This window comes from Collimonas sp. NPDC087041 (genome assembly GCF_044745265.1).
Lineage (GTDB): Bacteria > Pseudomonadota > Gammaproteobacteria > Burkholderiales > Burkholderiaceae_D > Collimonas.
In genome coordinates this window covers 1-115,343 of the sequence record NZ_JBIUZX010000014.1, presented here as the reverse complement: position 1 = coordinate 115,343, position 115,343 = coordinate 1, and the positions used below count along the sequence as shown (strand labels likewise).

At 56.9% G+C, this 115,343-nt stretch carries 105 protein-coding genes and 4 tRNA genes (1 of these 109 running past the window's edge); 35 read left to right on the top strand and 74 right to left on the bottom strand.

Annotation, left to right across the window (positions count from 1 at the left end; genetic code table 11):
* From pal to ACIPF8_RS21635, 4 genes are all read left to right on the top strand, one after another.
* Positions 1 to 327: the 3' portion of a peptidoglycan-associated lipoprotein Pal gene (gene pal / locus ACIPF8_RS21650; protein WP_061534187.1), read on the top strand. The gene continues 192 nt to the left of window position 1, outside the view; 327 of the gene's 519 nt are visible here — the last part of the coding sequence; its start codon lies beyond the left edge, outside the window; its stop codon occupies positions 325 to 327.
* Between the two features lie 5 nt (positions 328 to 332).
* Positions 333 to 1,079 (top strand): tol-pal system protein YbgF, encoded by a 747-nt coding sequence (gene ybgF / locus ACIPF8_RS21645; protein ID WP_400425276.1) that lies wholly within the window; start codon positions 333 to 335, stop codon positions 1,077 to 1,079.
* 89 nt (positions 1,080 to 1,168) lie between these two features.
* Positions 1,169 to 1,244: transfer RNA gene (locus ACIPF8_RS21640), tRNA-Lys, on the top strand.
* Positions 1,245 to 1,748: 504 nt separating this feature from the next.
* On the top strand, positions 1,749 to 2,606 hold the full coding sequence (locus tag ACIPF8_RS21635; RefSeq protein WP_400425201.1) for an FkbM family methyltransferase: 858 nt from the start codon (positions 1,749 to 1,751) through the stop codon (positions 2,604 to 2,606).
* Between the two features lie 11 nt (positions 2,607 to 2,617).
* On the opposite strand, the gene ACIPF8_RS21630 is transcribed toward ACIPF8_RS21635, so the two are convergent.
* Positions 2,618 to 3,442: a galactosyltransferase-related protein gene (locus tag ACIPF8_RS21630; RefSeq protein ID WP_400425198.1), complete on the bottom strand. Its 825-nt coding sequence runs from the start codon at positions 3,440 to 3,442 to the stop codon at positions 2,618 to 2,620.
* A gap of 670 nt (positions 3,443 to 4,112) precedes the next feature.
* Here ACIPF8_RS21630 and ACIPF8_RS21625 point away from each other — a divergent pair.
* Positions 4,113 to 4,814, top strand: a complete 702-nt coding sequence (locus ACIPF8_RS21625; RefSeq protein WP_400425195.1) for a pirin family protein — start codon at positions 4,113 to 4,115, stop codon at positions 4,812 to 4,814.
* Positions 4,815 to 4,856: 42 nt separating this feature from the next.
* On the opposite strand, the gene ACIPF8_RS21620 is transcribed toward ACIPF8_RS21625, so the two are convergent.
* From ACIPF8_RS21620 to ACIPF8_RS21595, 6 genes are all read right to left on the bottom strand, one after another.
* Positions 4,857 to 5,789 (bottom strand): LysR family transcriptional regulator, encoded by a 933-nt coding sequence (locus ACIPF8_RS21620; protein ID WP_400425192.1) that lies wholly within the window; start codon positions 5,787 to 5,789, stop codon positions 4,857 to 4,859.
* 35 nt (positions 5,790 to 5,824) lie between these two features.
* A complete protein-coding gene (locus ACIPF8_RS21615) occupies positions 5,825 to 6,748 on the bottom strand; it encodes a rhodanese-like domain-containing protein (RefSeq protein ID WP_400425190.1) in 924 nt (307 codons plus the stop codon).
* Between the two features lie 77 nt (positions 6,749 to 6,825).
* Positions 6,826 to 7,533, bottom strand: coding sequence for a YoaK family protein (locus ACIPF8_RS21610; protein ID WP_400425187.1), 708 nt, complete (start codon positions 7,531 to 7,533; stop codon positions 6,826 to 6,828).
* Between the two features lie 54 nt (positions 7,534 to 7,587).
* Complete coding sequence (locus ACIPF8_RS21605) at positions 7,588 to 9,441, bottom strand: amidohydrolase (RefSeq protein WP_400425185.1); 1,854 nt, start codon at positions 9,439 to 9,441, stop codon at positions 7,588 to 7,590.
* Between the two features lie 80 nt (positions 9,442 to 9,521).
* A complete protein-coding gene (locus ACIPF8_RS21600; protein WP_400425183.1) occupies positions 9,522 to 10,175 on the bottom strand; it encodes a hydrolase in 654 nt (217 codons plus the stop codon).
* Positions 10,176 to 10,410: 235 nt separating this feature from the next.
* A complete protein-coding gene (locus tag ACIPF8_RS21595) occupies positions 10,411 to 11,853 on the bottom strand; it encodes a diguanylate cyclase domain-containing protein (RefSeq protein ID WP_400425180.1) in 1,443 nt (480 codons plus the stop codon).
* Positions 11,854 to 12,036: 183 nt separating this feature from the next.
* On the opposite strand from ACIPF8_RS21595, the gene ACIPF8_RS21590 reads away from it, so the two are divergent.
* Positions 12,037 to 13,014: an NAD(P)H-quinone oxidoreductase gene (locus ACIPF8_RS21590; protein ID WP_400425177.1), complete on the top strand. Its 978-nt coding sequence runs from the start codon at positions 12,037 to 12,039 to the stop codon at positions 13,012 to 13,014.
* Positions 13,015 to 13,067: 53 nt separating this feature from the next.
* On the opposite strand, the gene ACIPF8_RS21585 is transcribed toward ACIPF8_RS21590, so the two are convergent.
* The 5 genes from ACIPF8_RS21585 to ACIPF8_RS21565 form a co-directional block, all read right to left on the bottom strand.
* A complete protein-coding gene (locus ACIPF8_RS21585; RefSeq protein WP_400425174.1) occupies positions 13,068 to 14,360 on the bottom strand; it encodes a c-type cytochrome in 1,293 nt (430 codons plus the stop codon).
* A 15-nt stretch (positions 14,361 to 14,375) separates the two neighbouring features.
* Positions 14,376 to 15,125, bottom strand: a complete 750-nt coding sequence (locus tag ACIPF8_RS21580; protein ID WP_400425172.1) for a c-type cytochrome — start codon at positions 15,123 to 15,125, stop codon at positions 14,376 to 14,378.
* Positions 15,126 to 15,279: 154 nt separating this feature from the next.
* Positions 15,280 to 15,480, bottom strand: a complete 201-nt coding sequence (locus ACIPF8_RS21575) for a hypothetical protein (protein ID WP_400425169.1) — start codon at positions 15,478 to 15,480, stop codon at positions 15,280 to 15,282.
* A gap of 149 nt (positions 15,481 to 15,629) precedes the next feature.
* Positions 15,630 to 16,049 carry a glycine zipper 2TM domain-containing protein gene (locus tag ACIPF8_RS21570; RefSeq protein WP_400425166.1) on the bottom strand — a complete coding sequence of 140 codons (420 nt, stop codon included), beginning with the start codon at positions 16,047 to 16,049 and terminating at the stop codon, positions 15,630 to 15,632.
* A 217-nt stretch (positions 16,050 to 16,266) separates the two neighbouring features.
* Positions 16,267 to 17,565, bottom strand: a complete 1,299-nt coding sequence (locus ACIPF8_RS21565; RefSeq protein WP_400425163.1) for an NAD(P)/FAD-dependent oxidoreductase — start codon at positions 17,563 to 17,565, stop codon at positions 16,267 to 16,269.
* Positions 17,566 to 17,899: 334 nt separating this feature from the next.
* Here ACIPF8_RS21565 and ACIPF8_RS21560 point away from each other — a divergent pair, with 334 nt between their 5' ends.
* Positions 17,900 to 18,340 (top strand): universal stress protein, encoded by a 441-nt coding sequence (locus ACIPF8_RS21560; protein ID WP_400425160.1) that lies wholly within the window; start codon positions 17,900 to 17,902, stop codon positions 18,338 to 18,340.
* A gap of 44 nt (positions 18,341 to 18,384) precedes the next feature.
* Here ACIPF8_RS21560 and ACIPF8_RS21555 read toward each other — a convergent pair whose 3' ends face one another.
* The 5 genes from ACIPF8_RS21555 to ACIPF8_RS21535 all read right to left on the bottom strand — a co-directional run bounded on the left by ACIPF8_RS21555 (position 18,385) and on the right by ACIPF8_RS21535 (position 22,995).
* Entirely contained in the window at positions 18,385 to 20,499 is a 2,115-nt protein-coding gene (locus ACIPF8_RS21555; RefSeq protein WP_400425157.1) for a PAS domain-containing protein, read from the bottom strand.
* A gap of 157 nt (positions 20,500 to 20,656) precedes the next feature.
* Complete coding sequence (locus ACIPF8_RS21550; protein WP_400425155.1) at positions 20,657 to 21,106, bottom strand: response regulator; 450 nt, start codon at positions 21,104 to 21,106, stop codon at positions 20,657 to 20,659.
* A 111-nt stretch (positions 21,107 to 21,217) separates the two neighbouring features.
* Entirely contained in the window at positions 21,218 to 21,850 is a 633-nt protein-coding gene (locus tag ACIPF8_RS21545) for a response regulator (RefSeq protein WP_400425153.1), read from the bottom strand.
* Positions 21,851 to 22,166: 316 nt separating this feature from the next.
* The gene (locus ACIPF8_RS21540; RefSeq protein ID WP_400425151.1) at positions 22,167 to 22,718 is read right to left on the bottom strand and encodes a hypothetical protein; all 552 of its coding nucleotides are present in this window, start codon (positions 22,716 to 22,718) and stop codon (positions 22,167 to 22,169) included.
* A 64-nt stretch (positions 22,719 to 22,782) separates the two neighbouring features.
* Complete coding sequence (locus tag ACIPF8_RS21535) at positions 22,783 to 22,995, bottom strand: CsbD family protein (protein ID WP_400425149.1); 213 nt, start codon at positions 22,993 to 22,995, stop codon at positions 22,783 to 22,785.
* Between the two features lie 330 nt (positions 22,996 to 23,325).
* Here ACIPF8_RS21535 and ACIPF8_RS21530 point away from each other — a divergent pair, with 330 nt between their 5' ends.
* A complete protein-coding gene (locus tag ACIPF8_RS21530) occupies positions 23,326 to 24,942 on the top strand; it encodes an FMN-binding glutamate synthase family protein (RefSeq protein ID WP_400425147.1) in 1,617 nt (538 codons plus the stop codon).
* A 52-nt stretch (positions 24,943 to 24,994) separates the two neighbouring features.
* On the opposite strand, the gene maiA is transcribed toward ACIPF8_RS21530, so the two are convergent.
* From maiA to ACIPF8_RS21490, 8 genes are all read right to left on the bottom strand, one after another.
* Positions 24,995 to 25,663, bottom strand: a complete 669-nt coding sequence (gene maiA / locus ACIPF8_RS21525; RefSeq protein WP_400425145.1) for a maleylacetoacetate isomerase — start codon at positions 25,661 to 25,663, stop codon at positions 24,995 to 24,997.
* Positions 25,664 to 25,686: 23 nt separating this feature from the next.
* Entirely contained in the window at positions 25,687 to 26,382 is a 696-nt protein-coding gene (locus ACIPF8_RS21520; protein WP_400425143.1) for a fumarylacetoacetate hydrolase family protein, read from the bottom strand.
* A gap of 54 nt (positions 26,383 to 26,436) precedes the next feature.
* On the bottom strand, positions 26,437 to 27,615 hold the full coding sequence (locus ACIPF8_RS21515) for a pyridoxal phosphate-dependent aminotransferase (RefSeq protein WP_400425140.1): 1,179 nt from the start codon (positions 27,613 to 27,615) through the stop codon (positions 26,437 to 26,439).
* A gap of 136 nt (positions 27,616 to 27,751) precedes the next feature.
* Positions 27,752 to 28,222, bottom strand: coding sequence for a transcription antitermination factor NusB (nusB, locus tag ACIPF8_RS21510; RefSeq protein WP_400425137.1), 471 nt, complete (start codon positions 28,220 to 28,222; stop codon positions 27,752 to 27,754).
* A 162-nt stretch (positions 28,223 to 28,384) separates the two neighbouring features.
* Positions 28,385 to 28,870 carry a 6,7-dimethyl-8-ribityllumazine synthase gene (gene ribH, locus ACIPF8_RS21505; RefSeq protein WP_061534210.1) on the bottom strand — a complete coding sequence of 162 codons (486 nt, stop codon included), beginning with the start codon at positions 28,868 to 28,870 and terminating at the stop codon, positions 28,385 to 28,387.
* Positions 28,871 to 28,950: 80 nt separating this feature from the next.
* Complete coding sequence (gene ribBA / locus ACIPF8_RS21500) at positions 28,951 to 30,069, bottom strand: bifunctional 3,4-dihydroxy-2-butanone-4-phosphate synthase/GTP cyclohydrolase II (RefSeq protein ID WP_400425134.1); 1,119 nt, start codon at positions 30,067 to 30,069, stop codon at positions 28,951 to 28,953.
* A gap of 258 nt (positions 30,070 to 30,327) precedes the next feature.
* Complete coding sequence (gene dusA / locus ACIPF8_RS21495) at positions 30,328 to 31,338, bottom strand: tRNA dihydrouridine(20/20a) synthase DusA (RefSeq protein ID WP_400425131.1); 1,011 nt, start codon at positions 31,336 to 31,338, stop codon at positions 30,328 to 30,330.
* Between the two features lie 416 nt (positions 31,339 to 31,754).
* Complete coding sequence (locus ACIPF8_RS21490; RefSeq protein ID WP_400425128.1) at positions 31,755 to 34,121, bottom strand: P-loop NTPase fold protein; 2,367 nt, start codon at positions 34,119 to 34,121, stop codon at positions 31,755 to 31,757.
* A gap of 415 nt (positions 34,122 to 34,536) precedes the next feature.
* Between ACIPF8_RS21490 and ACIPF8_RS21485 the strand changes: the two genes are divergently transcribed.
* The gene (locus ACIPF8_RS21485; protein ID WP_400425125.1) at positions 34,537 to 35,406 is read left to right on the top strand and encodes a hypothetical protein; all 870 of its coding nucleotides are present in this window, start codon (positions 34,537 to 34,539) and stop codon (positions 35,404 to 35,406) included.
* A gap of 91 nt (positions 35,407 to 35,497) precedes the next feature.
* Here ACIPF8_RS21485 and ACIPF8_RS21480 read toward each other — a convergent pair whose 3' ends face one another.
* From ACIPF8_RS21480 to ACIPF8_RS21455, 6 genes are read right to left on the bottom strand one after another with little or no spacing between them, the layout of a single operon-like run.
* Positions 35,498 to 36,904: a cytochrome c gene (locus tag ACIPF8_RS21480; protein WP_400425122.1), complete on the bottom strand. Its 1,407-nt coding sequence runs from the start codon at positions 36,902 to 36,904 to the stop codon at positions 35,498 to 35,500.
* Positions 36,905 to 36,924: 20 nt separating this feature from the next.
* On the bottom strand, positions 36,925 to 38,523 hold the full coding sequence (locus tag ACIPF8_RS21475; RefSeq protein ID WP_400425119.1) for a GMC family oxidoreductase: 1,599 nt from the start codon (positions 38,521 to 38,523) through the stop codon (positions 36,925 to 36,927).
* A 3-nt stretch (positions 38,524 to 38,526) separates the two neighbouring features.
* Complete coding sequence (locus tag ACIPF8_RS21470) at positions 38,527 to 39,099, bottom strand: sugar dehydrogenase complex small subunit (protein ID WP_400425116.1); 573 nt, start codon at positions 39,097 to 39,099, stop codon at positions 38,527 to 38,529.
* A gap of 37 nt (positions 39,100 to 39,136) precedes the next feature.
* Positions 39,137 to 40,219, bottom strand: coding sequence for a lactonase family protein (locus ACIPF8_RS21465; RefSeq protein WP_400425114.1), 1,083 nt, complete (start codon positions 40,217 to 40,219; stop codon positions 39,137 to 39,139).
* Positions 40,220 to 40,238: 19 nt separating this feature from the next.
* The gene (garD, locus tag ACIPF8_RS21460; RefSeq protein ID WP_400425111.1) at positions 40,239 to 41,834 is read right to left on the bottom strand and encodes a galactarate dehydratase; all 1,596 of its coding nucleotides are present in this window, start codon (positions 41,832 to 41,834) and stop codon (positions 40,239 to 40,241) included.
* Entirely contained in the window at positions 41,831 to 43,171 is a 1,341-nt protein-coding gene (locus ACIPF8_RS21455) for an MFS transporter (protein ID WP_400425273.1), read from the bottom strand. Before ACIPF8_RS21455 ends, garD begins: the two co-directional genes overlap by 4 nt.
* A gap of 314 nt (positions 43,172 to 43,485) precedes the next feature.
* Between ACIPF8_RS21455 and ACIPF8_RS21450 the strand changes: the two genes are divergently transcribed.
* The 3 genes from ACIPF8_RS21450 (at position 43,486) to ACIPF8_RS21440 (ending at position 47,161) form a co-directional block, all read left to right on the top strand.
* Positions 43,486 to 44,244: a FadR/GntR family transcriptional regulator gene (locus tag ACIPF8_RS21450; RefSeq protein ID WP_400425109.1), complete on the top strand. Its 759-nt coding sequence runs from the start codon at positions 43,486 to 43,488 to the stop codon at positions 44,242 to 44,244.
* 312 nt (positions 44,245 to 44,556) lie between these two features.
* Positions 44,557 to 45,468, top strand: coding sequence for a 5-dehydro-4-deoxyglucarate dehydratase (gene kdgD, locus ACIPF8_RS21445; RefSeq protein WP_400425106.1), 912 nt, complete (start codon positions 44,557 to 44,559; stop codon positions 45,466 to 45,468).
* A gap of 115 nt (positions 45,469 to 45,583) precedes the next feature.
* A complete protein-coding gene (locus ACIPF8_RS21440) occupies positions 45,584 to 47,161 on the top strand; it encodes an aldehyde dehydrogenase (NADP(+)) (RefSeq protein WP_400425103.1) in 1,578 nt (525 codons plus the stop codon).
* A gap of 295 nt (positions 47,162 to 47,456) precedes the next feature.
* On the opposite strand, the gene ACIPF8_RS21435 is transcribed toward ACIPF8_RS21440, so the two are convergent.
* Both ACIPF8_RS21435 and ACIPF8_RS21430 read right to left on the bottom strand, forming a co-directional pair.
* Positions 47,457 to 48,548 carry a M35 family metallo-endopeptidase gene (locus ACIPF8_RS21435; protein WP_400425100.1) on the bottom strand — a complete coding sequence of 364 codons (1,092 nt, stop codon included), beginning with the start codon at positions 48,546 to 48,548 and terminating at the stop codon, positions 47,457 to 47,459.
* A gap of 154 nt (positions 48,549 to 48,702) precedes the next feature.
* The gene (locus tag ACIPF8_RS21430; protein WP_400425097.1) at positions 48,703 to 49,656 is read right to left on the bottom strand and encodes an aldo/keto reductase; all 954 of its coding nucleotides are present in this window, start codon (positions 49,654 to 49,656) and stop codon (positions 48,703 to 48,705) included.
* A 203-nt stretch (positions 49,657 to 49,859) separates the two neighbouring features.
* Between ACIPF8_RS21430 and ACIPF8_RS21425 the strand changes: the two genes are divergently transcribed.
* A complete protein-coding gene (locus ACIPF8_RS21425) occupies positions 49,860 to 51,206 on the top strand; it encodes an aspartate aminotransferase family protein (RefSeq protein WP_400425094.1) in 1,347 nt (448 codons plus the stop codon).
* 119 nt (positions 51,207 to 51,325) lie between these two features.
* On the opposite strand, the gene ACIPF8_RS21420 is transcribed toward ACIPF8_RS21425, so the two are convergent.
* The 5 genes from ACIPF8_RS21420 to ACIPF8_RS21400 form a co-directional block, all read right to left on the bottom strand.
* Positions 51,326 to 52,153, bottom strand: coding sequence for an ABC transporter ATP-binding protein (locus tag ACIPF8_RS21420; RefSeq protein WP_400425091.1), 828 nt, complete (start codon positions 52,151 to 52,153; stop codon positions 51,326 to 51,328).
* Positions 52,154 to 52,155: 2 nt separating this feature from the next.
* Complete coding sequence (locus tag ACIPF8_RS21415; protein WP_400425088.1) at positions 52,156 to 52,884, bottom strand: ABC transporter permease; 729 nt, start codon at positions 52,882 to 52,884, stop codon at positions 52,156 to 52,158.
* Between the two features lie 138 nt (positions 52,885 to 53,022).
* Complete coding sequence (locus tag ACIPF8_RS21410) at positions 53,023 to 54,804, bottom strand: OmpA family protein (RefSeq protein ID WP_400425085.1); 1,782 nt, start codon at positions 54,802 to 54,804, stop codon at positions 53,023 to 53,025.
* A gap of 65 nt (positions 54,805 to 54,869) precedes the next feature.
* Positions 54,870 to 55,928 carry a hypothetical protein gene (locus tag ACIPF8_RS21405; RefSeq protein ID WP_400425082.1) on the bottom strand — a complete coding sequence of 353 codons (1,059 nt, stop codon included), beginning with the start codon at positions 55,926 to 55,928 and terminating at the stop codon, positions 54,870 to 54,872.
* 37 nt (positions 55,929 to 55,965) lie between these two features.
* Positions 55,966 to 56,670, bottom strand: coding sequence for a hypothetical protein (locus ACIPF8_RS21400; RefSeq protein ID WP_400425080.1), 705 nt, complete (start codon positions 56,668 to 56,670; stop codon positions 55,966 to 55,968).
* A gap of 238 nt (positions 56,671 to 56,908) precedes the next feature.
* On the opposite strand from ACIPF8_RS21400, the gene ACIPF8_RS21395 reads away from it, so the two are divergent.
* Positions 56,909 to 57,118: a hypothetical protein gene (locus tag ACIPF8_RS21395; protein WP_400425077.1), complete on the top strand. Its 210-nt coding sequence runs from the start codon at positions 56,909 to 56,911 to the stop codon at positions 57,116 to 57,118.
* Positions 57,119 to 57,250: 132 nt separating this feature from the next.
* Here the strand turns inward: ACIPF8_RS21395 and typA are convergent, their stop codons facing one another.
* The 9 genes from typA to uraH all read right to left on the bottom strand — a co-directional run bounded on the left by typA (position 57,251) and on the right by uraH (position 70,097).
* Entirely contained in the window at positions 57,251 to 59,086 is a 1,836-nt protein-coding gene (gene typA / locus ACIPF8_RS21390) for a translational GTPase TypA (protein WP_400425074.1), read from the bottom strand.
* 250 nt (positions 59,087 to 59,336) lie between these two features.
* Complete coding sequence (gene truB, locus ACIPF8_RS21385; RefSeq protein ID WP_400425071.1) at positions 59,337 to 60,296, bottom strand: tRNA pseudouridine(55) synthase TruB; 960 nt, start codon at positions 60,294 to 60,296, stop codon at positions 59,337 to 59,339.
* A 98-nt stretch (positions 60,297 to 60,394) separates the two neighbouring features.
* The gene (gene rbfA / locus ACIPF8_RS21380) at positions 60,395 to 60,784 is read right to left on the bottom strand and encodes a 30S ribosome-binding factor RbfA (protein ID WP_400425068.1); all 390 of its coding nucleotides are present in this window, start codon (positions 60,782 to 60,784) and stop codon (positions 60,395 to 60,397) included.
* Between the two features lie 268 nt (positions 60,785 to 61,052).
* Positions 61,053 to 63,899, bottom strand: coding sequence for a translation initiation factor IF-2 (infB, locus tag ACIPF8_RS21375; RefSeq protein WP_400425065.1), 2,847 nt, complete (start codon positions 63,897 to 63,899; stop codon positions 61,053 to 61,055).
* Between the two features lie 58 nt (positions 63,900 to 63,957).
* Positions 63,958 to 65,517 (bottom strand): transcription termination factor NusA, encoded by a 1,560-nt coding sequence (gene nusA / locus ACIPF8_RS21370; RefSeq protein WP_400425062.1) that lies wholly within the window; start codon positions 65,515 to 65,517, stop codon positions 63,958 to 63,960.
* On the bottom strand, positions 65,514 to 65,999 hold the full coding sequence (gene rimP, locus ACIPF8_RS21365) for a ribosome maturation factor RimP (RefSeq protein ID WP_400425059.1): 486 nt from the start codon (positions 65,997 to 65,999) through the stop codon (positions 65,514 to 65,516). The genes nusA and rimP overlap by 4 nt, the downstream gene beginning before the upstream one ends.
* Before the next feature lie 404 nt (positions 66,000 to 66,403).
* A complete protein-coding gene (gene rluB / locus ACIPF8_RS21360; protein ID WP_400425056.1) occupies positions 66,404 to 68,362 on the bottom strand; it encodes a 23S rRNA pseudouridine(2605) synthase RluB in 1,959 nt (652 codons plus the stop codon).
* Positions 68,349 to 69,332, bottom strand: a complete 984-nt coding sequence (gene scpB / locus ACIPF8_RS21355) for an SMC-Scp complex subunit ScpB (RefSeq protein WP_400425054.1) — start codon at positions 69,330 to 69,332, stop codon at positions 68,349 to 68,351. The genes rluB and scpB overlap by 14 nt, the downstream gene beginning before the upstream one ends.
* Positions 69,333 to 69,731: 399 nt before the next feature.
* On the bottom strand, positions 69,732 to 70,097 hold the full coding sequence (gene uraH / locus ACIPF8_RS21350) for a hydroxyisourate hydrolase (RefSeq protein ID WP_061534227.1): 366 nt from the start codon (positions 70,095 to 70,097) through the stop codon (positions 69,732 to 69,734).
* A 200-nt stretch (positions 70,098 to 70,297) separates the two neighbouring features.
* Here uraH and puuE point away from each other — a divergent pair, with 200 nt between their 5' ends.
* The 4 genes from puuE to ACIPF8_RS21330 all read left to right on the top strand — a co-directional run bounded on the left by puuE (position 70,298) and on the right by ACIPF8_RS21330 (position 73,564).
* Complete coding sequence (puuE, locus tag ACIPF8_RS21345) at positions 70,298 to 71,257, top strand: allantoinase PuuE (RefSeq protein ID WP_400425051.1); 960 nt, start codon at positions 70,298 to 70,300, stop codon at positions 71,255 to 71,257.
* A 160-nt stretch (positions 71,258 to 71,417) separates the two neighbouring features.
* Positions 71,418 to 72,518, top strand: a complete 1,101-nt coding sequence (locus tag ACIPF8_RS21340; RefSeq protein ID WP_400425048.1) for a porin — start codon at positions 71,418 to 71,420, stop codon at positions 72,516 to 72,518.
* Positions 72,519 to 72,607: 89 nt separating this feature from the next.
* Positions 72,608 to 73,357 (top strand): class II aldolase/adducin family protein, encoded by a 750-nt coding sequence (locus tag ACIPF8_RS21335; RefSeq protein ID WP_400425045.1) that lies wholly within the window; start codon positions 72,608 to 72,610, stop codon positions 73,355 to 73,357.
* A 24-nt stretch (positions 73,358 to 73,381) separates the two neighbouring features.
* Positions 73,382 to 73,564: a 4-oxalocrotonate tautomerase gene (locus tag ACIPF8_RS21330; RefSeq protein WP_400425043.1), complete on the top strand. Its 183-nt coding sequence runs from the start codon at positions 73,382 to 73,384 to the stop codon at positions 73,562 to 73,564.
* A 102-nt stretch (positions 73,565 to 73,666) separates the two neighbouring features.
* Here the strand turns inward: ACIPF8_RS21330 and hutH are convergent, their stop codons facing one another.
* Positions 73,667 to 75,304, bottom strand: a complete 1,638-nt coding sequence (gene hutH / locus ACIPF8_RS21325; protein ID WP_400425040.1) for a histidine ammonia-lyase — start codon at positions 75,302 to 75,304, stop codon at positions 73,667 to 73,669.
* Between the two features lie 98 nt (positions 75,305 to 75,402).
* Entirely contained in the window at positions 75,403 to 76,677 is a 1,275-nt protein-coding gene (locus ACIPF8_RS21320) for a urate hydroxylase PuuD (RefSeq protein ID WP_400425038.1), read from the bottom strand.
* A 341-nt stretch (positions 76,678 to 77,018) separates the two neighbouring features.
* Here ACIPF8_RS21320 and ACIPF8_RS21315 point away from each other — a divergent pair, with 341 nt between their 5' ends.
* From ACIPF8_RS21315 to ACIPF8_RS21300, 4 genes are all read left to right on the top strand, one after another.
* Positions 77,019 to 77,957, top strand: coding sequence for a LysR substrate-binding domain-containing protein (locus ACIPF8_RS21315; protein ID WP_061534234.1), 939 nt, complete (start codon positions 77,019 to 77,021; stop codon positions 77,955 to 77,957).
* A gap of 275 nt (positions 77,958 to 78,232) precedes the next feature.
* Entirely contained in the window at positions 78,233 to 79,627 is a 1,395-nt protein-coding gene (locus ACIPF8_RS21310) for a nucleobase:cation symporter-2 family protein (protein ID WP_400425035.1), read from the top strand.
* A 98-nt stretch (positions 79,628 to 79,725) separates the two neighbouring features.
* Positions 79,726 to 81,486 carry an allantoate amidohydrolase gene (locus tag ACIPF8_RS21305; protein ID WP_400425032.1) on the top strand — a complete coding sequence of 587 codons (1,761 nt, stop codon included), beginning with the start codon at positions 79,726 to 79,728 and terminating at the stop codon, positions 81,484 to 81,486.
* 47 nt (positions 81,487 to 81,533) lie between these two features.
* On the top strand, positions 81,534 to 82,895 hold the full coding sequence (locus ACIPF8_RS21300; RefSeq protein WP_400425029.1) for an 8-oxoguanine deaminase: 1,362 nt from the start codon (positions 81,534 to 81,536) through the stop codon (positions 82,893 to 82,895).
* Positions 82,896 to 82,979: 84 nt separating this feature from the next.
* Here ACIPF8_RS21300 and ACIPF8_RS21295 read toward each other — a convergent pair whose 3' ends face one another.
* Positions 82,980 to 83,903, bottom strand: coding sequence for a LysR substrate-binding domain-containing protein (locus ACIPF8_RS21295; protein WP_400425026.1), 924 nt, complete (start codon positions 83,901 to 83,903; stop codon positions 82,980 to 82,982).
* Between the two features lie 137 nt (positions 83,904 to 84,040).
* Between ACIPF8_RS21295 and ACIPF8_RS21290 the strand changes: the two genes are divergently transcribed.
* On the top strand, positions 84,041 to 84,799 hold the full coding sequence (locus ACIPF8_RS21290) for a 3-oxoacyl-ACP reductase family protein (protein WP_400425023.1): 759 nt from the start codon (positions 84,041 to 84,043) through the stop codon (positions 84,797 to 84,799).
* Positions 84,800 to 84,894: 95 nt separating this feature from the next.
* Here ACIPF8_RS21290 and pyk read toward each other — a convergent pair whose 3' ends face one another.
* From pyk to gcl, 5 genes are all read right to left on the bottom strand, one after another.
* Positions 84,895 to 86,316: a pyruvate kinase gene (gene pyk, locus ACIPF8_RS21285; protein WP_400425020.1), complete on the bottom strand. Its 1,422-nt coding sequence runs from the start codon at positions 86,314 to 86,316 to the stop codon at positions 84,895 to 84,897.
* A gap of 153 nt (positions 86,317 to 86,469) precedes the next feature.
* Positions 86,470 to 87,756 (bottom strand): glycerate kinase, encoded by a 1,287-nt coding sequence (locus ACIPF8_RS21280; protein WP_400425018.1) that lies wholly within the window; start codon positions 87,754 to 87,756, stop codon positions 86,470 to 86,472.
* Between the two features lie 236 nt (positions 87,757 to 87,992).
* Entirely contained in the window at positions 87,993 to 88,880 is an 888-nt protein-coding gene (gene glxR / locus ACIPF8_RS21275) for a 2-hydroxy-3-oxopropionate reductase (RefSeq protein WP_400425015.1), read from the bottom strand.
* Between the two features lie 43 nt (positions 88,881 to 88,923).
* A complete protein-coding gene (gene hyi / locus ACIPF8_RS21270) occupies positions 88,924 to 89,703 on the bottom strand; it encodes a hydroxypyruvate isomerase (protein ID WP_400425013.1) in 780 nt (259 codons plus the stop codon).
* A 20-nt stretch (positions 89,704 to 89,723) separates the two neighbouring features.
* Entirely contained in the window at positions 89,724 to 91,499 is a 1,776-nt protein-coding gene (gene gcl, locus ACIPF8_RS21265) for a glyoxylate carboligase (RefSeq protein ID WP_400425010.1), read from the bottom strand.
* 247 nt (positions 91,500 to 91,746) lie between these two features.
* Here gcl and ACIPF8_RS21260 point away from each other — a divergent pair, with 247 nt between their 5' ends.
* The 3 genes from ACIPF8_RS21260 (at position 91,747) to ACIPF8_RS21250 (ending at position 93,824) form a co-directional block, all read left to right on the top strand.
* Positions 91,747 to 92,655, top strand: a complete 909-nt coding sequence (locus ACIPF8_RS21260) for a LysR family transcriptional regulator (protein ID WP_061537365.1) — start codon at positions 91,747 to 91,749, stop codon at positions 92,653 to 92,655.
* 219 nt (positions 92,656 to 92,874) lie between these two features.
* The gene (locus ACIPF8_RS21255) at positions 92,875 to 93,399 is read left to right on the top strand and encodes a glycine zipper 2TM domain-containing protein (protein ID WP_400425007.1); all 525 of its coding nucleotides are present in this window, start codon (positions 92,875 to 92,877) and stop codon (positions 93,397 to 93,399) included.
* Between the two features lie 119 nt (positions 93,400 to 93,518).
* Positions 93,519 to 93,824 (top strand): hypothetical protein, encoded by a 306-nt coding sequence (locus tag ACIPF8_RS21250; RefSeq protein WP_128083106.1) that lies wholly within the window; start codon positions 93,519 to 93,521, stop codon positions 93,822 to 93,824.
* Positions 93,825 to 94,131: 307 nt separating this feature from the next.
* Here ACIPF8_RS21250 and ACIPF8_RS21245 read toward each other — a convergent pair.
* The 5 genes from ACIPF8_RS21245 to ACIPF8_RS21225 form a co-directional block, all read right to left on the bottom strand.
* A tRNA-Glu gene (locus ACIPF8_RS21245) sits at positions 94,132 to 94,207 on the bottom strand.
* Positions 94,208 to 94,362: 155 nt separating this feature from the next.
* Positions 94,363 to 94,438: transfer RNA gene (locus tag ACIPF8_RS21240), tRNA-Glu, on the bottom strand.
* A 52-nt stretch (positions 94,439 to 94,490) separates the two neighbouring features.
* A tRNA-Ala gene (locus tag ACIPF8_RS21235) sits at positions 94,491 to 94,566 on the bottom strand.
* Between the two features lie 71 nt (positions 94,567 to 94,637).
* Positions 94,638 to 96,068, bottom strand: a complete 1,431-nt coding sequence (gene gltX, locus ACIPF8_RS21230) for a glutamate--tRNA ligase (protein WP_400425003.1) — start codon at positions 96,066 to 96,068, stop codon at positions 94,638 to 94,640.
* 109 nt (positions 96,069 to 96,177) lie between these two features.
* On the bottom strand, positions 96,178 to 96,585 hold the full coding sequence (locus ACIPF8_RS21225) for a DUF4399 domain-containing protein (protein ID WP_400425001.1): 408 nt from the start codon (positions 96,583 to 96,585) through the stop codon (positions 96,178 to 96,180).
* 136 nt (positions 96,586 to 96,721) lie between these two features.
* Here ACIPF8_RS21225 and ACIPF8_RS21220 point away from each other — a divergent pair, with 136 nt between their 5' ends.
* Complete coding sequence (locus tag ACIPF8_RS21220; protein WP_400424998.1) at positions 96,722 to 97,063, top strand: cupin domain-containing protein; 342 nt, start codon at positions 96,722 to 96,724, stop codon at positions 97,061 to 97,063.
* Here the strand turns inward: ACIPF8_RS21220 and apbC are convergent.
* A complete protein-coding gene (gene apbC, locus ACIPF8_RS21215) occupies positions 97,060 to 98,148 on the bottom strand; it encodes an iron-sulfur cluster carrier protein ApbC (RefSeq protein ID WP_400424995.1) in 1,089 nt (362 codons plus the stop codon). The genes ACIPF8_RS21220 and apbC overlap by 4 nt on opposite strands.
* A 250-nt stretch (positions 98,149 to 98,398) precedes the next feature.
* On the opposite strand from apbC, the gene metG reads away from it, so the two are divergent.
* Positions 98,399 to 100,501 (top strand): methionine--tRNA ligase, encoded by a 2,103-nt coding sequence (metG, locus tag ACIPF8_RS21210; protein WP_400424992.1) that lies wholly within the window; start codon positions 98,399 to 98,401, stop codon positions 100,499 to 100,501.
* A gap of 7 nt (positions 100,502 to 100,508) precedes the next feature.
* A complete protein-coding gene (locus ACIPF8_RS21205; protein ID WP_400424990.1) occupies positions 100,509 to 100,988 on the top strand; it encodes a GNAT family N-acetyltransferase in 480 nt (159 codons plus the stop codon).
* 36 nt (positions 100,989 to 101,024) lie between these two features.
* Here the strand turns inward: ACIPF8_RS21205 and bamE are convergent, their stop codons facing one another.
* Positions 101,025 to 101,531, bottom strand: coding sequence for an outer membrane protein assembly factor BamE (bamE, locus tag ACIPF8_RS21200; RefSeq protein ID WP_400424987.1), 507 nt, complete (start codon positions 101,529 to 101,531; stop codon positions 101,025 to 101,027).
* A 144-nt stretch (positions 101,532 to 101,675) separates the two neighbouring features.
* Here bamE and ACIPF8_RS21195 point away from each other — a divergent pair, with 144 nt between their 5' ends.
* The 6 genes from ACIPF8_RS21195 (at position 101,676) to ACIPF8_RS21170 (ending at position 105,955) form a co-directional block, all read left to right on the top strand.
* A complete protein-coding gene (locus ACIPF8_RS21195) occupies positions 101,676 to 101,885 on the top strand; it encodes a DUF3460 family protein (RefSeq protein ID WP_400424984.1) in 210 nt (69 codons plus the stop codon).
* 26 nt (positions 101,886 to 101,911) lie between these two features.
* A complete protein-coding gene (locus tag ACIPF8_RS21190) occupies positions 101,912 to 102,775 on the top strand; it encodes a segregation and condensation protein A (protein WP_400424981.1) in 864 nt (287 codons plus the stop codon).
* Between the two features lie 90 nt (positions 102,776 to 102,865).
* Positions 102,866 to 103,705, top strand: coding sequence for a pantoate--beta-alanine ligase (gene panC / locus ACIPF8_RS21185; RefSeq protein WP_400424978.1), 840 nt, complete (start codon positions 102,866 to 102,868; stop codon positions 103,703 to 103,705).
* Between the two features lie 7 nt (positions 103,706 to 103,712).
* On the top strand, positions 103,713 to 104,624 hold the full coding sequence (locus ACIPF8_RS21180; protein ID WP_400424975.1) for a cobalamin-binding protein: 912 nt from the start codon (positions 103,713 to 103,715) through the stop codon (positions 104,622 to 104,624).
* A gap of 168 nt (positions 104,625 to 104,792) precedes the next feature.
* Complete coding sequence (locus tag ACIPF8_RS21175) at positions 104,793 to 105,182, top strand: lysozyme inhibitor LprI family protein (RefSeq protein WP_400424972.1); 390 nt, start codon at positions 104,793 to 104,795, stop codon at positions 105,180 to 105,182.
* 5 nt (positions 105,183 to 105,187) lie between these two features.
* Entirely contained in the window at positions 105,188 to 105,955 is a 768-nt protein-coding gene (locus tag ACIPF8_RS21170; protein WP_400424969.1) for an N-acetylmuramoyl-L-alanine amidase, read from the top strand.
* A 294-nt stretch (positions 105,956 to 106,249) separates the two neighbouring features.
* Here ACIPF8_RS21170 and ACIPF8_RS21165 read toward each other — a convergent pair whose 3' ends face one another.
* From ACIPF8_RS21165 to ACIPF8_RS21110, 12 genes are all read right to left on the bottom strand, one after another.
* Positions 106,250 to 106,678 carry a tail fiber assembly protein gene (locus ACIPF8_RS21165; RefSeq protein ID WP_400424966.1) on the bottom strand — a complete coding sequence of 143 codons (429 nt, stop codon included), beginning with the start codon at positions 106,676 to 106,678 and terminating at the stop codon, positions 106,250 to 106,252.
* A 9-nt stretch (positions 106,679 to 106,687) separates the two neighbouring features.
* A complete protein-coding gene (locus ACIPF8_RS21160) occupies positions 106,688 to 107,626 on the bottom strand; it encodes a hypothetical protein (RefSeq protein WP_400424964.1) in 939 nt (312 codons plus the stop codon).
* Positions 107,627 to 107,637: 11 nt separating this feature from the next.
* The gene (locus tag ACIPF8_RS21155) at positions 107,638 to 107,850 is read right to left on the bottom strand and encodes a hypothetical protein (RefSeq protein ID WP_400424962.1); all 213 of its coding nucleotides are present in this window, start codon (positions 107,848 to 107,850) and stop codon (positions 107,638 to 107,640) included.
* Between the two features lie 185 nt (positions 107,851 to 108,035).
* Positions 108,036 to 108,434 carry a tail fiber assembly protein gene (locus ACIPF8_RS21150; RefSeq protein WP_400424959.1) on the bottom strand — a complete coding sequence of 133 codons (399 nt, stop codon included), beginning with the start codon at positions 108,432 to 108,434 and terminating at the stop codon, positions 108,036 to 108,038.
* 2 nt (positions 108,435 to 108,436) lie between these two features.
* Positions 108,437 to 109,450 (bottom strand): hypothetical protein, encoded by a 1,014-nt coding sequence (locus ACIPF8_RS21145; RefSeq protein WP_400424956.1) that lies wholly within the window; start codon positions 109,448 to 109,450, stop codon positions 108,437 to 108,439.
* Complete coding sequence (locus ACIPF8_RS21140; RefSeq protein WP_400424954.1) at positions 109,393 to 109,989, bottom strand: phage tail protein; 597 nt, start codon at positions 109,987 to 109,989, stop codon at positions 109,393 to 109,395. Before ACIPF8_RS21140 ends, ACIPF8_RS21145 begins: the two co-directional genes overlap by 58 nt.
* 4 nt (positions 109,990 to 109,993) lie before the next feature.
* Positions 109,994 to 111,121, bottom strand: coding sequence for a baseplate J/gp47 family protein (locus tag ACIPF8_RS21135; RefSeq protein ID WP_400424951.1), 1,128 nt, complete (start codon positions 111,119 to 111,121; stop codon positions 109,994 to 109,996).
* A 21-nt stretch (positions 111,122 to 111,142) separates the two neighbouring features.
* Entirely contained in the window at positions 111,143 to 111,703 is a 561-nt protein-coding gene (locus ACIPF8_RS21130; protein WP_400424948.1) for a phage GP46 family protein, read from the bottom strand.
* 119 nt (positions 111,704 to 111,822) lie between these two features.
* Positions 111,823 to 112,323: a phage baseplate assembly protein gene (locus ACIPF8_RS21125; RefSeq protein ID WP_400424946.1), complete on the bottom strand. Its 501-nt coding sequence runs from the start codon at positions 112,321 to 112,323 to the stop codon at positions 111,823 to 111,825.
* The gene (locus ACIPF8_RS21120) at positions 112,320 to 113,432 is read right to left on the bottom strand and encodes a phage baseplate assembly protein (RefSeq protein WP_400424943.1); all 1,113 of its coding nucleotides are present in this window, start codon (positions 113,430 to 113,432) and stop codon (positions 112,320 to 112,322) included. The genes ACIPF8_RS21125 and ACIPF8_RS21120 overlap by 4 nt, the downstream gene beginning before the upstream one ends.
* A complete protein-coding gene (locus ACIPF8_RS21115) occupies positions 113,433 to 114,722 on the bottom strand; it encodes a DNA circularization protein (RefSeq protein ID WP_400424940.1) in 1,290 nt (429 codons plus the stop codon).
* A gap of 1 nt (position 114,723) precedes the next feature.
* Positions 114,724 to 115,182, bottom strand: a complete 459-nt coding sequence (locus tag ACIPF8_RS21110) for a hypothetical protein (RefSeq protein ID WP_400424937.1) — start codon at positions 115,180 to 115,182, stop codon at positions 114,724 to 114,726.
* Positions 115,183 to 115,343: the final 161 nt, after the last annotated feature.

Genomic DNA, 115,343 nt, shown 5'->3' with positions numbered 1-115,343 from the left:
TCCAAGCGCAGCATCTACTTTGACTTCGACAGCTACATCGTCAAGGATGAATTCAAATCCGTCGTCGAAGCACACGCTCAGTACCTGAACAGCCACAAGAATCGCAAGATCATCATCCAAGGTAATACCGATGACCGCGGTGGCCGTGAATACAACCTGGCACTGGGACAAAAACGTGCAGAAGCCGTACGCAAAGCACTGGTATTGCTGGGCGTTTCCGATACCCAGGTAGAAGCAGTTTCGCTGGGCAAAGAAAAGCCTAAGGCGCTCGGCAATGACGAAGCTTCCTACGCTGAAAACCGCCGTTCCGATATCGTTTATCAATAACAATGATGCAGACGTTCTTCAAAGCCACAATGACTGCGGCCTTCCTGGCCGCAGTTTCCTTCGCCCCGGCAGCACACGCCGGGTTGTTTGACGACGATGAAGCACGTCGTGCGATATTGGATATCCGCAGCAAGATCGATGCAGTCAATGCACGGGTGGATGGCAAGGCGGACAAGACCAGCGCGCTGACCTTGTCCGACCAGAACGACCATCTGAACCAGGAAATCGCCAAGCTGCGCGGACAGATCGAAGTGTTGACCAACGAGCTGGCCAACACGCAGCAACGGCAAAAAGATTTCTACGTTGACCTGGATACGCGCCTGCGCAAGCTGGAGCCGCAAAAGATCAGCGTCGACGGCCAGGAAGTGAGCGTTGGCGCCAATGATCAGAAAGCCTATGATGCGGCGTTTGCGACATTGAAGTCAGGTGACTACAAAACTGCAGCGTCATCATTTTCTGCTTTCATACGCTCGAGCCCGGATTCGGGTCTTGTACCGTCAGCGCAATACTTGCTCGGCACTGCGTATTACGCTCAACGTGACTACAAGAATGCGATTACAGCGCTCCAGGTGGTTGTCAGCAAGTATGCAGACAACCCGAAGGCTCCCGATGCACTCCTGAATATCTCCAGCAGCTACACCGAGCTGAAGAACAAGCCACAGGCGAAGCGTGCATTGGAACAACTGCTTGCGCAATATCCAAATACGCCGGCAGCACAAACAGCCAAGGAACGCCTGGCCTCGCTGAAATAGTCACCAAATTAAATTTGGCTGTTTTAGAAAATAAAAGTGCATATGGGTTTGACACCTCATATGCACTTTGTCTATAATAGCGGTCTTTCGGGTCGTTAGCTCAGCTGGTAGAGCAGCGGACTTTTAATCCGTTGGTCGCAGGTTCGAATCCCGCACGGCCTACCACGAATAAAAGCAGTAGAAACAAGCGCCTAGCCCAACTCAATCGAGTTGGGCTTTTTGCTTTGGGAGAGTCATCTGCATGAACGCCCTTTCCTATCGGTATTCATGCGGATGTTAGTGGGAGTAACGCGCAATTTCCGCCCACCACGACTAATATACCTCTCAGTGCGAGAAGTCACCCTACTCAATGGGGCTCATGATTCCGCATGTGAAGATCCCCGCTCAGTTCGGTGCCTGTTTATTTCAGATGCCGAAAACTCACCTGCTTTCCATACATTCGGATCGTCGCAGTATCCTGCAAATTAACTTGTAGTACAGCAGACATTTCCGCCTCCCGGAGCAGCCAGCAGCCGTCTCGCAGAAAGCGTTCAAGATGCTGAGGCGCGCCCATGTTCTGCGGCTATACTTATCCACTGTTGTTGATTTAAAATACACACCCAGACTAGGACCTGACGTCAAACGGCTGCCGCGACTGGACTCCAAATTCATACCACCCAAAGGATTTTCATGTCCTCTGATCTCTACACGCTGGTAGCCGCCCGTCACGGTCGGTTTTTCATCAATCGTAACGACACTTACATTGGCCGCAGCCTGCGACACTATGGCGAATGGTCAGAGCCGGAAATCTCACTGTTCGAACAGATTGTGCGTCCAGGGGATTTTGTGGTGGAGGCTGGCGCTAATATCGGCTCGCATACGGTGTGGCTTTCCAAGCGCGTCGGTGAACAGGGCATGGTTCAAGCCTACGAACCGGCTCGCCATACCTTTCAATTACTTTGCGCCAATCTGGTGGCTAACGAATGCCTGAATGTGGCCGCGTTGCAGCAGGCGATCGCAGCCCAAGCCGGCATACTCGACTTTCCTTTGCTGGAACCTCGGCAAAGCTGGAATTTCGGCGGCGCATCCATGAAGAAAGACTGGACTCAACAGAAAGAACGGGTTGTTGCCACCACGCTGGACGCGCAATCGCTGGAACGGCTCGACTTCATCAAGGCCGATGTTGAAGGATTTGAACTGGAACTGATCTCGGGCGCCCGCCAGACCATTGAACGACAACGCCCGGTCGTCTACATAGAAATCAACACTGCAGAAATTCGCGATCAGGCTGTCGCGTTCTTCGAACCGCTCGGCTATACCTGCTGGTATTACGTAACGCCGATGTTCTCGCCCGACAACTGGCTCGGCAACGCAGACGATATCTTCAACGATTTTTCCTTCGACATGCTGTGCGTGCCGGCAGATCGCTTCGAAGTCACGGGTATGTCGCGCGCCGGCGTCAACGACGCCGTCATCAGTTATTCGCCGACGCAGATCAAGTGGGCAACGCCCAGCTGGAATCAGGCGCGCGTGGTTCGCGCTACCTGAGAGAACACATTCTAAGCCTGCTGCTCAGGTGAGAAAAAGGCAGACAATTCACGCGCCAGCGCCTCGACTTCTTCCTGAGGCATATCCTTAATGCTCCGTACCGTCTGGCCGCTTTCGGTAGCGTTGAATTCGTCAACCATTTTGCCGCGCGAACTTGAATCATGGTGCAAATGAATCAGTGGCACCCGAAATGAATGCCAGCGTACACCCAGGCGTGTCGCACGCAGCAGCAATTCGTCATCCTCGCCGCCCCACCCTTCCAGCCGCGCGTTGTAGCCGCCTACCCGAATGTATTCCTGCCGCTTGAATAACACCACGCCCCCATTGGCGTTAGGGTAAATCTCATTGGCATCGGCCGGCAATTCCGGCGCGGTGATCGACGCAAAAATGGCACGATCCGGGGTTTCCATGAAGCCCTGCTTCAACGCTCCGGCTACGTTGATGACGTTCCAGTAGGGGCACAGCGCATCGCTGGCATCGCCGTCAAACAGCGCATCGACGCATCTGCGCAAGGTGTCGGGCTGGGCGATCGAATCTGCATCATGAAAACAGATCACGGGACTGCGAGCCAAGCGAACGCCTGTGTTGTAAAGCATCGACTTGGGGAAAGGCCCGTTATGATGGATGAACACGTGCCGAATCTTCGGATCGCGCAAGCGATGCCAATCGAAGCTCGGCGCATCCGCCGCTTCCATCAGCCACAATCGATAGTCAGTATACGTACGCGCAAGATGAGCCAGCACCGCATACAGATTCTCGCGCCGTTCTTCGGTCGCCTCCCGATACGACACGATGATATCGATGCCGCGCAACGAAATTGGGCTTATGTCAGACATGATGAATATTGCGCCTAATGGATTGGTGGGAAATGCCTGAAACAGGACTTATACAAAAAACATCCTTCATTTTATATGAAGCGGGCCGATCAATGCGGCTCAGAATGCCCGCGATCAAAAGGAAATGTATCGAGGCAACCACCAACCATGTTGCGTACCTGGGCATTGAAAAATTGGAAGCGGCGTAGCTCAATCGATTCATGCCTTCAATAGATGAAAGTGGGCCGTCAACTGCGCCATCATCGTCATGGCCCTGTCGGCGGTTATCCTCAATGCCATTCAAGCGCCTTGATTTTACCCGGGAATAGACAAGCCGCACCGATCCGCCAAACCCTCTCCATGCAGAGCGATGTCGACGCCATTCAACGCTGCGAGCGAACGCTTCGCATGTGCTGCATTCCAGATCACCTGTAGTTTTTCGAATTTTATCGCACACCGCCATAATAAATGCTTGGAAAATCCTTTAAAAAATCACCAATAATCTCGAAAACCCAATATTTACGCCACTTAGCAGATCATCGATAAATTCGAACATACAAGGGTATTTTTTCCGTTTTTCTTTTACTTTGGCAGCGCGCATACTGCATCCAGTTGATTCAACACGGCATCCATCGCAGCCTTTCCTCAAGCGGAAAAATGGCGGTGCCTGCAGTAACTGACGGAGAAAATCATGCTTCAAATTCGCAAAGGCAATGAACGTGGCGTGGCCGATCATGGCTGGCTCAATTCGCATCACACCTTTTCATTCGGCCATTATTTCGATGCGCAACATACCGGCTTCGGACCGCTGCTGGTGATCAACGAGGATCGCGTGCAGCCGGCACAAGGCTTCGGCACACATGGCCATAGCGACATGGAAATCATTTCCTATGTGCTGGACGGCGCGCTGGAACACAAGGACAGCATGGGCACCGGTTCAGTGCTGCATTACGGCGATGTGCAAAGGATGAGCGCCGGCACCGGTGTGCGCCACAGCGAGTTCAATCACTCGTCGACAATGCCGGTGCATTTCCTGCAGATCTGGATCCAGCCGAACGTCAAGGGCATTCCGCCGAGCTATGAAGAAAAGCACTTCACGCCGGAACAGAAGCAGGGGCAGCTGCGCCTGATCGCTTCGGCAGATGGTCGCGACAACTCGGTCCTGATCCATCAGGATGCATCGATCTATGCCGCCATCCTGAACGGCGACCAGCCCTTGCAGCATACGCTGGCCGCCGGGCGCACTGCCTATGTGCACCTGATCCGCGGTCGTCTGCGCGTCAACGGCGTCGACTTGAAAGGTGGCGATGCGTTGAAGGTGACGGCTGAAAACCTGGTCACCCTGGAACAATCCGACGCTGCAGAAGTATTGCTGTTCGATCTGCCATATTGAGATGAACGGCAAGGCCGGAAAGCATCGCGCTTTCCGGCGTATTTAATCTACGCCAGCTACGCCAGGCACATGCTGGATCAGGCGCGCCATCACATCGGGCTGGCGCATCCGCTCCATCCACCACGCCAGCGCCGCGCCCTCTTCGCCGCTACGCCACGCCAGTGAAAATGTTTCATCCGGTTTGGGCTCTTCCACTTCCTTGACGATCAGATCACCGGACGCGATCGCTGCGCGCGCGCATGGCTCCGGCAGAAAGCCAAAGCCGATGCCGGCCAATTGCAACGCATATTTGCTGCGCATGTCGGGCACGGTCAACGTATCCTGTCCGAACAACAGACCGACCGTACGCGACGCCATCTTGCGCGCCGAATCGCCCACACTGATGGCGCGATGAGGCAGCAATTCGGCCTTACCCAGCACCTTGTTCACCTTCGCCAGTGGATGCGTCGGCGCCACCACAAACACGAAAGAAATCTTTCCCATCTGTTCAGCGTTGTAGCCGCCGCCCGCAGGCCCCTGCCCTGGCGCCGCGATCAGCAAATCGACCCGGCGATCCAGCAACGCCTCCCAGGTACCTGCCAAGGATTCGCGCGCTATGCGCAAGCGGGTTTTGTCGGCAACGCCACAGAAAGCCGTGATATCCGATTCCAGCGCGACCACCGAAAATAACGAGTCGATACAGATGGTAAGTTCAGTCTCCCAACCCGAAGCGACACGACGCACGCGATGCTCCAGATCTTCCGCTGCCTTCAGCAGGTAGCGCCCTTCCTTCAGCAACTCGGCGCCGGCGCGGGTGAGAACCACTTTCGGCCCCTGTCGTTCGAATACCTGCACGCCCAGATCCTGCTCCAGCTTGGAAACCGTATAGGAAATCGTTGACGGCACACGATGCAATTCGGTGCCGGCAGCGGAAAAAGATCCGCGCCGGTCGATGGCGTCAAGAATGAGCAAGGCATCGAGACTGATCCTGAACATGAGAATCCCGTTAAAGAAAAAAGGGCAATACCGAACTAGGAATCAATCGAGTAACCGGCAGCGATCCAGGCATCAATGCCGCCGGATAGCGGTCGCACTTTCTTGTAGCCCTTGAGCATCAGCTGTTTGGCTACCAGTGCCGCCGATGCTTCGTTCGGGCAGGCGCAATAGACGATGACTTCCTGGTCCACCGGCGCATCCAGCACGAAGCTGTGGATCTCCTGATGCGAGATGGTCAGCGCGCCGGGGATACGTCCGGCCTGCTGCGAAGCTGGCGAGCGCACATCGACGATGGCCGGCCGTATGCCTTGCTGCAGCAAGTCATTCAGTTCGCCGACCGAAATGCGCGCCATGCGCAACGACAGCCGAAAGCGACGCCGCTGCCACCATTTGCTGGCAACAAATATCGCAAAGGCCACGCCGATCAGGATCATGCCGTACTGGCCGAGCTGCGTCAGTACACTCAACAGATCGTCGATAGTGGTGCTGAACAGTGAACCGAGATATATCCCGAGGCCGGCCCACAAGGCAGCGCCGATACCGTCGTACAGGATGAACGTCATGCGTTTGGTGCGCACCGTGCCGGCCAGCGCGCTGGCGATGGAGGCAAAGCCGGGAATGAATTTGGCCAGCAGCAGCGAGCGCGCACCCCAGCGGGAGTAGATCGATTCAGTCTGGCGCACACAGGAATCGGGCGACAGCGAAATGCGGCACAGTGTCGACAGCACCTTGCGACCGTAACGCCGGCCCGCCATATACCAGGCGAAGTCGGCAATCAGCGCCGCGACCACTGCCGTCAGCAACAGCACCGGCGCCGAGTATTCGCCGCGATGCATCAGCGCGCCGGTAATCACCAGCGTCGGATATGCCGGCACCGGCGCACCGAGCTGTTCCGCAAGCACATTGAAAAATACGATGACCAATCCATATTGCTCAATCAAATGAAACAGATAGGTCATCTCTTGCGCCGCCTCATATCAATGTCGGAAATTGCCAGATCGGCAATATCAAAATACTGCAAATCATCTTCCCGACATTATAAAGTTGATGGCGCACTCACTCCGCTCTTTTCTGCAAGATATTCGCCGACGCAGAGCCAGGCCAGGATCGCCGCCGGCAGCAACAATCCCAGGAACATCAGCTGCCGGTAGCCAAACGCGCCGCCGATAGCGCCGACGCCGAACGCCACCACCGGCCAGAAGAACTTGATGCAGCGCTTGCGAATGTCATCGTCGGCGACCCCGCGCAGCACATCGACGAAATCGATCACCAGTTGGGTGACGTTGCCGGTCATGACCGTGGTCGGCGTCAGGTGCTGCATGGTCAGCCGGCTGTTCGCGTTCTGCACACCCATGCTGGCGGCGCCGAACATGCCGGCCAGCAAAGCCAGCGGCGCGTCCGTATCGTTGACCGGTTCGATCATGTAGCCGAAGCCCATGAAACCCAGCAAAAGCACCAGTTGCAGCAGCAGGAGATAGGGCAATGGCGCCTTGCCGGCACGCTCCAGCCAGACCACGGCCATGCGCGTCAGCGCCACGGCGAAGATGAAAGCCGGGAACGCCATGAACTTGATCAGCACGCCGTGCGACGGATTGGCCAGCTCACGACCAATCAGCACGAAGTTGCCGGTGACGTGTGCCGTGAACAGGCCGAACAGTGCGATGAAACCCAGTGTATCGACATATCCGGCGAGGAAACTCAGTGCGATCGTCTGCTGCGTCCTGCGATAGATTGACTGCGTCATGCTGTTCCCTCAAACATGGCCGGGCTGCGGCAGCAAGCCCGGCAAATCGTTGCATTAAAAAGCGAAGCAGCTACAGCCCAGCGTACCCCAGAAGCCCGAAAAATCGGATACCGGCACACTCGACTTGCGCGCCACGTCATGTGCATGGGCATGCACGCCGCAAGCACCTGCGCATTGGTGCGGCAAGGCCGATGCCTTGTGCTGTTGCGGCAGTTGCCGGTAATGTCCGGGCACGGTCTTCACCGGCGACCAATCCGGCAGCACCGGAATCGGCGGCGGCGCCAGCGGACCGAATTCGGCAGCGCCGTAGACGATCTTGCCGCCGACCACCGTCAGCACAGATTCCAATCCCTTGATGCTGTCTTCATCGACGCTAAAGAAGTCCGCCGACAGCACAGCCATGTCCGCCAACTGCCCTTCCTTGATCTTGCCCTTCTTGCCTTGTTCGCTGGAAAACCAGGCGCTGCCATTGGTCCACAATTCGATTGCGGTTTCGCGCGGCAACCTGGCTGCGGTATCGTACAACTTCATGCCGCCGACGGTGCGCCCCGATACCAGCCAGTACAACGCCGTCCACGGGTTATAGCTGGCCACCCGAGTGGCATCGGTGCCGCCGCCGACTGGTACGCCCATCTCCAGCATGCGCGCCACCGGCGGCGTGTTCTTGGCGGCTTCTGCGCCGTAGCGGTCGGCAAAATATTCGCCCTGGAACGCCATGCGGTGCTGGATCGCGATACCGCCGCCGAGCGCGCGGACTCTTTCGATATTGTGCGGCGTGATGGTTTCGGCGTGGTCGAACAGCCAATGCAGGCCATCGAACGGAATGTCGCGGTTTACTTTTTCAAACACGTCCAGCATGCGGCTGATCGATTCGTTGTAGGTGGCATGCAGACGGAACGGCCAGCGGTTGGACACCAGGTGACGCACCACCTTTTCCAGCTCGTCCTCCATGCCGGCAGCCAGGTCCGGGCGCGGTTCCAGGAAGTCTTCAAAGTCTGCCGCGGAAAACACCAGCATTTCTCCAGCACCGTTGTGGCGGTAAAAATCGTCGCCGGTGCCAGGCGCGATCATGTCGGTCCACTTCTGGAAATCCTCCAGCTCCTGCCCTTTGCGTTGGGTGAACAGGTTGTAGGCGATGCGAATCGTCAGTTGCTGGTCGCGCGCCAGCTGATCGATGATGGCGTAGTCTTCCGGATAATTCTGGAAACCGCCGCCGGCATCGATGGCGCTGGTCACGCCGAGCCGGTTCAGTTCACGCATGAACTGGCGGGTCGAGTTGACTTGCTGCTCGTGCGGCAGCGCCGGCCCTTTGGCCAGCGTCGCGTACAGGATCATCGCGTTCGGCTTGGCGATCAGCATGCCGGTCGGATTGCCGCTGGCGTCGCGCTGGATTTCGCCGCCGGGCGGATTCGGCGTGTCCTTGGTGTAGCCGACAGCGCGCAACGCCGCGCGGTTGAGCAAGGCGCGGTCGTACAGGTGCAGGATGAAGACCGGGGTATCCGGAGCGGCGGCATTGATTTCTTCCAGCGTCGGCATGCGCTTCTCGGCGAACTGAAATTCGGTCCAGCCGCCAACCACACGCACCCACTGTGGATGCGGCGTGCGCAGCGCCTGCTCCTTGAGCATGCGCAAGGCGTCGGCCAGCGACGGCACACCTTCCCAGCGCAACTCCAGGTTGTAATTGAGGCCGCCGCGGATCAGGTGCAGGTGCGAATCGTTGAGGCCGGGGACGACCGTGCGGCCGTTCAGGTCGACCACTTGCGTAGTCGCGCTACGATGCCGCATGACTTCTTCAGCATCGCCGACTGCAATGAACTTGCCGTCCTGGATTGCCACTGCACTCGCCAGCGGCTGCGTCTTGTCGACCGTATGGAAACGGCCGTTCAACAAAATCATGTCTGCATTCATGGTCTTCCCCAATTCCTAAAAGATTTGATGTAGTGCGGATGCGCTGCGCTCCGCCCGAAATTCAGCGGAGCCGTTTTGCCTTAATGTCCTTCGGAAGCATTGAACATGGTCTTGGCGTAGATCAGGCCAAGGCCGTAACCGCCGCCGTGTGCAATCGAAGTGGCCACGGTTTCGTTATAGGTTTCGCCGCGTGCCCAGTCGCGTTGCAGTTCCAGCAGGTATTGCAACGATGTCATCGGCCGCGCGCCTTGCTGGATCATGCGCTCGACTGCGCGCTGATGGGCTTCATCGGAGACATCGCCGCTGGCGTCGGTAATCACATACACTTCAAAACCCTGGTCGAGCGCCGACAGCGCCGGACCAACGATACACACGGAAGTCCACAGGCCGACCAGCACGATCTTGTCCTTGCCGGCAGCATTGACGCGCTCGGCGATGCGCGCATCTTCCCAGGTATTCATGGTAGTGCGGTCGATCACTTCCTGCCCTGGAAACACCGATTTGATTTCATCGAAGATCGGCCCGGAAAACGACTTCTCGGCCACTGTGGTGAGGATCGTCGAGACCTTGAATTCCTTGGCGGCCTTGGCGACCAAAGCCGCGTTATTGCGCAGCAAAGCCAGGTCGATCGACTTGGTGGCAAATGCCATTTGCGATTGATGATCGATCATGATCAAGGTGTGGTTGGTTGGATTGAGCAGAGTACGGCCTGGTTGTGCGGTTGCGATTGGCATGATGTTCTCCCGATTAATATGCAATAAATTCGAAATTGATAAATGGAAATTTTTCTGTGCTTTCTCAGCGAATTGGCGCTCACCTGACTGCGTCACCACCAACGGATTGCAGTATGGTCGAGTGAAATCCAAAAGAAAAACGGAAAATTTATCGATCAATGGTCGAATTTATCGATGATTAATTAATCAGCAGAAACAAAGAGAAATACAACGAGGAACAAGCCCTGCAGCCAACTCACACCACAGCATCGAGCAAGGCATGACCATAGACCGCAAAACGGCTCTTGCCCTGCCGCTTGGCCTGGTACATGGCCTCGTCGGCATGCCGCAAGGCCAGATCCCATTCCAGGTCCTCCGCCTGGCACAAGGCGATGCCGATGCTGCAGCCAATCCCATCGCCAATGGCGGCCACACGGCTGACAATCCGCTCGGCGACAGCCGTCGCGGTAGCTTTGATCGACAAGGCCGGCGCCACCAGGCAAACCACGAATTCGTCGCCGCCGACGCGGGCGGCGATATCGATATCCCGCAGCAATGAACGCAATGCAGCGGCCACCTCGACCAACACCGCGTCGCCACGCTTGTGGCCGAGATTGTCGTTGATCCATTTGAAGCCATCGAGATCGATGAACAAGACCGCCACCGCCTGGCAATTGATCAGGCTGCGGCTACGCAGCGTCTCGGCCAGCTCCAGGAACAAGGAACGCCCGGGAAGCCCGGTCAGGTCGTCCATCCGTACCTGATCCATCCGCACTTCCAGCATGGCGTTGCTCAATGCCAGGATGCGCGCGTCCTGCACGGTCTTCAGATAGACCTGATTGATTTCGCGCAGATAAATCGTCAGCAGCACGGTGGCCGAAATCAGCGCGTTGCACCGCCCGACATACCAGCCAACCGAAAAACGGCTGCCGCCGACCAGGGTGATCGCGTTCTCGCACAGCAGCGCAACCAAAGCGACGCCGAGCCATACCTGCAGCACACTCCGAAACCGCACGGCGCGCCACAGGATCAGCAAACTCACGAAATACATCAGTTGCAACAGCGGACTGAGGCCAAGCGTAATGGCGCGGCGATAATTGCCGTTCTGGTCGATGATCGGCAAGCGGTCGTGATAGACGGTCACCATCGCCAGGCTGGCAATCACCGCCACGGTCAATACCGCGGCCAGCAACATCTCCAGGTGACGGGGATTGATCAAAGTCGGCCCCGGCGGACGCAACTGGCAAATGGCATACATCAGGATGCCCAGCGCCAGGCCGGCATGCCACAAAAACCACAGCCAGCTCATCGTTTGCGTACCGCCCAGCACTGCACTTTGCTGCTGGAACATGCCAGGTATGGCCAGGAACTGCAGCAGCAGCATCATGGATGCATACAGGCAGCCGCAGCCAAGGCAGAGCAGATCGATGCCTTTGGTGGCGCGATAGTGCCCGAGAACCAGATAGGAAATGATGAGATAAGCAACAATCGTCGCCGTTTGATAAGTCGGCAAAAAGGCCGGAATATTCGGCCAGATCACCGTTGCTGCCGGCACCAGCAGCAAGGTCACCAGGAAAATGCCGGCGCAGGCCCAGAGCGCCTGGCCGCGCTGGCGCGGCGTCGCCTGCCGAGTTGCGGGCGATAAGCCGGGTGGCTTCGGGAGCTCGCCATTGCCTGGATTTGTTGCGCTGTCGCTCATCGGCTGTACTGTGTAAAGCCCATCGAAGTGCTGGTTTACCCCACCAGAGATATTTCCCACAAAGCATCAAAATATTAACTTGAATACTTGCCGTGAGCCAATACAGAAAAACTATCGATAGAGCAAACAAAATGGCAAATTCTGGTTGTCATACAATGACCGATTTACCCAACGGACAAACTCATGCGCGCGATTGAAATCACCCAACCCGGCGGCCCCGACGTTTTGCAGATCTGCGAACGGCCGATTCCCACTTTTGCTGCAAGCGAAGTATTAATCAAGGTGCAGGCAGCCGGCATCAATCGGCCAGACGTGTTCCAGCGCACCGGCAACTATTCGCCGCCGCCCGGCGCCTCCGACCTGCCGGGACTGGAGATTGCCGGTGAAATCGTCGACGGCGACTTCAGTCAGACGCACCTGAAGAAAGGCGACCTGGTATGCGCGCTGGTGGCTGGTGGCGGTTATGCCGAGTATTGCACCGCGCCGGCGGCCCAGTGCCTGCCCTTGCCGGCCGGCTGGAGCGCGGTAGAAGCGGCATCGCTGCCGGAAACCTTCTTCACCGTCTGGAGCAATGTTTTCGACCGCGCCAAGCTGTCCGCTGGCGAGACCTTGCTGGTGCAAGGCGGCAGTTCCGGCATCGGCGCCGCCGCGATCCAGATCGCTACCGCACTTGGTCACCGCGTTTTCGCCACCGCCGGCTCGGATGACAAATGCCGCGCCTGCGAAGCGCTCGGCGCCGAACGCGGCATCAACTATCGCACCGAAGATTTCGCAGCCGTGATCAAGGCCGCCACCGATGGCAAAGGCGTCAACGTGATCCTGGATATGGTAGCCGGCGATTACGTGCCGCGCGAGATCAGTTGCCTGGCCGACGACGGTCGCCTGGTGTTCATCGCCACCCTCGGCGGCAGCAGCGCCAATATCGATTTCCGCCAGATCCTGATGCGGCGCCTGACGATTACCGGTTCAACCTTGCGGCCGCGTCCGATCGCCTTCAAGGCTGCCATCGCTGCGCAATTGCAGCAGCGTGTCTGGCCGTTGCTGGAAGCGCGCAAGATCAAGCCGGTGATCTTCCAGACCTTCCCGTTGGAACAGGCCGCACAAGCGCATGCGCTGATGGAAAGCAGCTCGCATATCGGCAAGATCATGTTGACGGTATAAGCAACCGCAGGCGGACGGCGTGTAGCGTGGGCACCCCGTGCCCACGCATGCCACTAGTCCAGCGGTATCGCCCGATAGCGATTGACTTCGGCGGCGCTGACAATCGGCGCCCTGTTGCCCCAGCTGTTGCGAATGTAGGACACCACTGCCGCCACCTCGCTATCGCTCAACGCCGGGCCGTACGGCGGCATGCCGTACGGACGCGGATTGCCTGCCGTACTCGGCGCGAAACCGCCATTCAGCACTACCCTGATTGCATTCACCGGCGACGCCATGGTGATCGCGTGATTGCCGGCCAATGGCGGATAAGCCGGCCATGTTCCCTTGCCGGAAGCCTGGTGGCAATCGACGCAATTCGCTTTATAGATCTTGCCGCCCAGCGCCAATACGCGATCGACTTCATCCGGGCTGGCGCGCTCCTTCGATTCCGACACTTCCTTCTGCCGTGGCAATGACTTCAGGTACACCGCCATTGCCTTGACATCCGGATCGCTCAAATGCTGCAGGCTGGCGCCCACCACTTCCGCCATCGGCCCCAGCACTGTTCCGCGCGGCGAGACACCATTCTTCAGCAACGCGGTGATGTGTTCGATCTCCCAATCGCCGAGGCCGATTTCCTCATCGGAAGTCAACGACGGCGCGTACCAGTTGATGACCGGGATGAAGCCGCCGCCCAGCTCGGCCTTCAGGTCGCTGCCGCCCAGCGCATTGCGAGTGGTGTGGCAGGCGCTGCAATGCCCCAATCCCTGCACCAGATATGCGCCACGATTCCACTCCACCGATTGTTCTTTCTCGGGCTGATAAACACCTGGCCGAAAGTACAGCGCGCGCCAGCCGTACAGCAAGATGCGGTTGTTGTACGGGAAGCGCAGATCGGGTTGCAGGTTTTTTTGCGAGACCGGCGGCACGCTGCGCAGATAGGCGAACATGGCGTCGGCATCGCTGCGCGTGACCTTGGTGTAGTTCGTGTACGGGAACGCCGGATACAGCAAGCTGCCGTCTTTCGATTTGCCGTTGTGCAGCGCGCGCCAGAAATCGTCAGCCGACCATTTGCCGATGCCGGTCTCGCCATCCGGCGTAACGTTGGGCGAATAGATGGCGCCGAACGGTGTCTGTATCGCGCGCCCGCCCGCCAGCGATTTGCCGCCGCGCGCGGTGTGGCATGCCATGCAATCGCCGGTGCGCACAAGATAGGCGCCGCGCTGCAATTGCTCGGCGGGATTCACCACGGCCGCCGACTGTTGCGGCGCGCTGTTGTCGTCGGCATTGAGCATTGCCAGCACTGCCACAGCACCCACAGCCAGCAGCACCACAGCGCCGATCACCCAGATCACTATGCGTTTCATGTTCGCTCCGCCGAATCAGTTGGGGACACTGCCGCAAACCAGCGGCAGTTTGACCGAGGTGGGAGCTACCGCGGTGGCATCGGCAGGGACCGGTTGCGCAGCCAGCCATGCCGCCACGGCACCGATATCTTCAACACTCAGGCGCTGCACCACCTGCGCCATGCAATCTGGCGCCAGAGCATGGCGTGCGCCGCTTTTCCAGGCGCCGATCTGACCAACCAGATAATCTCGCGGCAAGCCGAGCAAACCCGGCGTGGCCGGCTGCACGCCGGTCATGGCGCTGCCGTGACAGGCGATGCAGGCTGGGATCTTCTTGTCGGCATCGCCCTTGTTGACCAGCATCTCGCCGCGCGCCCGCGTCGCGCTCGACAGATCGAAAGGTTGCGGCGCCGGATAAGGCGGATGCTGGTCGGCGAAATACTGGGCGATTTCTTGCAGGTAGGCGTCAGACAGATGATCGACCAGGTAAGTCATCATCGGATAACGACGGCGCCCTTCGCGGAAATTATGCAGCTGGTTGTAAAGGTAACCGGCCGGCTTGCCGGCGATGCGCGGATAGTAGCCGTCGTTGGTGGCGCGGCCCCGTTCGCCGTGGCAGGCAGTGCAGGCGGTGAGGCGCTGCTTGATGGTGTCTGGCACCGGACCGCTATCGACCTCAGCCGCGTGGGCGGCAATCCCTAGCAGGGTCGCAGCAAGAAAAAACAGGAAACTTGATCGCCAATGCCGCGCGCGGCCGGCGGCAGGCCATACCCAAAGAGTCGACATGATTCTCCTGCTTTTTTATAGTGCTGCATTTTATAGGGAAGGCATTCATGGCCGATTATAGACCAGCATGTCACGGCGGCAACCTCCCGGCTGCGCCTGTTTGGCTGGACAAATTGTCTCAGCAAGCCGACAGCGCCATCGCGCCGCAAGCATGTCACTTCGGTGGTTTCGGCGGCACCAGCGGCTGGTCGATGGTGGTTCCCGGTTCGTTGACATACATCTGCTCTTCCAGGATATCGAGCTGCTGGCTGCCATCCAGCGCGTGGCCGGTCCAGCGGTCCGCCGGATTCACCGGCTGCATTTTCTTTTTCTTGTCGGGATTGATTTCGGGTGCGACGGTTTTTCTTTTACTCACGGCAGTCCCCTCTCAAGTGCTTCCTCTCACTATAGGCTCCCCGCCGTCTGGCGCATAGGAAAGAATCCGCAAGCATCGCTAAAATGCAAAAACGCCGGTTCGGATATGACTCCGAACCGGCGTTTCATGATGTTGATTTCAAGGCACGATCAACGCTCGTAGTAGCCGCCTTGGTAAGGGCGCTGGTAGTAATCACGGCTCACGCGCTCGACATACACCGGAGCAGGCCGGTAGTACACCGGCTGTGGCTGGTAATACACCGGGGCCGGGCGATAGTAGACCGGAGCAGGCTGGTAATAGACAGGCGCCGGCTGCGCGTAGTAGCCGCGTCCACCTTCGTAGTAACCGCCACGATCGTCGCGATAGCCACCCGAAGTTGCACCGACCGCTGCGCCCAACACACCGCCGACAATCGCACCATTACGGCCACCTACGGCGCCGCCGATGACTGCACCGGCGACCGCGCCAATCGCGGTATTGGCGCCATCGTCATAAGCCAGGGCCGAGCTTGAAACTGCAGCGGTAGTGCTAGCCAGCAGTGCAACGCAAATCCATTTCTTGTACAGCATGATTGACTCCTTGAAGGGTCTTAAAGCGGTCTTAATGCGGGTCCTAAAGCTACCGATCACACACATCAGCAAACCGTCGTTGAAACGCAAGCACGGCTGTTGAGTTGAACTATAGACCAGCGACCGATTAATCCAATCAATCGATACATACTTTTACATTTGCACAACATGGTTACAACCTCTGCAACTGCCGTGCCCCTGCGCAACTGAGCGCAAATCAGTGCAACTTCACCGACGGCTTGGCGTGCTTCATCAGGCTGCTGGCGGCAGCCGTGACGCCGGTACGCACCGGGCCCAGCAGCGCATTCAAATGCATCAGATGCAAGCTGGTGTACATCATGCGCGCAAAGAAACCGTCGACAAACCAGCCGAGCTTGGTCAGCGATCCCATCAAGGTGCCGACCGATGTGTTTCTGCCGAACGACACCAGCGAGCCATGGTCCTTGTAGACATACGGGCCATCCGGGGCCGCTTTGCCCCTGATCGAACGGATGAAAGTATCGACCAGGTAATCCGCCTGCTGATGCGCCGCCTGCGCGCGTGGCGGCACCATTTTTCCGTCCGAGCCGATACACGCGGCACAGTCGCCGAGTGCGTAGATGTTGTTGAAGCCATTCACCTTGAGGCCGCCATCAACCTCCAGTTGTCCCGATTTGATCACCGGCAGCCCGAGCGTCTTGAGGAAGTCGGGCGCCTTGATGCCGGCCGACCAGACGCACAGGTCGGACGCATAATTATTGCCATTCGAATCGGTAACGAAATCCACCGCAATGCTGGCGACACGGCAATCGGTCACCACGCGCACTGCGCGATCCTGCAGAATCTTGCTGGCGGCCTTGGAGACCCGCTCGGTCAGCGGCGCCAGCAAACGCGGCGCGCCTTCCAGGATAGTGATGCGGACATCGCGATTCGGATTCAAATTCGGGAAGTCGTAATCGGTATAGACGCTGCTGGCATCGCGCAATTCCGCCGCCAGTTCAACCCCGGTAGCGCCACCGCCGACGATCACGATATCGACGCCGGCATCCGGATTCTTTTCCTTCTTCATATCCGCCAGCGCCAGCATCTTCAGCAAACGCACCCTGAAATGTTCGGCATCCGCAGTGCTGTTGAGCGAGATGGTGTTTTCCTCGGCGCCGCTGATGCCGAAATAATTGGAAACGCTGCCAACCGCAATCACCAGCTTGCCGAACGCGATCTGGCGCGGCGGGATCACTTCTTCCGCAATTTCGTCGGTAACGGCGTCGACGGTAATTGTATTGTTTTCCGCATCCAGCGCACTCATGGCGCCGTAGACGAAGCGAAACTTATTGTCATGTGCCAACATCTGATAGGACAGGCCTTCCTGGTGGATATCCCGCGTCCCTGCCGCCACTTCATGCAGCGACGGCTTCCAGATGTGATACAGCGCCCGGTCGACCAACGTGACGTGACCATGTCCCAATTTGCGGCCCAGCTTGCACGCCAACTCCAGCCCACCTGCACCACCGCCCACAATCACGATTTCGTCCGACATCCATCATTCCTTCAAGTCTTGTATTGATCAATAACGCTTCGCCATTCGGCGCTCCCAAATGGCGCCAAACGGCCTTACCCGGCAAGTCTACTTTTATAGTGCCGCAGAGCGCAATAGTGACTTACTTTCGCATATTTTGGATCATCCGGCGCCAATTAACGTTATTCGGAAAAATCCGATACGCCAGGCAAGCCCGGTTTGCGCCAGGTAAAACGGCTCTTCCCGATGCAAAATCAAAACTATCCGAAACTATCCATTGGCCGCTGGTTAGCAGCATCAGTCTGCGCTATGATGAAATCAGCAACCATCGCTAACGTTGTTTTCAGGAGGGTATATGTACCGGAAAATTCTCGTCGCCTACAACGGCACACCCGAAAGCCGTTCCGCACTTTATTCCTGCATCCACCTGGCTCCCAGCCCCGAAGTTGAGATCCATCTGCTGGGCGTGATCAATCTGGCGACCTACCTGATGGCCGGCGAATTCGTCGCCGAATCCGCGATCAGGGCCGAGAAAACCCTGCTGGAACAAGAATTAATCAAGGGACACAAGCTGCTGACCGATGCCGGCTTGAAGCCGATCGATCATTTTGAAAGCGGCGAACCGGTCAATGTCATCAGTGACCTGGTCGGCAAGTTGGGAATCGATCTGGTCATCGTCGGTCACTCGCGCAAGAAGCCGCTGGCGACGCGCTGGTGGCGTGGCTCGGTGGATACGCTACTGGTTGAAAAAGTGCCTTGCAGCGTGCTGGTGGCGACCGATCCCTGCATTCCATAGAAGATTGGCGCCCTCTGCCGGACATCGCGTCCGGCAGTTGCGCATCATGACGGACTGGGCGCGCTGCCTGGCGTATTGCTTGATGTATTGGCTTGCGCATCGGCCGGCGTCGCAGCCAGCATCGTCAGCGGCAGTTCGATCTTCACCGTAGTCCCCTTGCCTTCCCCGGCCTTAAAACTTACCTTGCCGCCCAGGTAGGTCGCCCTTTCATTCAATCCGCGCAGGCCGTGCGTCGTGGTGTTTTCAAAGCGCTCCTGCGACATGCCGATGCCATTGTCGCGTACCGTCAGCGCCAGGCGATCCTCGTCGATATCGAGGATCACATCAACCTGCGTTGCCTGGGCGTGCTTGGAGACGTTGTTCAGGATTTCCTGCAGCATCCGGTACACCGCAATCTCGATCTTGTGATCAACCGCCACATCCTCGTCCGGCAAACTCGATTTGCAGACGATCTCGGTACGCTGGCTGAAATCTTCCAGCTGCTCGGCCATGGCTGCCTTCAAGCCGAACAGGTCCAGCATGTTGGGGCGCAATTCGGTCTGGATGCGGCGCGTGGTCGCCACCAGCGAGTTCAACAATGTCCGCATCTGCTCCTGGCGATTCTGCCATTGCTCGGTCGCCGGCAAGACCTTGTAGACGCCCTCCAGATGCATGCTGAGAGCGGTCAGGGAGGCGCCCATGTTGTCATGCAATTCGCGCGCAATCGCCCGCTTCTCTTCTTCGCGGATGGTTTCCAGATGGTTGGTCAATTCACGCAGCAATGCAGTGCGCTGGGCGATGGTGCGCTCCAGCTCCAGCTCGCGTCTCCTGAGCGAATCTTCGGCGCGTTTGCGTTCGCTGATGTCGGTGGCAATCCCGATCACGCCCATGACTTGCCCCTGCTGCCCGAACCAGGGCGCCTTGGTGGTCTGGAACGTGACGGTTTCGTTTGGCAGCTGCACGGTTTGTTCCAGCGTTTCCGACACGCCGCCGTTCATGATGCGGATGTCGTCGATGTCAATCCGGTCGGCGTCCTCGCGGCGCGGAAAAATCTCTCGGCTGCCGCGATACTTGGCCTGCTCCCAACTTAACGCCAACCGCCGCAGCGTGGCTGGATTGGCGAAAATCAGCCGGCCCTGGCGGTCTTTCACGAAAATCGGATCGTTGGTGTTGTCGCTGACGGCGATCAGCAAGGCGGTGGCCTCGGCCAATTCCGCCGCGCTCTGCAGACGAGCGCCGTATTCATGATCGACCTTGCCGCCCGCGCGCCAAAATATGAACAGGACCAGCACGCCGTCGATCAGGGTCAACATCGGCGGCAGGATACTGCGATCGTAGAAGCCCTGGCGCGCACCCCAATCGGCCAGCCAATGCAAGACAACCAGCAGGAACAACATTTGCGGCAACGAACGGCGCAGCATCTGCCCGCCCGGTGCGTGGCGGGTGATGATTGACATCAGCCGGTGCCGCGGGCGCGCCATCAGCAGCGCCATGCCGAACAGCAGGAAAGCCAGCGCCGACAAGATCGGGATGTTGGTCGAATACACCATCTGGGTCATCGCGGTGACCCGGTAAAAATATCCGAGCAACGGAATCGCACTGAGGAAAATCAGGGCGATCGCCAAGTATTCAGCAACATAGTGTTCTTTCCTGTCGCGCCGATCAAGCAGCAGCAAAGTCAGGCCGCACAACAGGAAGCCGAGACCCGCCACCGGATGCAGCGCGCCGAAAGCGTGCCAATCGATTTCAGGCGGCAAAGCGGCCAGGATGCGATCGAGCCAGCCAATGCCGCCAAGCGCAGCATGCAATAACGCAGTCGAGACAAACAACAGCAACAGCAACGCCAACCCTTGCGCCGCGATACTGAACGGCCGTCGCCGGCCGCCGCTGCCGACGCAATGCAACAGCAAGCTGCAGGTCGCGAGCAGGAAGCCTGCTGCAGTACCGGCACGCATGGCAATCAACGCCGACAACGGCAAAGAAGGTGTGAGCTGATTCAGGCAACTAACCAGCGCCAGGGCTGCCAGCACCATCACCAATACGGTTAGCCCAATCGCCGCCGCGGTCGTGCGCCAGACGTAGGTCTTGGTCGAGGCCAGGCTTTCCAGTGCGCGCGTTTTCAGCAACTCCTGATAATGGGGGTTGCGCGGGCCGGCGGTCTCGCTTGCTTTTGTATCCAAATAACCTCCCTGAACGGTGCTGCATGCCGGATGCGAGTCATCGCCATCTTCCGGCCGTCGCTTCAGGCTGAGAGTAAAAATAGAAAAACCCGCTTATGAAAAGCAGGCGCTTATTGCTTGAAACGAACCGACTCAAATCGGTTCAAAAAATGCGCACTTAGTGCGCGTGCAATCCGGCGCCCAGCGCCGCGAGCAAATCTCGCAACTTCGTGAGTTCCGAACTTTTATCAAAGAAAAACTGCACGCCGTACTGTTCGCCGACGCGTCGGAATGCATTGCTGACATTGTTGCTGAAAATGATCTTGAGCGAAGTGAGCGGCTTGCCGGACTCTGCCAGGGTGCGCAGCAGGCTCATGCCATTTCCCTGCTTGAGCTCGATATCCAGGATTAACACATCGTAAGCGCCGGTATCGATTTTCCGCAGGGCTTCATCTTCCCCTTCAGAAAATCCGGCCAGCACGATGCCGGGAATTTCATTCAGGGTTTCAATCATCAGATTTCTCACATCCAGTGAATCTTCCACCAGAAAAACCCGCAGCGGAGCTGTGCTGTGCCCTGTCTCTTGAGATGTTATTGTATGGTCCATATCGTTTGACGCTTGGAACATCCCTCATGATGAAGCATGCATTGAACCAGTTTTCCACGCCGGCGGCTGGCAAACCCGATATCCGGCTGGTAGCAATCTATTGTTTCCGTACCTACTTGACGCGTCTGGCGCCTAGTCGATCAGGTTATTCTTGATCGCATAATAAATAATGTCGGCATTGCTGGCCATGCTCATCTTCTGCAAGACGCGTGTGCGATAAGTGCTGATCGTCTTGACGCTCAAACACAGCTCATCGGCAATCTTGGTCACGCTCTCGCCCTGGCTCAACTTGTAGAATATCTCGTACTCGCGCGCCGATAACGTCTCGTGCAAGGGCTTGTCCTCATTGCTGGCAGGATCAGCCGTCAACAGCTCCGCAACGCCGTAACTGATGTACTTGTGGCCCTGCAGCACCGTGTTGATCGCCTTCACCAGCTCCGTCGCCAATGCCTCTTTCTGCACATAGCCGTCAGCACCGCTGCGCAGCACCTGTACCGCATAGCGGCTCTCGGGGTGCATGCTGAGCATCAGCACCGGCAATTTCGGTTTCTCGCGCTTGATCTGCTTGAGCACCTCGACTCCGCTTTTATCCGGCATCGCAATATCCAGCAACACGATATCGTATTCCTCGGCACGCACCATGCGGATCGCGTCCTGCGCATTGGCAGCCTCGCCGGCGATCTCCATTCCTGGAATCTCTGCCACGAAGAATTGAACGCCGGCGCGGACTACTGCATGGTCGTCAACTACCAGTATTTTTATCATCTGCTCTATCGTCGTAATCACGTAAGTATTTCAGCCCGTCGTCACCGACTTCGTCGTAGCAAGTAGCGACAACGAGGCCCAATTCCAATTTAGTGGCCTGTAACAACCAAATCAAGAGCGCCTGTCGCGTATCCGACCCGCATGGCGGCGTTGCAAATGCTCGCAATAGTCCCGCTATTGCTCCGCTGTGCGCCTTGCCCTGCGCGCCGAATACGCGCCCTTCGCCCTCGATTCGACCGTAGCTGCCCACTAGTGTGACGTTGACTGACAGCAATGTAAACAACGATTAAATTCAGATGAAAAATGCTGACCGCATTTACTTGCCGCGCTCACCCTCGGCGGCCGTGACGCATGCCTCTTTGGTGGGACCGGCCTGGCCGTCACACTTGGCGAGCGCAACCTTATACCGCTCCTCCGCCCGCTCATCACGCACAGCAGCTTTGGTCTGCGATATTTCCTGCTTGGCATTCGCATCCGTTAGCGCATTGGCTTCGTCGGCTTTGGCCTGCTTGACGCATACATCCTTGGCATTGCCAGCCAATCCATTGCATTTTTCACGGGCGACTGCATAGTCGGCCTCGGCTCCTTCCTTGCGCGCACTCGCCAATGCCTTTGGCGTTTTCTTGTACGCTGCCTTGGCATCCTGCGTCGTGTGCTCGCGTGTCGCCTTGGCTTGCTCGACACATACGTCCTTGCCGTTGCCGCTCAGGCTATCGCATTTTGCCAGGTCGGACTTGTAAGTGGCGTCCGCCGCATCTTCTGCGGCCTTGTAAGCTGCCTTGGCATCGTTTGCGGCCAGCGCCAGCGAGGCACCGGTAAAACTTGCGGTACTAATCAGCGCGGCTGCGATAAGTCTTTTGATCGTCATCAGAATTTTCCTTTTCTGTATTGAGGCATGAAAAACGGCCGCGCTATCAGGCGCGGCCCGCCGCTTAGAATTGGTGATCCTTGTTGCGCTCTTCAAATTCACGGATCTGCTTTTCGGCGTCTTCCTTGTTCAGGCCGTAAGCCTCCTGCACGCTACCGATCAATTGGTCGCGCTTACCGGCGATCTGGTCGAGCTTGTCGTCGGTAAGCTTGCCCCATTGCTGTTTCACGTTACCCTTAAACTGCTTCCAGTTACCTTGGATGATGTCCCAGTTCATTGCTTGCTCCTTCACGGTTTTGAATGTCTCGACGGTTATCGTCAAGAGCAACATAGCGGCTGCGCCAACGCGCAAGACCTGGATGATGAGTGATGCCGGCCTCATCGGTCTGCCATTGCCGCCGCGTTTGCATCGTGAGTCAATACTAACCAGCAGCTCCTGGAGCCGCTATAGGACAGCTACGGTTTGATTTGTAGGACAACAGGAAGCAGCAGCCAATACACGGGTCGCTATCCATGTGTAAAATTGCCAGCTTGTCACTGCGATGAGCCGTTTCCTCAGGCAAATTGTCATTACATCAGCTATTACACGTCTTAAAAGGAATGAGTCATGAGAGTCAGTCGTTATCTGAGCTTCTGGGGAGTGCTGTTACTGACCTTGGTTCTTGCCGCCAGTGCCGCAGCTGGCAAGCTGGCGTGGTGGTGGGCCGTGGTTCCCGGCTTATTGACCGCACTGGGCATTTGGGACATGAACCAGCGCAGCCATGCGATCCTGCGCAACTATCCGCTGATGGGCCATTTCCGCTTCCTGTTCGAAATGATCCGGCCTGAGATGCGCCAGTATTTTTTCGAAAGCGATAATGACGGCGCGCCGTTCACCCGCAAGGAACGCAGCCTGGTCTATCAGCGCGCCAAAGGTGAAGTCGACAGCCGGCCGTTCGGCACCGAGCTTGATGTCAAATTGCGCGGCTATGAATGGGTCGGCCATTCGCTGTCGCCGACCATCATCGCCAGCCACGATTTCCGCGTGATCGTCGGCGCCGAGCGCGCGCAGCCGTATTCGATGTCAGTGTTCAACGTGTCGGCGATGAGCTTTGGTGCGCTATCGGCCAACGCCATCCGCGCACTGAATCGCGGCGCAAAAAAAGGCGGCTTCGCGCACGATACCGGCGAAGGTTCGATTTCGCCGTACCATCGCGAATTCGGCGGCGATCTGCTGTGGCAAATCGCTTCCGGCTACTTCGGTTGCCGCAACGGCGACGGCAGTTTCAATGAAGAAAAATTCGTGGCGCAGGCAACCTCGCCGCAAGTGAAGATGATTACCGTCAAGTTGTCGCAAGGCGCCAAGCCTGGTCATGGCGGCGTGCTACCGGCGGCCAAGATCACGCCGGAAATTTCGGCTACGCGCGGCGTACCGATGGGCGTCGACTGTATCTCGCCTGCCACCCACTCCTCATTCACGAATCCGATCGGCTTGCTGGAATTCATCCAGAAACTGCGCACGCTGTCCGGCGACAAACCGGTTGGCTTCAAACTCTGCGTCGGCCATCCGTGGGAATTTTTCGGCATCGTCAAAGCCATGCTGCAGACCGGCATCCTGCCCGACTTCATCGTCGTGGACGGCTCGGAAGGCGGCACTGGCGCGGCGCCGCTGGAGTTCGTCGATCACGTCGGCATGCCGTTGCAGGAAGGCTTGCTGCTGGTGCATAACGCCCTGGTCGGCGCCGGCCTGCGTGACCGTATCAAGATCGGCGCCAGCGGCAAAGTGATTACCGCCTTCGACCTGGCGCGCACGCTGGCGATCGGCGCCGACTGGTGCAATTCGGCGCGCGGCTTCATGTTTTCGCTGGGTTGCATCCAATCGCAAAGCTGTCATACCGACCGCTGCCCGACCGGCGTGGCAACCCAGGATGTCGGCCGCCAAAAAGCGCTGGTGGTGCCGGACAAGGCCGAACGTGTGTATCGCTTCCATGAAAGCACCTTGCACGCGCTGCAGGAACTGGTACAGGCGGCCGGCTTGCCGCATGCCTCGGCGCTGCGCGCACATCACATCGTGCGCCGCACGTCCGACCACGAAGTGAAACTGATGTCGGATTTGCTGCACTACCTGAAACCGGGCGATTTGCTGAACCAGAATTATCGCTATCCGGTCTTTGAGAAATACTGGCCGATATCACGTGCCGAGAGCTTCCATCCGGCAGAGCCAATCGCGGTAAGCATTCAATAAAAAAAAGCCAGGGTTGTTCAAGACCCTGGCTTTTTTATTTGCGATACCTTATTCAGGCTTCGGCATCCGGCTGATTTTGCGGCGCTGCCTTGACGAAGGCTTCCAGCTGTTGGCAGTTTTCGTGGATCCGCATCAAGGTCGGCATCGCCGACAAATCGCATTTCAAGCGCTGCGCGTTGAATATCTGCGGGATCAGGCAGCAATCGGCCAATGTCGGCGTATCGCCGTAGCAGAATTTGCCCGTACGCTTGTCGCGAGCCAGCGCTACTTCCAGCGCCGCCAGGCCGCTCTCGCACCAGTGGCGATACCAGGCGTTCTTGGCGTTCTCGTCGACCTTCAGCTCATGCACCAGATAACGCAGCACGCGCAGGTTATTGATCGGATGCGTATCGCAGGCTATCGAGAGCGCAATACTGCGCACGAAAGCCCGGTCCAGCGGCGTTGATGGCAACAGCGGTGGCGTCGGATGGATTTCTTCCAGATACTCGATCATCGCCAGCGATTGCGTCAGCACATGCTGGCCGTCAGCGCCATCGTTATCATCCTCGACCAGCGTTGGCACCAGGCCGTCGCTGTTCAAGGTGCGATACATCTGGCTCAATTGCTCACCGCCGTGCTTCAGCAAATGCACCGGCACGATGTCGTACGGGATGCCCTTCAGGTTCAAGGCAATCCGCACGCGATACGAAGCCGAGCTGCGGAAATAGCTATACAGTTTCATCGATTTATACTCGAATCCCAGCCTTAGACCAGGCGCACCCGCAGATCGCCGACACCCGCTACCGAACCCTCCAGCAGATCGCCCTTTACCACCGCACCGACACCAGCCGGGGTGCCGGTAAAGATCAGGTCGCCAGCCTGCAGTTCGAAATAGGCCGACAGCTGCTCAATGGTTTCTGCAATATTCCAGATCATCTGGTTGATATCGCCGCGCTGGCGCAATGCACCGTTGACGTCCAGATGGATATCGCCCTGCTCGATGACGCCGGTGGCGCTCACAGGATGGATCGGCGAGATTGGCGCGGAAAAGTCAAAGCCCTTGCCGGTACACCATGGGCGGCCCAGCTTCTTGGCTTCGCCCTGCAGATCGCGGCGCGTCATATCCAGGCCGACGGCATAGCCCCAGATATGCTTGACGGCTTCGGCAGCAGGAATATTCTTGCCGCCGCTACCAAGCGCTACCACCAGCTCGATTTCGTGATGCAGATCCTGCGTCATCGATGGATACGGCATCTCGCCGATGCTGCCATGCGCGACCGGCAGCACTGCATCGGCCGGCTTCATGAAGAAGAACGGCGCTTCGCGGCCGCTACTGCCCATTTCCTTGGCGTGCTCGGCATAGTTGCGGCCAACGCAATAGATACGATGCACTGGAAACAATTGATCGTTGCCATCGACAGGTACTGCCGCTACGGCTTTTGGGGGGAAAGCGAAGTTCATGAAAGCTCCTTTTTCAATACCGCCGGAGTGCCGGCATGGGGGACAATATCCTGCTTAATTCTTGCCTAGGTAACTGCCGAGACGGCGCACCGCTTCCTGCAGATTTTCCATCGAGGTCGCGTATGACAGGCGGATGTAATGCTGTGCAGTGTGCGCACCGAAATCCAGACCGGACACCATGCTGACGCCAACTCGGTTCAGGATGTCCTTGACCAGGCTGTCGGCATCGCCGCCATCCTTGAGCAGATCGCTGCAATCGGCATACACGTAGAACGCACCATCGGGAATCACCGGCACCTTGAAGCCGAGCGCAATCAACGCCGGCACCAGGTAATCGCGACGCCGTTTGAATTCATCCTTGCGCGCCTCATACAAGGCCAGCGAATCTTTTTCAAAGCAGGCCAGCGCGGCGTGCTGCGCAATCGACGACGGACAGATGAAGAGGTTCTGTGCCAGTTTTTCGATAGGCGGCACCAGCGCTTCCGGCAGTACCAGCCAGCCGAGACGCCAGCCGGTCATGTTGAAGTATTTGGAGAAACTGTTGATGACGATGATGTCGTCGCCCAGCGACAACGCCGAAAACGGTTCGGCATCGTAGCTGAGGCCTTGGTAGATTTCATCGACGATGGAAAAACCACCCTTGGCGCGCACGGTGGCAATGATCTTCGCCAGTTCGCTGTGCAGGATCGAGGTGCCGGTCGGGTTCGACGGCGACGCCAGCAGCACGCCTCGCGTATGCTCGCCCCAATGCTCGCGCACCATATCATCGGACAATTGGAAACGCTCGGCCGGACCGCTGGCAATCATCTTCGCCTGGCCGTCGAAGGCAGCGACAAAGTGACGATTGCAGGGATAGGAAGGATCAGGCATCAGCACTTCGCAGCCCTTCTCCACCAGCGCCGCACAAGCCAGCAGCAAGGCAGCCGAAGCGCCTGCGGTGACGACGATACGCTCGGGTGCGATGTCGAGGCCGAATACTTGCCGATAATGCGCCGAGATCGCTGCGCGCAGCGCCGGCAAGCCAGTGGCGGAGGTGTATTGCATCTTGCCGTCGGCCATGGCCTTGGCGGCTGCTTCGATGACCAGCGGCGCTGCGGTGAAATCAGGTTCGCCGATACCCATGTGGATGATATGGCGGCCTTCGCGCTCCAGCGCCGCAGCCATTTTTGCCAGCTCCATCACGTGGAACGGAGCGATATTGTCGAGACGTGAAGCCAGGTGCGAGAATGTCATGAATACTTTTCCGAATGGCGCGGCGCTCTCGGTCACCAAACTGACACAAGGCTAACGCCGCACCTGAAACACGAAGCCTGTATCGATTCGCAGGCGTAACGAAGCAACTGCTTCGTCACCCACATTATTTACCGATTCAGGATTTCTTGCCGGCGTCGATTTCGGTCGCGCGCGCCTTGGCCGCAAATTTATCCAGCACGCCGTTCACATACTTGTGGCCGTCGATGCCGCCGAACGATTTGGTCAGTTCAACCGCCTCATTGATGACAACGCGATAGGGAATTTCGACATGGTTTTGCAGCTCGAAAGCGCCGATCAGCAACACCGCGTGTTCCACCGGCGACAGTTCGCTGATCTTGCGGTCGATCAATGGCGCCAGGCCGGCGCGCAATGTGGCCGCATCCTTGATCGCGCCGTACAGCAGCGAGTTGAAATGTTCGGCATCGGCCTTGTCGAAGCCATGCGCCTGGCGGATGTTTTCGCTGATGGCGGTCACGTCTTCGTTGTTCAACAGCCATTGATACAGGCCCTGCAACGCGAATTCGCGCGCGCGGTGACGTGGCGTGCGGCTCTTGCTCGGATTGGCGTGCAAAGTTTTATTGGTCATAATTTTTCCAGCTTGTAGTAAAGCTTATCGATAAAGCTCATTGGTCATTCCAAGGCCGGTCTTGCGGCCGGCCTGCAACTCTTCTTGTACATCGGTCCGGTTGCCGATGACTGCTTGCCGCGATTGACTGGCAACCGGCAAACCGCCATCGTCCAGACGATTTTATTCTTCGCTGGTGGCTTCAGCCAGTTCTTCCAGCGCGATCGACAGATTGGCCATCTCGACCGCTACGCGCGCAGCATCGGTGCCCTTCTCTTCCATGCGGGCTTCGGCCTGCTCGTCGTTCTCGGTGGTCAGCACGGCATTAGCGATCGGGATGCCGGCATCCAGGCCGACGCGCGTGATGCCGGCGCCGGATTCGTTCGAGACCAGTTCAAAGTGATAGGTCTCGCCGCGAATCACCGCGCCAATGGCGATCAGTGCATCGAACTGCATGGTCTCAGCCATCTTCTGCAGCGCCAGCGGGATTTCCAGTGCGCCCGGAACAGTGACGTGCAGGATGTCTTCATCGGCCACACCCAGGTGCTTCAACTCAGCCAGACAGGCCGACATCAACCCGTGGCATACATCTTCGTTGAAGCGGGCTTGCACAATACCGATGCGCAAATCTGCACCATCCAGATTGGTTTCGTAAATTCCGACTGTCATGGTTTTCCTCTTTATACGCACCAGGCGCTTATCTACTAATTGTTATACAAAAACGTGTCAAATCCAGCTACTGCACTCTACTACTCAGCGTTCGGCTTGTTTTGATATCCGGTAATTTCCAGGTCATAGCCTGTCATCGAAGGCATCTTGCGCGGGCTGGCCAGCAGTTTCATCTTGCCGACGCCGAGATCCTTGAGGATCTGCGCGCCGATGCCGTAGGTCCGCAGGTCAACCCGTGGCGCCGGTGGCTTGACGCCGCCGCTGCAAGCCGCTTCCAGTGCCGCAAACTTGGCGAAAATCTGGTCTGCCGATTCTTCGCAATTCAGCAGCACCACCACGCCGCACGGCGAAGCGGCAATCGCCGCCAGGGCCGAGGCCATGTTCCAGGAATGGTTGGTCGCTTCGGTTTCCAGCAGATCCAGGATCGATACCGGCTGATGCACCCGCACCAGCGTTTCCACATCCGGCGATGGTGTGCCGTGCAACAGCGCCAGATGCGCGCCGCCGCTTGGCGTATCGCGATAGGCGATGGTCTTGAATGTGCCTTGCGCGGTATGCGTGGTGCGCTCGGCGAGCCGCTCGACGATACTTTCGTGCTGGCCGCGATAGTGGATCAGGTCGGCAATCGTGCCAACCTTCAAGCCGTGTTCCTTGGAGAACTCCAGCAAGTCCGGCAGGCGCGCCATGGTGCCGTCTTCCTTGAGGATTTCGCAAATCACGGCGGCCGGTGTCAGGCCCGCCATTTCGGTCAGGTCGCAACCAGCTTCGGTATGGCCGGCGCGCATCAGCACGCCGCCCTTGCGCGCCTTGATCGGGAAAATATGGCCAGGCTGGACGATATCGCCAGCCTTGGCATCTGCCGCTACCGCAACCTGGATGGTGCGCGCGCGGTCGGCGGCTGAAATGCCGGTCGTCACACCTTCGGCGGCTTCGATCGAGACGGTGAAATTGGTGCCGTAGGCTGTACCGTTACGGCTGGTCATCATGCCCAGGTTGAGCTGGTCGCAACGCTCTTCGGTCAAGGTCAGGCAGACCAGGCCGCGCGCATGGCGAACCATGAAATTGATCGCCTCAGGCGTCACAAAATCGGCGGCCAGGACCAGGTCGCCTTCGTTTTCACGATCTTCTTCATCCACCAAAATAACCATGCGTCCGGCACGGAGTTCGGCAATGATTTCCTCTGTAGTTGCAATTGACATGCTTAGCCTTGAATTCGCCTTGAAGATAACCGGCCCGCAAGCCGCCTTGTGAGCGGTCTGCGGCCAGCTGGTATCCGCTATAAATCGCGCTGAATTGATAATAGTTCATGGCCTGCGGGCCGCTGCATGGCGGCGCTGGCAAGCCAAAATAAACCCGAGGTGGCTATTTTAAAGGATTTAGCAGACTGAAAATGTTTTACGGACACTACTTTGCCGTACTTTCGCCTGAACAACCGATCTACAACGCTCCCGACTCGCTCAAGCCGCCATTGGTTGCATTTTAGACAATGCATCCACCAGCAAAATCGGGTCGCCCAGCGCCAGCCTTTTCGAATCCGACAGCGCCTGCCGGAACGATTTAGCGCCCGGCATGCCGGCCATCAGGCCCAGCATGTGGCGCGTAATGCTGTTGAGGCGCAAACCGTTGCCATCGCGGCCGTACAGGGCCAGTTGCTCGCGAATGTAAGGCAGCATGGCCTCGATCACCTCGGCCCGGGTCTTCGGCACTGCATCGGCATCGCCGAAATAGCGCGCGTCGAAATCGGCCATCAGGTAAGGGTTGTGATAAGCCTCACGCCCCAGCATCACGCCGTCGACGTGTTGCAAATGCGCATCGATTTCAGCGGTAGTCTTGATCGCGCCGTTGATGATGATTTCCAGCTCCGGGAAATCGCTCGCCAGCCGGTAGGCATATTCATACTTCAGCGGCGGGATTTCGCGGTTTTCCTTCGGGCTCAAGCCCTTCAGGATCGCATTGCGCGCATGTACGATGAATGTCTGGCAACCCGCTTCCGCCACAGTGCCGACAAAATCGCGGACAAATTCATAGGATTCAGTCTTGTCGATGCCAATCCGGTGCTTGACGGTGACATCGATAGACACCGCATCCCGCATCGCCTTGACGCAATCCGCCACCAGCGCCGATTCCGCCATCAGGCAAGCACCAAAAGCGCCCTTCTGCACGCGCTCGGACGGACAGCCGCAATTCAGGTTGATCTCGTCGTAACCCCATTCTTCACCCAACTTGGCGCTCTTGGCCAGATCAGCCGGCTCGCTACCGCCCAACTGCAAGGCAACCGGATGCTCGACCTTGTCGAAGTTGAGATGGCGCGGCACATCCCCATGCAACAACGCCCCGGTCGTCACCATTTCGGTGTACAGCCAGGTGTGGCGGGTGATTTGACGATGGAACACGCGGCAATGCCTATCGGTCCAGTCCATCATCGGCGCAACAGATATGCGCCGCTTCTTGTAATTACTTGATTTCATTGAGATAAACGACTGTTTTCCGGCATCTTGGTGATGCAAATTATGCGCTGTATTGCTCAGTTTTATGATTGTTTTTGCAACACCATTGAATCCGATTTGCATCAAGGAACATGGCATGTGTCACAAAACGAGGCGCATCTTGATTCGCGCAAATTCGGCGAAAAGGAGGTCAGTTTATCATCAAGTCATTTCTGACCAAGGGAAAGGCGCTGGAATGAACTCGAAAATTCGAGGGCAAGAGCGATACCTATCAGATTAGTTGATCGCCACTCCAAGGCAATGCGAGTTACTGGTGAGGCATGAAGTGTGTCCTTGCAAGACGCAACCCCGGTTCTCCCGCTAGCCCGACACATGCAAATTAGAGTCAAAAATCTCCATCGTTAGCGCGAAAGAAGTAGCGGCCCAACACTATAGATTCACCCTTGCGACAAACGGGGAAAGGGACTCCCCGGGTCACCTCCGGAATTAATGATGCACATCCCGCGTTGAAATTCTAAAATTGCCTCTTGTTGCAAAGGCGTAATTTGTTGCCGGCTGGACACTTCATTCACCCTGTCGCTTAACGCCCCTAAACTAAGCGATGGATCTAAATATCTGGTCAAATAATTCGGATCCATTGAGGCAGTTCGCTTTGAGACTCTGTCGCCACTCGCCTGTGAGCTGCCTATTTGTAGAAAGTGCTCCAAAAGACGAACTAATAACTTATCATCACCAATTACATAAGACATCCAAGTTTGTACTCCATCAAGACCATCCCACTCAAGCCAACATGTCAAAATCAGCGGAAGGTTAGGAAGATTTAGTAGTGATCCGTCATTCATTTGCGACCTAAGCTTTCGAACTATTAACGCTTTGATTTGTGAAACAGTCTCTGCGCTCAGAGAAAGAAGTATCGAGTCTCGACCGCCGGCTTTCTCCACGTTTTCTGGCTTCTGAATTTCTTCAATGAAATTTACGTACGACGTCGCCGTTGAAAGCGCAGATGCCTCCTTGATCACGAAGATTAACCACGCCTCCAAAGTATTCGATGGTATTTTAGCCATGAGGTGCTCTAGGCAAAATGACATTTGCCATGAGGCTGGCGCTGAAAAAAATCCGGCTGTCCGTTCGCCTGGCCGCTCTAGGAAGCGATCACCAATTCGAAACAATGCTTCCGAGCACGCTTGGCAAAATATCGGATCGAGATCATCGATATCGCGAATTCTTTGAAATATCTCGACAGCCTTTCTATTGCCATTTGTTTTCTGGTCAAGTAGAAATTGCCATGCCGCAACCAGTGCTTCAACATCGCGGTGAGCGGTGAACGCCTGAAGCTCTGATCGAGTTAAAACCCTGGGCGAAATGCCGAACTGAAAATATGTAGGAAACATCGAATCGTCACACACTCTCCCGGCAGCCTTCCATTCCCGAAGAAAACTTGATCCATATGATGTATTTCCCCATATATTGTTTAATCGAGGAAAGATTCGCTTAATCAGTTGCTTCATCGACGCTCGACGAAACTCTGGAATTGCTGAGATCCACGCCTCATGAAAAATCTTTTCGTCTGCGTGCTGGCTAGACCCAGATGAGATTAACCCTGTAAATCTTTCCGGATTGTCTCGAATGGTGTTGTATACATACGGAAGAAATATTCGTAGGAATTCAAGCGCAATAAAATCTACCGTGTTCACTTCTCCACGGACTGCTGGGAAAGTTACGGATAAGGCATTGACTATCCGAACTAAATCTCTAGGTTTCTTGATAAATGATTTGAGGCCATCCTGAAACACATTCCACCAATAGCTTTCGTCAAATTCGGGGTCCTTCACGTCACCAAAAAAAACATTTAGATCATCAATAAATTTTTCTGTTAATTGTACCGACGTGACCGAGGGTAAATTAAACGGTACTTGAATGATTTTTTCAAGATATGCCTCCCCATTTTGGAGGCCCATTGATCCTTGTAAGGCCTGCGCCACAAGAGCTCGATCAAAGGCAAGAAGATAAATCACATTAGGGAAATCTGCGAGTGCCTTAATAACCTTGAAGACCTCTCGGATTTCGTCGGGCGTCAAACGATCTATATCGTCTACCAACACGACAAATCTCTGATTCGTTTTTTCAAGTGCCTTAGATATTTCCTCTTTAATGGTAGGAATGTCTTTTGTATTTTTCTTATTAACGAATCCGCTCGCGCCTTTTACGACCGCACCGCTCCCGGGCAAATAGCTATTCGCTCCCATTGCCACCAATTGAGTGATTCCATCCGAATAGTCTGCCAACTTGCTTCCAATTTTTTTGAATTTTTTGTTTTTATCCGGCAGCCTGCTTCGGAATTGGCCCAAAAATTGGGATGCAAGTTGGTTGCGATCATTAAACCACCAAGGATTAAATTCAATAATGATTGGGGGTGCTACAGGCACTGGCACCAAATTAGCCAGTCGGCCAGGCGAAACTATTTTTGAGCAATGTGAGACGATACCTCGTAGAAAACGGAGTGACGTAGCTTTTGCTTCCTCAAAAGTCGTTAGATCAGATGGGATCGGATCAGACTCATAGGATATGTAATATTTAACAAATTTCAACAGCGTTGACTTCCCCGAACCCCACACGCCATCGACTCCCATAACCAACCCACGTGGATTAGGGGTTGTGCGAATAGCATTCGCTATTGAATGGGCGAAAGGGGCGTATCCAAATGCATCGAGCTTGGGATCAAACTGTGGGCTGTCAGCTGACAGATTTACGTTCAAGGTAGTGATTTTCGGCGCTCCTCCGGAGCTGGTTTCATTTTCGCTCAATTGTCAATTCCCACTGAAATTTTTTGTTAGACAGCTGTGAACGGCTAATTTTCCTTAAACTTCCCTAAGCATGCGTCAAATTGCATCATTATGCCCCCCCGGTAACGCTGCAGGGAGATTGGGCTACAGGGTGGAGCTGCGATACATATTGAGTCAAAACCGACCAATTTAGTGGACAAGCGTGGCGAGGGATGACTGCACGCGCCGGCTCATCCGTCGCTTCTGTTGTTGGGGAAAATAGGGTCAAGTCTTGCAATGACATACGTCATGCCTAGCCGGCAACCCGCATTACGTCGAATAGCAATCCAATAATCCGATAGGCTAATGTCGAGAGCGTTCCATTGCTGCCGCAGGCAACTTCTCGAACCGGTTCGTAATGATCGCGTACATTATGAACCTCGCCAAGGAAAGAAAGATGAAAAAAGCAAATCTCCTCATTTCGATTGCCACTCTTTTTGGTGCGGCTTTATCACCCGTAAGTGCGCAGGCAGAAAACATTCCTCCGGTAAGCGTTACCGCCTGGGGGATGCATCGCGGCGGAGCAGTGGTATACAAATATCAGATAAAAAACGCCGGTACCAATCCGATCAAGACATTCACAATCGGATTCAACCCTGCCGATACCAGCGCCAACGGCGGAGCTGAATTGGCTACGATGCCGAATTCGAAAAACAAATCGTTCTGGTTATCTCCCGATGTCGCAACCAGTCCAACCGGATGGGGCGTGGCTTTTAAATTTCCCGACGAGAGTCCTAAATTTCTACTGCAATGGTCCGAAGGAAACTATGAAGCCAAATTGCGTCCAGGAGCATCACAAGTCCAGGGAGCGCCAGTCGTCGCCAATCCGGCAAACGACATTCCGCCTGGTGCCAGCTGGGACGGTTTTTCGGTCAATTTGGAAAAGGCGGATTTCAGCTACGTAAGCGGGCACGCTCTCGTGCTATATGGGGATGACACTCTTTCAATTCCAATCAAGAAAGGCGACACTACTCCACCTAAATTGGCAGTCGCCATTGGGCAAATTTCTAAAACTGATGCCGCCAGTTCCGTGCTGAATATCAATGTCACGACAAGCGACAGCTACGATCCGTCTCCAGAAATTGTGCTGGTCTCTGTCACTGCAAACCAAGCGCTCAATCCCAGCGATGTTATTGCAGCAATCGGCAAGGACACGCGCCAAATTACTGTCAGCAATGCACCTGGCAGAATCTATGAAATAAAGTACGCAGCGATTGATGCCTCAGGTAACAAGGCGACCCAGATTGTTTCTTATCAAATAAAGTGACAAAAAAAGTTGAACATGAGGCTACGCATCGGCTGCCAGCATTTCCCTTTGCGCCGCTTCTCTTGCCCTCATCGTCCAACCTGATCAAGAATCAAGAATGACGGCGCCGCAAAAAGCGCAGCATCAATAACAACAAAACTATGACGCCAACGATACCCGGCCAAACCCACTTCAACAACGGTGACGACACCCCACCAGCGCGCAACTCCGCAACGCGCTGGGGCGTCACCTTTGCTGCCGGATGACCAAACTGCTGCGTCAGGAAGTTGCCGAGCGTGGCGATCTGTTCGTCGGACAGACTGCGCGCAAAGGCTGGCATGGCCACGCCGGGGACATCTGCCTGCCGTTGCACGCCTTGCAGTATTGCCATCACCAGATTGTCGCCGTTGGACCGCCCTAGCGCGGTGTTGTTGAACAACGGTGGCAGGCCGCCGTCTGGCGTGCCTTTGCCGCTGGCCTGGTGGCAGCTGGCGCAGTAGGCATCGTAAATTTGTGGGCCGGTCATCTGGCGATGATCGGCGGGCCAGGCCACGCCGCGAATCGATCCGGTGTAATCTGCGGCGGCACCCCATGCATCGGTGGGCCGGGTATCGGCGGCGTCATGGATCGGGGTTGTCTGCTTGAGCCAGCTTGCCAGTGCATGCAAGTCCTGGTCGTTCAGGTGGCGCAGGCTGTGATCGATGGCTTCGGCCATCGGACCGGCGGCCTGGGCTTTGAGGCCGGCGCGGCCGGTTTTCAGGTAGGCGGCGAGTTCTTCGACGCTCCAGTTGCCGATGCCGCTGTTGGGATCCGATGTGATATTAGGCGCATACCAGGTACCGAGGCTAGCGCCGGCCAGGCTGCGTGCGCTCAGCTCGCCCATGGTGCTGCTGCGCGGCGTGTGGCAGGTGCTGCAGTGGGCGAGCGCCTGGCCGAGATAGGCGCCGCGGTTGATCTCAGCGCTCTTGCCGGGGTCGGCAACAAACGGCTTGCCGTCCAGGTTCATCGCGTTCCATGCCGCCAGCGATAGCCGCACATTGAAAGGAAACGGCAGCTCGGTTTGCGGTGGCTTACTCTCGACGGCCGCAACGCCTTGCATGAAATAGGCATAGAGCGCGGCGACATCGGCATCGGTGATGCCGGCGTATGCCGTATATGGCATGGCCGGATACAGATTCGCACCGTCCGCGCGCTTGCCTTTGCGCAGCGCATCCGTAAATTGCTGCAGGGTGTAGTTGCCGATACCGTTGTCTTTGGACGGCGTGATGTTGGTCGAAATAATCGCGCCGAGCGGCGTGGCAATCGACGCGCCACCGGCAAAGGGCTTGCCGCCGGCGGCGGTATGGCAGGCGATGCAGTCGGCGGCGGTGGCGAGGTATTTGCCACGTTGCACCAGCAATGTATCGTCGCCGGTCGCTGCATGAACAGAGGCCGACAGGAATGTCGCAACGAGCAGCGCGCCCACGGTTTTTACCGTAACCAGATTCCGCATCGATATCTTCTTCGTTATTTTTTTCATCGTTTGGATCCTCGCGGCCATCACAGGGAGGCCTTGATCGATTCGCTGCTGCGCAAAGCCAACGCCACCGCGGTCAGTGTCGAATTGACGGTGGCCGAGGTGGGCATGATGCCGGTGCCGGCGATGAACAGGTTTTCGTGATCGTGGCTGCGGCCGTGGCTGTCGACCACCGAATCGGCCGGGTTGCTGCCCATGCTGAGGGTGCCGGTGATGTGCTGGTTATTGCTGTACTTGCCCTCGTCGCTATACCGCAGGTTGGTGCCGCCCATCAGCGCGGCAATCTTGCCGTATTCGATGCGCGCCAGCGCCATGCCTTTATGGATGTAATCATCCATCTCATAATGAATCTGCGGCGTCGGAATGCCGAGCGCATCCTTGCGCGGACTCAGCACCACGCGGTTCTGCGGCAGCGGCAATTGTTCCATGACGTTCTTCAGGCTGACCTGGCGCGCCGCGCGATGGCGCAACTGCTGTTCCAGGTCGACGCCATAGACGCCTTTGGCGATCAGCTCCTGTGTCACCGCCAACACTTGTGAGGCGTCGCTGATGTCGATGCGGTAGGCGGCGCTCTCGCTGCGGAAGGCGCCGTCGCGCAGGTGATTGATGGACGCCGGGCTCATCGGGCCGCGACCTGGCCAATTGGCCTCTTCTGTTTCGAAGGTCAACTTGTTGCTGGGGTGATCCATCAAATGACGGCCGACGGTGTCGGAACTGTTGGCCAGACCATTGGGATATTTATCGCTGGCGGACAACAACAGCAGTTTCGGGCTTTCGATGCCGTTGGCGGCGAGGATGAAAACCTTGCCGGTAACGCGCGTCGATTTTTTATCCGGATCGTAGTAATGCACGGCGGCGATACGGCCTTTGGCGTCGTGCTCAATGCGATACACGACGGCATTGACGAGCAGCTTGACGCCGGCGGCTTCGGCCGCATCCGCCGCCAGGCCGCCGTGATACTGGGCATCAATCGGACAGATCGGCATGCAGTTATTGTTGCCGCAGCAGGCTGGCCGGCCGTCGTAGTTCTGGCTGTTGCGCGCCACCGTGTTTTCGATGACCTCGTAACCGGCTGGCGCCAGGCGCTCGCGGAAACGCCGCTGCGCCCAGGATTCGGCGACCGGCGGCATCGGAAACGGCTGGCTGCGCGGCGAGCCGTTTTTGGTCGAGCCGGTGACGCCCATCCTGATTTCTGCTTCGAGATAGAACGGCTCCAGTTCTTCGTACGAAAGGGGCCAATCGCGGCCGACGCCATACAGGGTTTTCATACGCATATCGTTGGGCAGCACACGCCAGGCTTGCGCCGCCCAGTGCCAGGTAGTGCCGCCGACCATGCGGATATATTCCGCCGGATACGGATACGGGCCAGCCTGCACCAGATAACCGTTATCGCTCGGCTTGTATTGCGGATGCGGCGCCCATGGCGAAAACGGATAGGGCGACATGAAGTCATCCTTGCGCGGCGAGTTGCGGAAATTGGCAACGATGGCGCCGCGATCAAAGCGCGGACCGGCTTCCAGCATCAGCACCGAGGCGCCCTGCTTGGCCAGCCGATGCGCCAATGTTGCGCCGACGATGCCGGAGCCGATGACGACGACGTCAGCGGAGGTGTTGTCGCTCATGATTTATCCTTCGATCTTCTGGATGGGCTGGGCCGACCAAGTGCCGTATGCGCCGTAGGCATAGCTAGGTGGTCGCAGCTGGTCACTGACGGCGACGTTCATCAACGCATCTTCGTAAGCCACGCATTTCGCCTTGGCGCCGCTGCCGACGATGCCGGTGTACCAGGTGAGCATGATGCGACGCGGTACTGCGGCAAACGGGGCTTTCTCGGCATCGAGTGCGGCTTGCAGAGCGGCGGCAGTCAATTTTCGTTCTGCGATAAATCCCTGCAACGCCTGAATCTGATCGACAAAGGCCGGATCGCTCGCAGCGAGTGCCAGGTACATGCGCTCGACCTGCGCCGGCGGCAACTGCGCGTGTCCAGTCAGGAACAAAGATGCCTGCAGAAACGCCTGCCTGGCGGGTGAGCTTCCCGCGTCGCTGGCGATAGCAGAAGCGAAAGCGGCTGGCGACAGCAGCGGTTCACCAAGCATCCAGGTGCATACGACAGCGACGCTGCCACCCATGAAAAACCGCCGCGACATCCTTGCGGGTGGCTGGCGGCGCGTGATCTTTTCGAGCGAAGTCATGTTCATTGCATCTCCCTGATTGCGTCTCACAAACGGACGTCGATTATTGAAGATCGATGATCTCAACCCAATTCGGATTCTTGCCCATGTCATATTGATGCAGGAATTGCAGAGCGCCGCTCTTTTGATCGATGGCATAGCTGCTCATGCGATTGGATTTCTGGCCGACGGCCAGCAGGTAGCGACCGCTGGGATCGATGTTGAAGCCGCGCGGCTGGGTCTCGGTGGGGAAGCTAGCGATCAAGGTCAGCGCGCCACTTTCTGGATCAACCGCAAACCCGGTGAGCGTACTCGATGTGCGCTCTGACGCGTACAGGAAACGGCCATCCGGCGTCAGGTGCAAATCTGCCGGCGCCAGGGCGTCGCCTTTGAAACCTTTCGGCAGCAGCGAAACGGTGGACTGTAACGTCATGGTGCCGGTAGCTGCGTCATAGCGATAGGTATTCAGCGTGCCGTCCAGTTCGTTGGTGCTGTAGACGAAACGTGCTCTGCGGTCGAAGACGAAATGGCGCGGGCCGGCGCCTTTGCTGGTTTCGACATACGGCGGCGTGTTTGGCGTGACCTTGCCGTTGGCTGCATCGAATCGATATTGCAGGATGATGTCGCCGCCCAGGTTGCTGGCGAATAAATGCGTGTTGGCCGGATCGGTCGCTATCGCATGGGCTTTCTCGCGCGTTGGAATCACGGCCACTGGCGTCGCCTCAACGCTGCCGTTGGCGGCGATGGGATTGATCGAAATCTTGTTGCCAGTGTAAGACGCGGCCAGCAGGAAGCGGCCGGTCTTGTCGGTCGCCAGGTTTGCCATGTTGTCGGCCAGCGGCACAGTCGACATCAGGTTCAGCTTGCCGCTGCGGCCATCGATGGCAAAGCTGCTGACCGAATACGGCTGGGAACGCAGCGAGGCATACAGGAAGCGATGATTGGGACTGATCGCGAGCGGCATCACGGTGCCGCCGGTTGCTACTTTGTCGACCAGGGCGACGCTGCCGTCTGCCTGCTTCAATTCCATCACATAGATATCCTGGCTATCGGCATTCGACACGTAAACCATGGTTTTGGCGAAGGCCGATGCGCCGATCGCGGCTAGCATCAGGGTGGTAAACAGACGGCTGAGGTTGGAGTGCATTCTTTGTCCTGTCAGGTGATCAGGTAATTGGCGCAGGGTTGAATAGCGTCAGTGCGTTATGCAATTTGTGATGCTCGGCCCAGGTTTTCTTGCGACCGCTGGCGACATCCAGCATCAAACGGAACAACTCCCAGCCGACATCTTCGATACTGGCTTCACCGCTGGCGATACGGCCGGCGTTGACATCCATCAGATCGTGCCAGCGCCGCGCCAGGTCGTTGCGCGTGGCGACCTTGATGACCGGCACTGCTGCCAGTCCGTATGGCGTGCCGCGGCCGGTCGTGAACACGTGCAGGTTCATGCCGGCTGCCAGTTGCAAGGTGCCGCAGACAAAATCGCTGGCCGGCGTGGCGGCGTAGATCAAGCCTTTTTGCTTGACCTTGTCGCCGGGCGACAGCACGCCGGAAATGGCGCTGCTGCCGGATTTGACGATCGAACCCATGGCCTTTTCGACGATGTTGGCCAAGCCGCCTTTTTTATTGCCGGGCGTGGTGTTGGCGCTGCGATCGACGCCGCCGCGGGTCAGATAATCGTCATACCAGGCCATCTCGCGGATCATGGCTTGCGCCACGTCGGCATTGACCGCGCGTGAGGTCAACTGATCGATACCGTCGCGCACTTCGGTGGTTTCAGAAAACATCACGGTAGCGCCAGCGCGCACCAGCAGGTCGGTGGCGTAACCGACGGCCGGATTGGCTGTGACGCCGGAGAAGGCATCGCTGCCGCCGCATTGAACCCCGACAGTCAGCTCCGATGCCGGACAAGTTTCGCGACGACGCTTGTTCAGTTCAGCCAGTTGCTCTTCTGCGGTAGACATGATCGATACAATCATCGACTCGAAGCCGACGTGTTCGGCATCCTGCAGGCATACCACACGCAAGCCGTCTTCCTTGCCGCCAGTGCTTTGAATCGGGATCGAACCTTGCGGGAACATGCGGCCCGGTTGCAGTTTTTCGCAACCGAGGCTGACCACCATGGCCTGGCCGCCGAAGTTGGGATTCATGCTGATGTTGCGCAAGGTGCGGATCGGAATCTCGGCGCCCGGCGCATCAATCGCCACGCCGCAGCCATAGGTGTGTTCGAGGCCGATGACATCGTCGACGTGAGGATACTTGGGCAGCAATTCCGCCTTGATGCGCTTTACCGCATGCTCCACCACTCCGGACACGCATTGCACCGTGGTGCTGATCGCCAGGATATTGCGGGTGCCGACAGTGCCGTCGGCATTGCGGTAGCCCTCGAAGGTGTAACCGTCCAGCGGCGCTGCTGCCGCAGGTACGTGCGTCGAAATCGGCAGGTTGGTCAGTTCGCGCGCCGGCGGCATCCGCACCAGCGATTCCTCGATCCAGCTTCCCTGCAAGATCGACCGTTGCGCATAGCCGATCACCACGCCGTAGCGCACGATGGCTTCGCCTTCGGCCAGATCGCGCAGCGCGAGTTTATGGCCTTGCGGCACCCTGTCGCGCAGCACCAGGCCGCACGGGAAAACCGCACCGGCCGGCAAGCCGCCGTCGTTAGCGACGATGGCGACGTTATCTTGCTCCTGCATGCGAATGTACAGCGGTGCATTGCTGTCTGCCGCCAACTTGCTTGCGGCTGGTGTTGCCTCGATCATGATCCCACTCCTGATAATTTCTTGTATGGCTGTCCTGCATCGTCCAACGGTTTGAGTTCGACGCGTTTGATGTCTTTCACGATCACCAGGTAGCTGATCACCGCTAACAAAGCATTGGCGCCGACATACACCAGCGCCCATTGGAAGGACCCGGTTTCCTTGATGATATAGCCGATCACGATCGGCGCTGTGATGCCGGCAATGTTGCCGAACATATTGAACAGGCTACCGGTGAGGCCGATGATTTCTTTCGGCGAGGTATCCGCCACCACCGCCCAGCCCAATGCGCCGACGCCCTTGCCGAAGAAGGCCAGCGCCATGATGCCGACCACCAGCCATTGGGTATCGACGTAATTGCACAAGATCATGGTGGTCGACAGCAGCAGGCCGGCGACGATTGGAATCTTTCGGGACCAGGTCAGCGAGACGCCGCTCTTGATCAGGCGATCCGAGATCATGCCGCCCAGCACGCCGCCGAGGAAACCGCAAATCGCCGGCAGCGAGGCCACGATGCCGGCTTTCAGGATCGACATGCCGCGCTCCTGCACCAGGTAAATCGGAAACCAGGTCAGGAAGAAATACGTGATGGTATTGATGCAGTATTGGCCGAGATAGACACCTGCCAGCATGCGATTGCAGAGCAGTTGCTTGAGATAGCCGAGCTTGACGCCGCGATTGACCTGGCTGCCCTTGCCGGCGGCAATGCCCTGGTCCATCTCGACCAGGCCGCCACCGTCGCGGATATGCGCCAGTTCGGCCGGGCTGATGCGCGGGTGGTCTTTCGGGTTATGCATCACCCGCATCCAGATCATGCTGAGCACCAGGCCGGCGACACCCATCACGACAAACGTTTCCGACCAGCCGTAGGCATGGGTGATCCAGGCCATCAAGGGCGCGAACAGCACGGTGGCGAAATACTGGGCGGAATTGAAAATTGCCGATGCGGTGCCGCGTTCGGCAGTGGGGAACCAGGCGGCGACGATGCGGCCATTGGCGGGGAAAGAAGGCGCTTCGGCCAGGCCGACCATGAAACGCAACATGAATAATGCGGGAACGGCCCACAATACGCCGAGAAAATGCACGCCGCCTTGCAGCAGGGTGAACAGTGACCAGATGAAGATGCTTGCGGCGTAGACCCGTTTCGACCCGAAGCGGTCCAACAACCAGCCGCCGGGCAATTGGCCCAGCACGTATGCCCAACTGAAAGCCGAGAAGATGAATCCCATGGTGACCGCATCAAACCCCAGCTCGGTCTTCATTGCAGTGCCGGCAATGGATAAGATGGCGCGGTCGGCGTAATTGAATGTGGTCACCATGAACAGCATGAACAGAATCATGTAACGCACCCTGCCACCGCGGGCCTGTGTCGGCGCACCCGTTTTGTCGATATTCAACTACGTCTCCTGTCTTTGCCAGAGCCAGCGCTTGCGAAGGAACGGCGCCAAAGCACCACAAGTTCCCACTACCTGAGCCATGTACCGCATACGGTACAGACCTTAACCAGGCTGTTACAAGGTGCCGTTCTTATTGTTATAGATGCTTAGCGTAAGCCAAACCATTGTTATGTTATCAGTCATCCTACAACTTGAATCGTAGTATAATCAGCGAAAAATAATTTAGCAACTAGATTTACTTTTCCGCGGCCCCGCCCATGAACACACCGCTCACTCCTCAGCTCACCCCGAGCGCCCCGCGCAAAAAACATCGCAACCTGGCGCAGAGCGTGGTCGCCGATATTGCCGAGAGCATCCGCGGCGGCAGCATCAAGCCGGGCGACAAGCTGCCGACGGAATCCGAATTGATGCGCACCCAAGGTGTCAGCCGCACCGTGATCCGCGAAGCGATTTCGCACCTGCAAGCCTCGGGCCTGGTGGAAACCCGGCACGGCATCGGCACTTTCGTACTTGCCGCGAGCAGCCCCAATAATTTCGACATCGATCCGGAAACCGTGATCACCATGCGCGACATCCTGGCCATCCTGGAGTTGCGCATCAGCCTCGAAGCCGAAGCCGCCGGACTGGCTGCAGCACGGCGCACCGATGCGCAACTGGAGCAGATGCGGATGGCGCTGGATGCCTTCCAGAAGAGCGCACACGAGCGCGGCGACTCGGTTGCGGCCGATGTGCAGTTCCATCTGCACATCGCACAAGCCACCGGCAACCGCTATTTTGTCGACATCCTGAGCCACCTCGGCACCACCATCATTCCGCGCACCCGGATCAACTCCGCCCGGCTCGCGCACGACGATCCGGCCGCCTATCTCGATCGCGTGCATCGCGAACATGAAGATATCTACAACGCGATCCTGCGCCAGGATCCAGAGACTGCACGGGCAGCGATGCGCACTCACCTGAGCAACAGCCGCGAACGCTTGCGCAAGGTTCAGGACAGCATGGTGCTTGCCTCGTAAGCAAGCCATGGCAACCCGAAGCACTTCATAGCAACCCAACAATGATGACTCTCACGGCCCAGCCAGAAGAGTCATCAAAGCAGCCAGGCCACCCTCGCCGCTGACCGGCATTTCGCAATATCCTGCGCCAAAACTCCCCCCGCTTTTACTCCCACCCTCCGCCCACATCCGCTCGATAACAACATTTTCAGGCTTGCGCACCGCAAATCTTTGTTGTACGATGACTGATAACTTAATCGCCCGGACATCAGCGCACTCGTGCGCAACAATGGTGTTCAGTTATCAACCGCAGCACTACACAATACCGAGACCATGAACTATCAAGACCTCAAACAGACTCTTTCCTCCGGCCTGCTGTCTTTCCCAATTACCGACTTTGATGCACAAGGCAATTTCCGCCCAAGCACCTACGCAAGCCGGCTTGAGTGGCTGGCTCCTTACGGTGCGAGTGCCCTGTTTGTGGCGGGCGGCACTGGTGAATTCTTTTCGCTGACGCCGTCTGAATATTCCGACGTAGTGCGTCTGGCGGTCGAGACCTGCCGCGGCAAAGTGCCGATCCTGGCCGGCGCCGGTGGCCCGACCCGTACCGCCATCGCCTTTGCACAGGAAGCGGAACGCCTGGGCGCGCACGGCATCCTGCTGATGCCGCATTACCTGACAGAAGCGTCGCAGGATGGCCTGGTCGCCCACGTCGAAGCCGTCTGCAAATCGGTCAAGTTCGGCGTCGTGGTGTACAACCGCGGCATCTGCCGCCTGAATGCGGATTCGATGGAAGTGCTGGCAGCGCGCTGCCCTAACCTGATCGGTTTCAAGGACGGCATCGGCGACATCGAACTGATGGTATCGATCCGTCGTCGTCTCGGCGACCGCGTGACCTATCTGGGTGGCTTGCCGACAGCAGAACTGTTTGCCGCTCCTTACAAGGCGCTGGGCGTACCGGTTTACTCGTCGGCGGTATTCAACTTCATGCCGAAGCTGGCAATGGACTTCTATAACGCAGTCAAGAACGACGACCACGCCACCACTGGCCGCCTGATCGACGACTTCTTCCTGCCTTACCTGGCAATCCGCAACAAGAAGGCCGGCTATGCCGTCAGCATCGTCAAAGCAGGTGCGACCATCGTCGGCCACGACGCCGGCCCGGTGCGCACGCCATTGATCGATCTCAACGCTGAAGAATGCGAACAACTGAAAGCACTGATCCTGGCCCAAGGGCCGCAATAAACGTGACGGGACGGCTGGCGCTAGGCTATCCGTCCCGCCGCAGCTAAACGCTCAAGGCGGCCGGCATCATGCCTTGCCGCCCGCATTGCGTCCATCCACAGTTACAAGGAAAAACATGAATATCACAGGTGAAATGCTCATCGGCCAATCGGCTGTACGCGGTACGGAAGGCGCGTTGCGCGCGATCAATCCTGCCACCAATGAAAAGATCGGCCCCGATTTCGGCGCCGGCGGCACATCTGAAGTCGAGCGCGCTTGCGTCCTCGCACAACAAGCTTTCGACACTTACCGCGAAACCACGCCTGAACAGCGTGCACAGTTTTTGGAAGAAATCGCCAATGGCATCCTGGCGCTCGGACCAGCGCTGATCGAACGCGCATCGCAAGAATCCGGCTTGCCGACAGCGCGCCTGGAAGGCGAGCGCGGTCGCACCGTCGGCCAATTGCGCCTGTTCGCCAGCGTGGTGCGCAGCGGCCAGTATCTGACTGCCACCATCGATCCGGCATTGCCTGAACGGACCCCGCCGCGTTCCGATCTGCGCTTGCGCAAGATCGCTATCGGCCCGGTTGCTGTCTTCGGCGCCAGCAATTTCCCGCTGGCGTTCTCGGTTGCCGGTGGCGATACTGCCGCCGCACTCGCGGCCGGCTGCCCGGTAGTGGTCAAGGCGCATAGCGCTCATCCCGGCACTTCGGAACTGGTTGGCCGCGTCATTCAGCAAGCGGTGGCAAGCTGCAAACTGCCGGAAGGCGTGTTCTCCCTGATCATCGGCAATGGCAATGTGGTCGGCCAGGCCTTGGTCAGCCATCCAGCGATCAAGGCAGTCGGCTTTACCGGTTCGCGCCAAGGCGGCCTGGCGCTGATGCGCGCTGCTGCGCAAAGACGCGAGCCGATTCCGGTCTATGCAGAAATGAGCAGCATCAATCCGATGTTCCTGCTGCCACATGCGCTGGCCGCACGTGCTACCCAAATCGGCAGCGCATTCGTCGATTCGTTGACCATGGGCGTCGGACAATTTTGTACCAACCCAGGCCTGGTGATCGGCCTGGCGGGCGACCATCTGGTGCAATTCCAGGAAGCCGCGCAAAAAGCACTGCAAGCCAAGGCAGCCGGCACCATGCTGACACCTGGCATCCACAGTGCATACGTCGATGGCGTCGAACGCATGGGCAAGATTGCCGGTGTCGACACACTCGGCCACGGCCTGGCGGCAACCGCGCCCTGCGCAGCGCAAGCGGTATTGTTCAGCACCGATGCAGCGACTTTCCTGGCGACCGAACAATTGGAAGATGAAATCTTCGGCCCGAGCTCGCTGATCGTTGCCTGCCGCAACGAAGAAGAAGTACTGGCCGTCGCAGAGCATCTTGCAGGTCAATTGACCGCGACCCTGCAAATAGAAAACGACGATCATGCGTTCGCCCGGAAATTGCTGCCGACGCTGGAACGCAAAGCCGGACGCATCCTGGTGAACGGCTATCCGACCGGAGTGGAAGTTTCTCATGCGATGGTGCATGGCGGCCCGTTCCCGGCAACTTCGGACAGCCGCAGCACCTCGGTCGGCGCCAGCGCAATTGATCGTTTCGTGCGGCCGGTTTGCTATCAGGACATCCCTGCCGGATTGCTGCCGCCCGCTTTGCAGGAAGACAATCCGTTGAATCTGGCGCGTACCGTCAATGGCGAGTTGCGACTGGCATAAGAAGCAAAAAACCATGTGCAACAACCTGGTTGCACATGGTTCCCCTGAAGGACAACGAGCTGCAAGGCAGCTCGGCTTCCCTACGCATCGCCGCCATGTTTCGTCGTTCTGAGTTTTTTTCAGCTGAGACGACAGAAATTTCTCCCGGCCTGACATCTCAATACGCAGCGCCCTTTTAATACGACGCTGCCGTCGCAACACTCGCCGTTCGCATTAAATATTCCCCTACGTCTCGCCCTTCCAACGCGGCCAACTTGGCGACCCGGTTCATGCCCTGATCGAAAGATCAGAATGTTCAATTGCGGGCGGGCGTATTTTCAGCGAAATACTCCATGGAATCTCCGTTCTTGACCGCTGTATCAGGATCGCTTAACGCCAGCGAGTGGGCCGCGCTTTGCCCGTATGCATAGTCACCAGTGCCGGCGATAACGTTGAAGTGCGTCGATTCATGCACCAGCGTGCCAGCTTTGGAATCGGTGCCGGTGTCGGGTGCAGGCCAGAATGCGCCACACAGATAAACGGTATAAGGCAGGTGTGGGAAAACGTAGGCATAGAACGTTGGCCTGTCGGTACAGCCGCAATTAAAGGTATACGACTCTTCGGTAAGCGCGTATTCGGTTTTGATGTAGCCATTGGCGACAGCCGTATAGCGCGCATTGTTTGGAGCGCCGAACCACCAGGTATAACGATCGCCCGGCGTGCCTGCCAAGATATAGTTCTTCGCGTTTGTGGCGAGGTTGTTTGCGTTATTACGCGCATTGATCAACGCGGTTTGCTGGGCGTTGCTGCAACTGACAAAGGTGTTCGACCCGTTGACTGCCGCGATCGCATTCATCAGCCCGGGATTAGCTGCCGGTGCAGGGCCGCCCTTGACAGACAGCGGGATCGCGCTGGTATCGAGCGTAATCGGCGCGGCGGCCACGCCGTTTGCCTTGGCTGCCGCCGCGTCGGCGGCTTCGCGCACCAGGGTGCCGATGTCCCTCTTGTATTTGACGACATATTGGCCGGCGCGATACATCTCATAGTAGGCGCTGAGATCCACCTCTGCGGTAAGGCTTTCATTCGGCTTGAGCGCGATATATTCCTTGGCAGTCGGCGCTTTGCGCTTCACCAGTTTTCCAAGGTAAGGCACTTCCTTTCCGCCAATTGAAACACTGAACAAGTCGCCGGTGACTTCCTTGAGCGGAGTCATCCAATCCAGGACGTGCAGCGGAACACCGCTGTTATTGGTGATGGTATAGAGTATTTTCCCGGCGCCGGCATCGCCTTTGGCGGCTGACTCCTGAAGCCGTACTTCGATATCAGCCTTTGCTGCGTAGACGGATCCGCTGACGACAACCGCCGCCAGACATACCGTGCCGGTTATATATTTTCCATAAAAAGACATGATTTACCTCTCGAATAGAATGTGTCGTTGAAGTCCGTATCGTCGAAATACGGTTCACACATCCTAGCGAGAGGTATTTGTAAAAAGACACTATCCACATCGATAGTAGCAACTTACTTACGCCGCCTCAGCAACACCGCAACAACTATGTGCCCTACTCCCCGGCCTCGCTCAGTTGCGCGATCGCCGCCGGCGAGAGTTGCAGGCGCGTGGCAGCGATCAGGTCGTCAAGTTGCGCCAGTGTGGTTGCACTAGCGATCGGCCCGGTGATGCTGGGCCGCGCAATCAGCCAGGCCAACGCCACCTGCGCAGGATTGGCGTCATGCGTTGCCGCCACCTGGTCCAACGCATCCAGGATACGCAGGCCGCGTGCATCCAGATAGCGCTTGACTCCCTGACCGCGAGCGCTTTTTCCGAGGTCTTGCTCGCTGCGGTATTTGCCGCTCAGGAAGCCGCTCGCCAGCGAATAATAGCTAATCACGCCGATGCCGTGTTTCAGTACGAACGGCTCCAGCGTGCGCTCATATTCGGCGCGATCGTAGAGATTGTAATGCGGCTGCAGCGACTGGTAGCTTGGCAAGCCGTGCTGCTCGCTGATCCGGAGTGCTTCAGCCAAACGCTCGGCACTATAGTTGGAGGCGCCGATGACGCGCACCTTGCCATCCTTGACCAGCTCCGCATAAGCCGACAAGGTTTCTTCCAGCGGCGTCTCGGGATCGTCTTCATGCGATTGATACAGGTCGATGTGATCGGTCTGCAGCCGCCGCAATGACTCTTCCACCGCTTGCCGGATATAGGCCTTGCGCAAGCCCTTCTTGCCCTCCCCCATCGACATGCCGACCTTGGTGGCGATCACTACCTGGTCGCGCTTGCCGCTACGCTTGAGCCATTTGCCGATGATGGTTTCGGATTCCCCGCCGTGGTGGCCAGGCACCCAGCTCGAATACACGTCAGCGGTATCGATGAAATTCAGGCCGGCGTCGACAAACTTGTCCAGCAAGGAAAACGAAGTCGCTTCGTCGGCAGTCCAGCCGAACACGTTCCCGCCAAACATCAGCGGCGACACCTGCAACGACGAGTTGCCGAGCTTGCGCTTGTTTATTGCCATATCTTCAACTCCCGGTTGGCCACAAAAAACCAGTCTAATCGGAAGCGGATAAGCTTGCCAAAGGAAAGCCAATTGCGCTCTGAGCATGCCACTTGTCGATCCACGCGCTGCAAAGTGGCTCTATCAGAAGCCGGATAAACGTACTAACATCGTTAACAAGCCCTAGATCCATAATCCGCCTCAACGACTACCCAGGAGACATCATGTCCGCACCGCTGAATACCGATCATTTCTGGATGCCCTTCACTGCCAACCGTCAGTTCAAAAGCAAGCCGCGCATGCTGGTTTCCGCTTCCGGTATGCATTACACGACGGATGACGGCCGCCAGATACTCGACGGCACAGCCGGCCTGTGGTGCACCAATGCCGGCCACTGCCATCCGAAGATCGTCGAGGCGATCCAGAAGCAGGCAGCGACGATGGACTTTGCGCCGGTGTTCCAGATGGGCCATCCGCTCGCCTTCGAAGCAGCCAGTGCGCTGGTGTCGATTGCGCCGGAAGGCTTGAATCGGGTGTTCTTCTGCAATGACGGTTCGGAGTCGGTTGATACCGCATTGAAAATCGCACTGGCATACCATCGCGTACGTGGCGACGGCCTGCGCACCCGCCTGATCGGCCGTGAGCGCGGTTACCACGGGGTCGGCTTCGGCGGCATTGCGGTAGGCGGCATCGCCGGCAACCGCAAGCATTTCGGCCCGACACTAGCCGGCGTCGATCACCTGCGACATCCGCTCGATATCGCGCGCAATGCGTTTTCGCACGGCTTGCCGGAACACGGCGCCGAGATCGCCGACGAATTTGAACAGCGACTGCTTGCGCTGCACGATCCAGCGACGGTCGCAGCGCTGATCGTCGAGCCGATCCAGGGCTCAACCGGCGTGATCCTGCCACCCAAAGGTTATCTGCAAAAGCTGCGCGCCATCTGCGACAAATACGGCATCCTGTTGATTTTCGACGAAGTGATCACTGGCTTCGGCCGCCTTGGCGCGCCGTTTGCGGCCGACTATTTCGGCGTGGTGCCGGACATGATCTGCTGCGCCAAGGGCCTCACCAACGCCACGGTGCCGATGGGCGCCGTGATCGTGCGGCAGGATATCCATGACGCATTCATGAGCGCCGCCAGCGAAAACGCCATCGAGTTCTTCCACGGCTACACCTACACCGCGCACCCACTCGCAGCCGCTGCCGCCGTGGCGACCATCGACGTCTACAAGAGCGAAAACCTGTTCGACCGGGCGGCAAGCATGGCGCCTTACTTTGAGCAGGCGGCACACGGCTTGAAGGGTTTGCCCTACGTGAAAGACGTGCGCAACCTGGGCTTGGTGTGCGGGATTGAACTGGAACCAATTGCCGGCAAACCGGGCGCGCGCGCCTTCGACGTATTCTTGAAGTGTTTCTGGGAAAAAGGCGTGCTGATCCGTACCACCGGCGACATCATTGCGCTATCGCCACCGCTGATTATCGAGCCGGGGCAAATCGATCAATTGTTTGCTGCGATCGGTGAGGTATTGAAGGCGCAGCATGCAGCCACAACCGTAAGCAGCACCTAGCTTGGGCACGCCTGTGAAATAAGCTCACGCGTGGGCACTGGTGCCCACGCTACTTCTGAACTCACTCTCGGAAAAAGACCATGCGGTCTTTTCAATTTCTCAACATGAAATTTGAGGAATTACAGCTCGTTAAATTTCTGTTTCAATTCTTTGCTTAACTCAAAGAACTCTGGCGTATTTTCTATACCTTTGCGCCAAGCAAGGCCTCGCTCGATCAAATCATATTTGTATTTGACTTTCGCCCCTGGAATAGGCTGCCCTTGCTCATCGTAGTCTCGTCCGATGAGCCAAATGGTGTCTGAAATCAAAATGGAAGATTCAATGTCGTGCGTAATAACTATGGTCGTATTGAGCTCATCGAGGTTGGACACACGCAAAATCATCTCGCACACGGTCTCTTTTGCTTTTGGATCAAGACCTGAAAATGGCTCATCCATCAGCAAAAAATGCGAACTGCACAGCAGCTGCTGTGCAATCGCGACGCGCTGACGCTGCCCGCCCGATAGTTCAGCAGGATATGCCAGCGCCTTATCCGCCAACCCCAATTCAGTTAGCATTTCCATTGCTCGGGCTTCGGCATTTTTTGGGGATTTGTTTTTTTTACGCGCGGCAACCAGCAGATTACCCAAAATCGTTCGGTGATTAAACAACGGATATTTCTGCGCAACGACCCCGACTTCACCAGGCGTAACAGGTTTTCCAGATGCGTTGAGCGAAACCGTTCCAGACTGCGGCTCCTGCAAACCGGCGATGCAGCGAAACAACTGAGTTTTGCCAACGCCAGATGGTCCCAGCAATGCGACGACCTGTCCTTGTGTCACGTCATCACGAATGATGTCATCAATCGATGCACTGAGCGACGCAAGAATCGGTTTGTCATATGACACACACAGCTTATCGATGGTCAGCAAACGCTCACCGATACGATATGGAAGTGGCTGATTCATTTTTATACTCCCCTCTTGCCGGCCAACGACGCCGGACAGAGCACATTTTTTAGCATGCCCAGCAAGTAATCTTGGGCTACGCCATAAACCAGAATGGTGATCTGGATTGCAAAAACGCCGCTCATCATGAAGTAGCGATTTTGATTTAGCAGCAACGCGCCAATCCCACCTTGTGAACGCGTCAGACCTTCCACCATCGTCAGCAGGGTCCATCCAATCGCAGCATTTTGTCGAACCAAATCAAGAAAAACGTCCGCCTTGCCAAGCAACACCAACTCATAGGTAATGCGCCAGTTTTTCATGCCAAGAGTCTTGCAGTGATCAATGTCATCTTGCGGGATCGCTTTTACCTCGGCCAACATTGAGGTAACCATCATCACGGTGATACCGAAAACCAGCAGCGCCACTTTCAGCTGATAGCTGTCATTGGTCATCAGCATAAAAATGTATGTCAGGCCTGCAAATCCCAGAAAACGTAAGGTCGACGCAAAACGCGCGATCGGCATCAAGGCGGGAGCCGTACTAAGAAAAACGATGAATACGGACAAACAAGTGGCTAACGTAAGCGACAGCAGCAGTACCTTGACGCTTTGCCACAATTCGAAAAGCAAGCCTTGCTTTTGGACCATGTCCATCCATGCCTGCCCAACCTCAATCGGAGATGGCAACATCTTCGAATCACTGGCGAACCAAAATACGACCGCCAATATGGCTTGTGAAATGAGCAGCACGTGTGTCCATTTAAGGGACACTGGTGCGTAGGGCAAAAATATATTTTTAAATGTGGTACTCACTGGATATCTTTTCTTATCTAATCATGAGGATGGCGCGCGAAATAGCCGCTCACCCATCCATATTGATTAAACCGGTTAATTGGTCTTTATCAGCGCAACTTCGACACGACGATTCTTGGCACGGCCCTCTGCAGTGGAGTTGTCCGCCACAGGTTGTGTGTCTCCGTATGAACGAATCCGAATACGTCCCTCCGGGAAAGTCGACGATGCGTTAGCTTGCAACCAGTCCCGCACTGCTTCGGCACGACGCTTTGAGAGTGCCAAATTGGTGGCTGAATTACCGACATTATCGGTATGTCCAGACAATTGGATCGGCAATCCGGATATCGACATCTGATTCAACAGGTCTTCAAGAACGGCTGTGCTCTGTGGCTTGAAGCTTGCCTTGCCAGTTTCAAACTCAATCGCCCATTCACGTGTTGCGAATGTGGAGACAGTTGGCGCGGTTGCGCTATATGTCGTCACGTCAGCCTTCGTCACAGTTGTGGTCGCGGCCAGGTCTTGCAGGTACTTGGTATTGACATAGCTCTCGTAGGGCAGAATTGTCGGCATATCGTTTGGATAGAGACGCTTCTGAATGTCGCCAAAAACCGTATAGACGCGCTTATACAGATTGTCGTTTCCATTCAGGCCAAACAGAAACAGGTTGTCTGCCAGATTGTTGGTGGTCGAGCCGCCCAGGCTGATTGGTCGCCCCTTGCGGTCATTTTCCACAACGCCTTTAAAGTATTTCTTCCACCATTCAGGTTGCTGCTCTTTGAATACGTTGGCGGCAACTGTGGAGCCTTTCAGTAATTCTGCATCGCTTGATTTGATGCGGTCACTTGCCTCAAACGTCGCCGCCAGCATGTTTTTCACGAACTCGGGGTTTTGCGCCATCCATTGCGCATTGCCGATAATCGTTGAAGGCATTTGCCATTTGTATTCAGCCGTCGATGCGACCGACACCAGTCCGCCAACTTCCCTGGCGATCTTCACGTCTCCTGGTGTCCAGGTTGCGGTGCCGTTCTGGCACACTTTTCGATTTTCACCGGTCAAGGCATTGCCTTTAACCACCGGACGCACTTCACAGCCATTGCCTTTGGACGCCGCGATCATTTTTTCATCGGCTTCATTAAACGAGCCGACTTCGATGAAGTTCATCGCATCAGGGTCAAATGTTTTTGGATTCGGGTTAATCGGTACGCCGGTATCGATCGCCTTCTTGATGCAGATATTCTGATCTCCATCGCGCGGCACCGCGCCAATGAGCGTTCCTCGCAGGTTCTGTTCGAATTGTGCTTCAACCATGCACTTGTCTTCGCCGCGGGAATAGCCGACAGCGCCGACCACTTCGACGTGCTGCCCGAGTTTAGACATTGCCTGATTGGCGGATGCGGCAAATCCTGGGCCACCATCACCCATGATCACAACAAAGGCAGCACCCTTGGTTGGATTGGCAACGCCCTTTGCAATTTCTCCGGCAAAGATGGCCATTTCGGACGTCATTACCGAATAGTCGTCTTGACGCTCGATGTTCAAATGAACACCATGCTTGTCCATCAGACTGCCTTTCTTTGTCACTGCGTCGCCATTGGCATAGAGCAGCGCAGTCGTCGCGTTCCACGGAATAGTCAACAGCTTCGGCGTATAGCTGCCCGTGGCCGGTGCCAGCGAGCCGGAACTGTAGGATGTTGAAGTCTGCTGAGCTGGCGTGGAGTCGCCCGTGGGCACGTCCGCAGATTGAATCACCACCGACTCCTTGACGAGGTTTTTCAAGCCGCCGCCAGTACTTTCAAAATATTTGTTGACGCCAAATCCGATGCCGCCAACCGCAGCAATGATCAGAATCAGGCGCGGGATAGGTTTTAAACTCATAGTGATTGCCTTTCAATAATTTCGTTTTCGAGCATCAGATAATCAGTGATGCTCGCAGTGTTCTTTTAACTCTCGTCGAACCATTTTTTTTGTGGTGCCGATGTTGGCTGGAATGATTGATTCGCTCCCCTTGCGCCGCCAAAATCAACGTCGTCGCTGTCGCTTTGTGCATAGCTGCGTGCCACCATGCTGCGTTTTGCATCGGCGCCAAGAAGAATCGAATCACTCCGCGTTTCCCACTCTTCGATCAACTTCATGGCATTGGCTTCGTACACGCCATTTTGCAAATTGACTGTCTGAACAAACGTGTCCGACATGCGCACAAAGTCTTCGATTTCACCGATTTTCATCGCGTAATCATTCGCCAGATATTCATCGGCCAAATCGAACATGGCTTTGGCATCCGAGTCCCCATTGATGATGCTTTTTGCCGACTGGATCGCGGAGTAGGCGTTATCAGACATTTGTTTTTTGCGCTTTTTTACGTCGATTTCGCGGGAAATATCTTTAATCAAGAACTTTGAAATTTCCTGGTATTTGATCAGTACGTTGTAGAGCAACTGCATCTTGTTGAGCAGATCCTGATAGGTGCCGTTCGCTTCCCGCATGCGTTCTGCCTGGCGTGACTCTTCCGCGATGACAATCGAGTTCGACTGCTTTTTTGCTTCCTTCAGCAGCATCAGGGATTTCTTTTGGATGTCCTCATTTTTTGCGATTTCGTCCTGGCAAGAGCGAATCATCCCGCGCAAAGAAGCAATCCGCGTCGTCATGTTTGCGAGCTTTTTCTCCAAATCGACAACGTAATTTTGCATGATGCCAATTGGATCGATTTCAACAAAAATCTGCGTGATTTTTCGCATCGCACTTTGATACATATACGAGCCTAGACGCCAGAATCGACGGTCTGTCACGACAAACCCAAGTGCCACTGCAACGACCCCAAGAATCGTGGCGTAGATCGCATTTTGAAGAAGCGTAATGATGAATGGCAGTGCCTTGTATACGACGAATCCAAGACCAGCAACTGCGGCGACGCCTACAATCTGGCCAGTTACGCCTTCAGGCCGCTCCCAGAAAGTTTTCGGTTTGTAATCCTTTGGGACGGACGGAATCATGTCATTCACGAGTTGACCTTTTACTCAATTAGATGATGGGGAACAGTTACGCGAGATATTGTTGAATTTTTGATTTCTCTGCGATGAGCGTATTTTTTACGATCTCCGTAGCGGCATCGAAGCTTTGCTTTTTCTGGGTAATGGACTTCTGTTTTGCATCGATTTCCACAGCCAAGCTCGCGATGCGCGATTGATTGGCAACAATGCTCTCCTGCAGCCGTACAACTTCGGCCTCAGCATCGGCACGAATTTTCGCGATTTTTGTATTTGCCTGACCCACTGCATCGGCCAGTGAAGTTGACTCTTGTGTGCGAACCGATAACTCGTTCTCTTCGACGCCCTTTGACTGATCCGCAAAGCGCTTGCATTCAGTCTCCAAAGCCTCAAGGTGAACATCGATAGCTTGAGAGATTTGCGCCACGGTTCTTGGTTGAGCATTGGCCAGCACAGCGAATGCGGCGCGATAGCGCGTCCCGTCATCCATTGGAATTGCTGCCAAAGAAGCGATGGCGCCGGACAGCTCGGCATATGGCGTTGGACTTGCCATCACAACTGTCATCAATTCCGCAGCCATCCCTGAGATGGCTTGCGGCGAAACAGGCGTCGGTGCCACATCAATCTTTGTGACAATTTGCGCAGGTGCTTTAGATGCGACCACTGGCTTTGGCGCACTCGGATCATCCTGCCACACGGCATCTTTTACGCCATGAAAAAATCGCGACGCGAAATTGTCTTTTGCACCTTCACTCATTGAAACACCCCCGACGAATAGCTATGGACTAAATGTTAAATCAGTAGAAACATGTATAAAATAGCAACTATTCGGACATTTATGCGGCAAACCATCTGGATAAATTGTGCACTTTTGTAAACTAGTTGATTTTTTAACAAACATTAAATTATAACCGTAATGTTGTATATTTTGAAAGACATGAAGACTTGCGCCGTCAAGAGTGAGGGGAATTCGACACAACGCAGCGTCGTTTTACATGAAAAGCGGCATCGACAAATTGCCGCGCTTTGAAGGTTGGCTTGCTCTTGCCATGTGGGTTTGGCAGTTTGTGGAGCGCGATGACGATGGATTCATACGACAGTCAATTGTCGTAGGCGTACGTCATGCTTATGCTGAAGCCGATCGCGATTGCCATGTATTGAAGACTCAGCATGCGGCCAAAGGCGGCAATTCGGCGGTGTTCTAAAACGAAAAATCCAAGCGCGCGATAGCAGCGCCAACAATAAAAAAACCCGTCGATCAGTGAGTATTCAAACTCACCAATCGACGGGTTTTTTGTCTCCGGACCACATACACCATGGCCCGGATCGCAAACAGCTTACGCGTCGCGCGAAGCCTTTTTACGCTCATGTTCCTTCAGGTAGCGCTTACGCAGACGGATGCTCTTCGGTGTGACTTCAACCAGTTCGTCGTCGTCGATGAATTCAACCGCGTATTCCAGCGACATCTCGATTGGCGGCACCAGGCGCACCGCTTCGTCGGTACCCGACGAACGGACGTTGGTCAATTGCTTGCCCTTGATCGGGTTAACCACCAGATCGTTGTCACGCGAGTGGATACCGATGATCATGCCTTCGTACACTGGGTCGTTGTGGCTGACGAACATACGGCCGCGATCCTGCAGTTTCCAGATAGCGTAGGCAACGGCGGCGCCGTCATCCTGCGAGATCAGCACGCCGTTGCGACGGCCGCCCAGTTCACCCTTGGAGGTATCAACCGGCGCGTATTCATCGAACACGTGGCTCATCAGACCAGTACCGCGGGTCAGAGTCATGAACTCGCCCTGGAAACCGATCAGGCCGCGTGCTGGAATGCGGTACTCGAGACGCACACGTCCCTTGCCGTCCGGTTCCATGTTTTGCAGATCGCCACGACGACGACCGAGTTCTTCCATGACGCCGCCCTGGTTGACTTCTTCAACGTCGACAGTCAGGTTTTCGTACGGCTCGTGGCGCACGCCATCCACCATCTTGAACACCACGCGTGGACGCGACACAGCCAGCTCGTAGCCTTCGCGACGCATGTTTTCGATCAGGATGGTCAGGTGCAATTCGCCGCGGCCCGACACTTCGTAGGTCGAATCGTCGTTTTCAGCTTGAACCACGCGCAACGCCATGTTGGCCTTCAGTTCGCGGTCCAGACGGTCCTTGATCTGACGGGTGGTCACGAACTTGCCTTCGCGGCCAGCCAGTGGCGAGTTGTTGACCATGAAGTTCATGGTCAGGGTCGGCTCGTCAACCTTCAGCATCGGCAGGCCTTCCGGATGGTCCGGTGCGCAGATGGTGGAACCGATACTGATTTCTTCAATACCGTTGATCAGCACGATGTCGCCAGCCAGCGCTTCGTCTGTCAGCACGCGATCCAGGCCGCGGAAAGTCAGCACCTGGTTGACGCGGGCTTTGGTCGGCTTGTCGTCCGGGCCATTCATCCAGACCACGTCTTGCAGCGCTTTGATCTTACCGCGCAGGATACGACCAACGCCGATCTTGCCGACGTAGGACGAGTATTCCAGCGAAGTGATCTGCACTTGCAATGGGCCGTTTGGATCATCTTCACGCGCAGGAACATATTTCAGGATGGCGTCGAACAACGGTTCCATGTTGCCTTCGCGGACTGTATCTTCCAGACCTGCATAGCCTTTGAAGCCCGACGCGTAAATGATCGGGAAATCCAGTTGTTCGTCGGTTGCGCCGAGTTTGTCGAACAGTTCGAAAGTCGCGTTCACAGCCTTTTGCGGGTCTGCATTTTCGCGGTCGATCTTGTTGACCACAACGATCGGCTTCAAGCCCAGCGCCAGTGCCTTACGCGTCACGAAACGCGTTTGCGGCATTGGGCCTTCTTGTGCATCGACCAGCAGCAGAACACTGTCAACCATCGACAGTACGCGCTCGACTTCACCACCGAAGTCGGCGTGGCCCGGGGTATCAACGATGTTGATGTGCGTGCCCTTGTATTCGACTGCGCAGTTCTTCGACAGAATCGTGATGCCGCGTTCTTTTTCAATATCGTTCGAATCCATCACGCGTGCATCGACGTGCTGGTTGTCACGGAAGGTGCCCGATTGACGCAGCAATTGGTCAACCAGAGTGGTCTTGCCGTGGTCAACGTGGGCAATGATGGCAATGTTGCGGATGGCGCGAGGTGTGTTTGACATGGTCAGTTTGGAGATTGGAGAACTTAGTAAGTGCGCAGACATAAATGCGCAGGATATTTATTGCTGAATATTTATCACTACAAATGCGGCCAAAAATGTTCGCTAAGGCTCTGCACTCAGGCAAGGCAGTTGTAGCGGAATTTGGGAGGCCGCGCATTATAGCATGACGCGCTGCACTACTTTATGAAAAGCCTGTATTTTCAAAGGCTTGCTGTCTCAAGCAACACACAAATTATTACTTAAATCACATTTACGCCTGCTGCGCTGTCGCAATCAAGCGTTCCGGCGCCAGAACGCCGTATTCATGCAACTGCGCCGTGCCCAGCAGCTGGCGGGATGACGTATCGACAATATCGCCTGGCTGCAGGTATACGCGCACCCGCCCTGCCGTAGCAGGCAGGGCCACGCCCTCTTTCGCCAGGGTAAGCCGCTGGCCTTGCAAAAATCGCTTTGCCAAGGACTCCGACAGCACCACTTCGGGAAACGATGACAACAAGCTGTCCACCGGCGCCAGCAACGGCGCGCGTTCGGCCTCATCGGTCGCAATCAGTTGATCCAGGGTAACGCAACCGTCCAGCGTCAGATGGCCGACCTGGACCCGTCGCAGCTCCTGCAGATGGGCGCCGCAGCCGAGCGCGGCGCCGATGTCCTCGCCCAGCACGCGGATATATGTCCCTTTGCTGCAAGCGACCCGCAGGCGCAGGAACGGCGCCTGGTAATCGAGGAATTCCAGCGCGTGGATCGTAACGGCACGTGCCTCGCGCTCCAAGGTGATGCCGGCACGCGCGTACTCATACAGCGGCTTGCCATCGCGCTTGAGCGCCGAATACATCGGCGGCACCTGCTTGATCGGGCCGCGGAACTGCGCCAGCGCCTGATCGATCTGCTCACGGCTGACGTTGACTTCCTTGCGCTCCAGGACCTCGCCCTCGGTATCGCCGGTGGTAGTACTCACTCCCAGATGTATCAAGGTTTCGTAAGTCTTGTCGGCGTCCAGCAGATCCTGGGCGAACTTGGTAGCTTCGCCAAAACATAGCGGCAGCACGCCGGTCGCAAAAGGATCGAGGGTGCCGGTGTGGCCGGCCTTCTGGGCATTCAGCAGACGCTTGGCCTTGATCAAGGCGTCATTGCTGGAAAAGCCGACAGGCTTGTCCAGCAGCAGTACGCCATTCAGCGGAACACGGATTCTTTTGGGCGCAGTGGATGCCATGAGAGGAATTTCAGCGAATACAGAAACAGGTGATAAGAAAGGGAAACGGCCTGCCGTTGCCGACAAGCCGCATCATGTACAACTGACACGTGGCCGGTTTACTCCTGGCCGTCGTCCTTGGAGCGCGTCGCATTCGCCAGGTCAATCAGGCGCGACATCTCGACGCCACGGGCGGTCGAATTATCGTGAATGAAATGCAAGGCAGGCAAGGTATGAATAGTCAGGCGGCGGCCCAGCTGGTTGCGCAGGAAACCGGCAGCCTGGGTCAGGCCCTTGACGGTATTCGCAATCGCTTCCGGATCGTCGTTCAGCATCGTGAAGAACACCTTGGCATGGGCGTAATCCGGCGTCACCTGCACCTCGGTAATCGTGATCATGCCGACCCGCGGGTCTTTCAGTTCGAAAACGATGATTTCGGACAGGTCCTTCTGGATCTGGTCTGCAACGCGCAGGCCACGGCCAGGGATCGATTTACTATGTTTAGCCATACTTTTATTCGGCGCGTTGCCACGCCCTATCTTTCACAAATGAACTACCAACAACTTGTAGGGTGGGCACAGAGTGCCCACGCGTTACCGTGATATCCGGAGTGCAAACTCACCCGACACCGAAGTAAGCATCTGCGCGGAGTGAGTTCACGCGTGGGCATTACAGGCCCACCCTACGAAACCACATGATATTACCAAATGAAAATCGGGCTTTTAGGCCCGATTTTCCTGCCTTACGCACCTGGACTGCATGCGTCTGCTTTGACTATTACAGGGTACGCGCGATTTCTTCGACTTCAAAGATTTCGAGGTGATCGCCTTCCTTGATGTCGTTGAAGTTCTTCAGGGTCAGACCGCATTCGAAGCCGGAACGGACTTCCTTGACGTCATCCTTGAAGCGTTTCAGCGAATCCAGCTCGCCTGTCCACAAGACCACGTTGTCGCGCAGCAGACGGACCGAAGCGCCACGCTTGACCAGGCCTTCGAGCACGTAGCAACCGGCAATCGCGCCGACTTTGCTGACCAGCAGGACTTGGCGAATCTCGACCAGGCCCAGATTCTGTTCGCGCTTCTCTGGCGACAACATGCCGGACATCGCTGCCTTGATCTCGTCCACAGCATCATAAATGATGTTGTAGTAACGAATATCGACGCCGTTGGCTTCCGCCAGCTTGCGTGCCGATGCATCGGCGCGGGCGTTGAAGCCGATAATCACGGCCTTGGAAGCGACTGCCAGGTTGACGTCCGACTCGCTGATGCCGCCGACGCCGGCGTGCACCACTTGTACCCGAACTTCGCTGGTCGACAGTTTTTGCAACGACTGAACCAACGCTTCTTGCGAACCTTGGACGTCGGTCTTGATGATCATCGGCAGGTTCTTGACTTCGCCTTCGGCCATCTGATCGAACATGTTTTCCAGCTTCGCGGCTTGCTGCTTGGCCAGCTTGACGTCACGGTACTTACCTTGACGGAACTGACCGATTTCGCGCGCCTTGCGCTCGTCAGCCATGACCATGACTTCTTCACCGGCAACCGGCACTTCTGTCAGACCCTGGATTTCGACCGGAATCGATGGACCGGCTTCGCTGATCGCCTTGCCGTTTTCGTCGAGCATCGCACGGACACGGCCATAAGCCGAACCAGCCAACACGACGTCGCCGCGCTTCAGCGTACCGGATTGCACCAGAATCGTTGCAACCGGACCGCGACCCTTGTCCAGACGTGCTTCCACCACCAGGCCACGCGCCGGGGCAGCAACCGCTGCCTTCAATTCCAGCACTTCAGCTTGCAGCAGGACTTGCTCCAGCAAGTTGTCGATGCCTTCACCGGTCTTGGCCGATACCGGCACGAATGGCGATTCGCCACCGTATTCTTCCGGCACCACTTGTTCCGCAATCAGTTCCTGCTTGACGCGATCCAGGTTGCCGCCCGGCTTGTCGATCTTGTTGATCGCCACCACCAGCGGTACGCCGGCTGCTTTCGCGTGGGCGATCGCTTCCTTGGTTTGCGGCATCACGCCGTCGTCGGCTGCCACCACCAGAATCACGATGTCGGTCGCCTTGGCGCCACGGGCACGCATTGCGGTAAACGCTTCATGGCCCGGGGTGTCGAGGAAGGTGATCATGCCACGCGGTGTTTCTACGTGATAAGCACCGATGTGCTGGGTAATGCCACCGGCTTCGCCGGAAGCTACCTTGGCGCGACGGATGTAATCCAGCAGCGAGGTCTTACCATGGTCAACGTGACCCATGACGGTAACCACCGGTGCGCGCGGCAGCAATTCGGCGTCGGCATGTTCTTCGCCGTCGACCAGCAATGCTTCCGGATCATCCAGTTTCGCAGCATGCGCGGTGTGGCCCATTTCTTCGACCAGAATCATCGAAGTTTCCTGGTCCAGCACCTGGTTGATGGTGACCATCTGGCCCAGCTTCATCAAATGCTTGATGACTTCCGAAGCCTTGACCGACATCTTGTGCGCCAGTTCAGCAACAGTAATGGTTTCAGGAACATAGATGTCCTTGATGACCGCTTCTGTCGGCGCCTGGAAATTGCTTTCGTGATCGTCGTTATGCGAACCGCGACGGCCCTTCGGACCACCGCGCCAGCCATCGCGACCACCACCGGTGTTGCCGCGGGTCTTGATGCCGAGACCGCGCTTTTTGGCGGCGTCGTCTTGCCAGGTCGAAGAGACATTGGCGGACTTGATCGATTTCTTGTCGACCACGACCTTCTTGTCGTCTTTCTTCTCACCTGGCTTTTTATCTGCCGGCTTGTGCAATGTACCTTCAGCGGTCTTGGCCGGTGCAGCAACTGGTGCTACCGGTTCAGGCGCCTTGATCACGCGGCGCGGTGCATTCATCATGGCCTTGATCTGCGCCACTTCATCTTGCACGGCCTTGCGAGCGCGCTCAGTCGCAGCGGATTTCTCAGCAGCTTCCTTGGCGGCTTGCGCAACCTTTTGCTTGGCTTCTTCGTTAGCCAGGCGTTTCTTTTCTTCTGCGGCCGGATCTTCCTGCTTGGCAGGTGCATCGGCGCTGGCAACCACAGGAGCCGGTGCTTGTGCAGCGGCTTTCTTGGCTTCCAGTTCAGCTTTCTTGGCGTCGTTTTCAGCTTTTTGCGCAGCCTTGGCTTGCGCTTCCTTCTCAGCTTCCAACTTGGCCAGGCGTTCTTGTTTCTCGATCAATTCTGCTTCCTGGCGAGCAATCAATTCTGCTTGACGACGTGCTTCTTCGATCCGACGTGCCTGTTCGGCTTCGTCGATGACCGGTGCAGCAGGCGCGGCCGGTGCTGCCGCTACTTCGGCAACCGGCTCGTCACGCTTGACGAAAGTACGCTTCTTGCGCACTTCAACCTGGATCGTGCGCGACTTGCCGGTGGCGTCAGCCTGCTTGATCTCGGTGGTTTCCTTGCGGGTCAGCGTGATTTTCTTCTTTTCGCTATCTGGAACCGCGCCGTGCGAACGGCGCAGGTGTTCCAGCAGGCGATCCTTGTCTTCTTTCGACAAGGCGTCGTCAGTCGAATTTTTCTGGACGCCAGCCGATTGCAGTTGTGTCAGCAGTAAATCTGCTGGCATTTTCAGCTCGGTGGCAAATTGGGCTACATTGTTACTCGCCATTCAGTCCTCTTTTTCTATGTGGCGCGGCAGACGATACGGAACCTCTCGGATCACTCGATCACTTGGCTTCCGCTGTATTCCATGCCTTGGCTTGCAGGGCCTTGGCATGATCATCGTACTTGGCATCGATGAGTTTCATCTCATCGTCGGTCACATCTTTAAACTCTTCTTCAATCAAATGACGCGCACGCTCGGCTGGCAAAGCCAGGATCGCGCCAAACTCGTCATACGCCAGGGCGGCGAAAGCAGCCAATGTCTTGACTCCTGCCAAGCCCAGCTTGCCGGCGGTAACCCGGTCCATGCCTTCGAAGTTGACCAGGGCATCTTCCATGCCTTCCAGTCCTTCTTCCGAGGCAATCGCTTCGGTCACCAGGGCATCGCGCGCCCGGTTGCGCAGTTCGTTGACGGTGTCTTCGTCAAACGATTCAATCTCCAGCATTTCGGTAATCGGCACGTAGGCGATTTCTTCCAGGCTGGCGAAACCTTCTTCCACCAGGATGTCTGCGACTTCCTGATCGACATCCAGTTTTTCCATGAACAGCGCGCGAATCGCCGCGGTTTCCACCGCAGACTTATCAGCCGACTCTTCTGCTGTCATGATGTTGATCTGCCAGCCGGTCAATTCCGCTGCCAGACGCACGTTCTGACCGCCGCGACCAATCGCGATGGCCAGGTTTTCTTCATCAACGACGACGTCCATGGCGTGCTTTTCTTCGTCAACCACGATCGAAGAAACATTTGCCGGAGCCAGTGCGCCGATGACGAATTGCGCCGGATCTTCCGACCACAACACGATGTCGACCCGTTCACCACCCAGCTCGCCAGTCACGGCCTGCACGCGTGAACCACGCATGCCGACGCAGGTGCCGATAGGATCGATACGCTTGTCTTCAGTAAACACAGCGATCTTGGCGCGGACGCCAGGGTCACGTGCTGCCGACTTGATTTCCAGCGAGCCTTGTTCGATTTCCGGTACTTCCAGTTCGAACAGCTTCATGATGAATTCCGGCGCAGTACGCGACAGGATCACTTGCGGGCCGCGTGCATTGCGGTCAATACGCAGGATGAAAGCGCGTACCCGGTCGCCGATCCGCAGGTTTTCCTTTGGAATCGTCTGATCGCGCGGCAAACGCGCTTCGATCTTGCCCGATTCGACAATCGCGTCGCCGCGTTCCATGCGTTTGATGGTGCCGGTTACCAGAGAGTCGCCGCGCTCCAGGAAGTCAGCCAGGATCTGTTCGCGTTCAGCGTCACGGATGCGTTGCAGCACAACCTGTTTGGTGTCTTGCGCAAAGCGACGGCCGAATTCAACCGATTCAATCGGTTCTTCGATGTGGTCGTCGACTTCGACGTCGTCGATCTGTTCCTTGGCTTCGAACAGCAGGATTTCCTGGTCCGGCAGTTGCAGACCCGCTTCGTCCGGCACAACGTGCCAGCGGCGGAAGGATTCGAATTCTCCGGTTTCACGATCGATCGTGACGCGGATATCGACATCGCCCTCGTAGCGTTTTTTGGTTGCCTGTCCAAGCGCGTGTTCGAGCGCACCGAACACAACATCTCGATCGACGTTTTTTTCATGCGCGAGCGCATCGACCAACAATAAAATTTCGCGACTCATGCTTTGCGACTCCTAAAATCCACTTGCGGCACCAGGTGTGCCTTGTCTACATCAGCGAGCGTAAAATCCAACATCGCCAACCCATCGTTTGTTTCAAATTCGATTTTCAGCTTCTCGCCGTCCGGTTCGCCCAGCACGCCTTGAAAAGTCTTGCGATGTGCAGGACCTGGCATCGGAACGCGCAACTTGATGATTGCTTCCTTGCCGGCAAAACGCACATAGTCAGCCAGTTTCTTCAGCGGCCGATCCAAGCCCGGCGACGACACTTCCAAACGCTCGTACACGACATTTTCCACCGTCAGTACGTGCAGCAGTTGATGCGTCACCTTTTCGCAATCTTCCACCGTGATTTGACCTTGCTCGGCATTTTCAGGCGTGAAATCGATGTACACGCGCAACAAGCCACGCGCGGCCTTTTCGAATTCGACCAGCTCGTAGCCCATGCCAACCACGGTTGTTTCAATTAGCTCCAGCAACTGCAAGGCAACTCCCTAATAAAAGATCTGCACGTCCCGCATGTACCCGGTTCGACGCAATATGAAACCTGCTGAAAACGAAAAGCAAAAAAAAAATGGGCATCTGCCCATCTTCTTATCGTTTGTCATTTAAGCAGTTTCCACGAGATCGGCTGCGAATCAACTCCAGAATTCCGAAGTTTAATTCCATTAATGACTTCTGTTAACTTGTAAATTATAAACGATTGGGCTATGTACCGCAATGCAGGAAATTTGCATTTATTGACAATACCCGCCTCCGAAGCGACGAATTGGCCATTAAAGCAACACTTTTTACCCGCAATGCCACCACTACTACTTACATCATTGCCAGCAGGAAACCACCCATCCGGATCAATAAATCAAACCGGATAGCTGATCATCTGCCCGACTTAACCGCGTGGACGGCGACGCGGCATTCCCTGCCCGCCGTGCTGTCCACCTTGGCCGCCATACTGGCCGCCGGCAGCCGACTTGTTCGGCCGCGCCGGGCGGGCAAAACCGTTGCCGCCACCGTTGCGCCGTTGCTGTCCGGCGTCAGGGAAACCCAGCGCGGTTTGCAATGGATCCGGTTGACGGCTACGCGCCGGCGCATTACCACCGCCTTGCGGACGACCTTGGCCGCCACGTCCTTGATTATTGCCACGCGACGGACCGAATCCCTGGCCCTGATCACGGAAACCGCCCGGCCCTTGCGGAGCGCTGTTGGCACGGTTGCCGTTAGGCTGGCGATCCTTGTTGAATTCAGGACGGCCCTTGGCGCCACCGGCAGCTTGCCCGGCAGGCTTGTCCAGGCCATGCGCTGTCATCATGTCGCGCACTGCATTTTCATCCAGCTCTTCCCAGCGGCCACGCTTCAAGCCGCGCGGCAAGGTCATCGCCCCGTAACGAGTACGAATCAGACGCGACACCGTCAGGCCGATGGCCTCGAACATGCGGCGCACTTCGCGATTACGGCCTTCGCCGATAATGACGCGATACCATTTATTGATGCCTTCGCCGCCGCCATCGGCAATTTTCGTGAATTGCGCAACGCCGTCTTCCAGCTCGACGCCGGCCAGCAACTTCTGACGCATGCCTTGCTCCAGCTCGCCCAGGGTACGCACCGCGTATTCGCGGTCGATGCCGTAGCGCGGATGCATCAGGCGGTTAGCCAGATCGCCGGAGGTTGTGAACAACAGCAAGCCTTCGGTATTGAAATCGAGACGGCCAACGGCCAGCCATTTGGCAGCCTTCATGTTCGGCAAACGATCGAATACCGATGGACGGCCATCCGGGTCGTTATGGCTGACGATTTCGCCAGCCGGCTTGTGATAAACCAGCACGCGTGGCGGTTTCTTGCTCACTTTGCGCTGCAACAGCTTGCCGTTGATACGGATTTGATCGGTTGGCAAGATGCGTTGGCCGATATGCGCCGGTTCACTGTTGACCGAAACCCGGCCGGCGATGATCAGCTCTTCCATATCGCGGCGCGAACCCAGGCCGACGTCAGCCAACACCTTGTGCAATTTCGGCGCGTCGTCTTCTGCAGTCAGATCACGCCGGACGCTCTTTTGCGCCTGGCGGCTGGCGGCGTCTTCCGTCGTAGCCAGCGTATCGAACGACTCGGAGGTCACGAAAGAGAATACGTCATCTGCATCACCGCCACGCGAACCTGGCTTGCCGCCACGTTGCCCCGGCTTGCCAGCCTGCGGCTTCTTACCCTTTTGCTGGCGATCGCGCGAATTGCGCTCGCCGTTGCGGCCGTTGCCGTTGTTGTTACGATCGGCGCGCGGCTGGCGCGCTTCACCTGCCACGAAAGCAGGAGCATCGCCACCTTGCGGCGCCGTTCCCTGCCCTTCGGCAAGGGCGACATTGCCAGCTTCGGCAACTGCGTTCACCGACGATTCTTGTGCACGCTGTGCGGCACGGTTACTGCGCAATGCGCGCGGACCGCGCACGCCACGCTTGACTGGCCGCTCACGCGGTGTTGTTTCCGTGTTCACGAATGGCGCATCGGCAACCGGCGCCGGATCAACCACGAATTCGACAACAGGCGCCGACTCAACCGCAACCTGAACCTTCTTGCGCGGCGCTGCCTTCGGCTTGGCCGGGGCCACCGCTTCCGGCGCCACGTTGACGACTTCCGCCGCACCCGCCGACTCATCGGCCGCTGCGACTACTTTCTTGCGCGGCGCACGACGGGCAGGCTTGACCGGCTCTGCTGCTTCCGCAGCAGGCGCATCTGGCGCAGCTACCGCATCGGCGGCAACCGTCGCAACCTTGCGCGCTCTTGGCTTCTTGGCTGGCTTCGGTTCAGTGGCGGCGGTCTGGTCGACGACCGGTGCATCATTGGAACTAGGTGGGTTCATTATTCAGGTGTTGGTTATGCCGACCTGGCGTGGCTTCATCATCCGATTCGGACGCGTGGTCGTTAGTGTGGGTTTCATTCGATGCAACTGGTGCTTCCTGCGGCGGAACAACTTCATCCTGATCCGCCTCCGTCGCATTTTCCGTCATGACTTCCGATGCGTTGACGCCTGCATCTTCTACTGGTGTAACTGGTTCTGCAACCTGCCCGGCCTCCGCAACTGCGTCATCCGAAGTATGGCTTGGTGCATCCTGAGCGGCCGCATCGACCGTTTCGGCGATATCGACTTCTTGCTCAGCAGGTGCTTCAACTTCATTTGCTTCCATCGCTGCAGCGGCATCCAGCACCGCCTTGGCTTCAATACTTGCTTCCAGATCGGCTTCCAATGCCTGCAGTTCCAGCAAATTGCCTTCCTGCATCTCATTCCTCGCTACTTGCTGCAGCGGCGGCAATTGATCCAGCGAGGTCAGGCCGAGATCGTCCAGGAACTGCTTGGTGGTAGCGAACAATGCCGGGCGTCCCGGCACGTCGCGATGCCCGATGGCTTCGATCCAGCCGCGCTCTTCGAGCATTTTCACCGTCTGCGAATTGACCGTGACGCCACGGATTTCCTCGATGTCGCCCCGGGTTACCGGTTGACGGTAGGCAATGATCGCCAGGGTTTCAAGGGTTGCCCGCGAATATTTCGGCGGCTTTTCCGGATTCAGGCGCTCCAGGTAGATTTTCATCTCCGGGCGGCTCTGAAAACGCCAGCCGGTCGACAAGGCGACTACTTCGATGCCTTTGTCGGACCAATCCTCGCGTAGCTCCTCCAGCATTGACCTGATCGTATCTGCATTGATTTCGCCGTCATCCTCACCACTATCTTCGCCATTTCGCGTATACAGCTTTTTCAAGTCGTTAAGCGACAGCGGCTCGTGAGCACAGAGCAAAGCAGTTTCGAGGACTTTCTTGGCCTCAATAGTATTCATGTACGACGTATGTTATTTAAATTCTATCAAAAAATTCGCAGAGGTCATGTTCAACGAGCGGCATCGGCAATATGCACCGGATGCCAGGTCAAAAGAAACCTGTTGATACTGCTGTCCAGCGCCCGTTAGAGGAGGATTAATGAGGGCGGGGACAATAAGACTTGAATAAGACGGCTAACATTTCTGGTGCGCCACTCGTTCCTTACATTTCGATCCTGCTATCGGTTACAGGAACCGACCTGCCATTTATCGAAAAATGTTGAGGCACAGTTTAGCACAAAGCTTACCGGGAGGGCTATTTGATGTCGCAGATGTGGTTATTTGACGATAGCGGGAAAGGAGAATTTGCGGATTCGCTATCGTCGACGCCGGCGGGCCGGAAATGCGGCCCGCAACTGGTCAGCTACCGCGATAGGTCGAATACGACCAAGGCGACACCACCAGCGGCACGTGATAATTCTGGTCGGCGTGGGCAATGCCGAATGCCAGGGTGACCCTATCAACAAAACGCGGGCTGGGCAGCTGAATTCCCTGCGCGGCGAAATAGTCGCCGGCCGAAAACACCAGTTCGTACTGGCCGGCCTGCATCTCTTCGCCCTGCAGCAGCGGCACATCGACCCGGCCATCCTGGTTGGTCACTGCATTCTTCAACAGGCTGCGCCCCGACGCCGTCACTGCATATAGCGCAATCTTGACGCCGACACCCGGCTTGCCCTGGGTGATATCCAGAACATGCGTGCTTAATTTTCCAACGGCGTTTCCCATGACAATTCCCTATATCGATTAGTTGAAAATGAGTATCGAACAAATGATATACCGCAGGGTTCAGGTCAATATACTATCCGGCATATATTAATCATGGCGGCAACGCACATAATCCAGAGCACGGCAATTGCAGGCACTGCGCCAGCGCAGCCGATGATGCCAGCCCGACTGACTAGATAATAAAGACTTCAGGTTAAGCAATGACAACTCATAACGATCCAAACTATCCGCGCGACCTGACCGGCTACGGCCGCACCCCACCGCACCCGCAATGGCCTAACCGGGCCCGGATTGCCTTGCAATTCGTCCTGAACTACGAAGAAGGCAGCGAGAACTGCGTACTCGACGGCGATGCCGGTTCGGAAACCTTCCTCTCCGAGATCATCGGCGCCCAGAGCTTCCCGGCGCGCCACATGAGCATGGAATCCATCTATGAATACGGTTCACGCGCTGGCGTCTGGCGTTTGCTGCGCATGTTTGAAGAGCGCCGCCTGCCGCTGACCGTGTTCGGTGTTGCGCGCGCGCTACAGCGCAATCCGGAAGCAACTGCCGCTTTCCAGGAACTCGGCCATGAAATTGCCTGCCACGGCCTGCGCTGGATCAGCTACCAGAACATCGACGAAGCCACCGAACGCGCGCATATCGCCGAAGCCGTCGAAATTATCAAGCAACTCACCGGCAGCGCCCCGCTCGGCTGGTATACCGGCCGCGATTCGCCGAACACGCGCCGCCTGGTCATGGAACACGGCGGCTTCAGCTACGACGCCGACCACTACGGCGACGACCTGCCGTTCTGGGAAAAGGTCAGTTTCAAGGATGACAACGGCGCAGCGCAAACCAAGCCGCAGCTGATCGTGCCTTACACGCTGGACACCAACGACATGCGCTTCGCCGCCATGCAAGGCTTCAATTCCGGCACCCAATTCTTCGATTACTTGAAAGACGCTTTTGATGTGCTGTACCGCGAGGGCGATCCGCACGGCCTGAACCAGCCAAAGATGTTGTCGATCGGCCTGCATTGCCGCCTGGTCGGCCGTCCAGGACGGGCTGCGGCACTGGCGCGTTTCCTGGATTACGTGCAGAGCCACGGCCATGTATGGATTACGCGCCGCATCGACATCGCCAACCACTGGCGCAACACTCACCCGTTTCCGGCATGACACCACCGATTGTTTCACCGGCACGCCGCAGTTTTAAATAACGGTTTTATCACCCGCCGTGGCGGTACCACGGATAGCAACCAAAACACGGACGCGTGTTGTTTCACTAATGAATAGATTCAAAACTTTATTGCCCACTTATAAAAATCAGGAGACAGGGATGTACCCAGTTAAAAACAAATTAAAAAAACTGCATTTTGTTGCCGCTCTCGGCGCCGCGGCCGCGCTGCCGGCGATGGCGCAGACTACGGTCCAGGTAACCGGACTGGTCGACAATTACGTCGGCTCGATGAAATACAGCGGTGATACCGGACGCAGCAGCGTCGTCAACAGCGGCGGCATGACCACTTCATGGTTCGGCTTCAAAGGCACCGAGGATCTCGGCGGCGGACTCTCAGCCAAATTCAATCTGACTTCGTTCTTCCGCTCCGATACCGGCCAGGCTGGCCGTTTCGATGGCAATGAAACCTTGTTCTCGCGCGACGCCAACGTTGGCCTGGTCGGCAGCTTTGGTGCGGTGTCGCTGGGTCGCGACCTGGCGCCTAACTTCCTGCCGTCGATCCTGTTCAATCCATTCGGCGATTCGTTCCAGCTGTCGCCGCTGATCCTGCACATGGATGTCCCATGGTTCAACGCATCCGGCTGGACCAACTCGGTTGCGGGCGATACCGGCTGGAGCAATGAAGTCATCTACACGACGCCCGACTTCAACGGCCTGAAAGCCAACTTCCACTACCAGTTCGGCGAAGTGGCAGGCAACACCGGCAAGAACAACATCGGCGCCAATGTCTTGTATTTCCACGGTCCGCTGGCCTTGACCGCCTACTACCAACGGGTCCAGGTCAACAATCCCCTGGAATTTTCTCCGGATAACGTCCAGCCGGCCACCAACATTCCGCTGCCAAGCGGCATGGTGGCGGCACGCCAGTCGAACTGGTTCGTCGGTGCGACTTACGATTTCACTGTCGCCAAGCTGTTTGCCACGTACGACCAGACGTCGCATGATATCGACCTGAAAGACAAGACCTTCCAGCTCGGCACCAGCATCCCGTTCGGCCACGGCGCAATCCTGGCTTCATGGGCGGACACCAAGCGCTCCGGCACGGCAATCGGCGAGCCGCTCAAGCGCGACACGGTATCGGCGGGTTACGATTACAATCTGTCGAAGCGCACCGATCTGTACGCGGTCTACATGTATGACAAGATCACGGACCAAAGCACCGGCAACAGTGTCGCCTTGGGTATTCGCCATCGTTTCTAAGCTTCAGTTAAGCTGACTCCGTAGTCGCGTTACTGCAATGCGCGCCGATCGTTCAAGCGGTCGGCGCGCGTTTTACCGTCTGGAATATCATGAACCCGAACCTCCCCACCATCAGCGACGCCGAATGGCAGGTGCGCAAGGATTTGGCGGCCTGCTATCGCCTGTGCGCACTGAAGCAATGGGATGACCTGATCTACACCCACATCTCGGCTACCGTGCCCGGCGAGCCGGGGCATTTCCTGCTCAATCCGTTCGGCTACCGCTTCGATGAAGTGTGCGCCTCCAACCTGGTCAAGATCGACGCCCAGGGACGCATCGTCGGCGACTCGCCCTACCAGGTCAACGTCAGCGGCTTTGCCATCCACGGTGCGGTCCACGCGGCGCGGCCGGACGCCATGTGCGTGATGCATCTGCACAATACACATGCCATAGCGATCAGCATCCAGGCCGGCGGCTTGCTGCCGATTTCACAGCACGCGCTGCGCTTTTATGAACAGATCGCGTATCACGATTATGAAGGTCTGGCGCTGACACCTACCGAACAAGGTCGCATGATCGAACGACTCGGAAAATTACCGGCGATGCTGCTGCGTAACCACGGCAGCCTGGTATGCGGCCGCAGCATTGCCGAAGCCTACGTGCTGATGGATACGCTCGACAAGGCTTGCGAAATACAGCTCATGGCCAACGTCGGCAACGGCCGCCTGACCTTGCCGTCGCATGACGTCTGCCGCAAGACGCGCGACCAACTGCTGGGTGATGGCACTCCTGAAGGCGTGCTGGAATGGCCGGCGTTGCTGCGAAAACTGGATGCCATCGATCCTGGCTACCAACACTGACAACTCACAAAAAGGATATTTCTCATGCCAACCTTTAACGTCCAACTCTTCGAAGGCCGTACCGCAGAGCAAAAGCGCGCCTTCGTCAAAGCCATCACCGAAGTCACCTGCAAGACGCTGGATTGTGGACCGGAATCGGTCGATATCATCATCCAGGAAGTCAAACGTGAAAACTGGGCGACTGCCGGAAAATTATGGTCGGACTGAACCGGCGACACGCGTCACCATAAAAAAACAGCCGCGAAATTCGCGGCTGTTTTTTTGTTCGAACGATCAACAAAATGCTTTGCCGATCACCCGTAGAAAGTATTACCTGGCGCCGGCAAACTCGCCAATCTGCTTGATCACCGCATTGCGCACCGAGCCGCTGACCACGAACGACTGCGCCACCGCGATATCGTTGTGGAACCAGCGATCGCCTTCCAGGCAAGCCGGAATCTGACGGCGGATTTCCTGATACGCAGCTTGCGTGCCCTTACCCAGCACGAAGCCCGGCAGCAAATCTTCCGTCATGGTCAGGGCCTGCGCCGCCAGCAGCATTTCAACGCCGATGATGTACTGCGTGTTGGCCACCACGGTGGCCGCCTTGCGCGCACACCAGGTCGAGTTCGATACGTGGTCTTCGCTGTTGCCTTTGGCGGGAATGCTGTCGACGCTGCCCGGCATGCACAGCGTGCGGTTTTCCATCACCAGTGAACTCATCGAGCATTGCACCACCGGATAACCGGTGTTGACGCCGCGTACGCCGCTCATCAGGTTGCGTGGCAAGCCCCACGAGAGGGTCGGATCGATCAGGCGTGCGACGCGGCGTTCGCAGATGCTGCCCAGATCGGTGATCGCCATCGCCAGCAAATCCATCGCCTGTGCCAGATACTGGCCGTGGAAATTGCCGCCGGAGATGATCTCGAAACCGCCGCCTTCTTTATCAAAGATCAGCGGGTTGTCGGTGGCCGAATTGATTTCCTTGTCGACGATGTTGTCGATGTAATCGAGTGCATCGAACACCGGGCCGTAGACTTGCGGTGAGCAGCGCAGCGAGTACACATCCTGGATGCGCGCGGTGTAAGGGATATCGGTGCGACGGCTTTCTTCCGGAAACTGTACCGCGCGCGCTTCATGTGTGGTACGGGTGGAACCGGCCAGCAGCTTGCGGATGATGGCGGCGGTCTTGATCTGGCCGGCATGTGGACGGGCTTGCTGGATGCGGTGATCGAATGCGGCCATTTCGGCGCGCATCGCTTCCAGCGTCAATCCCAGCGACAGGCAAGCATCGCTCAGCAGGTTGCGCGCATCGTGCGCCACCAGTACCGCCACAGCCAGCGAAGCGGTACAACCGTTGATCAGGGCTGAGGCATCCTTGGCTTTCAGATCGAATTTGACAGGGCCGACACCGGACTTGGTGATCGCTTCAGGCGCGCTCATGCGCTGGCCCTGGTACATCACTTCAGCTTCATCAAAACCGGCGATTGCCGCTGCCAGGTAGGACAAAGGCGCGAGGTCGCCGGAGGCGCCAACGGAGCCTTTTTGCGGCATGATCGGATGGATGCCGGCATTCAGGAAAGCCAGGAGGCGATCAACCACTTCAACCCGTGGCGCCGAGTAATTGCTGGCGAAAGCGTTGGCGCGCAACAGCATGGTGGCGCGGCTGACTTCTTCCGAAAACGGCTCGCCGATGCCGGCGCAGTGCGCCTTGATCAATTGGGTCTGGAACAGCTCGATGTGCTCGACCTTGATGCGGGTGTCTTTCAGCAGGCCGACGCCGGTGTTGAAGCTGTACATCATCGGCGCTTCATCGTGCATCCAGGTCGATTCGATGTAGTCGCGGCTTTCCTTCAAGGCAGCGCGCGAAGAGTCGGCCAGCGTCACCGGCAGGTGCGGTGCGCGGGCGACGTCGACTACTTGCTGGGCAGTCAGGTTGAAGCCGTCGATGGTGATGGTTTGGGACATGAGTACTCCAAAGATTTCTTGATGGGTGGCGTGCGCGAAAACCCGTTGAGCGTTACAGAAACGCTCAACCGGCTTCCGGCTTTGGGAATGACGTGAACTTACTTGGCGCCGGCGGCGTACCAGGCGCCGATCAGGGCGCGTTCTTCGTCAGTGATGTGGGTCATGTTCGCCAGCGGCATGGCCTTCAGTTGCACCGCTTGCTGATAGATCTTGTCGGCATGTTGACGGATCAGATCAGGCGTCTGCAGCATGACACCAGCTGGCGCTGTGGCAAACCCGGGCTGGGTCGGCTGCGCCGAGTGGCAGGTTGCGCAACGCTGGCCGATGATTTCCTGGATATGCGCCATGTCGGCAACCGGTGCTGCTGCAGTAGCTGCAACGGTAGCGCCCACTGTCGCCGCTGCGCCGGCCGCAGCAGCAACTGGTGCGACCGGTGCAACCGGCTGGATCGGCTTCGGTGCAATCGCAATCGCAACAATCAGCAACAAGGCGACGCCGGCGATCGGATAACCGAGCGAAACACGGCCGGCATGACGCAGGTTGAAGAAGTGACGGATCAACGCGCCGGCAGCGATAATCGCAGCCAGGATCAACCAATTATATGGATGGCTGTAGGTCATGCCGTAGTGGTTGCTGATCATGATGAACAGCACCGGCAAGGTGAAGTAGTTGTTGTGTACGCTGCGTTGCTTGGCTTTCTTGCCGTAGATCGGATCCGGGGATTTACCGACGCGCATCGCCTCGACCAGCTTGCGTTGGCCTGGAATGATCACCATCAGCACGTTACCCACCATCATGGTGCCGATCATGGCGCCAACATGGATGTAGGCGGCACGGCCGCTCAGCAGATGCGTCAGCACATAGGCGGCGGCAACGATGAACAGGTACATGACGATGCCGAGCAAACCTTCGCGCTTGCCCAGCGGCGAACGGCACAGCAGGTCATACACGGTCCAGCCAACCACCAGCGTGCCGAGGCCGACACCGATGGCTTGCCAGGTGTTCAGATCGGCGACATCCTTGTTGATCATCATTGCCGAAGCATTGAAGTAGTAGACGATGAACAGCATCGCGAAACCTGACAGCCAGGTAGCGTAGGCTTCCCATTTGAACCAGTGCAGATCGGCCGGCAACTCGGCCGGCGCTACCAGATATTTTTGCGGATTGTAGAAACCGCCGCCGTGGACAGCCCACAGTTCGCCGGAGACGCCCTTGTTAGCCAGGTCGGAGCCAGGCTTCGGCGGCCGGATCGAATTGTCCAGCCAGACGAAGTAGAAGGATGCACCGATCCAGGCGATCCCCGTGATCAAATGCAGCCAGCGCACCAGCAAATTGAGCCATTCGACCCCGTACGAAACTAATAATGCATCCATGTCTTCCCCAACGATTTTTACTCGTCTGCCACCGCGGGCTCTGCAAACGATAGGAGCGATTGCCCCCAACACGGCCGCGAACTTTTTATAAACCTTGTTTTATATCAGCTCCGCTACGACCAACATGATCGGATAAAGCAAGCACTAAGCAAGATACCTGCCTGCCCATCCTTCATTTTCCCCTGCCTGCGCTCAGGTAATAAAAGCGCTTCAGATTCTCGCAAGATAAACGTATTGACGTTTCAAAACATGGATTTTCAGATATATTTGACATACACATATCCATATAACAAAATGGACCGCAAATAATACAAACAAATACTAATAGCGTAGGAGACAACATGGCCAAGCTGCCAGACCATCTGGATATCCACCTGATACGAATCCTGTATCTACTGCTGTGCGAAAAGAACGTTTCGCGCGTAGCACTCAAACTGAATCAACCGCAGCCGTCGATTTCGGCATCGCTGCGCAAGCTGCGCGAACTGACCGGCGATCCACTGCTGGTGCGCGGCGCACGCGGCATGGTGCCGACCCAGCACGGCGAAAGCCTGCTGAAACCGGCCAAGCGCATCCTGGAAGAAACCGAACGTCTGTTCGTACAAAAGACCGCGTTCGTGCCTCAGGCTGAAGCACGCACCTTTCATATCGCTGCGCCAGATTACATGAATACGCCGTTCTTCCTGGAAGTAGTGGCGCGCCTGCGTCGCGAATCACCCAAGAGCCGCATCGTGATCCATGCACTCGGCCCGGAGACCGACTATGTCAGGCTGCTGTCCGACGGCGATCTCGACCTGGTCATCGCCAACTGGGATGAACCGCCGCCGCATCTGCATTTATCCAAGCTGTTCGACGATCCTATAGTTTGCCTGATGCGGGCCGACAGCGCCTACGCCAAGCGCACCGAGCCGGACAAGATGACGGTCGAAGATTATCTGTCGCTGCCGCACGTGGCGCCGTGGCAGGTGCTACCCGGCTATCATGGCATCATCGATTCCTTCCTCGACAGCCAGAACCTCAATCGCAATGTGGTGGTCGAATCAGCCTACTTCGGCATGCTGCCTTACATGGTGGCGCAGACCGACCTGGTGCTGACCACCGGCCGCCAGTTCGCCCGCTTCTATGAAAAGACGCTGGCGCTGAAAAGCTTCACGCTGCCGATCAAATTTCCGCCGATGCGTTTTTATCAACTTTGGCATGAACGGGTGCACCAGGCGACCGAGCACAAATGGCTGCGCGAGCAGATCGGCATTGCTGCCAAGAGCATGCTGGCGAAGTAACCAATACAACTAAAAACACAACTAAAAAACACAACTAAAAAACACAACTAAATTCTTATCTAACAACGGGTTTTCCTCATATATCCAAATACGTAAATCAACTATCAGACAAGCTATATATCGTGAAGGGCTGGGCCAAGTAGTATCGGACAGCACGAGCCCTTTTCCAGGATCAGGTGACTTGTGAAGGCTGTGGCGCAGCAAGCCGGTCAGGCAGGAACACCGGATTGATGTCGCCGCAAGCACTACAATAAATAGTACCTAGGAGACACACGATGACCAGCAGCACAGAACCGGTAGATGAAAAACTCCCCGTAGGAAAACTCGCAGCCCTCGGCTTGCAGCATGTACTGGTGATGTATGCCGGTGCGATCGCGGTGCCGCTGATCATAGGCGGCGCCCTCAACCTGGCAAAAAGCGACATCGCCTTCCTCATCAGCGCCGACCTGTTCTGTTGCGGCCTGGTGACACTGATCCAGTGCCTGGGCTTCTGGAAATTCGGCATCAAGATGCCAGTCATGATGGGGGTTACCTTTGCCGCGGTCGGACCGATGGTGGCGATGGCCGGCAACCCGCAACTGACCATCGTGCACATCTATGGTGCGGTGATTGTCTCCGGCATATTCTGCGTCTTTGCCGCTCCCTACATGAGCCGCCTGATGCGCTTCTTTCCGCCAGTGGTGACCGGCACGGTGATCAGCGTCATCGGCATTTCGCTGATGGGCGTCGGCATCAACTGGGCGGCCGGCGGCCAACCGGTGATCGGTACCCTGGTCGATGGCGTGTTCACCAAAATCCCGAATCCCGATTACGGCTCGCCGACCAGCCTTGGCATCGCCCTGATCGTGCTGATCTCGATCCTGCTGATCACCAAATACGTCAAAGGCTTTATCGCCAACATCTCGGTGCTGACCGGCATGGCGATCGGTTTCGTGATTGCCATGGCGATGGGAAAAATCAGTTTCTATGGCCTGGGAGATGCGGAATGGTTTGCCTTCATCCGGCCGTTTCATTACGGCTGGCCGAAGTTCGACATCGGCTCCATCATCAGCATGTGCCTGGTGATGATCGTGACCATGATCGAATCGACCGGGATGTTCATCGCATTGGGTGAAATCGTCGGCAAGAAAGTCGACGACAAGACCCTGGCGCGCGGCTTGCGCGTCGATGGCCTGGGCAGCGTGATTGGCGGCATCTTCAATACGTTTCCATACACCTCGTTCTCACAGAATATCGGCCTGGTCGGCGTCACCGGCGTGCGCAGCCGCTATGTCTGCGCTGCCGCCGGCGTGATCCTGATGTTGTTCGGCCTGTTCCCCAAAATGGCGCATGTTGCCGCTTCGATCCCGCAATTCGTGCTGGGCGGCGCCGGCATCGTCATGTTCGGCATGGTTGCGGCAACCGGCATCAAGATCCTGTCGGGCGTAGATTTCCAGCGCAACCGCAACAATCTGTTCATCGTCGCCGTCAGCTTCGGCGCCGGCATGATTCCGATCGTGGCGCCGAGCTTTTTTGACAAGATGCCGGTTTTCCTGTCGACCATCCTGCATAGTGGCATCCTGCTTGCTTCCAGCATGGCAGTGCTGCTGAACCTGTTTTTCAATGGCAAAGGCAGCAGCGAAGACAGCCGCGCGCATGCAATGGCGGCAGCGCAAAGCTCCGACCATTAAAGCCGTTTTGACGTAAATTGCAGCAATGCGGATCCAACCCGTAAAAACAGAATTGATTTAACCATGGACGAAGCGGGTTGGACCCGCCGATGATACAAATGACAACACTAGAGCAATTGAATAGCGCCGATGTACAGACCTTCGTTGCGACGCTGCACGGCATTTACGAGCATTCGCCGTGGATCCCGGAACGCGCCGCGGCGCAACGGCCATTCGCCAACATCACAGCGTTGAAACTGGCGATGCAGGCGGTTGTCAGCAACGCCACCCGCGAAGAACAGCTGGGCCTGATCCGTGCCCACCCGGAGTTGGCGGGCAAGGCGGCCATCTCCGGTGAGCTGACGGTCGAATCGACCGGTGAGCAAGCCAAGGCCGGACTCAACAACTGCAGCCCGGAAGAATTCGCCACGCTGCAAAAGCTGAATGGCGACTACAACAAGAAATTCGGTTTCCCGTTCATCCTCGCGGTCAAGGGCGCCGACGGCCAGGGCCTGACACGTCAGGCCATCATCGCCACCTTCACCCGCCGCCTGAAAAACCAGTTCGACGATGAACTGGGCGAAGCCTTGCGCCAGATCGGCCGCATCGCCGAAATGCGCAGCAACGACCTGCTTGGCTACACGCCGCAACTGGGCAAGACGATCATGCAATGGGCGGAACAGATCGGCGCCTGGAGCGATGACGACAACGGCCTCACCTGCGCCTACATGACCGACGCCCACCGCCGCACGGCAACGCAAATCGCCGCATGGATGCGCGAAGCCGGCATGCAGGTCGAGATCGATGCAGTCGGCAACGTGGTCGGCCGCTACCTGTCCGACAATCCGGCGGCCAAAACGTTGATGACCGGCTCGCACTACGACACGGTGCGCAACGGCGGTAAATACGATGGCCGCGAAGGCATCCTGCTGCCGATCGCCATCGTCAAACACTTGCACGAACGCGGCGAAAAGCTGCCGTTCCATTTCGAGATCGTCGGTTTTTCCGAAGAAGAAGGCGTGCGCTTCAAGAGCACTTTCCTCGGCAGCAACGCGATCATCGGCCAGTTCAACATGGAGCTGCTGAACAATCTCGACCGCGATGGCATCAGCATGCGCGATGCCCTATTGAAGGCCGGCCACGATCCAGCAGCAATTCCTGCCATCGCGCGCAATCCAGCCGATTTGTTGGGCTATGTCGAAGTGCATATCGAACAAGGCCCGGTACTGTTGCAACGCGATCTGCCGGTCGGCATCGTCACCTCGATCGCCGGCAGCTGCCGCTACATGGTACAACTGAAAGGCGTCGCCAGCCACTCCGGCACCACGCCGATGTCGATGCGCAAGGACGCTGCTGCGGCCGCCGCTGAAATCCTGTTGTATGTGGAGCAGCGCTGCGGCCAGGACCAGCACGCGTCGCTGGTTGGCACCGTCGGCCAGTTGCAGGTGCCGAACGGTTCGACCAACGTCATTCCTGGCGCCTGCGTGTTCTCGCTGGATATCCGCGCGGCGGACGATGCGGTGCGCGATACTGCGGTGGAAGACGTACTGCGTCACATCGAGACGGTCTGCGAACGCCGCTGCGTCGAAGCGAATATCGAGAAGATGGTGTCGGCGCCGGCTGCACCATGCGCCTCGTGGTTGATGGAGCAATTGTCTGCAGCCACCGAGCGGGCTGGCGTAAAACCGTTCAAACTGGCTTCCGGCGCCGGTCATGATGCCATGACCATCGCTAAAATAACCGATGTCGCAATGCTGTTTACGCGTTGCGGCAACGGCGGCATCAGCCACAATCCATTGGAAACAATGACTGCGGATGATGCTGAAGTATCGGCGCAAATCTTGCTGGATTTCCTACGCCGCTTTACATCAAAACCTTGAGCAAGGTAGCTCAAGGTCTTGAACCAGCGTATTTTTTTCCATAGCTCATGTCTAAAACTTTATTGATAAAAAATGCGCGCGTCGTCGTCACCATGGACGATGCGCGTCGTGAAATCGCCGGCGGTGCGGTGTTCATCCGCGACAACGTGATCGAACAGGTCGGCAACACTGCCGACCTGCCGCAAAGCGCCGACGAGGTAATCGACGCCGGCAATCACGTCGTCATCCCGGGCCTGGTGAATACTCATCACCACATGTACCAAAGCCTGACGCGCGTGATCCCGGCGGCGCAGAATGGCGAGCTGTTCAACTGGCTGACTAACCTGTATCCGATCTGGGCCAACCTGACGCCAGAGATGATCAAGGTGTCGACGTTGACTGCAATGGCTGAACTGATTATGTCCGGCTGCACCACCAGCAGCGATCACCTGTACATCTATCCAAACGGCTGCAAGCTGGACGACAGCATCGAAGCGGCGCAGCAGATCGGCATGCGTTTCCACGCCGCACGCGGCTCGATGAGCGTCGGCCAGTCAAAAGGCGGCTTGCCGCCGGACCGCGTGGTGGAAGATGAAAAGGCGATTCTGCGCGATACCCAGCGCCTGATCGAAACATATCACGACAGCAACCGCCACGCGATGCAGCGCATCGTGGTGGCGCCCTGCTCGCCGTTTTCGGTATCGCGCGACCTGATGCGCGAATCGGCGATTCTGGCCCGTCAGCACGGCGTTTCACTGCATACCCACCTGGCGGAAAACGTCAACGACATCGCCTACAGCCGCGAGAAATTCAACATGACGCCGGCCGAATATGCGGAGGATTGCGGCTGGGTCGGCCATGACGTCTGGCATGCGCACTGTGTGCAACTGGACGACGAAGGCATCTACATGTTCGGCCGCACCGGCACCGGCATCGCCCACTGCCCTTGCTCCAACATGCGGCTGGCTTCCGGCATCGCGCCGATCCGCAAGATGGTCGACGCCGGCGTACCGGTCGGCATCGGCGTCGATGGTTCGGCCTCCAACGACGGCGCCCACATGCTGGGTGAAGTACGGCAGGCGATGCTGTTGCAGCGGGTCGGTTTCGGCCCCGATGCGATGACGGCGCGGCAAGCGCTGGAACTGGCTACGCTCGGCGGCGCCAAAGTGCTCAACCGCGACGATATCGGCGCACTGAAACCAGGCATGTCGGCCGATCTGGTGCTGTTCGATTTGAACAAGGTGGGTTTTGCCGGCGGCTGGCACGATCCGGTGGCGGCGCTGGTGTTCTGCACACCAGCCGATGTTGCCTACAGCATCATCAACGGCCGCGTGGTGGTGCGTGATGGACAGTTCACCACGATTGATCTCGGCAGTGTGCTCGAGCACCACAACAAGCTGGCTTTGTCGCTGGCTGAAGCGGCGCGTTAAGCCGCGTTTTCCAGCAATATCAAGGAAAGGCCACGGCACAAACCGTGGCCTTTTTCATAGTCGCTGCGTTTTCGGATAACCGCCTCAAAATGCTGAGAAACGGCGCGCCAGATCATGTTCGCGGAAATGCTCGACAACATAATCGACAAACACCCGGGTCTTCGCCGGCAGCAATTTTTGCGCAGCAAAATACAGGGACAGACTGCCGCCGTCGACATACCAATCCGGCAGCACACGCACCAGGCTGTTGTTGAGCATAAACGGCAACGCATTCGGCACGCTAACCAAAGCGATGCCGAGACCCATCTGCGCGATTTCGCAGGCCGCTTCCGGATCGCTCATGGTCATCCGTACGCGCAAGGTCACCGGTGCCTGCTGGTTGGCGCGGTTGCGTAGCGGCCAGGTGCGCACCCTTCCCGTTTGCGGCGAGCGAATGAAGATGCCGTCGAACGCATCCAGCTCGGCCGGCGATGTCGGCATCTTCTTGCCTTTGAAATAATCCGGCGCCGCCAGCAACACCCGGTGCGCCGGCGCCAGCTGGCGCGCAACGACGCCGGGCGGTAATTCGAAGCCGCCACCGAGGGCGGCATCGAAACCTTGCGCGATCAGGTCGACCTGGCGGTTATCGAAATGCCAGTCCGGTGAAATCGCCGGGTACTTTGCCAGGAACGGCCCCAGCAGCGGCACCATGTAGGTGCGGCCAAAGCCGGTGCCCATGCTGACCTTGAGCGTTCCAGCCGGCTGCCCGCCAGTGCTGGCCAGGTTGTCGACTGCGGCCTGTATCGATACCAGGCTATCTCGGACTTCATGCAGGAAACTCTCGCCGGCCTCGGTCAGGGTCAGGCTGCGCGTGCTGCGCTGGAACAGGCGCACCCCCAGCCCAGCCTCGAGCCGCGCCACATTCTTGCCTACCGCAGCCGAAGTCATGCCGAGGCGGCGCGCCGCTTCGGAAAAGCTGCCGGCCTCGGCGCTGCGCACGAAACATTGCATTCCGATCATCGTTTCCATGTCGTTATTTCAAACCTTTGGTATGAAGTGAATATTAAGATTAGCGACTAGTCACAACATAATGATCGTCCGATACTTCGCTTGTCAACTCGCCACTCATCATTTCGATAAGTGGCGCAACCAAACGGAGAAACCTCATGAGCAACAACCAAGAATCTCAAGTACTTACGGGCAAAGTCGCCTTCGTCCAGGGCGGCTCGCGCGGCATCGGCGCGGCGATTGCCAAGCGCCTGGCCAGCAACGGCGCCGCCGTCACGCTGACCTACATCAGCTCGCCTGAGCGCGCACTGCAAGTAGTGAAAGACATCGAAGCCGCCGGCGGGCGAGCGTTGGCGATCAAGGCCGACAGCGCTGACGCCGACGCAATCAAGAGCGCCATCGGCGAAGCGGTAACGAAGTTCGGAAGGCTCGACATCCTTGTCAATAATGCCGGCGTGCTGGCGATTGCGCCGCTGGCCGATTTCAGCCTGGAAGACTTCGACCGCACGCTGGCGATCAACGTGCGAAGCGTATTCGTGGCGACCCAGGAAGCGGCGCGCCACATGGGCGCAGGCGGCCGCATCATCAACATCGGCAGCACCAATGCGGACCGCATGCCGTTTGCCGGCGGCGGCCCCTATGCGATGAGCAAATCGGCGCTCGTCGGCCTGACACGCGGCCTGGCGCGCGACCTGGGACCGCGCGGCATCACGATCAACAACGTGCAACCCGGCCCGGTCGATACCGACATGAATCCCGCCACTGGCGATTTTGCCGACACGCTAATAGCCATGATGCCGATCGGCCGTTATGGCAAGGATGAGGAAATCGCCGGCTTTGTGGCCTACCTGGCCGGCCCCGAAGCCGCTTACATCACCGGCGCCAGCCTGACCATCGATGGTGGCTTTGCCGCCTGAGCGGCAGCAGCCTACCGACGGTTGTATCGCCAATGAAAATGGCCGCTCCCTGTCGAGGGAGCGGCCATTTTTCTACTTGAATACAAGCGCGATATTTACTGCGGCCAGATTTCCGCCAGGCGCAACAGGTTGGTGCTGCCCGACTGACCGAACGGCATGCCCGCAGTGATGGCGATCTGGTCGCCCGTTTTGGCAAAGCCTTCCTTGACCGCGGTCAGGCAAGCGGCGGTGACCATCTCGCTTTCATTGTGGACCTGGTCGCTGATGGTGGAATGTACGCCCCACACCAGCGCCAGCCGCCGCGCCGTTGCCAGCTTTGGCGTGATGCTCAGGATCGGCGCCATCGGCCGCTCACGCGCTGCACGCAGGCTGGTGTAGCCGGAACTGGTGTAGGTCACGGTAGCCTTGGCGCCGATGATGCGGGTAACGTCGCGCAAAGCCGAACAGATGGCGTCGCCACGGGTCGGCAACGGCGCTTCGTGCTGCGCATCGAGCATGTTCTGGTACAGCGGGTCGCGTTCGACTTCGGTGATGATGCGATCCATCATCGCCACTGCCGGAACCGGATAGGCGCCGCTGGCGGATTCCGCCGACAGCATGACGGCATCGGCGCCATCGTAGATCGCGCTGGCGACGTCGGAGGTTTCGGCGCGGGTTGGTACCGGCGAAGTGATCATCGATTCCAGCATCTGGGTCGCGATCACGATCGGCTTGCCGTGCTGACGGCAGACACGCAGGATGCGCTTCTGCACGCCCGGTACACGCTCAGGCGGCAATTCCACGCCAAGATCGCCGCGCGCCACCATGATGGCGTCGGACACCTGGACGATTGCATCCAGCTGATCCAGCGCGGCCGGCTTTTCCAGTTTCGACAGGATGCTGGCGCGATCGCCGATCAGCGCGCGCGCTTCCAGCACATCTTCCGGCCGCTGCACAAACGACAGCGCAATCCAGTCGACGCCCAGTTCCAGTGCAAATTTCAAATCGCGCTTGTCCTTTTCGGTCAACGCCGGAATCGGCAATACCGCATCCGGCACGTTGACGCCCTTGCGATCCGACAGCGAACCGCTGTTGACCACCCGGGTATGGATGGACTGGCCATCGCACGACAATACTTCCAGCCTGACCTTGCCATCGTCCAGCAGCAAGGACTGGCCGCCGGCGATTACTGCAAACAGTTCCGCGTGCGGCAAGCAGACGCGCTGGTTGTTGCCCGGCGCCGGATCACGGTCGAGCGTGAATTCCTGGCCTGCCTGCAATTCGATCTTGCCGTCGGCGAACTGGCCGATGCGCAGCTTTGGACCTTGCAGATCGGCCAGGATGGCGATCGGCCGGCCGACAGCCTGCTCCACCGCACGCACGATATCGTAGCGTTGCTGGTGATCGGCGTGGCTGCCGTGGCTGAAATTGAAACGAAAGACATCGGCACCGGCTTCGAACAATGCCTGGATGGATTTCTGGTCGGCGCTGGCAGGGCCGAGCGTGGCGACGATTTTTGCTTTACGTTGGCGGCGCATGGTTGGTTTTCTTTCGTAAATCAAGCGGTGAATCTGACATTAAGCCAGGCATTGAGTAACTATTCTGGCGTCATTCCTGCGAACGCAGGAATCCACTTTTCGTCCGTAATTTGGATCCCAGCATGCGCGGGGATGACGCTGTTTGACAGTTTTCTAGAGAATCAGGATGGCGCGGAAATCGTTGACGTTGGTGCGCGTCGGGCCGCTGACAACCAGGTCGCCCAGCGCGCTGAAGAAACCATAGCCGTCGTTGTTGTCGAGCATCGCGCGTGGACGCAGTCCCAGTTCCGCAGCCTTGCGCATCGAGTCCGGTTGGTAGATCGCACCGGCATTGTCTTCCGAGCCGTCGATGCCGTCGGTGTCGCAGGCAATCGCGTGGATATCAGGGAAGCCGTCCAGCGCTGTCGCCAGGCTCAAGAGGAATTCGGCATTGCGGCCGCCACGGCCAGTGCCGCGTACCGTGACCGTGGTTTCGCCACCGGAAATGACAACGCACGGCTTGCTGAACGGTTGCCCGCGGCGGGCGATCTGCCGCGCCAGCGCTGCATGCGCCAGGCCAATATCGCGCGCCTCACCTTCCATTTCATCGGACAGGATGTGCGGCGTCAGGCCGGCAGCGGTAGCAACTCCCGCTGCCGCTTCCAGCGCATCTTGCGCGGTGGCGATCACATAGTGCTGGTTACGTTCCAGGCGCGGATCGCCCGGCTTAGGCGTTTCGCCGGCGCCGGATTCGAGATGCTTGCGGATCGCATCCGGCGTCTCGATATTGTATTTGCGCAGCACCGCCAGCGCTTCGGCGCAGGTGGTCGGATCAGCCAATGTCGGGCCGCTGGCGATGATGCCGGGATCGTCGCCGGGAATATCGGAAATCATCAGCGTCACCACTCGCGCCGGCGCACAGGCCAGCGCCAGCCGTCCACCTTTGATAGCCGACAGATGCTTGCGCACGCAGTTCATTTCAAAAATGGTGGCGCCGCTTTTCAGCAACGCCTTGTTGATCGCTTGCTTCTGCTCCAGCGAAATACCGTCTGCAGGCAAAGCCAGCAAGGCCGAGCCGCCGCCCGAAATCAGGCATAGCACCAGATCGTCGGCAGTCAAACCCTGCACCATGTCGAGCATCCGTGCCGCCGCCTTGCGGCCGGCTTCGTCAGGCACGGGATGCGAGGCTTCGACCACTTCGATGCGCTTGCAATCCGCGCCGTGGGCGTAGCGCGTCACGACCAGGCCGGTGATATCGCCCTGCCAATGTTCCTCCACCGCCTTGGCCATCGCCGCGGCACCTTTACCGGCGCCAATCACGAGAGTGCGGCCTTTGCCGGACGGCGCCGGAATCCTGGCCAGGTATTCGGGAAGGCATTTGGAGGCGCTGACGGCGTCGACTGCAGCCTGGTACATATCGAGGAGAAGCTGGCGGGGCTTGATGCTGTTCGCGGTAGTCATGCTGTTGTACCTTGATCTATGAAGCGAGTTGTCTCAAAAACTTTTCTGTCCTGCTTTTTTGATGTTGCCGCTGCGGCGCTGTGCGCGCCTGGCTGATTACTTTAAACCGATTGCTGTAAAGCGAACATGGGTTCATTCCGCGTGGGCACCTGTGCCCACCCTACGAACCACAATGCCGCCGTAGGGTGGGCAGATTTTCTGCCCACGCGTAGCCAATCTCTAAACAATAGCAGAAATTACGCCTTGGCGATTTCATGGTTCGACATGATCTCGATCGCACGGCACAGTGCCGAGTGATCGAGGCCGCTCAAACCATTGGCTGCGCAGGAGTTCATCAATTCCTGTGCAACTGCGGTGTTCGGCAGCGACACGCCCAGAGCCTTGGCGCCTTGCAATGCCAGGTTCAAGTCCTTCTGGTGCAATTCGATGCGGAAGCCTGGATTGAAAGTCCGCTTGACCATGCGTTCGCCATGTACTTCCAGGATGCGCGATGCTGCAAAGCCGCCCATCAGAGCCTGGCGCACACGCGCTGGATCTGCTCCTGCCTTGGAAGCGAATAACAAAGCCTCAGCAACTGCCTGGATGTTCAAGGCCACGATAATCTGATTGGCCACCTTGGTGGTCTGACCGTCGCCATTGCCGCCGACCAGCGTGATGTTCTTGCCCATCAATTCGAACAATGGCTTGGCATCGTTGAACGCGCCTTCGGAACCGCCGACCATGATGGTCAGCGAAGCTGCCTTGGCGCCGACTTCGCCGCCGGAAACCGGCGCATCCAGGTATTCGCAGCCCAGCGCATTGATCTTCTTGGCGAAACCCTTGGTGGCGATTGGCGAGATCGAACTCATGTCGATCACGATCTTGCCGGCTGTCAGGCCTTCGGCTACGCCCTTCTCACCGAACAGGACAGCTTCAACGTGCGGGGTATCAGGCACCATGACGATGATGATGTCAGCACGCTTGGCGACTTCGGCGCCAGACGTGCAAACCGTTGCGCCGCCATCGATCAGCGCTGCCGGTGGATTCTTCTGGTCATGCAGGTACAGCTTGTGGCCGCCGCGTTGCAGGTTTTCCGCCATAGGCGCGCCCATGATGCCGAGTCCGATAAAGCCAACTTTTGCCATGATATTTCTCCGTAATTTTTAAGATGTAGTGTTCTGCCAGGATTTACAGACCGTGCGCAGCGCGCCAGCCGAGGCCTTCTACCGTGCCGGCTTTCGGCTTGTATTCACAGCCGATCCAGCCGTCGTAGCCGATCTCATCCAGGAACTTGAACAGATAGTGATAATTGATTTCGCCGGTACCTGGCTCGAAACGCCCCGGATTGTCCGCCAGCTGCACGTGCTTGATTTGCGCCAGGTTAGCCTTGATGGTGTTGGCCAGTTCACCTTCCATGCGCTGCATGTGATAGATGTCGTACTGCACGAACAGGTTGCTGGAACCGGTCGCCCTGATCAACTCCAGCGCCTGATGCGTGCCGGTCAAGAAGAATCCTGGGATATCGAAACTATTGATCGGTTCGATCAGCAACCGGATGCCGGCAGCCTGTAATTTGTCAGCAGCAAACTTCAGATTGCTGACCACGGTGGCACGCGCCAATTCAGTGCTGACGCCTGCCGGCACGATGCCGACCAGGCAATTCAACTGTTTGACGCCGAGCACCTTGGCGTAGCGAATCGCATCGTCGACGCCCTGCTGGAATTCGCTGACGCGGTCCGGATGGCAGGCGATGCCGCGCTCGCCGGCTTCCCAATTACCTGCCGGCAGATTGTGCAGCACCAGTTCCAGGCCGTTGGTGGCCAGCTTGTCGGCGATCTGCTCAGCGCGGAACGCATATGGGAACAGGAATTCGACTCCCTTGAACCCGGCCTTGGCTGCGGCATCGAAGCGATCCAGGAATGGCAGCTCGGTGAACAGCATGGTCAGGTTAGCGGCTAGTTTTGTCATGTCGTCTCTCTCCTAAAAACTTAGTCCAGCAGCGAAACCGCGGTTGGTGCATCGGCACGGCTCTTGGCCAGCTCTTCAAACTCGTTGACGGCGTCGATCTCGGTGCCCATCGACACGTTAGTCACACGTTCAAGGATGATTTCCACCACGACCGGCACACGGAATTCCTTCATCCAGCGCTTGGCTTGGGCAAACGCATCCTGGATGGCGTTCGGATCGGTGACGCGGATCGCCTTGCAACCCAACCCTTCAACCACAGCAATGTGGTCGACGCCGTAACCGTTCAATTCCGGAGCATTGATGTTTTCAAACGCCAGCTGCACGCAGTAATCCATTTCGAAGCCGCGCTGCGCCTGACGGATCAGGCCGAGGTACGAGTTGTTCACCACCACGTGCAGGTAAGGCAGGTTGAACTGCGCGCCGACAGCCAATTCTTCGATCATGAACTGGAAGTCGTAATCGCCGGAGATCGCCACCACTTCACGCTTTGGATCGGCAACGCAGACGCCCAATGCCGCAGGAATAGTCCAACCCAGCGGACCAGCCTGGCCGCAGTTGATCCAGTGACGTGCGTGGTACACATGCAGGAATTGCGCGGCGGCGATCTGCGACAGGCCGATGGTGCTGACGTAGCAGGTATCGCGGCCGAAAGCGCGATTCATTTCTTCGTAGACGCGCTGCGGCTTGACCGGCACGTTTTCGAAATGGGTGCGGCGCTGCATGGTGCGCTTGCGTTCCTGGCATTCCGCCAACCATGCCGAGCGATCAGGCAATTTGCCGGCGGCTTTCAATTCCTTGGCGACTTCAACGAACAGCTTCAAGGCTGCCTTGGCGTCGGAGACGATGCCGTAGTCCGGACCGAACACGCGGCCGATCTGGGTCGGCTCGATGTCGACGTGGACGAACTTGCGGCCCTTGGTGAATACTTCAACCGAACCGGTATGGCGGTTAGCCCAACGGTTGCCGATGCCGAGCACGAAGTCGGACGCCAGCATGGTGGCGTTGCCGTAACGATGGCTGGTCTGCAAACCGACCATGCCCGCCATTTGCGGATGATCGTCAGGAATCGCGCCCCAGGCCATCAGAGTCGGGATCACCGGTACGCCGGTCAATTCAGCAAACTCAACTGCCAGATCAGCTGCATCGGCATTGATGACACCGCCACCGATGGTCAGCAATGGACGCTCGGATTCATTCAGCATGGTCAATGCTTTTTCGATCTGGGCGCGTGATGCCGCTGGCTTGTACACAGACAACGGTTCGTAGGTATCCGGATCAAATTCGATCTCAGCCATCTGCACGTCGAACGGCATGTCGATCAGCACCGGACCTGGGCGGCCGGAACGCATGATGTGGAAAGCCTGCTGGAACACGCGCGGCAGCAAGGCCGGTTCACGGACAGTGACTGCCCATTTGGTGACCGGCTTGGCGATCGATTCGATGTCGACAGCCTGGAAATCTTCCTTGTACAAACGGGCACGCGGCGCCTGGCCGGTAATGCAGAGGATTGGAATCGAATCTGCCTGTGCCGAATACAAGCCAGTGATCATGTCGGTGCCGGCCGGGCCGGAAGTACCGATACAGATGCCGATATTGCCTGGATTGGCGCGGGTGTAGCCTTCCGCCATGTGCGATGCGCCTTCAACGTGGCGCGCCAGTACGTGCTCAATCCCGCCGTGCCGTTTCATGGCGGAGTAAAACGGGTTAATTGCGGCACCCGGCACACCAAAGGCTTGTACGCAGCCCTCTTTTGCCAATACGTGCATTACTGCGTCAACTGCCTTCATCTTTGCCATGTTGCCTCCGGAATACTAAATGTAAAAATCGTTGCCACTGCCTGCGGCTCGCTTCAGCATGTCCTCCCATTCAATCCCGCACCGTTTACTGCGACCTGGCCGAAATTTGAAAGAGAGACTGATAACTACCGAGTGGATGAGGCACATGCTATAACCAAACATATTGTTTGATAAGAATACAAACAATCGCTTTATTCGATACATGAAGTATGGAATACTATAAAAAACAAGGTATTCGGAGACAAAGATGGACAAACTCAAACAGATCGAAGCCTTCGTCAGCGTGGTCGAAAAAGGCAGCCTGGCGAGTGCGGCGCTTGAGCAGGACATTACTCCCGTCATGCTGGGACGCCGCATCGATGCGCTGGAGAAGCGGCTCGGCACCAAGCTGATGCATCGCACTACCCGGCATCTGACCCTGACCGAACAAGGTACGGTTTTCCTCGATCATTGCCGCAAGCTGCTGACCGAGCTGGATATCGCCGAGAAAATCATTTCGGAAGGCCGTCACAAGGCTACCGGCCATCTGGTGGTGTCGGCCCCGGCTGCATTCGGCCGCAAGCACGTCGCGCCGCATGCGCCGGCATTCATTGCGACCAATCCCGAAGTGCAGATTTCCTTCAACCTGACCGATCGCGTGGTCGACCTGGTGCGCGAAGGCTACGACATCAGCATCCGCATCGGCGGCGCCATCGATCCCAATTTCGTCGCGGTGAAACTGGCCAGTAATCGCCGGGTGGTGTGCGGCACACCAGAATATTTTCACCGCAACGGCATTCCGAAAACGCTGGAAGACATCGCCAACCACAATTGTCTTTCCTTTAATCTGCAGGGCGGCCAGCAGCGCGGCTGGTACTTCCAGCAAAACGGCAAGCCGGTGATCATCAAGACCGCCGGCAACCTCGATTGCAACGATGGCGAATTGCTGCACCGCTGGGTTAGCGAAGGCCTCGGCCTGGGTTGGCGCTCCACCTGGGAAATCGAATCGCAACTGGCGTCGGGCGAACTGCTGACGGTGCTGGATGAATTTGCGTTGCCGCACTACGACATCATGGCGGTCTATCCGCAACAGCGGCATTTGCCGGCCAAAGTGCGTTTCTTCATTGATCGCCTGAAATCGATCTACGCGCAGCCGGATTACTGGAGCAAGGGCTGAGTTGTTGTCGACCGGTCAGTATATTGCCCTGGTCGCACATTTATTTTCCTGACTGCAAGAACAAAGCTGCCCTAGCCATAGTCTGAAGATAGTGCGGTCAACCAGGACGGCCGCAAAATCGTTTTAGTGTGGTGTGCCGCACAGTCGCTCCAAGAGCGCAGCACTACACTGTTCAAATCAATTACATCAAATACACTAATCGACTCAATGAGGCACCTTATGACAATCCGCAAAACATCCAGACAAGCCGCGTTGGCAGCCCTGATCGGTGGCTCCATGCTGCTCGGCGGCTGCGCGGTTCCCTACGGCGGACAGAATTATGGCAACCAAGGTTACGCCAGCCAAGGTAACCAGGGTTATTACAATCCGCCTCCGCAAACGACTTATCCTAGCTATCAGCAACCACCACGCCGTGACAACTATGGCGTAGTCGATGCAATCGATGTGGTCAACACGCCTAGCCAAGGCATCGGCGGCGCAGTTGTCGGCGGCGTACTGGGCGGCGTGGTCGGCCATCAAATCGGCCACGGCAACGGCAATACCCTGGCGACCATCGCCGGCGTAGTTGGCGGCGCGGTAGCCGGCAACCAGCTGGAGCAGCGCGCCAGCCCTGGCACCACTTCCTACAATGTGCGCGTGCGCATGAACAACAACGGTTTCCAAACCATCAGCGTCAGCAATCCCGGCGATCTGCGGGTTGGCGACCGGGTACGTATCGACAACGGTCAGATCTCGCGCTACTGATCACGCGGCGCAGCTGTCGCGCAGCGTGATTTTGCCGGGTCGAACGAATGAAAGCCGTGCATTTGATTAGTCCGTCCGCATGCAGCATCTTGCTGCATGCCATACAACAAGGAGGCATCATGAAAATGCAACTGAAACCGCTGTGGCTATCGCTCTTTATCGCCGCCAACGCTTTTGCGCTGCATGCCAATGCAGCCGAAGAAAACGTGCAGTTCAAGGACCCTCCTCGCTGGAAGATAGAAGACCGGACGCCGCAAGCACGTTTCCAGACCATGAAAAAAGAAAACACGAATGCCTATGCGCAGGCGATGAACGATTGCCGCGCGATGCGTGGACGTGAAGCTGCGGATTGCCGTAAAGAGGCTCGTGCGAATTTTGACCGGGATATGCAACGTGCGCGTGAGATGACTATCGGCAGGAAATAGATTGCGCCTCGCCGAGTAAAGAATCGGTGGGGTGGGCAATTTTGCCCATGCGGAGCGATAGGTCAATCCAATCGATGAGTGAATTCAGCGTGGGCAGAAAATCTGCCCACCCTACAATCCCGCAAAACAAAAAGGCCCGCTTGCGCGGGCCTTTTTATTCTGGCGTCCCCAGGGGGATTCTCCTACATGCTGCAGGCCGCGGAATCGCCTGCAGGCGATTCCCTTCTCATCCCCCGCGTAAGCCGCGCAGGCGGCTTACTTGCGGCCACCAAAACAAAAAGGCCCGCTTGCGCGGGCCTTTTTATTCTGGCGTCCCCAGGGGGATTCGAACCCCCGTACTCACCGTGAAAGGGTGATGTCCTAGGCCTCTAGACGATGGGGACAGTAATCTGTCCGTACTGACCTTGTGCTTCTACTGCTGCTTGCAAAAAACAATAAAGGCCGCATTTGGCGGCCTCATCGATTGTATCGAAAACACTCAACACCAATATTCTGCAATCGCTTTCCGACTGCTTTCCTGTCGATGCCAAAAGAATTCTGGCGTCCCCAGGGGGATTCGAACCCCCGTACTCACCGTGAAAGGGTGATGTCCTAGGCCTCTAGACGATGGGGACAGCAAGCTGCCCAACTAACTTTACAACCTTACTACTTCTGCTACCAATTTGCTGGTGGAGGTAAGCGGGATCGAACCGCTGACCTCTTGCATGCCATGCAAGCGCTCTCCCAGCTGAGCTATACCCCCGTTTGCAGAAGCGAGATTATAGCAAGCTTATTTACGGCTTGTAAATCCCGATTTGCAGATTTATTGCAGATTTAGACCAGATATTGCTGCAAACGCGCAATGACGGCTTCCCGGCCAAACAATTCAAGCACGGCATCGATCGCCGGGGTCTGCAACTGGCCGGTCACCATCAGGCGCAACGGCATCGCGAACTGCGGCATCTTCAGCTTATGCGCGGCCAGTACTTCCTTGATCATCGGCGCCAGGCTTTCCTTGTTCCACTCGACCGTAGCGCAACGCTCTGCGAAATCGGCCAGCGCCGGTTTGATCGCATCGGTAAAGTGTTGTGTCAACAGCGCGGCATCGGGCGCCGGCTTACGGTAGAACAGCATGGCTGCAACGCCGATTTCGTTGACGGTATTGGCGCGCTCCTTCAGCAGGCCGATGACTTTCGCCAAATCAGGGGCATTGCTGAAATCAGCGCCGTCCTGCTCCATCAGCGGCTTGACCATGGCAGCCAGGCGCGCGTTGTCGGCCAGCTTGATGTAGTGGTTGTTGATCCACGCCAGTTTTTCGGGATTGAATTGCGCCGGCGATTTCGACAGGTGATCGAGATTGAACCATTCGCAGAACTGCTCCATCGAGAAAATTTCTTCGTCGCCATGGCTCCAGCCGAGACGCGCCAGGTAATTCAGCATCGCTTCCGGCAGGTAGCCTTGTGCCGGGTAATCCATGACGCTGACCGCGCCGTGGCGCTTCGACAGTTTCTCGCCGTCGGCGCCGAGAATCATCGGTACGTGGCCGTACAACGGCAACGTCGCACCCAGCGCCTTCAGGATATTGATCTGGCGCGGAGTGTTGTTGACGTGGTCATCGCCGCGGATCACGTGGGTGATCTTCATGTCCCAATCGTCCACCACGACGCAGAAATTGTAGGTCGGCGTGCCGTCTGGACGAGCGATCACCAGATCGTCCATTTCGCGGTTGGAAATCGTGATGTTGCCCTTGACTACGTCGTCCCAGCTGACGTCGCCATCGAGCGGATTCTTGAAACGCACCACCGGCTTGCGATCGGCTGGAACCGCAGGCAAAGTCTTGCCCGGCTCTGGACGCCAGGTGCCGTCGTAGCGCGGCTTTTCGCCAGCGGCGCGCATGCGTTCGCGCATCGCTTCGACTTCTTCCGGCGACGAATAGCAGTGGTAGGCCGTGCCTTCCTGCAGCATTTGCGCGATCACTTCACGATAGCGATCCATCCGGCGCATCTGGTAGAACGGACCTTCGTCATGCTCCAGACCCAGCCATTGCATGCCGTCGATGATGGCTTGCACGGCTTCCGGGGTCGAGCGTTCCAGGTCGGTATCTTCAATGCGCAGCACGAAAGTGCCGCCGAAATGGCGCGCAAAGGCCCACGAAAACAGCGCGGTGCGGGCGCCGCCCAGATGCAGGTAACCGGTCGGGCTAGGGGCGAAACGGGTGCGCACCGGCGCGGATGGGGTAGTGGAAGCTGGAGTCGGAGCAGTCATGATAAATAAAAACGGCCTTGGATTGCCAAAGCCGTTATCAAGGAAAACCCCATTTTACCGCGTTGCACCAGTGGATGGAACCGCTGGGCGGATCTGTCCGCTGCCGGCGTTATTTGACGGTGACGTTGATGCTCTTGCTCAGCTCCGGTCCATAGGACTGGTGGGCGCCGTTGGCGAACTGCATGGTCAGCTTGTACTTGCCTGGCGGCAGCGTGACGCTGGTTTCGGTTTGGCCCTTGCCGAAATGCAAATGCTTGTCATCAGCCGGAATCACCTGCCCGGCTGGAATGCTGTCCTCGTTGATCAGCAGGTGATGATGGCCGGTGCCGGGCGTCATGTCGCCAGCCGGCTTGACTTCCATGCCGCTGACGCCGAACTTGACGGTGAACGGGCTGCTGACCACGGCGCCGTCAGCCGGCTCGACGAACGAGACCGAGGCGGCATGGGCCATCTGCGGCAGCAGGCCGGCACTGAGCATGGCTGCGGAAAACAGTACAGAAAGAATGCGTGATTTCATTTTCTTGTCCTTTACGTCCAGAATTGATAAGACCGACAAACTGCCCATGTGCGCATTGCCAGATGCCTGGGCAGAACCCGTACAATTTACTGAGTGCAATAATACGTGATAGCGCCGCCACCCAAAGGACACCGACATGCAAGCCGCCCACGGCAATTTATTGACCAACCTGCCGCTAGACGGTTCAGCAGAAGTTTTCGAACTGCTGCACGAACGCGCCGGCCTGAAAATCGAACGCATCGTTTCCAATGGGCAATCTAGCCCACCCGGCTTCTGGTACGACAATCCCCACGAAGAGTGGGTGCTGCTGCTCAGCGGCAGCGCCGGCCTGACACTAGAGGGCAGCGCAGAAGAGCACATCATGCAGCCCGGTGCGTGGCTGCACATTCCTGCGCATTGCCGCCACCGCATCGAGTGGACCGATGCAGGCCAGCCAACAATCTGGCTGGCAGTGCATCATGAAACCGTCCCGCTTTAATCGTTCTTGATCACGATGCTCGGGAATTTGCTCGACATGTCGCGCGCCTTTTCCGCCACCTTGATCGCTACCTTGCGCGCGATCTCCTTGTAGATATGCGCCACCGGACCGTCCGGTTCGGCGACCACGGTCGGCGTGCCGGAATCGGTCTGCTGGCGGATCGACATGGTCAGCGGCAAAGCGCCGAGGAAATCGACGCCGTATTCGCCGCACATCTTGGCGCCGCCGCCTTCACCGAAAATCGCTTCGGCATGGCCGCAGTTCGAACAGATATGGGTACTCATGTTCTCGACGATGCCGAGGATAGGAATGCCGACCTTCTCGAACATTTTCAAACCCTTGCGCGCATCCAGCAAGGCGATGTCTTGCGGCGTGGTGACGATCACAGCGCCGGTCACCGGGACTTTTTGCGACAGCGTCAACTGGATATCGCCGGTGCCGGGCGGCATGTCGACGATCAGGTAATCGAGATCGCGCCAGTTGGTCTGTTCCAGCAACTGTTGCAATGCTTGCGTGACGATCGGGCCGCGCCACACCATCGGCTCGTCCGGATCGACCATGAAACCGATGCTCGACACCTGCAATCCGTGGTTTTCCAGCGGCTCCATGGTTTTGCCATCCTTGGTTTCCGGACGGCCGCTGATGCCCATCATCATCGGCTGCGATGGACCATAGATGTCGGCATCGAGAATCCCGACCTGTGCACCCTCTGCCGCCAGCGCCAACGCCAGATTGACGGCCGTGGTCGATTTGCCGACCCCGCCCTTGCCGGAGGCCACTGCGATGATGTTCTTGACATTCGCCATCAGCTTGACGCCGCGCTGCACTGCGTGGGACTGGATTTTCGAATAGACATTCGGGCTGACCTGGCCGACGCCAGGCAAGGCGCGCACCGCAGCCACCGCAGCATCGCCGATCAGCGCAAACTGGCTCTTGGCGGGATAATCGAGTTCGATGTCAAACGCGACATTGGCGCCATCCAGCTGGATATTTTTAGCCGACTTGCCGGTAACCAGATCCTTGCCGGTATTCGGATCGATGACACTGGCCAATGCTGCCTTGACTGCTTCAATCGTGACGCTCATTACTTTTCCTCTACGTATTTCCAATAAGATGCGGCAAGTCTAAACCATATCGTTGTCATTCCGCTGGCGCGGCGTCGGGTAGGCACTTGTGCCCATGCGTGAACGGCCTCCACGTACGCGCTTGCAAAGGTCGAAACTCGGCTTATAACGGTAGCGCGCGGTCACGATGTGTCCACCCTGCGCCGCAATTGTTGCAGTTGGCTGCTAAAATCAACCTTTTATTCCAACCAGCAGCACTTAACATTGCCAAATGAGCATCACTTTGACTTCAACTCCCCGCCAATTATTCGTCACTACCGCCCTGCCTTACGCCAATGCAGCGTTTCATATCGGCCACATCATGGAATATATCCAGGCCGACATCTGGGTGCGGTTCCAGCGAATGCAGGGCCATGAAGTCAATTTCGTTGGTGCTGACGATGCGCACGGCGCACCGATCATGATCGCCGCTGAAAAAGCCGGCATCACGCCGCAGGAATTCGTGGCGCAGATCGCGGCTGGCCGCAAGCAGTACCTGGACGGCTTCCACATCGCCTTCGACAACTGGCACTCGACCGACGGCCCGGAAAACCATGAGCTGTCGCGCGATATCTACCGCAAGCTGAAAGCTGCGGGCTTCATCGCGACCAAGACCATTGAACAATTCTACGATCCGGTCAAGAACATGTTCCTGCCGGACCGCTACATCAAGGGCGAATGCCCGAAATGCGGCGCCAAGGACCAGTACGGCGATTCCTGCGAAGTGTGCAGCTCGGTGTACGCTCCTACCGACCTGAAGAATCCTTACTCGACCCTGACCGGCGCGACGCCGGTGATGAAATCGTCGGAACATTTCTTCTTCAAATTGTCCGATCCGCAGTGCGTGGAATTCCTGCGCGGCTGGGCGCTCGGCAATGTCGACGGCAAGCCACGGCTGCAATCGGAAGTTGCCAACAAGGCCAAGGAATGGCTGGAAAGCGACGGCGGCATGGGCGACTGGGATATCAGCCGCGACGCGCCCTACTTCGGCATCGAGATCCCGGATGAACCGGGCAAGTATTTCTACGTCTGGCTGGATGCACCGGTGGGCTACCTGGCTTCGCTGAAGAATTATTTCGGCAAGATCGGGCGCGACTACGACGCCTTCATGGCCGATCCGAAGACCGAGCAATATCACTTCATCGGCAAGGACATCACCTATTTCCATACGCTGTTCTGGCCAGCCATGCTGCATTTCTCCGGTCAAAAAGTACCGAACAATGTGTTCGTGCACGGCTTCCTGACGGTCTCCGGCGAAAAAATGTCGAAGTCGCGCGGCACCGGCATTTCGCCGCTGCGCTACCTCGATCTCGGCATGAATCCGGAATGGATGCGCTACTACATCGCCGCCAAGCTGAGCGCCAAGGTGGAAGACCTGGACTTCAACCCGGATGACTTCGTCGCCCGCGTCAACTCCGACCTGATCGGCAAGTACATCAACATCGCCAGCCGCGCCGCCGGCTTCATCGCCAAGAAATTCGACGGCAAGGTCAGCACCGCCTGGGCTACCGACAGCGATCCTTTCCTGTCCGGCCTGCGCGCCGTCGCCGGCGATATCCGCGCGTTGTACGATGGCCGCGAATACGGCAAGGCATTGCGTGCCGTGATGGAACAGGCCGATGTGATCAACGCCTACGTCGACGCCAACAAGCCGTGGGAACTGGCCAAGGATCCGGCCAAGGAAGCAGCCCTGCACGAAGTTTGCAGCCGCCTGCTGGAAGCATTCCGCATCCTGACCGTGTACCTGAAACCGGTGTTGCCGGCGCTGGCCGCCCAGGTCGAAGCTTTCCTGCAAATCCAGCCGCTGGTATGGGCCGATGTGACCAAGCCACTGGCCGATGGTCACCAGATCAATGCCTATACGCACTTGATGACACGGGTCGAGCCGAAGATGCTGGATGCGTTGTTTGATGCGCCGGCGGCGCCGGCTGCCGCCGCTGCCACCGAAGAGTCGGCTAGCGACACAACTGCCAGCACCATCGAACCGCTGGCCGCAGAAATCAAGATCGACGATTTCGTCAAAGTCGATTTGCGTATCGCCAAGATCGTCAACTGCGAACACGTCGACGGTTCCGACAAATTGCTGCGACTGACGCTGGATGTCGGCGAAGGCCGCCTGCGCAATGTGTTCTCCGGCATCAAGTCGTCCTACCAGCCGGAAGAACTGATCGGCAAGCTGACCGTGATGGTGGCCAACCTGGCGCCGCGCAAGATGAAGTTCGGCATTTCGGAAGGCATGGTGCTGGCAGCTTCGGCAGCGGATAACAAGACCAACGCCGGCATCTACGTGCTCAACCCATGGCCAGGTGCAGAGCCGGGCATGCGCGTCAGCTAAGCAAGCCATGAACCTGCAAGTCCGCGAAGTCAGCACCGACGATGCCGCACTGATCGCCGAGCTGACGCGCGCTTGCTGGGCTGAACGGGTCACCGCCAGTTCCAGCGGCCACCACGAAAGTACCGAGCGCGTGCTGCACGACCTGCAGCGCGGCGGCGGCTTCATCCTGCAATTGGATAGAGAGCCGATTGGCTCGGCGCGCTGGCTGCCCTCGGATACCGAAACCGACGTCTGGGAAATCCTGCGCATGGGCGTGTTGCCGGCGTATCGCGGTCAAGGCCTGTCCCAGCATCTGATGGAAGCGCTGATCCATCGCGCCCAAGGCGCCGATATCAGTGAACTGCGGCTGGCGGTGCGTGCCGACCAGGCCCGGGTAGTTGATCTGTACGCCGTGTTTGAATTCGAACTGGCGCCGGAACTGGAATACACCCGCGCCAATCCGCTGGATGAGCCGCCGGTTGTGATGCGGCGCTGGTTGAAACGGTAACGTGGGCACGTTGTGCCCACCCTACTCCATGTTCGCCTAGTGCCCGTACACCTGCGACACCGAAGTGCCGGTCACCAATCCGGTGGTGATATCCATGTGGACATTAAAGAAAGCCTGGCTGGCGTCGCTCTGGATATAGCGCCAATCCCAGACTTCCTCGTTCTTGCGGGTAAATTGCACCACGGTGCGCGGCTTGCCCAGCATCTGCCTGACCTCTTCCTTGGGCATGCCGACCTTGATCCTGGCGAAGTTCTCTTCGGTCAGCACCTGCTTGTAATCGCTCAGCTTGCCATCCTTGCCGATATAGAAAATCCAGGTGCGCGCGCCAGCCGGACCTTTCGGATATTCCAGCGTACGCTCGCCGTTTTCCTTTTCCCAGACCGTGTCCGGCTGGCCCATGGCGTTGCGAACATCAGCTTCGGACGATACGCCGCGATTCAGTTTTTCCAAGCCAGCCTCCTGTATGAATTTACCGTTCTGGTCACAAGCTGCGATCAGAAATGGCGCAATCACCATTAGAATGGTGCGTAACCAGCGTTTCATCGTTACCTCCTGACAGTGTTCGATCCAGATGCATTGTTGTCCCGACACGACAGGATAATCCCTGCGCTTGCCGCGCACAAACAGTTCGGCAGCTACGAAATAGCATAAAATAGCGCCTACTTCCACCGAATTATCAAAGCAACCATGACATTCTCCAAGCAAATTTCCGGTTACGAATCTGATATCACCAAGTTCATCGAAGAACTCAAGAAAAAAAATCCAAAATTGGAAGAACAGCAACTGGCCGGCCGCGCCCTGCTGTGGGACAAGACCCCGATCGACCTGGACAGCCAGGAACGTGCGCAAGAGTCGCGCGTCGATCAACAACCCTATGTGTATCAAAACAACCACTAATTTCGCCAAAATCAGGTAACGGTTAAATGAGCCAGAACGTGTCGGATGCCGCAGAACTGACGCTGGAAGGACAGCCCGATTCGACGCCGAACGTGATCGACGGCGTCGCCTTTGCGCGTCTGTACGGCGAGCCGCTGTTCCGCATGCCGACCGACCTGTACATTCCGCCGGATGCGCTGGAAGTCTTCCTGGAAGCATTCGAAGGTCCGCTCGACCTGTTGCTCTACCTGATCCGCAAGCAGAACTTCAACATCCTCGACATCCCGATGGCGCAAGTGACCTTGCAATATCTGGAATACGTCGACCAGATCCGCATCACCAATCTTGAGCTGGCGGCGGAATACCTGCTGATGGCGGCGATGCTGATCGAGATCAAATCGCGCATGCTGCTGCCGGTGCGCAAGACCGACAGCGAAGAAGCCGAGGATCCGCGTGCCGAACTGGTGCGGCGCCTGCTGGAATATGAGCAGATGAAGCTGGCGGCGCGCGAAATCGACGCCTTGCCGCAACTTGGGCGCGATTATGTCCGCACCCAGATCTACATCGAGCAAAACACCGTTACGCGCTGGCCGGATGTTAACGTGGACGACCTGCAGGCAGCCTGGGCCGATGTGCTCAAGCGCGCCAGGCTGACCGCCCATCACACCATCAGCCGCGAAGAACTGTCGGTGCGCGAACACATGACCGGGATCCTGCGCCGCCTGCAATCGTCGCGCTTTGTCGAATTTGCCGATCTGTTCGATCCAGCGCGCGGCGTGCCGGTGCTGGTGGTGAACTTCATCGCGCTGCTGGAGCTGGCCAAGGAAACCTTGATTGAAATCACCCAGGCCGAACCGTTTGCGCCAATCTATGTGCGACTGGCTTACTCGCCGACTTATTCACCAACTTAGCGCCGACATAATTTCCTGTTTACCTCATTAGGGACGGAGTAATTCGCCATGCCACGGCGATTCTTTAACCTTGTCCCATAAAAATAAGCCATGAAAATCATCTCCTCCATCGAAGAACTCCGCGACCAGTTGCGCGGCCAGCTGCGTACCGCGTTCGTACCAACCATGGGCAATCTGCACGACGGCCATCTTTCGCTGATGCGCCTGGCGAAGAAGCACGGCGATCCGATCGTCGCCTCGATCTTCGTCAATCGCCTGCAATTCGGTCCTAACGAAGATTTCGACAAATACCCGCGCACTTTCGCCGCCGACGTCGAGAAACTGGAAAAGGAAGGCGTCTACGTTCTCTTCGCGCCGACTGAAAAAGACTTGTATCCGGAACCGCAGGAATTCCGCGTGCGCCCGCCGGACGACCTCGGCAATACGCTGGAAGGCGAGTTCCGCCCAGGCTTCTTTACCGGCGTCACGACTGTCGTATTGAAGCTGTTTTCCTGCGTCCAGCCGCGCGTCGCCGTGTTCGGCAAGAAGGATTACCAGCAGCTGATGATCGTCCGCAACATGTCCAAGCAATTCGCGCTGCCGACCGAAATCATCGCCGCTGAAACTTTCCGCGCCGACGACGGCCTGGCGCTGTCGTCGCGCAATATGTACCTTTCTACTGAAGAACGGGCCGAAGCGCCGACGCTGTTCAAGACCCTGAACCAGGTCGCCGACGAAGTGCGTGCCGGCCAACTGGACATCGTCGAACTGGAAAAGCAAGCGATGTCGCAACTCGCGGGCCGCGGCTGGCTGCCGGACTACATCTCGATCCGCAAGCGCAGCAACCTGCAGGCACCTGGCGCAGGCGATCTGGCGCAGGGCGAAAAGCTGGTGGTGCTGGCCGCCGCCAAGCTGGGCGGTACACGCCTGATCGACAACCTGGAAATTTAAGCAGCACATGCCAGCTCGCCGCCACAGCAGACAACACATCCTGTGCCTGGCGGCGCTGCTGGTCTTGGCCGTCGTCAACGCACATGCCGGTAGCGACAAGATCACGGTGCAAGACGATGCGCAACACACCATCACCTTGCCGCATCCGGCGCACCGTATCATCAGCCTGGCGCCGCACGTCACTGAGCTGTTGTTTGCAGCCGGCGCCGGGCCTTATGTGATCGGCGTCAGCGCCTACAGCGACTATCCGCCTGCAGTAAAGCAGTTGCCCAGTGTCGGCGACAGCAACGCACTCGATGCAGAACGCATCATCGCCCTGAAGCCCGACCTGGTAGTAGCCTGGAACAGCGGCAATTCCGCCAGCCAGCTGGCCACCTTGCGCGCGATCGGCATTCCGGTATTCGAGAGCGAGCCGCACGACTTCGCCACCATCGCCTCTTCGATGGAACGGCTGTCGAAACTGGCCGGCACGGAAGATGTCGGCAAACCGGCCGCCGCCGCCTTCCGCGCGCGCCTGGCGGTACTAGCCAAGACCTATCAGAAACGCCCCAAGGTCCGGGTGTTTTACCAGATATGGAAAAGACCGCTGATGACCCTGAACGACCATCACCTGGTGTCGAGCGCGATCCGTTTATGCGGCGGCGAAAATATATTCGGCAAGCTGCCGCAACTGGCGCCGACCGTCAGCACTGAAGCGGTGCTCGAAGCTAATCCGGAAGTGATCTTTGCCGCCGACGGCAACAATGCCGCCAATGACGACAACAGCAGCTGGCGTCGCTTCCCGTCGCTCTCCGCGGTGGCGCACAACAATCTGTTTGCGCTGACGCCCGACCAGATGAGCCGCCCCGGGCCGCGGATACTCGATGGCGTAGCCGAGCTATGCCAAAAACTCGACGTGGCGCGCGCCCGGCGCAAGTAAGCATTCGCAGCGTCACCGTAAAAAATCATCGCCGGCCTTCGACCCCGGCTGCTTCTCGTTCGGCAATCACGGCAGCTGCAAATCTCCCTATGGAAAAATTACAAAATATGTATAATTTTGCAATCATCAAGATTCAATTTTTTACTGACACCCATGGGGGAAAATGAAATGAAAAAAGTGATTGCAGGTGTATCCGCAAGTTTGTTCATGTTGATGTCGAACCTGGCGCATGCCGACGGTGAATGCGACAAGTACAAAACCTCCTACGACAAGACATATTGCATGGCCAAAATATTCATGGAGGCCGACAAGGAATTGAACACTGTCTACAGCGAACTGCGCGGCGTCTTGAAGGATGACCTCAAAAAACAACTCACTGAAACGCAGCGCGCCTGGTTGAAATATCGGGACAGCTCATGCGAACAATCCGGCTCTATCGACGTCAGCTGCAATTACAAGGTCAATAAAGAACGCACCGACTATCTGCGCGACCGCCTGCGCGAGTGCAAGGCCGGCACCTGCCGCAATGAGTTGATCGCACAAAAGAACTGGGGTTAATTGCAATGAAGCGAACCTGCCGTATAGCGAGCTGGATTTTTTCGATTAATCTGTTTTTCTTGCTGGCAGGTTCACTGCATAGCGCTGCCGCCTCGGCGAAAGAAGATGTTGCAGCCGCCCCGATTATCGTCATCGATGCCGGTCATACAAAAAGCCACCCTGGTGCCTTGGGCGTCAAAGGCATATACGAGCTTGAATACAATGACAATCTCGTTACCAAATTGGTGAAACCGCTTGCCGACGCCGGAATGAAGGTGATCCTGACCAAGCAACCAGATCAGGAAATCAGCCTGGAAAAACGCGCTGAAATTGCCAACTCCAACCAGGCAAACCTGTTCTTATCCATACATCACGATTCCGCGCAGCCGGTCTATCTCGAACAAACAAAGTTTGGAAATCTTGCTGCCTACAAAACCAAACAACCCATCGCAGGATTCTCGATTTTCATTTCAGGGAAAAATCCGCAGTTTAAAAAGTCCGAGGAATTTGCCGAATTGCTGGGTGAAGAATTATTGAAACTTGGCAGGAAACCTGCGTTGCATCACGCCGAGAACATTGCCGGTGAAAACAGGCCGCTGCTCAATGAGAGGCTAGGCATCTACCAGTTTGACGATTTGATCGTGCTCAAGAAAACGACCGTTCCCGCGGTGCTGCTGGAAGTGGGGGTGATTGTCGATGAGGCAGACGAGAAATATGTATCAGATAAAGATAATCAGCAGCGTATCGTCGATGCAATCTCCAACGCCATTCAGCGATTCAATAGTACGAAATAGGCTTCCTCGCGACGACAATATTTTAAGTGCAGATTTCAATGAAATAACTCGATTTGCTGCAGTAGCGCGCTGTTTATTTTGATCTAGCCGGACGTTTACTTTAAACCGGCATTTAATCTGTTTTAATCCAATCTGCATCGGAAATTAAAGAGCGTTTGAAACAATGCGCGAAGGCATCAACAAATCATTTCGCGAAACAAAAGGCCACTCAATCGAGTGGCCTTTATTATTTTCAACACATGACAGCAATGCCGCCAATTTCAACGTAACGCTGTCCCGGTTTCCCAGTCTGATTTAAGCGTCCAAATCTACTGGACTGACCGGCCAATCAATCGGGTCTGGGCAATTGCTTTGTTCGCACAAGCGATTGACGGCAACGCGGTACTGCTTCCATTTCTTCAACAAGGCAATCTCTGCAGCACTGGCAACGTCCAGGTCAATCGCATCTTGCAAAGGATCAATTGCAAGTCCGGCTTGAGTTAGCAACTGATCGCGCATGGCACGCTTGGCTGTTGTGTACGCTTTAGCTTTGGCCTTGAAGTTTGCGGCCACTTTTTCCGGGTCGACTACCCATTTGGCAGCAGAAAAATCCCAGGCCTCATCTTCGGTAGGCGCTCTGCCGCATTCGACATAGCCGCCCTCAATAGCAGTTTCTATAAATGCCGTGGCTTCAACGTCAAAGGCAAAAATTCCCGATGAAATTGGATCAATGAAATATCGCATTAATGCTCCTCAGTAGGTTTCTATCCATGATTGAACGAAAGGTGTGGCCAGCAATTCGTTGTACGACCAGGAATAGCTCTCACCAGGAAGCACCATCAAATTGAGACGCGCCCCATAGCCACCGTTACTGTTGGAAACCTCCCCCGCAACGGTTCCGCTTGACGTCGAAAGCACCGCATGAAACTGTGCATTGGATCCTTGAGAAAAGACCACAGAAAGCAGCATGGCTTTTCCCGTGGAATTGGCGTAACTGACGCGAGGAGCGCGGCTAGCCGCCGCAACACTCCGGCGCTGCATGGAATATGCAGCCTGTACCGACCCACCAACAGCTAGCCATGACCCACCATTGGACACCAATTCCAAAGTGTCACCAATATTTAAAACACATGTTGTTGTCGTACTGTAGTTGAGATAAATCGAATCGTTTCCGGCACGGGTAATCGAGACCAGATTTGCCGTGCTAAAAAACTTAATGGACTCGCCGACGGGAAACGTCGCAATACTTGGCAACACCACCGTATACGGTCCGCCACCATTGCATTGAACAAGAGCTCCAGCAGCCGCAGCGGTCAGGGTTGTTGCGCGCACAATCGACGGTACCGCAGAATATCGATGGCCGGCGCGCATCAGTGCCTCCGTCGTCGCCAATTTCGTACTGTTGTCGAATTGTTCTGGCGTCGGCGCCGTTGGTTTGCCAGTAAATGCCGGGCTACTTAATTTGGCATATACAGAGTCAAGCGCCGTTTTTAGCAGCTTGTAGGACTCGGGATCATCCGGATTGAATGTCCGGCCTTGCAGTCCTGCTGCCTTGATAAGTTCCATCAAGCTCCAGATGCCCATATTGGTATCTTTGGCCGACTGCACGGTATTGATTGCGGCCGAGTCGGTGTGCATGGGCTGGCCGGTGGGGCCGTGTATGACGTGATCCAGGCTTTCTGTGTAATTCATGCGATCCTCATCTAAAAATAAATCACGTTGATGGCGAAGCGTGCTGGAACGATGCGTTTCAGCATGCATTCGACTTCTTCGCTGTTCTTGCTGCAATTGACCAGGCGCTGGCCAACCAGGTTTTTACCAACTCGAAACGGGCTGCAAATATGCAGTACGCGGATATGTAAATCGCTGTTGAGCGCGCTAGCATGCTGGTGCTTCAGTATATGTTTATTCCCCAAACACGCATCCGGTAGATCCCACGCGCCATCCCATTAGTTAACCGAAGAGAGAGTCCAATGCAGCATCCATGGGCGTTTCGTTTGATTGGTGAAATCGCGATACCTTTCCAGGGCGCCGAAAAAATGACGACGAGTGACCAATCCGACGCTGTCGCACGGCTCGATCGCTCCATATCTCATGGTATCTATTGCGGCTGTTCCGGCCATTCAATATCGCGTGGGTAGCCGAGCTGATTAGTCACACGATTAACTGCAACGCGATATTGCTTCCATTTTTTTAGTAACGCTGCTTCATCCATCGTCGCATCATCCAGATCAACGGCATCTTGAAGCGGAGCAATCGCTAACATCGCGTCAGAGAGAAATTGGTCTCTTCGTGCTAGCGCAATGATAGCTAGATCCTCATCCGTGGGCGGTGGCGGAAAAACGGCCATTGGATAGCCATTTTTGTCTGGATGTATCTCCGCACCGCTGCCTTGCGCATCAAAAAGTTGCTCGTACATTTCCGGCGTGATTTCAACACCACCATTATCAGTTTCAGAAAATGCAAACCGCCTGTCCTTATCAATGAATTTTGCGTACATTTTTAATATCCAATCGCAATGTAATTAAGGTAGGCATCTATGTTGCCGTCAGCAATCAACCGGAGGTTATATCCAGTTTTACTTATAGACGTTGCTATAACTGATGTTGGGTAGGAAGATCCAGAATTTTCAACCAGTTGAGGAACCACTGCACGAGCAGCGTTTGGAAAGGCTATGGGAAAAGTGACACTAGAAAGAGAGCTTCTAATGTTGAAACTTCCTGAGGCTAAGATTCTCCAGCCATTAGGCAATGTCATCCAGGTGTTTCCCGTTGCAAACTGATTCAGTCTAAAAATGGCCGTCCCACTACACATCCACGCTGTACCGCTCCAAGTAACAAAGGCGTCCTCTCCACCCATCACATTGAGAAAATTGACTAGCGCACTACCATTCGTATCAATAATAGATGCGCCTCCCGCAGCTGTTACTGATAACGAGGTTCCATTACTGTTTTTCCCAAAATAGATGCTCGAGCCAATCGGCAATCCGTTTGTTGCAGGCAAGACCACCGATTGATTAGTTCCGCCATTGAAAAAAATTCTGGAACCAACATCATCAACCATTAACGTCAATGACGTGCCATTGATATACCGTGTTTTCGGCGAGAATTGAACGCCAGCATTGTTCGCCCACTCTGTCGTTGCCAGTTTCGTGCTGTTGTCGAATCGTTCCGGTGTCGGCGCCGTTGGTTTGCCGGTAAATCCCGGGCTATTTAATTTTGCATATACAGAGTCAAGCGCCGTTTTTAGCAGCTTGTAGGACTCGGGATCATCCGGATTGAATGTCCGGCCTTGCAGTCCTGCTGCCTTGATAAGTTCCATCAAGCTCCAGATGCCCATATTGGTATCTTTGGCCGACTGCACGGTATTGATTGCGGCCGAGTCGGTGTGCATGGGCTGGCCGGTGGGGCCGTGTATGACGTGATCCAGGCTTTCTGTGTAATTCATGCGATCCTCATCTAAAAATAAATCACGTTGATGGCGAAGCGTGCTGGAACGATGCGTTTCAGCATGCATTCGACTTCTTCGCTGTTCTTGCTGCAATTGACCAGGCGCTGGCCAACCAGGTTTTTACCAACTCGAAACGGGCTGCAAATATGCAGTACGCGGATATGTAAAACGCCGTTGAGCGCGCCCAGGCGCTCTCCGACTCGGTTGCGGCCAACACGAAATGGCATGTTGTACCAGGCCTCAATTTCGTATCCGTAACGCTGCAAATAACGCTTGATGGCGCCGATGCTGTCGGCTGAACTGTCGTCATAAAGTAAATCCGTATCGCCACGAAAGCGCGCCAGCATGTTGATGCGACGCTGCTCGATGTCTTGGTTATCCCCAAAACACGCGTCCGGCAAACCGAGCGCATCTTCCCACTCTTCAATTCTGGAACACGTGCGGTGCGGCATCCATTGGCGTATGGTTCGACTTGTGAAGTCGTGATGCTCTTCAAGTACACCGGCAAAGGCTTGCAGCCAGCGCATCACAACCGACTTAGGATGTCGTGGGAAGGCCCATCCGGTAGGTAGCAAGTGGCTTAACGCCTGTACAAATTTGTTCATCTTGCTATCCAATCGTCATTGGCTGAAAGACTGTCGAACGCAGCATCAGCAGTTCGTAGAGACCGGCAAACAGGAAGCCGCCAGATATCGGTTCTGGCTCAAACATCTGATGGTTGTATTCGCCCGGTGCTGTGGAAATGGCTTCGCTCAGATGCGACAACGGTATGCGGCCACTCGGTACGGCATCGCGATAGAACAAGTCTTTGAGTTCCAACTCAATCGCCTTGCGCGTATCCGGTTGATCCGGGTCAATGCCTAGCACGACGTCGACAAACTTGGGCGTCGGGATGATGACAAACAGTTCGTCTGGCGGGCCGCGCTCGGGATCACGGATATGCTCATATACAGCCTGGCGCTGTGCTTCGGTCGGCAGGCCATATGGCAGGTTGTTGTCTGCCATGATGATGACTCCCGCCGAAGTCGGTCCGCTGGGGTTACGTATGCCCCAAGCGCGGGTAATGCCGGGTACCGACAAGGCCCAGCGCTCGTAATCGGTGGGTGCGCTGCCGCGGGGCGGGTTGGCCAGGCGTTGCCGCAGGCGGTAAATCGCCTCGGGGTCGGTTTCTCGATTGGTACCGCCACTAAAGCCATCCTCACTCACCACAAAATCGGCATCAATGCCAGGTTCCGTCGCCAATAGGGTCAGGGTTGTGCCTGGCGTCAGGTTGCCGCTTTTTCCTGCTGTGGTACAACTTAGTGTAAGACGCAGCACACCTCCGACATCGACTTCGGCATCAGCACGCAGTAGAAACTCCAGGCCGTTGTCGGTTTGCAGCGTCGCGCCCACCTTGAGCCATTCGTGTGCTACGCCGGTGCCGGTGGCGATGCCGCCTGCCGGCGTGGCTTCCTTGCGCGGGATGCCGTAGGCTTGCAGCCAATCGTCCAAAAACTCATCCGCCGATTTGGTAGGAATGGCCTGCTTGGCAACGAAATCGCGCAAATAGCGATACGCGCCATAAATACCCACGGCTTGCACGAATGCCTGGGCTTCGGTGTTGGAACGCACCAGGGCGATGTCGGTGGCCGACAAGGCACTACCGTTGTCGGCATCAACTAGCGCCTGCTGTAGCAAGGTGGCGGCGTTCTGGTGTAGTTCGTCAATCGTCGGGATGTTGGGTTGCGGCATAGTCATCAAAAGATCTTTCGAGTGTGCTTACAGCGATTTGCGTAATGTGGTGCCCCATAGCACGTCATAAATCGGCGTTTCGTTATCGTCCTGCCAGATTTGCGGACGTAGCGCCAGCCGGTCGCCATATTCTCCGGCCCATGAGGCGATGACGGTGATGCGTTGTGCCAATCCCGTAGCCACCATCCATTGCAGCGCTTCCCATGCCGCAAAGCGCGCCTCTTCGAGCTTGTCTACGGTGGTTTTTGTGAAGTAACAAGTCCACAGCATCGACCCCCAAGGGTCGGGAGACTTGGCGAACTCATCTCCGCACCAGCCGCGCCGATCCGTCTGGCCGCGCGGAAGCACCACGTCGCGGCCAGCACGACGGTCGGAGAACAAGGAAATGATCACTGCCGTTTGCAGCGTGTCGTCCAGCCCCAGGGCATATTCCTGCAGCATCACAGCGCCATGACCGGGGGCGGCACACGGGTTGCTGTAATCGTGCCGATTAAATGGCGATTGCTTGGCGATACGTTGACATTGCCAATCAAACGGCAATGCCAACGTGTCGCTGGCGGGTGGGGAGATAGTGTGGATATCAATCATGGAGCCATGATCGGGCAAATGCAGCATTGCTTACAGGTGAAACATTTCATAAGGAGGCGCCGGCCATTACTTTCCCTATTCGGAGTCGCCATGATCCGTGGAGCATGGTGCTCAGGTGATCAGGGATTGACGGCGCTGCCAGATTGTTCGTCGCCGCGCTTTACGTTGCTGTGAACATGCTTGACTGCGTCCACTCCGCCCAGCATGCCACCATCGGTAGTTTCAATGAAACGGCCTTTAATGACGGCTTCCGACTCAATCAAAGGCGTGTTGAAGACGGTCTTGTTGGTGGCATTAACGATAAAATCGTCGCAGTCCACGACAATTTTTTTACCATCAGTGAGCGTAATGCGGTGGCCGTCCTTATGCCATACCGATACCTCGTGCGCGGCCAAGCGTGGGCGTTCGGCCAAACGATCCATGCGTAACACCACAGTATGACCGTCGCATTCCACCGCGAGACCCTGCCCATCTACCGGATTTGAAGCCAGGCCGTAGTCCTGGTAACGTTCTACGGCATCGCGACCATTGGTATCGAATATCTCAACACGAACGGTCTGGATCTGACCTTCTTTCAGGGTGCGCATTCTGGCGCGCCGGACCATGGTTTGTTTGCTCATATATCAGTCCTCAGATTGAAACGGGAATCGACGATTTGCGATTTCTTATTCTTGCCACCACTATTTGTTTTCTTGGGTGCCTTAATCGGCTTAATCGGCTCGCTGTCATAGGCATCGGGCGGGCGCACGGTGATTATGGTGACATCGCCTTCCGTGAGATCACATTTGTTATTGATTTCGCAAATCAGCCACAGATCACCGTTCAGACCGACGATGTCGTCATAGATCGGCACCAACGTATTGATTTCCCATGGCTTGCCTTCCCAAGTCCAGCCTTCCAGCTGATATTTCAAGCCATAGGCATGGCCGCGCCGTACTCGCATGGTGTGTTCGAGCAAGCGGCGAATGTCAGCGGTGTCGGTATTGCCCTGGACGTTGACCATCAGCGGCAGGGAACGGCGCATTTCGGAATCGAAGACACTTGCCTTCTGTTGCGTTGCTTCGTCAAAATTGCCGGTTGACTTCTTTTGACCGTAGCCAATGTATTGGCTATAGCGATCCGCATCGCTGCCAATGGACTCCATGCTGATGACGTTCTGACCGCGCACAATGGCGCCGTGACTGCGGTTCTTGCCCGCAGTCGTCAGCAGCAACTGGCCACGGGCGTTGGTGGTAACGAGAATGCCGCGCATGCGGGCAGCGCGGGACAACAGGTTAACCACGGTTTCGCCATCTTCAATCTTAAAATCCGAGAGCGCTGCGCCCATGTCGGCATCGACCACCACGTCAACGAATTGCCCGCAGACATCACGGGCGATTTGATCCAGCTTAGCGCTTTTCCATTGGCCGCCGCGGTAGATGGCCGAACAACCAATGAGGTCGCCGGTGCGACTCCTACCTTCGATCTTGAAGCCACAATCATCACGCTTATAAAACGGCTCTGCTGCCAGCACCGTACCGGTGACCACCAGCGTCTTATTGATATACACCTTCATGTCGTCCTGGCGGTGGATATCTGGCGGACTCCCCGGCACCATGCTCACCGGAATCGTAAAACGACTGCTGATGTTCTCTATCGAGCGCTGGATATTCGATTCGATCCAACCTTGATAATCGCGGTTATTGACGGTCACCACGACCTGTGCCTGGTCTTTGGTATAAGTTTCCATTTAGTAGCTGTCCTGGTTGTGTTTGATCACACGCAGCGGGGTATTTGGCGGTACCAGCAGCGGATGACGGACGTGCGGATTCATTTGCAGAATTTCATCCATCCACTGCACCGTACCGAACAGGCGATAGCTGACATACAGCGCGGGTTGCCAGCTCTGCGGGGTATAGCTCGTCAGGCGCGCCAAATCCTTTGAGCGCTCTTGCAAGTCGGCCAGCACTGCGGTATGCAAGCGCATCAATACGGCATGATCCGCAGCTCCAAGGCGGAGCAAACGCGAAAGTTGCTGGTTGAAGTCCTGCCGCAAGGCGGCGGCCTGGTCGATATTGTCGAGCGTGATCTGGGTGACCGCCTCGACAGCAGCAACGGTGGAGAGGCCCTCAAATAAGCACGCCAAACGGGTAAACAGCGCAGCCTCGCGCTGCCGGTTCGCGGTGGTATAGGGCGTGTAGACAGGCGTAAATGCTTGCACCAGTTGTAGGTTGGCGCCGGTAGCCGGCGGCACACCGCAAGTCTTGTAGGCACTGGCGACGGACTGGCTTGACGAAATCGGCCATAGGTTACGCATCTGACCGAACGCGACTAGCGCCTGGCCGGAAGGAATATTGGGCGGCACGCGCAGGATAGCGTCGACTGTATTGCCCAACATGCCAGAGATGCCGAGCAAATCATTGCTGGGGCTGACGATGAATTGCTGCGCCAGGTTATGGTAATAATTGACGCCACTATTGATTGTGGTGATGACCGAGCATACCGTATCGAGCGCCTCACGCAGGCCATTACGCAAATTATCCATTGACCAGCCGGCCAGGCCGGCAGTCGTGAATTGCTCGCTAAAGGTCTCTATCATGGATTCCCTGGCATCCGCACTGGCAGCCTCCAGTGCCTGCGTGGTATTGGGCTTCCCGGTTGGATAGCGGCGCTCTTCACCCCGTACAAAATTGAGTTCGAGGCGCGCCATGCCGCCCTCGCTGGTCAAGGCTTCCTTGACGGTGTATTTGCCGTGGTAATAGCAGCGAATACTGCCTTGCGTAGGGTGGACCAAGATCCCGTGGCCATTGAGCACTTCGCGTAAGGCGTCCAGCTGGTCCAGATAGTCGTCGCCGATCACGTAAGCAGAAAATTTGAATTCCTCTGCTGCAGCCCCCATCGAAAACACCGTAGGCAAGTCCTGGAAGGGATAATCGCGCAACACCGTATTTTGTCCTGCCGTCGTGTCAACCGTATCCACGTGGAACGGCACTTCGCGCCAACTCGCTTGCTGGAGTTGTTGTAACCAGCCAATATCCATTCTAAAATCCTCCAGGGTTGGTATTGCCAAGATCCATCTTGACGCCATTCAATTGCTGCAGCACCGTGAGATTGCTTGCGACACGGTTATCGGCGACGATCAGGTCGATTTGCAGACGGCCGTCCTTGAATTCGAATTCATTCCTTTGCAGTGGGATATCGCTGACGGACCTATAGATCGCATCGGGCTGCAGGGCAGGCTGATCGGAGTAATGCGACCGGTCTGAGTAATTCGATTGGTTCAGGTAGTCGCCCAGTGATGTCGCGCCCCACCAGCCCAGACCTCCGCCTACAATCCCGCCGACAGCCGCACCGACAACATTGCCCACCACCGGCACAACAGAGCCAATTGCACCGCCCGCCATCGCACCAACCTTGGCGCCGCCCCAGGCGCCGGCAGCACCAGCTGCAGTGCGCCCAATCTCGTTGGTTTTTTCGACTACGGTTTTATCCTTATCCATGAGGGTGGAGCCGACCTCATAGGCTGCAGCCGCCCATCCTGCGCGCCGCAGCCACGGCATGGCACGGTGTTGAAGATTGCTTAAAATTGCCCCACTGTTTTCATCGAAATCTGCCCCACCCTGTTAATGCGTAATTCATATTATTTCTGTGGATAAGTTTT

Excerpts from the sequence above, each read along its gene's own strand:
- ACIPF8_RS21180 (WP_400424975.1), top strand. The coding sequence starts at position 103,713 with ATGCCAGCTCGCCGCCACAGCAGACAACACATCCTGTGCCTGGCGGCG.
- gltX (WP_400425003.1), bottom strand. The coding sequence starts at position 96,068 with ATGACTGCTCCGACTCCAGCTTCCACTACCCCATCCGCGCCGGTGCGC.
- ACIPF8_RS21580 (WP_400425172.1), bottom strand. The coding sequence starts at position 15,125 with ATGTCGACTCTTTGGGTATGGCCTGCCGCCGGCCGCGCGCGGCATTGG.
- rluB (WP_400425056.1), bottom strand. The coding sequence starts at position 68,362 with ATGAACCCACCTAGTTCCAATGATGCACCGGTCGTCGACCAGACCGCC.
- ACIPF8_RS21425 (WP_400425094.1), top strand. The coding sequence starts at position 49,860 with ATGTCCGCACCGCTGAATACCGATCATTTCTGGATGCCCTTCACTGCC.
- ACIPF8_RS21480 (WP_400425122.1), bottom strand. The coding sequence starts at position 36,904 with ATGAAAAAAATAACGAAGAAGATATCGATGCGGAATCTGGTTACGGTA.
- ACIPF8_RS21330 (WP_400425043.1), top strand. The coding sequence starts at position 73,382 with ATGCCAACCTTTAACGTCCAACTCTTCGAAGGCCGTACCGCAGAGCAA.
- ACIPF8_RS21205 (WP_400424990.1), top strand. The coding sequence starts at position 100,509 with ATGAACCTGCAAGTCCGCGAAGTCAGCACCGACGATGCCGCACTGATC.
- infB (WP_400425065.1), bottom strand. The coding sequence starts at position 63,899 with ATGGCGAGTAACAATGTAGCCCAATTTGCCACCGAGCTGAAAATGCCA.
- scpB (WP_400425054.1), bottom strand. The coding sequence starts at position 69,332 with ATGAATACTATTGAGGCCAAGAAAGTCCTCGAAACTGCTTTGCTCTGT.
- ACIPF8_RS21395 (WP_400425077.1), top strand. The coding sequence starts at position 56,909 with ATGAAAAGCGGCATCGACAAATTGCCGCGCTTTGAAGGTTGGCTTGCT.
- hyi (WP_400425013.1), bottom strand. The coding sequence starts at position 89,703 with ATGACAAAACTAGCCGCTAACCTGACCATGCTGTTCACCGAGCTGCCA.
- garD (WP_400425111.1), bottom strand. The coding sequence starts at position 41,834 with ATGATCGAGGCAACACCAGCCGCAAGCAAGTTGGCGGCAGACAGCAAT.
- typA (WP_400425074.1), bottom strand. The coding sequence starts at position 59,086 with ATGTCAAACACACCTCGCGCCATCCGCAACATTGCCATCATTGCCCAC.
- ACIPF8_RS21605 (WP_400425185.1), bottom strand. The coding sequence starts at position 9,441 with ATGAATGCAGACATGATTTTGTTGAACGGCCGTTTCCATACGGTCGAC.
- ACIPF8_RS21305 (WP_400425032.1), top strand. The coding sequence starts at position 79,726 with ATGACAACACTAGAGCAATTGAATAGCGCCGATGTACAGACCTTCGTT.
- ACIPF8_RS21550 (WP_400425155.1), bottom strand. The coding sequence starts at position 21,106 with ATGTTCCAAGCGTCAAACGATATGGACCATACAATAACATCTCAAGAG.
- ACIPF8_RS21545 (WP_400425153.1), bottom strand. The coding sequence starts at position 21,850 with ATGATAAAAATACTGGTAGTTGACGACCATGCAGTAGTCCGCGCCGGC.
- ACIPF8_RS21255 (WP_400425007.1), top strand. The coding sequence starts at position 92,875 with ATGACAATCCGCAAAACATCCAGACAAGCCGCGTTGGCAGCCCTGATC.
- ACIPF8_RS21125 (WP_400424946.1), bottom strand. The coding sequence starts at position 112,323 with ATGAGCAAACAAACCATGGTCCGGCGCGCCAGAATGCGCACCCTGAAA.
- apbC (WP_400424995.1), bottom strand. The coding sequence starts at position 98,148 with ATGAGCGTCACGATTGAAGCAGTCAAGGCAGCATTGGCCAGTGTCATC.
- ACIPF8_RS21410 (WP_400425085.1), bottom strand. The coding sequence starts at position 54,804 with ATGAGTTTAAAACCTATCCCGCGCCTGATTCTGATCATTGCTGCGGTT.
- ACIPF8_RS21565 (WP_400425163.1), bottom strand. The coding sequence starts at position 17,565 with ATGTCGGACGAAATCGTGATTGTGGGCGGTGGTGCAGGTGGGCTGGAG.
- ACIPF8_RS21220 (WP_400424998.1), top strand. The coding sequence starts at position 96,722 with ATGCAAGCCGCCCACGGCAATTTATTGACCAACCTGCCGCTAGACGGT.
- ACIPF8_RS21485 (WP_400425125.1), top strand. The coding sequence starts at position 34,537 with ATGAAAAAAGCAAATCTCCTCATTTCGATTGCCACTCTTTTTGGTGCG.
- ACIPF8_RS21540 (WP_400425151.1), bottom strand. The coding sequence starts at position 22,718 with ATGACGATCAAAAGACTTATCGCAGCCGCGCTGATTAGTACCGCAAGT.
- ACIPF8_RS21515 (WP_400425140.1), bottom strand. The coding sequence starts at position 27,615 with ATGACATTCTCGCACCTGGCTTCACGTCTCGACAATATCGCTCCGTTC.
- ACIPF8_RS21225 (WP_400425001.1), bottom strand. The coding sequence starts at position 96,585 with ATGAAATCACGCATTCTTTCTGTACTGTTTTCCGCAGCCATGCTCAGT.
- puuE (WP_400425051.1), top strand. The coding sequence starts at position 70,298 with ATGACAACTCATAACGATCCAAACTATCCGCGCGACCTGACCGGCTAC.
- kdgD (WP_400425106.1), top strand. The coding sequence starts at position 44,557 with ATGAACTATCAAGACCTCAAACAGACTCTTTCCTCCGGCCTGCTGTCT.
- ACIPF8_RS21420 (WP_400425091.1), bottom strand. The coding sequence starts at position 52,153 with ATGAATCAGCCACTTCCATATCGTATCGGTGAGCGTTTGCTGACCATC.
- ACIPF8_RS21520 (WP_400425143.1), bottom strand. The coding sequence starts at position 26,382 with ATGAACTTCGCTTTCCCCCCAAAAGCCGTAGCGGCAGTACCTGTCGAT.
- ACIPF8_RS21635 (WP_400425201.1), top strand. The coding sequence starts at position 1,749 with ATGTCCTCTGATCTCTACACGCTGGTAGCCGCCCGTCACGGTCGGTTT.
- ACIPF8_RS21470 (WP_400425116.1), bottom strand. The coding sequence starts at position 39,099 with ATGAACATGACTTCGCTCGAAAAGATCACGCGCCGCCAGCCACCCGCA.
- ACIPF8_RS21120 (WP_400424943.1), bottom strand. The coding sequence starts at position 113,432 with ATGGAAACTTATACCAAAGACCAGGCACAGGTCGTGGTGACCGTCAAT.
- ACIPF8_RS21630 (WP_400425198.1), bottom strand. The coding sequence starts at position 3,442 with ATGTCTGACATAAGCCCAATTTCGTTGCGCGGCATCGATATCATCGTG.
- metG (WP_400424992.1), top strand. The coding sequence starts at position 98,399 with ATGAGCATCACTTTGACTTCAACTCCCCGCCAATTATTCGTCACTACC.
- ACIPF8_RS21465 (WP_400425114.1), bottom strand. The coding sequence starts at position 40,219 with ATGCACTCCAACCTCAGCCGTCTGTTTACCACCCTGATGCTAGCCGCG.
- ACIPF8_RS21190 (WP_400424981.1), top strand. The coding sequence starts at position 101,912 with ATGAGCCAGAACGTGTCGGATGCCGCAGAACTGACGCTGGAAGGACAG.
- uraH (WP_061534227.1), bottom strand. The coding sequence starts at position 70,097 with ATGGGAAACGCCGTTGGAAAATTAAGCACGCATGTTCTGGATATCACC.
- ACIPF8_RS21165 (WP_400424966.1), bottom strand. The coding sequence starts at position 106,678 with ATGCGATATTTCATTGATCCAATTTCATCGGGAATTTTTGCCTTTGAC.
- hutH (WP_400425040.1), bottom strand. The coding sequence starts at position 75,304 with ATGTCCCAAACCATCACCATCGACGGCTTCAACCTGACTGCCCAGCAA.
- ACIPF8_RS21620 (WP_400425192.1), bottom strand. The coding sequence starts at position 5,789 with ATGTTCAGGATCAGTCTCGATGCCTTGCTCATTCTTGACGCCATCGAC.
- nusA (WP_400425062.1), bottom strand. The coding sequence starts at position 65,517 with ATGAGTCGCGAAATTTTATTGTTGGTCGATGCGCTCGCGCATGAAAAA.
- dusA (WP_400425131.1), bottom strand. The coding sequence starts at position 31,338 with ATGAAATCAAGTAATTACAAGAAGCGGCGCATATCTGTTGCGCCGATG.
- ACIPF8_RS21260 (WP_061537365.1), top strand. The coding sequence starts at position 91,747 with ATGGACAAACTCAAACAGATCGAAGCCTTCGTCAGCGTGGTCGAAAAA.
- ACIPF8_RS21340 (WP_400425048.1), top strand. The coding sequence starts at position 71,418 with ATGTACCCAGTTAAAAACAAATTAAAAAAACTGCATTTTGTTGCCGCT.
- pyk (WP_400425020.1), bottom strand. The coding sequence starts at position 86,316 with ATGCGCCGCCAACGTAAAGCAAAAATCGTCGCCACGCTCGGCCCTGCC.
- ACIPF8_RS21595 (WP_400425180.1), bottom strand. The coding sequence starts at position 11,853 with ATGAGCGACAGCGCAACAAATCCAGGCAATGGCGAGCTCCCGAAGCCA.
- ACIPF8_RS21310 (WP_400425035.1), top strand. The coding sequence starts at position 78,233 with ATGACCAGCAGCACAGAACCGGTAGATGAAAAACTCCCCGTAGGAAAA.
- ACIPF8_RS21440 (WP_400425103.1), top strand. The coding sequence starts at position 45,584 with ATGAATATCACAGGTGAAATGCTCATCGGCCAATCGGCTGTACGCGGT.
- ACIPF8_RS21530 (WP_400425147.1), top strand. The coding sequence starts at position 23,326 with ATGAGAGTCAGTCGTTATCTGAGCTTCTGGGGAGTGCTGTTACTGACC.
- ACIPF8_RS21435 (WP_400425100.1), bottom strand. The coding sequence starts at position 48,548 with ATGTCTTTTTATGGAAAATATATAACCGGCACGGTATGTCTGGCGGCG.
- gcl (WP_400425010.1), bottom strand. The coding sequence starts at position 91,499 with ATGGCAAAGATGAAGGCAGTTGACGCAGTAATGCACGTATTGGCAAAA.
- ACIPF8_RS21535 (WP_400425149.1), bottom strand. The coding sequence starts at position 22,995 with ATGAACTGGGACATCATCCAAGGTAACTGGAAGCAGTTTAAGGGTAAC.
- truB (WP_400425071.1), bottom strand. The coding sequence starts at position 60,296 with ATGGCATCCACTGCGCCCAAAAGAATCCGTGTTCCGCTGAATGGCGTA.
- panC (WP_400424978.1), top strand. The coding sequence starts at position 102,866 with ATGAAAATCATCTCCTCCATCGAAGAACTCCGCGACCAGTTGCGCGGC.
- ACIPF8_RS21320 (WP_400425038.1), bottom strand. The coding sequence starts at position 76,677 with ATGGATGCATTATTAGTTTCGTACGGGGTCGAATGGCTCAATTTGCTG.
- ACIPF8_RS21195 (WP_400424984.1), top strand. The coding sequence starts at position 101,676 with ATGACATTCTCCAAGCAAATTTCCGGTTACGAATCTGATATCACCAAG.
- ACIPF8_RS21135 (WP_400424951.1), bottom strand. The coding sequence starts at position 111,121 with ATGACTATGCCGCAACCCAACATCCCGACGATTGACGAACTACACCAG.
- ACIPF8_RS21160 (WP_400424964.1), bottom strand. The coding sequence starts at position 107,626 with ATGAATTACACAGAAAGCCTGGATCACGTCATACACGGCCCCACCGGC.
- ACIPF8_RS21455 (WP_400425273.1), bottom strand. The coding sequence starts at position 43,171 with ATGATTCTGTTCATGCTGTTCATGGTGACCACATTCAATTACGCCGAC.
- maiA (WP_400425145.1), bottom strand. The coding sequence starts at position 25,663 with ATGAAACTGTATAGCTATTTCCGCAGCTCGGCTTCGTATCGCGTGCGG.
- ACIPF8_RS21625 (WP_400425195.1), top strand. The coding sequence starts at position 4,113 with ATGCTTCAAATTCGCAAAGGCAATGAACGTGGCGTGGCCGATCATGGC.
- ACIPF8_RS21145 (WP_400424956.1), bottom strand. The coding sequence starts at position 109,450 with ATGCATGCTGAAACGCATCGTTCCAGCACGCTTCGCCATCAACGTGAT.
- ACIPF8_RS21140 (WP_400424954.1), bottom strand. The coding sequence starts at position 109,989 with ATGAACAAATTTGTACAGGCGTTAAGCCACTTGCTACCTACCGGATGG.
- rbfA (WP_400425068.1), bottom strand. The coding sequence starts at position 60,784 with ATGGCTAAACATAGTAAATCGATCCCTGGCCGTGGCCTGCGCGTTGCA.
- bamE (WP_400424987.1), bottom strand. The coding sequence starts at position 101,531 with ATGAAACGCTGGTTACGCACCATTCTAATGGTGATTGCGCCATTTCTG.
- ACIPF8_RS21290 (WP_400425023.1), top strand. The coding sequence starts at position 84,041 with ATGAGCAACAACCAAGAATCTCAAGTACTTACGGGCAAAGTCGCCTTC.
- ACIPF8_RS21335 (WP_400425045.1), top strand. The coding sequence starts at position 72,608 with ATGAACCCGAACCTCCCCACCATCAGCGACGCCGAATGGCAGGTGCGC.
- ACIPF8_RS21175 (WP_400424972.1), top strand. The coding sequence starts at position 104,793 with ATGAAAAAAGTGATTGCAGGTGTATCCGCAAGTTTGTTCATGTTGATG.
- ACIPF8_RS21475 (WP_400425119.1), bottom strand. The coding sequence starts at position 38,523 with ATGAGCGACAACACCTCCGCTGACGTCGTCGTCATCGGCTCCGGCATC.
- ACIPF8_RS21280 (WP_400425018.1), bottom strand. The coding sequence starts at position 87,756 with ATGACTACCGCGAACAGCATCAAGCCCCGCCAGCTTCTCCTCGATATG.
- ACIPF8_RS21110 (WP_400424937.1), bottom strand. The coding sequence starts at position 115,182 with ATGGATAAGGATAAAACCGTAGTCGAAAAAACCAACGAGATTGGGCGC.
- ACIPF8_RS21615 (WP_400425190.1), bottom strand. The coding sequence starts at position 6,748 with ATGACCTATCTGTTTCATTTGATTGAGCAATATGGATTGGTCATCGTA.
- ACIPF8_RS21150 (WP_400424959.1), bottom strand. The coding sequence starts at position 108,434 with ATGTACGCAAAATTCATTGATAAGGACAGGCGGTTTGCATTTTCTGAA.
- ribBA (WP_400425134.1), bottom strand. The coding sequence starts at position 30,069 with ATGTCAATTGCAACTACAGAGGAAATCATTGCCGAACTCCGTGCCGGA.
- ACIPF8_RS21295 (WP_400425026.1), bottom strand. The coding sequence starts at position 83,903 with ATGGAAACGATGATCGGAATGCAATGTTTCGTGCGCAGCGCCGAGGCC.
- ACIPF8_RS21560 (WP_400425160.1), top strand. The coding sequence starts at position 17,900 with ATGTACCGGAAAATTCTCGTCGCCTACAACGGCACACCCGAAAGCCGT.
- ACIPF8_RS21450 (WP_400425109.1), top strand. The coding sequence starts at position 43,486 with ATGAACACACCGCTCACTCCTCAGCTCACCCCGAGCGCCCCGCGCAAA.
- ACIPF8_RS21250 (WP_128083106.1), top strand. The coding sequence starts at position 93,519 with ATGAAAATGCAACTGAAACCGCTGTGGCTATCGCTCTTTATCGCCGCC.
- ACIPF8_RS21600 (WP_400425183.1), bottom strand. The coding sequence starts at position 10,175 with ATGCCAATCGCAACCGCACAACCAGGCCGTACTCTGCTCAATCCAACC.
- ACIPF8_RS21585 (WP_400425174.1), bottom strand. The coding sequence starts at position 14,360 with ATGAAACGCATAGTGATCTGGGTGATCGGCGCTGTGGTGCTGCTGGCT.
- ACIPF8_RS21315 (WP_061534234.1), top strand. The coding sequence starts at position 77,019 with ATGGCCAAGCTGCCAGACCATCTGGATATCCACCTGATACGAATCCTG.
- ACIPF8_RS21130 (WP_400424948.1), bottom strand. The coding sequence starts at position 111,703 with ATGATTGATATCCACACTATCTCCCCACCCGCCAGCGACACGTTGGCA.
- ACIPF8_RS21400 (WP_400425080.1), bottom strand. The coding sequence starts at position 56,670 with ATGAGTGAAGGTGCAAAAGACAATTTCGCGTCGCGATTTTTTCATGGC.
- ybgF (WP_400425276.1), top strand. The coding sequence starts at position 333 with ATGCAGACGTTCTTCAAAGCCACAATGACTGCGGCCTTCCTGGCCGCA.
- ACIPF8_RS21115 (WP_400424940.1), bottom strand. The coding sequence starts at position 114,722 with ATGGATATTGGCTGGTTACAACAACTCCAGCAAGCGAGTTGGCGCGAA.
- ribH (WP_061534210.1), bottom strand. The coding sequence starts at position 28,870 with ATGACAGTCGGAATTTACGAAACCAATCTGGATGGTGCAGATTTGCGC.
- ACIPF8_RS21300 (WP_400425029.1), top strand. The coding sequence starts at position 81,534 with ATGTCTAAAACTTTATTGATAAAAAATGCGCGCGTCGTCGTCACCATG.
- ACIPF8_RS21170 (WP_400424969.1), top strand. The coding sequence starts at position 105,188 with ATGAAGCGAACCTGCCGTATAGCGAGCTGGATTTTTTCGATTAATCTG.
- ACIPF8_RS21610 (WP_400425187.1), bottom strand. The coding sequence starts at position 7,533 with ATGACGCAGTCAATCTATCGCAGGACGCAGCAGACGATCGCACTGAGT.
- ACIPF8_RS21430 (WP_400425097.1), bottom strand. The coding sequence starts at position 49,656 with ATGGCAATAAACAAGCGCAAGCTCGGCAACTCGTCGTTGCAGGTGTCG.
- glxR (WP_400425015.1), bottom strand. The coding sequence starts at position 88,880 with ATGGCAAAAGTTGGCTTTATCGGACTCGGCATCATGGGCGCGCCTATG.
- ACIPF8_RS21570 (WP_400425166.1), bottom strand. The coding sequence starts at position 16,049 with ATGCTGTACAAGAAATGGATTTGCGTTGCACTGCTGGCTAGCACTACC.
- nusB (WP_400425137.1), bottom strand. The coding sequence starts at position 28,222 with ATGACCAATAAAACTTTGCACGCCAATCCGAGCAAGAGCCGCACGCCA.
- ACIPF8_RS21590 (WP_400425177.1), top strand. The coding sequence starts at position 12,037 with ATGCGCGCGATTGAAATCACCCAACCCGGCGGCCCCGACGTTTTGCAG.